General features: G+C 70.0%; 89 protein-coding genes and 1 pseudogene. 49 read left to right on the top strand and 41 right to left on the bottom strand.

The window, feature by feature from the left end; genetic code table 11:
• On the top strand, positions 1–612 hold a 612-nt coding region (locus L942_RS27260), incomplete at its 5' end, for a cytochrome c oxidase subunit I (protein WP_037365800.1).
• A 13-nt stretch (positions 613–625) separates the two neighbouring features.
• Here L942_RS27260 and L942_RS27255 read toward each other — a convergent pair.
• A complete protein-coding gene (locus tag L942_RS27255) occupies positions 626–1,726 on the bottom strand; it encodes a prolipoprotein diacylglyceryl transferase (RefSeq protein ID WP_051166279.1) in 1,101 nt (366 codons plus the stop codon).
• 544 nt (positions 1,727–2,270) lie between these two features.
• Between L942_RS27255 and L942_RS27250 the strand changes: the two genes are divergently transcribed.
• From L942_RS27250 to L942_RS27235, 4 genes are all read left to right on the top strand, one after another.
• On the top strand, positions 2,271–3,479 hold the full coding sequence (locus L942_RS27250; RefSeq protein WP_051166278.1) for a L,D-transpeptidase: 1,209 nt from the start codon (positions 2,271–2,273) through the stop codon (positions 3,477–3,479).
• A 243-nt stretch (positions 3,480–3,722) separates the two neighbouring features.
• Complete coding sequence (locus tag L942_RS27245; RefSeq protein ID WP_235079427.1) at positions 3,723–4,571, top strand: carbohydrate ABC transporter permease; 849 nt, start codon at positions 3,723–3,725, stop codon at positions 4,569–4,571.
• Positions 4,568–5,458: a carbohydrate ABC transporter permease gene (locus L942_RS27240; protein WP_037365799.1), complete on the top strand. Its 891-nt coding sequence runs from the start codon at positions 4,568–4,570 to the stop codon at positions 5,456–5,458. Before L942_RS27245 ends, L942_RS27240 begins: the two co-directional genes overlap by 4 nt.
• 35 nt (positions 5,459–5,493) lie before the next feature.
• Positions 5,494–6,891: an ABC transporter substrate-binding protein gene (locus L942_RS27235; protein WP_037365829.1), complete on the top strand. Its 1,398-nt coding sequence runs from the start codon at positions 5,494–5,496 to the stop codon at positions 6,889–6,891.
• A gap of 120 nt (positions 6,892–7,011) precedes the next feature.
• Here L942_RS27235 and L942_RS27230 read toward each other — a convergent pair whose 3' ends face one another.
• The gene (locus L942_RS27230; RefSeq protein WP_037365796.1) at positions 7,012–8,373 is read right to left on the bottom strand and encodes an MFS transporter; all 1,362 of its coding nucleotides are present in this window, start codon (positions 8,371–8,373) and stop codon (positions 7,012–7,014) included.
• A 51-nt stretch (positions 8,374–8,424) separates the two neighbouring features.
• On the opposite strand from L942_RS27230, the gene L942_RS27225 reads away from it, so the two are divergent.
• Positions 8,425–8,775 (top strand): ArsR/SmtB family transcription factor, encoded by a 351-nt coding sequence (locus L942_RS27225; RefSeq protein ID WP_037365795.1) that lies wholly within the window; start codon positions 8,425–8,427, stop codon positions 8,773–8,775.
• Between the two features lie 169 nt (positions 8,776–8,944).
• Here the strand turns inward: L942_RS27225 and L942_RS27220 are convergent, their stop codons facing one another.
• Entirely contained in the window at positions 8,945–10,288 is a 1,344-nt protein-coding gene (locus tag L942_RS27220; protein WP_081655250.1) for a sensor histidine kinase, read from the bottom strand.
• A 235-nt stretch (positions 10,289–10,523) separates the two neighbouring features.
• Here L942_RS27220 and L942_RS27215 point away from each other — a divergent pair, with 235 nt between their 5' ends.
• From L942_RS27215 to L942_RS27195, 5 genes are all read left to right on the top strand, one after another.
• A complete protein-coding gene (locus tag L942_RS27215) occupies positions 10,524–11,123 on the top strand; it encodes a hypothetical protein (RefSeq protein ID WP_037365794.1) in 600 nt (199 codons plus the stop codon).
• A complete protein-coding gene (locus L942_RS27210; protein ID WP_037365793.1) occupies positions 11,123–11,785 on the top strand; it encodes an ABC transporter ATP-binding protein in 663 nt (220 codons plus the stop codon). The genes L942_RS27215 and L942_RS27210 overlap by 1 nt, the downstream gene beginning before the upstream one ends.
• Positions 11,782–12,516 carry an ABC transporter ATP-binding protein gene (locus tag L942_RS27205; protein ID WP_051166276.1) on the top strand — a complete coding sequence of 245 codons (735 nt, stop codon included), beginning with the start codon at positions 11,782–11,784 and terminating at the stop codon, positions 12,514–12,516. The genes L942_RS27210 and L942_RS27205 overlap by 4 nt, the downstream gene beginning before the upstream one ends.
• Entirely contained in the window at positions 12,513–15,173 is a 2,661-nt protein-coding gene (locus L942_RS27200) for an FtsX-like permease family protein (protein ID WP_037365791.1), read from the top strand. Before L942_RS27205 ends, L942_RS27200 begins: the two co-directional genes overlap by 4 nt.
• 130 nt (positions 15,174–15,303) lie before the next feature.
• On the top strand, positions 15,304–16,053 hold the full coding sequence (locus tag L942_RS27195) for a COG4705 family protein (RefSeq protein ID WP_037365790.1): 750 nt from the start codon (positions 15,304–15,306) through the stop codon (positions 16,051–16,053).
• A 23-nt stretch (positions 16,054–16,076) separates the two neighbouring features.
• Here the strand turns inward: L942_RS27195 and L942_RS27190 are convergent, their stop codons facing one another.
• Positions 16,077–16,790 carry a response regulator transcription factor gene (locus tag L942_RS27190; RefSeq protein ID WP_037365789.1) on the bottom strand — a complete coding sequence of 238 codons (714 nt, stop codon included), beginning with the start codon at positions 16,788–16,790 and terminating at the stop codon, positions 16,077–16,079.
• A gap of 135 nt (positions 16,791–16,925) precedes the next feature.
• On the opposite strand from L942_RS27190, the gene L942_RS27185 reads away from it, so the two are divergent.
• Together L942_RS27185 and L942_RS27180 are read left to right on the top strand one after the other, a co-directional pair.
• Positions 16,926–18,191 carry a MurT ligase domain-containing protein gene (locus L942_RS27185; protein ID WP_037365787.1) on the top strand — a complete coding sequence of 422 codons (1,266 nt, stop codon included), beginning with the start codon at positions 16,926–16,928 and terminating at the stop codon, positions 18,189–18,191.
• Positions 18,181–18,900, top strand: coding sequence for a type 1 glutamine amidotransferase (locus tag L942_RS27180; RefSeq protein WP_037365785.1), 720 nt, complete (start codon positions 18,181–18,183; stop codon positions 18,898–18,900). The genes L942_RS27185 and L942_RS27180 overlap by 11 nt, the downstream gene beginning before the upstream one ends.
• A 134-nt stretch (positions 18,901–19,034) precedes the next feature.
• On the opposite strand, the gene L942_RS27175 is transcribed toward L942_RS27180, so the two are convergent.
• The 3 genes from L942_RS27175 to L942_RS27165 form a co-directional block, all read right to left on the bottom strand.
• Positions 19,035–19,325, bottom strand: a complete 291-nt coding sequence (locus L942_RS27175) for a hypothetical protein (protein WP_143271428.1) — start codon at positions 19,323–19,325, stop codon at positions 19,035–19,037.
• A gap of 112 nt (positions 19,326–19,437) precedes the next feature.
• Positions 19,438–20,118: a response regulator transcription factor gene (locus tag L942_RS27170; protein ID WP_037365780.1), complete on the bottom strand. Its 681-nt coding sequence runs from the start codon at positions 20,116–20,118 to the stop codon at positions 19,438–19,440.
• A 16-nt stretch (positions 20,119–20,134) separates the two neighbouring features.
• The gene (locus L942_RS27165) at positions 20,135–21,562 is read right to left on the bottom strand and encodes a HAMP domain-containing sensor histidine kinase (protein WP_051166275.1); all 1,428 of its coding nucleotides are present in this window, start codon (positions 21,560–21,562) and stop codon (positions 20,135–20,137) included.
• Between the two features lie 142 nt (positions 21,563–21,704).
• Here L942_RS27165 and L942_RS45025 point away from each other — a divergent pair, with 142 nt between their 5' ends.
• Together L942_RS45025 and lgt are read left to right on the top strand one after the other, a co-directional pair.
• Entirely contained in the window at positions 21,705–22,877 is a 1,173-nt protein-coding gene (locus tag L942_RS45025; protein WP_183123838.1) for a phosphodiester glycosidase family protein, read from the top strand.
• A gap of 274 nt (positions 22,878–23,151) precedes the next feature.
• Positions 23,152–23,994, top strand: coding sequence for a prolipoprotein diacylglyceryl transferase (gene lgt, locus L942_RS27155; protein ID WP_051166273.1), 843 nt, complete (start codon positions 23,152–23,154; stop codon positions 23,992–23,994).
• Here lgt and L942_RS45570 read toward each other — a convergent pair.
• Together L942_RS45570 and L942_RS45565 are read right to left on the bottom strand one after the other, a co-directional pair.
• Positions 23,991–24,134, bottom strand: a complete 144-nt coding sequence (locus L942_RS45570) for a hypothetical protein (protein ID WP_235079432.1) — start codon at positions 24,132–24,134, stop codon at positions 23,991–23,993. The genes lgt and L942_RS45570 overlap by 4 nt on opposite strands.
• A complete protein-coding gene (locus tag L942_RS45565; protein ID WP_235079431.1) occupies positions 24,086–24,205 on the bottom strand; it encodes a hypothetical protein in 120 nt (39 codons plus the stop codon). The genes L942_RS45570 and L942_RS45565 overlap by 49 nt, the downstream gene beginning before the upstream one ends.
• Positions 24,206–25,007: 802 nt before the next feature.
• Here L942_RS45565 and cei point away from each other — a divergent pair.
• Complete coding sequence (gene cei, locus L942_RS27145; protein ID WP_051166272.1) at positions 25,008–25,664, top strand: envelope integrity protein Cei; 657 nt, start codon at positions 25,008–25,010, stop codon at positions 25,662–25,664.
• 9 nt (positions 25,665–25,673) lie between these two features.
• On the opposite strand, the gene L942_RS27140 is transcribed toward cei, so the two are convergent.
• From L942_RS27140 to L942_RS27125, 4 genes are all read right to left on the bottom strand, one after another.
• Complete coding sequence (locus L942_RS27140; protein WP_037365777.1) at positions 25,674–26,291, bottom strand: phosphatase PAP2 family protein; 618 nt, start codon at positions 26,289–26,291, stop codon at positions 25,674–25,676.
• A 97-nt stretch (positions 26,292–26,388) separates the two neighbouring features.
• Entirely contained in the window at positions 26,389–27,288 is a 900-nt protein-coding gene (locus L942_RS27135) for a M48 family metalloprotease (protein WP_037365774.1), read from the bottom strand.
• Complete coding sequence (locus tag L942_RS27130) at positions 27,285–27,680, bottom strand: BlaI/MecI/CopY family transcriptional regulator (RefSeq protein WP_037365772.1); 396 nt, start codon at positions 27,678–27,680, stop codon at positions 27,285–27,287. Before L942_RS27130 ends, L942_RS27135 begins: the two co-directional genes overlap by 4 nt.
• A gap of 175 nt (positions 27,681–27,855) precedes the next feature.
• Complete coding sequence (locus tag L942_RS27125) at positions 27,856–28,752, bottom strand: alkaline phosphatase family protein (protein WP_037365770.1); 897 nt, start codon at positions 28,750–28,752, stop codon at positions 27,856–27,858.
• A gap of 220 nt (positions 28,753–28,972) precedes the next feature.
• On the opposite strand from L942_RS27125, the gene L942_RS27120 reads away from it, so the two are divergent.
• The gene (locus tag L942_RS27120; RefSeq protein ID WP_143271427.1) at positions 28,973–31,390 is read left to right on the top strand and encodes a transglycosylase domain-containing protein; all 2,418 of its coding nucleotides are present in this window, start codon (positions 28,973–28,975) and stop codon (positions 31,388–31,390) included.
• Between the two features lie 151 nt (positions 31,391–31,541).
• Here the strand turns inward: L942_RS27120 and L942_RS27115 are convergent, their stop codons facing one another.
• The gene (locus tag L942_RS27115; protein WP_037365768.1) at positions 31,542–32,888 is read right to left on the bottom strand and encodes a hypothetical protein; all 1,347 of its coding nucleotides are present in this window, start codon (positions 32,886–32,888) and stop codon (positions 31,542–31,544) included.
• 201 nt (positions 32,889–33,089) lie between these two features.
• Here L942_RS27115 and L942_RS27110 point away from each other — a divergent pair, with 201 nt between their 5' ends.
• Positions 33,090–34,847, top strand: a complete 1,758-nt coding sequence (locus L942_RS27110; RefSeq protein ID WP_235079424.1) for a CocE/NonD family hydrolase — start codon at positions 33,090–33,092, stop codon at positions 34,845–34,847.
• 449 nt (positions 34,848–35,296) lie between these two features.
• On the opposite strand, the gene L942_RS27105 is transcribed toward L942_RS27110, so the two are convergent.
• The 3 genes from L942_RS27105 to L942_RS27095 all read right to left on the bottom strand — a co-directional run bounded on the left by L942_RS27105 (position 35,297) and on the right by L942_RS27095 (position 37,929).
• A complete protein-coding gene (locus L942_RS27105) occupies positions 35,297–36,220 on the bottom strand; it encodes a sensor histidine kinase (protein WP_037365766.1) in 924 nt (307 codons plus the stop codon).
• Between the two features lie 228 nt (positions 36,221–36,448).
• A complete protein-coding gene (locus L942_RS27100; RefSeq protein WP_081655249.1) occupies positions 36,449–37,192 on the bottom strand; it encodes a hypothetical protein in 744 nt (247 codons plus the stop codon).
• 281 nt (positions 37,193–37,473) lie between these two features.
• Positions 37,474–37,929, bottom strand: coding sequence for a MarR family winged helix-turn-helix transcriptional regulator (locus L942_RS27095; protein ID WP_235079421.1), 456 nt, complete (start codon positions 37,927–37,929; stop codon positions 37,474–37,476).
• 85 nt (positions 37,930–38,014) lie between these two features.
• Here L942_RS27095 and L942_RS27090 point away from each other — a divergent pair, with 85 nt between their 5' ends.
• A complete protein-coding gene (locus L942_RS27090; protein ID WP_037365762.1) occupies positions 38,015–38,344 on the top strand; it encodes a rhodanese-like domain-containing protein in 330 nt (109 codons plus the stop codon).
• Between the two features lie 20 nt (positions 38,345–38,364).
• Positions 38,365–38,931: a YceI family protein gene (locus L942_RS27085; protein ID WP_037365760.1), complete on the top strand. Its 567-nt coding sequence runs from the start codon at positions 38,365–38,367 to the stop codon at positions 38,929–38,931.
• A gap of 618 nt (positions 38,932–39,549) precedes the next feature.
• On the opposite strand, the gene L942_RS27080 is transcribed toward L942_RS27085, so the two are convergent.
• Positions 39,550–40,098, bottom strand: a complete 549-nt coding sequence (locus L942_RS27080) for a GNAT family N-acetyltransferase (protein WP_037365758.1) — start codon at positions 40,096–40,098, stop codon at positions 39,550–39,552.
• The gene (locus L942_RS27075; RefSeq protein WP_037365757.1) at positions 40,095–41,330 is read right to left on the bottom strand and encodes an amidohydrolase family protein; all 1,236 of its coding nucleotides are present in this window, start codon (positions 41,328–41,330) and stop codon (positions 40,095–40,097) included. Before L942_RS27075 ends, L942_RS27080 begins: the two co-directional genes overlap by 4 nt.
• Before the next feature lie 79 nt (positions 41,331–41,409).
• On the opposite strand from L942_RS27075, the gene L942_RS27070 reads away from it, so the two are divergent.
• From L942_RS27070 to L942_RS27045, 6 genes are all read left to right on the top strand, one after another.
• Positions 41,410–41,853, top strand: a complete 444-nt coding sequence (locus L942_RS27070; RefSeq protein WP_037365755.1) for a MarR family winged helix-turn-helix transcriptional regulator — start codon at positions 41,410–41,412, stop codon at positions 41,851–41,853.
• Positions 41,854–41,908: 55 nt separating this feature from the next.
• Complete coding sequence (locus L942_RS27065) at positions 41,909–42,685, top strand: IclR family transcriptional regulator (RefSeq protein ID WP_037365753.1); 777 nt, start codon at positions 41,909–41,911, stop codon at positions 42,683–42,685.
• 153 nt (positions 42,686–42,838) lie between these two features.
• Positions 42,839–43,564, top strand: coding sequence for a creatininase family protein (locus L942_RS27060; RefSeq protein ID WP_037365751.1), 726 nt, complete (start codon positions 42,839–42,841; stop codon positions 43,562–43,564).
• Positions 43,565–43,580: 16 nt separating this feature from the next.
• Positions 43,581–44,447 carry an amidohydrolase family protein gene (locus tag L942_RS27055; RefSeq protein WP_235079417.1) on the top strand — a complete coding sequence of 289 codons (867 nt, stop codon included), beginning with the start codon at positions 43,581–43,583 and terminating at the stop codon, positions 44,445–44,447.
• Complete coding sequence (locus L942_RS27050; protein ID WP_037365746.1) at positions 44,444–45,346, top strand: dihydrodipicolinate synthase family protein; 903 nt, start codon at positions 44,444–44,446, stop codon at positions 45,344–45,346. Before L942_RS27055 ends, L942_RS27050 begins: the two co-directional genes overlap by 4 nt.
• Entirely contained in the window at positions 45,343–46,455 is a 1,113-nt protein-coding gene (locus L942_RS27045; RefSeq protein WP_037365743.1) for a mandelate racemase/muconate lactonizing enzyme family protein, read from the top strand. The genes L942_RS27050 and L942_RS27045 overlap by 4 nt, the downstream gene beginning before the upstream one ends.
• Here the strand turns inward: L942_RS27045 and L942_RS27040 are convergent.
• Positions 46,439–48,025, bottom strand: a complete 1,587-nt coding sequence (locus tag L942_RS27040; protein WP_037365741.1) for a carboxypeptidase-like regulatory domain-containing protein — start codon at positions 48,023–48,025, stop codon at positions 46,439–46,441. The two genes, L942_RS27045 and L942_RS27040, sit on opposite strands and share 17 nt — an antisense overlap.
• Complete coding sequence (locus L942_RS27035; RefSeq protein ID WP_037365739.1) at positions 48,022–49,350, bottom strand: MFS transporter; 1,329 nt, start codon at positions 49,348–49,350, stop codon at positions 48,022–48,024. Before L942_RS27035 ends, L942_RS27040 begins: the two co-directional genes overlap by 4 nt.
• 210 nt (positions 49,351–49,560) lie before the next feature.
• Between L942_RS27035 and L942_RS27030 the strand changes: the two genes are divergently transcribed.
• A complete protein-coding gene (locus tag L942_RS27030; RefSeq protein ID WP_037365736.1) occupies positions 49,561–50,991 on the top strand; it encodes an FAD-binding oxidoreductase in 1,431 nt (476 codons plus the stop codon).
• A 47-nt stretch (positions 50,992–51,038) separates the two neighbouring features.
• On the opposite strand, the gene L942_RS27025 is transcribed toward L942_RS27030, so the two are convergent.
• Complete coding sequence (locus tag L942_RS27025; protein WP_037365735.1) at positions 51,039–51,485, bottom strand: VOC family protein; 447 nt, start codon at positions 51,483–51,485, stop codon at positions 51,039–51,041.
• Positions 51,486–51,591: 106 nt separating this feature from the next.
• Here L942_RS27025 and L942_RS27020 point away from each other — a divergent pair, with 106 nt between their 5' ends.
• From L942_RS27020 to L942_RS45555, 3 genes and pseudogenes are all read left to right on the top strand, one after another.
• Complete coding sequence (locus tag L942_RS27020; protein ID WP_037365810.1) at positions 51,592–52,776, top strand: winged helix DNA-binding domain-containing protein; 1,185 nt, start codon at positions 51,592–51,594, stop codon at positions 52,774–52,776.
• Between the two features lie 213 nt (positions 52,777–52,989).
• Positions 52,990–53,259, top strand: a pseudogene (locus L942_RS45560) (LD-carboxypeptidase); the annotation flags it as partial.
• A gap of 21 nt (positions 53,260–53,280) precedes the next feature.
• Positions 53,281–53,610 (top strand): hypothetical protein, encoded by a 330-nt coding sequence (locus L942_RS45555; RefSeq protein ID WP_106965043.1) that lies wholly within the window; start codon positions 53,281–53,283, stop codon positions 53,608–53,610.
• Here the strand turns inward: L942_RS45555 and L942_RS27010 are convergent.
• Entirely contained in the window at positions 53,603–54,067 is a 465-nt protein-coding gene (locus L942_RS27010) for a dihydrofolate reductase (RefSeq protein WP_037365733.1), read from the bottom strand. The genes L942_RS45555 and L942_RS27010 overlap by 8 nt on opposite strands.
• A gap of 2 nt (positions 54,068–54,069) precedes the next feature.
• Complete coding sequence (locus tag L942_RS27005; RefSeq protein WP_037365732.1) at positions 54,070–54,867, bottom strand: thymidylate synthase; 798 nt, start codon at positions 54,865–54,867, stop codon at positions 54,070–54,072.
• 91 nt (positions 54,868–54,958) lie between these two features.
• Here L942_RS27005 and L942_RS27000 point away from each other — a divergent pair, with 91 nt between their 5' ends.
• Positions 54,959–56,167 carry a cytochrome P450 gene (locus tag L942_RS27000; RefSeq protein WP_037365730.1) on the top strand — a complete coding sequence of 403 codons (1,209 nt, stop codon included), beginning with the start codon at positions 54,959–54,961 and terminating at the stop codon, positions 56,165–56,167.
• A 58-nt stretch (positions 56,168–56,225) separates the two neighbouring features.
• A complete protein-coding gene (locus L942_RS26995) occupies positions 56,226–57,119 on the top strand; it encodes a hypothetical protein (protein ID WP_037365728.1) in 894 nt (297 codons plus the stop codon).
• A 6-nt stretch (positions 57,120–57,125) separates the two neighbouring features.
• Here L942_RS26995 and L942_RS26990 read toward each other — a convergent pair whose 3' ends face one another.
• A complete protein-coding gene (locus L942_RS26990; RefSeq protein ID WP_037365724.1) occupies positions 57,126–57,626 on the bottom strand; it encodes a DUF1453 family protein in 501 nt (166 codons plus the stop codon).
• 81 nt (positions 57,627–57,707) lie between these two features.
• On the opposite strand from L942_RS26990, the gene L942_RS26985 reads away from it, so the two are divergent.
• The 3 genes from L942_RS26985 (at position 57,708) to L942_RS26975 (ending at position 60,028) form a co-directional block, all read left to right on the top strand.
• The gene (locus tag L942_RS26985) at positions 57,708–58,301 is read left to right on the top strand and encodes a TetR/AcrR family transcriptional regulator (RefSeq protein WP_037365721.1); all 594 of its coding nucleotides are present in this window, start codon (positions 57,708–57,710) and stop codon (positions 58,299–58,301) included.
• A gap of 251 nt (positions 58,302–58,552) precedes the next feature.
• The gene (locus L942_RS26980) at positions 58,553–59,236 is read left to right on the top strand and encodes a papain-like cysteine protease family protein (protein WP_051166268.1); all 684 of its coding nucleotides are present in this window, start codon (positions 58,553–58,555) and stop codon (positions 59,234–59,236) included.
• Between the two features lie 9 nt (positions 59,237–59,245).
• A complete protein-coding gene (locus L942_RS26975; protein ID WP_037365718.1) occupies positions 59,246–60,028 on the top strand; it encodes a hypothetical protein in 783 nt (260 codons plus the stop codon).
• Here L942_RS26975 and L942_RS26970 read toward each other — a convergent pair.
• A complete protein-coding gene (locus tag L942_RS26970; RefSeq protein ID WP_051166267.1) occupies positions 60,015–60,950 on the bottom strand; it encodes a helix-turn-helix domain-containing protein in 936 nt (311 codons plus the stop codon). The genes L942_RS26975 and L942_RS26970 overlap by 14 nt on opposite strands.
• Before the next feature lie 219 nt (positions 60,951–61,169).
• Positions 61,170–62,045 (bottom strand): LysR family transcriptional regulator, encoded by an 876-nt coding sequence (locus L942_RS26965; RefSeq protein WP_037365715.1) that lies wholly within the window; start codon positions 62,043–62,045, stop codon positions 61,170–61,172.
• 107 nt (positions 62,046–62,152) lie between these two features.
• Between L942_RS26965 and L942_RS26960 the strand changes: the two genes are divergently transcribed.
• Both L942_RS26960 and L942_RS26955 read left to right on the top strand, forming a co-directional pair.
• Complete coding sequence (locus L942_RS26960) at positions 62,153–62,542, top strand: hypothetical protein (RefSeq protein ID WP_051166266.1); 390 nt, start codon at positions 62,153–62,155, stop codon at positions 62,540–62,542.
• Positions 62,539–64,113, top strand: coding sequence for a multicopper oxidase family protein (locus tag L942_RS26955; RefSeq protein WP_037365712.1), 1,575 nt, complete (start codon positions 62,539–62,541; stop codon positions 64,111–64,113). Before L942_RS26960 ends, L942_RS26955 begins: the two co-directional genes overlap by 4 nt.
• A 230-nt stretch (positions 64,114–64,343) precedes the next feature.
• Here the strand turns inward: L942_RS26955 and L942_RS43895 are convergent, their stop codons facing one another.
• Positions 64,344–64,649 carry a hypothetical protein gene (locus L942_RS43895; RefSeq protein WP_037365710.1) on the bottom strand — a complete coding sequence of 102 codons (306 nt, stop codon included), beginning with the start codon at positions 64,647–64,649 and terminating at the stop codon, positions 64,344–64,346.
• Positions 64,650–64,789: 140 nt separating this feature from the next.
• Here L942_RS43895 and L942_RS26945 point away from each other — a divergent pair, with 140 nt between their 5' ends.
• From L942_RS26945 to L942_RS26935, 3 genes are all read left to right on the top strand, one after another.
• The gene (locus L942_RS26945; RefSeq protein WP_037365708.1) at positions 64,790–65,365 is read left to right on the top strand and encodes a TetR/AcrR family transcriptional regulator; all 576 of its coding nucleotides are present in this window, start codon (positions 64,790–64,792) and stop codon (positions 65,363–65,365) included.
• A gap of 61 nt (positions 65,366–65,426) precedes the next feature.
• Positions 65,427–66,140, top strand: coding sequence for an ABC transporter ATP-binding protein (locus L942_RS26940; RefSeq protein WP_037365705.1), 714 nt, complete (start codon positions 65,427–65,429; stop codon positions 66,138–66,140).
• A complete protein-coding gene (locus L942_RS26935; protein ID WP_037365703.1) occupies positions 66,137–66,871 on the top strand; it encodes an ABC transporter permease in 735 nt (244 codons plus the stop codon). The genes L942_RS26940 and L942_RS26935 overlap by 4 nt, the downstream gene beginning before the upstream one ends.
• Here the strand turns inward: L942_RS26935 and L942_RS26930 are convergent.
• From L942_RS26930 to L942_RS26920, 4 genes are all read right to left on the bottom strand, one after another.
• A complete protein-coding gene (locus L942_RS26930; protein ID WP_037365701.1) occupies positions 66,868–67,434 on the bottom strand; it encodes a hypothetical protein in 567 nt (188 codons plus the stop codon). The two genes, L942_RS26935 and L942_RS26930, sit on opposite strands and share 4 nt — an antisense overlap.
• Entirely contained in the window at positions 67,431–67,574 is a 144-nt protein-coding gene (locus L942_RS45020; protein ID WP_200862926.1) for a hypothetical protein, read from the bottom strand. Before L942_RS45020 ends, L942_RS26930 begins: the two co-directional genes overlap by 4 nt.
• Positions 67,568–67,837: a hypothetical protein gene (locus L942_RS45015; protein WP_200862925.1), complete on the bottom strand. Its 270-nt coding sequence runs from the start codon at positions 67,835–67,837 to the stop codon at positions 67,568–67,570. Before L942_RS45015 ends, L942_RS45020 begins: the two co-directional genes overlap by 7 nt.
• A 61-nt stretch (positions 67,838–67,898) precedes the next feature.
• A complete protein-coding gene (locus L942_RS26920; protein WP_037365696.1) occupies positions 67,899–69,374 on the bottom strand; it encodes a flavin-containing monooxygenase in 1,476 nt (491 codons plus the stop codon).
• A gap of 80 nt (positions 69,375–69,454) precedes the next feature.
• On the opposite strand from L942_RS26920, the gene L942_RS26915 reads away from it, so the two are divergent.
• On the top strand, positions 69,455–70,102 hold the full coding sequence (locus L942_RS26915; protein ID WP_037365692.1) for a TetR/AcrR family transcriptional regulator: 648 nt from the start codon (positions 69,455–69,457) through the stop codon (positions 70,100–70,102).
• Between the two features lie 9 nt (positions 70,103–70,111).
• Here the strand turns inward: L942_RS26915 and L942_RS26910 are convergent, their stop codons facing one another.
• The 4 genes from L942_RS26910 to L942_RS26900 all read right to left on the bottom strand — a co-directional run bounded on the left by L942_RS26910 (position 70,112) and on the right by L942_RS26900 (position 73,264).
• Entirely contained in the window at positions 70,112–70,573 is a 462-nt protein-coding gene (locus tag L942_RS26910; protein ID WP_037365690.1) for a GNAT family N-acetyltransferase, read from the bottom strand.
• A gap of 84 nt (positions 70,574–70,657) precedes the next feature.
• A complete protein-coding gene (locus tag L942_RS26905) occupies positions 70,658–72,238 on the bottom strand; it encodes an ABC-F family ATP-binding cassette domain-containing protein (RefSeq protein WP_037365688.1) in 1,581 nt (526 codons plus the stop codon).
• Positions 72,239–72,396: 158 nt separating this feature from the next.
• The gene (locus tag L942_RS45925) at positions 72,397–72,531 is read right to left on the bottom strand and encodes a hypothetical protein (protein WP_268745745.1); all 135 of its coding nucleotides are present in this window, start codon (positions 72,529–72,531) and stop codon (positions 72,397–72,399) included.
• A 169-nt stretch (positions 72,532–72,700) separates the two neighbouring features.
• On the bottom strand, positions 72,701–73,264 hold the full coding sequence (locus L942_RS26900; RefSeq protein ID WP_037365686.1) for a class I SAM-dependent methyltransferase: 564 nt from the start codon (positions 73,262–73,264) through the stop codon (positions 72,701–72,703).
• 88 nt (positions 73,265–73,352) lie between these two features.
• Between L942_RS26900 and L942_RS26895 the strand changes: the two genes are divergently transcribed.
• On the top strand, positions 73,353–73,931 hold the full coding sequence (locus tag L942_RS26895; protein WP_037365684.1) for an XRE family transcriptional regulator: 579 nt from the start codon (positions 73,353–73,355) through the stop codon (positions 73,929–73,931).
• Here L942_RS26895 and L942_RS43190 read toward each other — a convergent pair.
• A complete protein-coding gene (locus tag L942_RS43190; RefSeq protein ID WP_051166265.1) occupies positions 73,921–74,160 on the bottom strand; it encodes a hypothetical protein in 240 nt (79 codons plus the stop codon). The genes L942_RS26895 and L942_RS43190 overlap by 11 nt on opposite strands.
• 382 nt (positions 74,161–74,542) lie before the next feature.
• Between L942_RS43190 and trpB the strand changes: the two genes are divergently transcribed.
• Genes trpB through L942_RS26875 form a run of 3 tightly spaced genes read left to right on the top strand, consistent with a single transcriptional unit; the run spans position 74,543 to position 77,186 of the window.
• Complete coding sequence (gene trpB / locus L942_RS26885) at positions 74,543–75,700, top strand: tryptophan synthase subunit beta (protein WP_037365682.1); 1,158 nt, start codon at positions 74,543–74,545, stop codon at positions 75,698–75,700.
• The gene (gene trpA, locus L942_RS26880; protein WP_037365681.1) at positions 75,697–76,410 is read left to right on the top strand and encodes a tryptophan synthase subunit alpha; all 714 of its coding nucleotides are present in this window, start codon (positions 75,697–75,699) and stop codon (positions 76,408–76,410) included. The genes trpB and trpA overlap by 4 nt, the downstream gene beginning before the upstream one ends.
• Positions 76,411–76,451: 41 nt before the next feature.
• Entirely contained in the window at positions 76,452–77,186 is a 735-nt protein-coding gene (locus L942_RS26875) for a GntR family transcriptional regulator (protein ID WP_037365679.1), read from the top strand.
• Here L942_RS26875 and L942_RS26870 read toward each other — a convergent pair.
• Positions 77,160–78,713, bottom strand: a complete 1,554-nt coding sequence (locus L942_RS26870) for a PucR family transcriptional regulator (RefSeq protein WP_037365678.1) — start codon at positions 78,711–78,713, stop codon at positions 77,160–77,162. The genes L942_RS26875 and L942_RS26870 overlap by 27 nt on opposite strands.
• A 122-nt stretch (positions 78,714–78,835) precedes the next feature.
• Here L942_RS26870 and L942_RS26865 point away from each other — a divergent pair, with 122 nt between their 5' ends.
• The 3 genes from L942_RS26865 to L942_RS26855 all read left to right on the top strand — a co-directional run bounded on the left by L942_RS26865 (position 78,836) and on the right by L942_RS26855 (position 82,407).
• Entirely contained in the window at positions 78,836–80,338 is a 1,503-nt protein-coding gene (locus L942_RS26865; protein ID WP_051166264.1) for a CoA-acylating methylmalonate-semialdehyde dehydrogenase, read from the top strand.
• A 12-nt stretch (positions 80,339–80,350) separates the two neighbouring features.
• Positions 80,351–81,706, top strand: coding sequence for an aspartate aminotransferase family protein (locus tag L942_RS26860; protein WP_037365676.1), 1,356 nt, complete (start codon positions 80,351–80,353; stop codon positions 81,704–81,706).
• Positions 81,707–81,807: 101 nt separating this feature from the next.
• Positions 81,808–82,407 carry a MarR family winged helix-turn-helix transcriptional regulator gene (locus tag L942_RS26855; protein WP_037365675.1) on the top strand — a complete coding sequence of 200 codons (600 nt, stop codon included), beginning with the start codon at positions 81,808–81,810 and terminating at the stop codon, positions 82,405–82,407.
• A 26-nt stretch (positions 82,408–82,433) separates the two neighbouring features.
• Here the strand turns inward: L942_RS26855 and L942_RS26850 are convergent, their stop codons facing one another.
• Both L942_RS26850 and L942_RS26845 read right to left on the bottom strand, forming a co-directional pair.
• Complete coding sequence (locus tag L942_RS26850; RefSeq protein ID WP_037365674.1) at positions 82,434–83,099, bottom strand: response regulator transcription factor; 666 nt, start codon at positions 83,097–83,099, stop codon at positions 82,434–82,436.
• Entirely contained in the window at positions 83,100–84,278 is a 1,179-nt protein-coding gene (locus tag L942_RS26845) for a sensor histidine kinase (RefSeq protein WP_326929360.1), read from the bottom strand.
• Between the two features lie 173 nt (positions 84,279–84,451).
• On the opposite strand from L942_RS26845, the gene L942_RS26840 reads away from it, so the two are divergent.
• Positions 84,452–84,682: a hypothetical protein gene (locus L942_RS26840; protein ID WP_037365672.1), complete on the top strand. Its 231-nt coding sequence runs from the start codon at positions 84,452–84,454 to the stop codon at positions 84,680–84,682.
• Between the two features lies 1 nt (position 84,683).
• Here the strand turns inward: L942_RS26840 and L942_RS26835 are convergent, their stop codons facing one another.
• Positions 84,684–86,114: an APC family permease gene (locus L942_RS26835; protein ID WP_037365670.1), complete on the bottom strand. Its 1,431-nt coding sequence runs from the start codon at positions 86,112–86,114 to the stop codon at positions 84,684–84,686.
• Between the last annotated feature and the right edge of the window lie 439 nt (positions 86,115–86,553).

The following is an 86,553-nucleotide window of genomic DNA, read 5'->3' as shown; positions in this document are numbered from 1 at the left end:
GTGTCGGACAGCTACTTCGTGGTGGCGCACTTCCACTACGTCCTCTACGGCACGATCGTGTTCGCGACCTTCGCCGGGATCTACTTCTGGTTCCCGAAGATCACCGGCCGGATGATGGACGAGAAGCTCGGGAAGTGGCACTTCTGGACCACGTTCATCGGCTTCCACACCACGTTCCTGGTCCAGCACTGGCTGGGCGCGGAAGGCATGCCGCGGCGCTACGCGGACTACCTGGCCAGCGACGGGTTCACCACGCTGAACACGATCTCCACGATCGGCGCGTACATCCTCGGCGCGTCCACGCTGCCGTTCATCTGGAACGTGTTCAAGAGCTACCGGTACGGCGAGATCGTCACGGTCGACGACCCGTGGGGCTACGGCAACTCGCTCGAGTGGGCCACGTCCTGCCCGCCGCCGCGGCACAACTTCACCGAACTGCCCCGCATCCGCTCCGAGCGCCCCGCGTTCGAGCTGCACTACCCGCACATGGTCGAACGCCTCCACGCGGAAGGCGAGATCGGCTTCTTCGGCAAGGCCAAGCACGTCGCGGCCCCGTCGCAGAAGCTCGTCGCCTCCGGGGACGACCAGGACAACACCAGCCAGCAGCGTTGAACGGGGCGGCGCGCTAAGCGAGCACCTGCGCCGCCACCGCACCGATCAAGACCAGCCCGCACACTGCCATCGTCACCGCTCGGCCCGTGGCGGTGTGCGGGTCGCTGCGCAACGGGAACAGCAGCTGCCGGGCGAAGGTGTAGGCAGCGAGCGCGCCCGCGAAGATCGCGCCGTGCACCGACGGCTGCGCAGCGAGAACGAGCACCAGCGACACCACGCCGATCACCAGCGCGGCGGCCGCTTCGACCAGCTGGACGGGGAACCGGCGAACGATCAGGCGGCGGTCGGACGAGACCAGGCCCCACCGCGACGTCGTCGGCCTGCCCGCACAGCACCCGGTGAGGAAACACCCGGGCCTGCCCACCGCCATGCCCAGGAAGATCCCCGGAGCCGTGGCGTCCAGCACCGTCCCGACGGGATACCCCGCCAGCAGCGATCCGCCCACCACCACGCCGAGCGCGACGAGCAGGAAGCCTTGAATGCACGCGCCCGAGGCGAGCAGCTCCCGCGGATGTTTGCGGTGCAGCACGAGGTACCAGACCTTGCCGCCGACGAAACCGAGCAGGCAGCCGATCGCGGAAACCGCCAGCACGACACCGAAGTTCATCCCCCAGCGCGCGGACAGCACCGACTGCAGGACAAGCGCCAGCACGGCGCCGAGCCCGACGAGCACCGGCCAGGAGAGCAGGCTGACCTTCGGTCCCTGCGCCAGCACCCCGAACCGGCTGTTCGCCGCACTGGTCCGCCGCGGCAGCCGCACGCCGGACGAGCCGCCCCGCGCCGCCGGCCCGGCGGTGACCCGCCACGCGCCCGGGTTCAGCCCCTCGACCCGCGACGTGACCCCGATCCGGCCGCTGCCGGGCAAGACGCCGGCCACGCGCTCGACGACGTCGAACCGGTCCTGTGCGGTGCGCTTGCCGCGCACGTCGTCGCGCACCCCGGTGAAGCGGATGTCGACCGAGTAAGGCTCCCCGGCCGGCGCGGCGTCGAACCAGTACGTCGCCGCTACGACTTGTGGTCCGGTATCGGCCGTGACGCGGTCAAGACACCCCAGGGATTCCCTTCGGTTTTGCTCGACCTGCAGCTCCTCCTCGGCCGCGGCACTCGCGGGCACCGGCGCGCGGACGTTCGACGGCGGCCTTGGCCGACCGGCGAGGGCAGGAGGGACACCGCCGTGCGCCTGCTGCTTCCCTGCCGAGGCCGGGCCGCCGGCCGCGGCTCCGGCCGGCTTCCGCGTCGCAGAAGCACTTCCGGTTTCCGCGCCGACCGCGCTCCTGTGTGCCTTCTTTCCCACGTCACGCTCCCTGCCGCGCTATCAACTATGTGTGATAGTACTACTTTACTTAGTGTTAAGTCGCGGCTTGGCGGAGCCTGCGACACACCGTCGGCCAGCAGGCGCCAGAAAATCGGACGCCCCCGCGACCGCGACTCGTCGGCAGCCGCCGGGTCGGCGATTGGCGCGATCGGAGGCGGCGCGACAGATCCGACCTCCCGTGCCGCGGCTCGGAACACCCGGCCCCTGCCGTTCGGGCACGCCCGGACTCGACCTGCCTACTATTGCAATTAGTACATCAGCCCATGGCACCGCGCACCCGAGGCCGTACTACTATCTTTCTTCGTAGCGAAAACCGGGTTGGTTTCGGAACGAGGGAGCAGTCGTGGCACGAGTCACTGCACAGCAGCGGTACACGGCCCGGCGGCACCGCATTGCGGCACTCCTGGCCGTGGTGGCTCTCGGCGCGGCGGCCTGCACCTCCGCGCCGGACCGGCAATCCGCACCCGCGAGCACGTCGGCCGCGCCGGCCAAAGCGGCGTCGATCGCCATCGAGCCGGCCAGCACAGATCCGGTGAGCCCGGCCACTCCGGTCGTCGTGCGCGCGGCCGACGCGGCGCTGACGAGCGTCACGGTGACCAATACCGCGACCGGCAAGCAGGTGTCCGGCCGCACGACCCCGGACAAGCGAACCTGGACCGCGTCCGAACCGCTCGCCTACGGCGCTTCCTACCAGGTGAAGGCCGATGCGACGACCCCCGGCGGCACACCGCTGGAGCAGACCGGCTCGGTGCGCACCCTTCAGCCCAGGGTCCAGGCGTTCCCGTCGTTCATCCCGGCCCCGAACGTCTCGGACGTCGGCGTCGGCCAGCCCTTGGTGGTGAAGTTCGACCAGGACGTCGCTGACCGGGCCGCCGCCGAGAAAGCGTTGCAAGTCAACGCGAACCCGCCCCAACCGGGCGGCTGGTACTGGCTGTCCAAGCGGGAAGTCCACTACCGGCCGCAGAACTACTGGCAGCCGGGCAGCACCGTCACCGTGACCGCCAAGGTGTACGGCGTGAACCTCGGCAACGGGGTGTACGGGCAGACCGATCGCGCCGAGACGCTGAAGATCCACGACTCCTGGATCGCCAAGGCCGACGGCAAGACGGAGAAGCTGCAGATCTTCCACAACGGACAGCTGGTCAACACGATGCCGATGAGCCTCGGCTCGCCGGGCTTCCCGACGCACGAGGGCACGCACGTCGTCTCTGACAAGCAGCCCAGCATCATCATGGATTCCTGCACCTACGGCGTCTGCAAAGGACAGCCCGGCTACTACCGGGAGCAAGTCGCCCTCGACGAGCGGATCTCCAACGACGGCGAGTTCGTCCACTCCGCACCGTGGTCAGTCGGACAGCAAGGAAACAGCAACGTGTCGCACGGCTGCGTGAACCTCGCCCCGGCCGACGCCCAGTGGTTCTACGACCGCTTCGGACTCGGCGACGTCGTCGAGATCACCAACTCCGGCGGCTCGGCACTGCCTATTTGGGACACCTACGGCGACTGGGCCGCGTCCTGGCCGCAATGGCAAGCCGGCAGCGCCCTGCACTGAACGAACGCGGGCTCTCCGCAAGAGGCTCTGACGCGCGCACCTGCTCGATCCGATTACAACAATGTCATTCTCCGGCCCGGCAGTGGCAAGATTCCCGGCATGGCCGAGACCGACGACGTTCAGCGAGCCAGGCCAGGCTTCCGGACCGTGCCCAGCACGACCGCCCGGTCCGGAAACGCCGGCGATTCCGCACCGCGGCCGCGAAACCGGAAGCGTCATCGGCCGCGGGAAATACTGCTGGGCATGGTGTTCTGCATTCCAGCTTTGGCCGGTTTGGGCACTTTTGTCTTTTTCCCTTTGGTGCAGGCGCTCTTCCTTTCCACGCGAGGCACCGACATCAACGGAAACCCTTCGCGGTCGGTGGGCGGGCAGAACTTCGCGCAGCTGTTCACCCCGGAATTCGGCACCGTCCTGCTCCACACCCTGTTCTTCACGCTCTTCGTCGTCGCGGCCGGGGTCGTGCTCCCGATGGCGCTCGCGGTGCCGCTGGCCCAGCGGCTGCCCGGCATGCGCGTGTTCCGGACGCTGTTCACCCTCCCGTTCGCCTACTCCGCGTCGGCGGCGAGCGTGGTGTGGCTGCTCATGCTGGACCCGTCGATGTCGCCGGTGAACTGGCTGCTCGAACTGCTCGGGATGGACGCGCCGGGCTGGACCACCGAATCGCCGTGGGCGCTGCTCACCGTCGCGTGGGCGACAGTCTGGGTCGCGAGCGGATTCAACCTGCTCGTCCTCGGCGCGGGGCTGGCCGGCGTCGACGAAGACGTCCTCGAGGCCGCCCGGCTGGACGGCGCCACCGGGCTGCGCAGCTTCTTCAGCGTGGTCCTGCCGATGATCTCGCCCAGCGTGTTCTTCGTGGTGGTCACCACCACGCTCACTTCGCTGCAGGCGCTCGGCCAGGTGCAGGTCATGACCGACGGCGGCCCCAACGGCAGCACCAGCACCCTGGTCTTCTCGATCTACCACAACGCCTTCGAGAACGGGAACAACAACTACGGCCTCGCCAGCGCGCAGGGCCTCGTCCTGCTGGTGGTCGGCATCGTGCTCGCCGCGATCCAGTTCGGCGTCGTGGAAAGGCGGGTGCATTACCGGTGAGCCAGGCACTCGAACGCCCCGCGAAGACGTCGCCCCGGCGGCGCCGTTCGCTCAACCGGCCCGGGCGCCCGGTCAGCGCACTGACCTACGCGTGGCTGCTCGTGGCCATGGTCGTGCTGCTGTTCCCGGTGCTGCTCACCGTGGTGGGCGGGTTCCTGCCGGAAGGCCAGCTCGTGCGTCGGCCGCCAGGGCTGTTCAGCGGCAGCTACGGGTTCGACAACTACGTCGCGGCCTGGCGGGAGACCGTCGTTCCGCTGCTGCCCGCCTTCTTCAACTCGTTGTTCGTCGGAGTGGTGATCATGGCGGCGCACCTGGTGACCTCGTGCCTGGCCGCCTACGCGCTGGTGTTCGTCCGGATGCCGTTGCGGCAGCCGATCTTCTGGCTGTTCATGGTCACCATCATGGTGCCCTACGAAGCGATCGTCGTGCCCAATGCGCTGTTCATCCGCAGCATGGGCATCGAGAACAGCCAGTGGAGCCTGGTGCTGCCTTTCCTGGCCAACGGGTTCGGCGTCTTCCTGATGCGCCAGTCGTTTCGGCAGTTCCCCGCCGAACTGTCGGACGCCGCGCGCATCGACGGCTGCGGGCACCTGCGGTTCCTGTTCACGATCGTGCTGCCCTCGGTCCGCCCGTCGCTGACCGCGCTCGCCGTGTGGTCGTTCCTGCAGGGCTGGAACATGTACTTCTGGCCGCTGATCATCTCGTCGTCGAACAACTCGATGAACACCTTGCAGACCGCGGTGTTCGCGCTGAAGGCCAACGGCAACGGCACCCAGCAGGCCCTCGTGCTCGCCGGGGTCACCATCACCCTCGTGCCCACCCTGCTCCTGGTGATCTTCGGGCAACGCTGGCTCGTCCGCGGCTTCCTGGCCGGAGCCGTGAAATGACCACCGCACCCACCGTCCGACGAAAGGAAAACACCGTGCCGAACCGGAACCGCCGCGGTATCGCGGCCTTCGTGCTCGCCCTCGCCACCGCTGTGGCCGGCTGCTCGTCGGCGACCAACGCCGGCCCCCCGCCCGGCTCGGTCACCGCGCCCGGCGCGGACGCGCTGAACGGCAAGGGCGAGGTGACCGTCAACTTCTGGCACGCGATGAGCGGCACCAACGGCGAGACGTTGCGCAAGCTCGTCGACCAGTTCAACCAGCAGCACGCCGGCACGATCAAGGTCAACCTGAACTACAAGGGCCAGTACGACACCGCGCTGGCCGCGTACAAGAACTCCTCCCCGCAGCAGCGGCCGGACCTGATGCAGATGTACGACATCGGCACCCGCTACATGATCGACTCGAAGACGATCGTGCCGATGCAGTCGTTCATCGACGTCGACCACTACGACGTGTCCGACATCCAGCCGAACATCGCCGGCTACTACACCGTCGACAACAAGCTGTACTCGATGCCGTTCAACACCTCCATGCCGCTGCTCTACCTCAACCGGGAGGCCTTCGCGAAAGCCGGCCTCGACCCCGGCAAGCCGCCCGCGACACTCGACGAGATCACCGCGGACGCGCGCAAGATCAAGGCCACCTCGGGCGAAACCGTGCGATACGGCTTCGGCGCGACCCTCTACGGCTGGTTCGTCGAGCAATGGAACGCGATCGCGAACCAGACCGTCTGCGACTCCGAGAACGGCCGCACCGGCCGCGCCGGCAAGGCGACCCTGGCCACCGGCACCACCATCAAGCTGCTGCGGTGGTGGCAGCAGATGGTCAACGAGGGCCTGGCCATGAAACTGGACAGCAACACCGACAACGGGGACAACGCGTTCAGCTCCGGCACCGTCGCGATCGGACTGGAGTCCACCGGCTCGCTCGGCCAGTTCACCAAGGGCGCCGCCGCCGCGAAGAACCCGTTCACCGTGTCCACCGGCTTCTTCCCGAAGGTCAACGCCACCGACACCGGCGGCCCCATCATCGGCGGAGCCTCCCTGTGGACGATCAACTCCGGCGACGCCGCCCGCGAGCGCGCGTCCTGGGAACTGGTGAAGTTCCTCGCCGGGAAGCAAACCCAGGTCGCCTGGCACACCTCGACCGGCTACTTCCCCATCAGCAAAGCCGCCCTGCGGGAACCGGCCGACCAGCAGTGGGTCGCCCAGAAACCGCAGTTCGCGACAGCGATCCGACAGCTTGAGGCCACCAAGCTGACCCCCGCCACCCAGGGCTGCTCGGTCGGCGTGATGCCGGACATCCGCAAAGACGTCGAACAAGCCCTCCAGGCCGCGGTGCTCCAAGGCCAGGACGCCAAACAAGCCCTCACCGACGCCGAGAACAAGGCAGCCAAGCAGATCGCCGACTACAACGCCAAGCTCGGCGGCTGACCCCTCCCCCGGCCCGCGGCGCGTCCCTGCTGCTCGGCTTCGGTCCCGTGGGCGCCGAGCCGGGTGCCCGGCTCGGCGCGCTGATGATCGACCTCGGCCGTCACCGGCGCGTCCCGCCGCTCACTCCTGATCCGGCCGACCGGCCGAGACCGGCCAGCGGCGGTGCCGGCCGTCGATGACGAACGCGTGGCGGTGCCGCCACAGCCCGTCCTCGCCCTCGACCGCATCGGCGAGGTGCTCGGGGTCAGTACTCGCGTCGTGCGTGTGCTCGACCAGCGCAGGATCTCGCCGCGGCCACACGCGGGCCGCGGCCACCGCGCCCACCGCGGCGAGAGCAGCGAGCACGATCCAGGCCGCGGTGAACCCCGCGCCGGTGGCCAGCCATCCCGCGATCGGGTAGGCGAGCAGCCAGCACGCGTGCGACAGCGAGAACTGCGCGGCGAAGACAGCCGGGCGGTCAACCGGTGCGCTCGACCGCCGCAGCACCCGGCCCGCCGGTGTCAGGACCAGCCCGGTCCCCGCGCCGACGACCGCCCACACGACCAATGCGACCGGCCAGCGCCAGCCGCCGGCGTCCGCCGTGGACAGCGCGACCGCGCCGGCGACCGCGGCGAGAAGCCCCGCGGCGCCGGCGAACATGACAGCGCGCTCACCGGCCCGGCGGAGCAACTTCGGCACCAGCAGCGCGACCGCCATCGTGCCGACGCCGTTGCCGGCCAGCAGCCAGGCGACGTCGGCCTGCGATCGGCCGAGTTCGCCCTGGACGTAGTTGACGGTGTTGACCATCACGATCGCCCCGACCGCCGCCACGACCAGATTCAGCCCGAGCACGCCCCGCAGCCGCGGCGTCGCGGCGTAGATCCGCATCCCGGCCAGGGTCCGCTCCCACACGCCGCCGCGCCCGCTGCGAGCCGCGTCCGGGATCCGCGTGGTCACGACCAGAGCAGCGGACGCCAGGAACCCCGCCGACGTGCCGGTGAACAGCCAATGGAACGACACCGCGCTCAGCAGGGCCGCGGCCAGCATCGGAGACAGCAGGCTCTCCATCGTCGAGGCCAGCTGCGATGCCGACAACGCCCGCGTGTAATCGCGTTCGTCGGGCAGGATGTCCGGCAGCACGGCCTGGAACGTCGGAGTGAACGCGGCCGACGCCGACTGCAGCACGACGATCAGCACGTAGATCTGCCACACCTGGTCGACGAACGGCAGCGCCAGCACCACCAGGGCCCGCACCAGATCCAGGCAGACCAGCAGCACCCGCCGCGGGACCCGGTCCGCATACGCGCCCGCGACCGGAGCCACCGTCACGTAAGCGACCATCTTGATCGCCAGCGCGGTGCCCAGCACCGCGCCCGCGTCCGCACCCGCCAGTTGATATGCCAGCAGCCCGAGCGCGACCGTGGTCAACCCGGTCCCGAACAACGCCACCAGCTGCGCCCCGAACAGGTGCCGATAGTCCCGGCGGCCGAACAACGACAACACAGCGGCACACTCCTACTACCCGACGAGGACTGCCTCCCATGATAGGTGCACATGTACGCACATGATGAACCTGGTGTCCAATGGACCCAGCTGCCGCCTGCCGAACTGGTCGAAACCGCGTCTACCGCGCTGCGGATGCTCGCCGAACCTGGCCGGCTGCGGATGCTGTGGCTGCTCAGCGGCGACGAATACGACGTCGCGTCGCTGGCCGCGGCAGTCGGCATCGCCCGGCCGTCGGTTTCCCAGCACCTGGCCAAGCTCCGCCTGGCCGGGCTCGTCGAACTGCGCCGGGACGGGCGCCGCGCCCTCTACCGCGCCCGCGGCGGCCACGTGCGACGCCTCCTGGCCGAGGCCATGAACGCCGCCGACCACCACCTGCACAGCATCCCGGACCACGACTAGCCCGGAGGCGGTGCGTGCCGCCGGCCGACGCGAGGTTCCGCTACCTCGTCCGCTTCTTCGCCCGCTCGAACGCCACCCGAGGCCGGCCGTGCACTCGGGGTGCGAGTGTGCGGCCTGCCGCCGACGCTCGACGGCTCGGCCTGTCACGCGAACAGCTCGAAGGCCAGCGTCAGCGGTCCAGGTCGAGCGCGGCGTGGGCCTGCCGATCGTCGTTCTCCCTGCCGGTCGCATCGCCGCGCCGCACCGGCAGCAGCAGGGTGAAGGTCGGCGGCGCCGGCCGTCCCAGCAGCAGCCGGCCCCCTTCGGCTTCCGCCAGGCTGCGGGCGAGAGCGAGGCCGATCCCGTGCCCGGCGGCGGAGTCGGACCGCCGCCGGAAAGGATCGGCATCCGAGGCGAGACCCGGTCCTTCGTCGGTCACGTCGAAAGCGATGGCTTCTCCCATGTCTCGGACGGTGACGGTGACCGTGCCCCGGCCGTGCCGGGAGGCGTTGTCCAGCAGCACGGTCATGGCTTGGCGGGTCGCGAGAGCCGAGACGCGGGTCTCCGCGAGGTCGAGAGGATCTCGCAACAGCAAGACCCGGCCTTGCGCGGCCAGCAGACCGTGCCAATCCTGCCGGAACTCGGCGAGCGCGGTCTTCACCTCGACGAGTTCGGTGCCGGGATGGGCATCGCGGGCGAGGGCGAGCAGGTCGCGGATGGTGCGGTCGAGCCGGTAGGTCGTCTCCAGCGCGGCGGTGACAGCCGGGCGCAACGCCGGGTCCGGGCTCTCCAGCGCGACCTCGAGTTGCATCTGCAGACCGGCGAGCGGGGTGCGCAACTGGTGCGAAGCGTCCGCGGAGAACGCCCGCTCACGGGCGAGGATGTCCCCGATGCGCCCAGCGGTCGTGTCCAGTGCGATGCCCGCCCGGTCGATCTCGGGAATGCGGGACCGGCGGGTCCGCACGGTGAAGTCCCCGTCGCCGAGCCGCGCAGCGCTGGTGGACAGCTCTTCGAGCGGCGCGGCCAGCCGGACCGACAGGCGGTGCGCGACAAGCCAGGTGGCGGCCAGCGCCACCACCGCCAGGCCGCCCATGCCCAGCCACGTCAGCGCAGTGCGCCGATCCACCTCGCTGTGCGGGGTCGCGGCGCGCACCATGCCGACGACCGTCCCGGCATCGGTGATCGGAACGATGGCGACCAGGTCCGTCCCGGTGTCGTCGGCGATCACTTCGTTCGCCCGGATCGCCGAGCCCGCCGCTTCGAGCCGCGCGGGTCCGCCTCCGGCCAGCCGGTCCCCGGACGGGTTGTAGAGAGCCAGCGAGGTGTTCGCCTCCGCGGCCGGGAGCCGGTCGGGCAGATCGTGCCGGATCACCTGCGCCGAGACGGACAAGGCCGCCGAGTCGGCAAGCCGTTCCAGCTCGGCACGCTCGTCGTCGAGGTAGTAGCGGGCGACGCCGACCGCGAGCGGCAAGCCGAACAAGCTGATCGCCAGCACGCCGGCCAGCACGGTCAACAGGATGATTCGCTTGCGCACAACGGCTCCTTCGGCGGCGGGCGCGCGCCCTCGGCGTCCAGTGTGCAGCCGCTCCGGCCATCGTGCGTTCGCGAGGCGGTTCGTTTGCCGTCCGCTAACCGGCGGCCGCTCCGGCGGGAAACGGGAGGCCGCGGCCCGCGGAATTTTGCCGTGCGCTGGCCGAAACGAGCCGAAGGCCTTTCGCGCCCCTCTCTAGCGTCGTCCTCGCACCAGTCGCCGTGGGAGGGAAACCGCAATGAAACGCACGACCGGTCACGCCGGAATCGTTGTCGCGTCGCTCGCCGCGGCACTGGCACTGGGTGCGTGTTCCTCAGCGAACAGCCCGGCATCCCCGGGTGCTTCGCCCGCCCCGAATGCCCCGGAGGCCAATCCGGCGGGCGACATTCCCGACAACCAGGTGTACGTCCCGTTCACCACGCCAGACCACCGATTCACCGTGTCGGTTCCGGAGGGCTGGGCACGAAGCACAGCAGGCAATTCCGCGTTGTTCACCGACAAATTCAACAGCGTCCGCGTCGAAACCACCGCCCGCCCGCAAGCCCCCACCACCGGGTCGGCGACCGCGGAGGAATTGCCCGCCATCCGCACCGGCAGCCGCGGCTACGTCGCCGGGTCCGTCAGCACCGTCGCGCGCAAGGCGGGAAACGCGGTCCTGATCACCTACCAGGCCGACTCGCCACCGGACCCGGTCACCGGGAAATCGGTCGCTGACTCGGTGGAGCGGTACGAATTCTGGAACAACGGCGAAGAACTGGTCCTCACGCTGAGCGGCCCCAAAGGGGCGGACAACGTCGATCCGTGGCGCACGATCACCGACTCGGTGCGGTGGATGTGATGGCAGCGCCGCTGCACGCGCGCCAGCTGTATCGCTTCTACCGCTCGGGCGAGGAGGAAACCCTGGCGCTCAAAGGGGTTTCCCTCGCCGTCGAAAGCGGCGAGATCGTCGCGGTGACCGGACCTTCCGGATCGGGAAAGTCCACTCTGCTCGCCTGCCTGGCCGGCATGGACGATCCGGACGGCGGCAGCGTGCACGTCGCCGGCAGCCGGATCAGCCACCAGCCGGAGCCGGTGCGGGCCAGGCTGCGCTCCCGCCGGATCGGGATGCTGTTCCAGAACGGCAATCTCCTGGAGCACCTCACCGTAGCGGGCAACGTGGTGGTGGCACAGCGCCTCGCCGGCCGGCGCGCCGCGCGCGACCCGGGCGCGCTTCTGTCCGCATTGGGCATCGCGGATCGGGATCGTGCTTACCCCAGCCAGCTTTCCGGCGGCGAACTCGCCCGGGCGGGCCTCGCGGTCGCCCTGGCCAACACGCCGGCCGTGGTGCTGGCCGACGAACCCACCGGCGAACTGGACAGCACGACGGAACACCGGATCCTCGAACTGCTGGCCGAGACAGCACACGACGGGACGGCGGTGGTGGTCGCCAGTCACAGCCCGGCGGTGAGCGCGTTCGCGCACCGGACGGTCCGGCTCGACGACGGAAAGGTATGCGAATGACCGGCGACACCGCGCCCGCGACGCGATTCGGCCGCGCCGACCGCGAACCGGGGATATTGGCCGAATGCCGGGATGTCGCCCGTACCTACGGAAAGGGGCCGACCGCCGTCGTGGCGGTGCACGGCATCACCTGCCGGATCCGCCCGGGCCTGCGGCTGGCGGTCACCGGGCCGTCCGGATCGGGCAAATCCACTCTGCTGCACCTGATCGCCGGGATCGACCGGCCCACCGCGGGCACCGTCGAGTGGCCGGATCTGCACCACCGAGCCACCGAGGTCGGAGTCGTCTTCCAGGGTCCCAGTCTGCTGCCCGCGCTGGACGCGACCGAGAACGTGGCGCTGCCGCTTCTGCTGGCCGGAGAGCCCGAGGACGAGGCCTTCCGCCGTGCCCGGTCCGCACTCGGCCGGCTGGCGATCGACGACCTGGGAGGCAAGCTGCCGGACGAGCTGTCCGGCGGGCAGGCGCAGCGGGTCGCGGTCGCGCGGGTGCTGGCCGCCCGCCCGCTGCTGATCGTCGCCGACGAACCCACCGGCCAGCTCGACCACGAGTCCGCCGAACGGGTCATGACGGTCCTGGCCGCCACGGCCGACGAACTGGGCGCCGCGCTGGTCGTCGCGACGCACGACCCGTTCGTGGCCGCCCGGCTGGGGCAGGAATGGACGATGCGCGACGGCCGGCTCCACGGCGCGGCCGATCCCGGCCTTGCCGAGCGAAACGGAGAGACTCGATGATCCGGCATTGGATTTCCGGCTTGGTGCGCCGCCGAGGGGTCCGCCTCGGCGCGACGGCCGGCGGCATCGCGGTCGCCGTCGCGCTGCTGGTGTCCCTCGGCAGTTTCCTCGCCGCCGCACAGGGTTCGATGACCGGCCGCGCCGCCCGCGGCGTCGCCGTGGACTGGCAGGTCGAGGTGCGCGCCGGCGCGAACCCCGCCTCCGTCCGCGACCTCGTCCGGAACGGGCCGGGGGTGCTGCGCTCGGACACGGTGGGATTCGCGCGGACAACCGGCATGTCGGCATCCGGCGGCGGGACCGCCCAGACGACCGGACCCGGGGTGGTGCTCGGGCTGCCCGGCTCCTACCGCGGTGATTTCCCCGGCGCGGTGCGCACTCTGGCCGGAGCCGATCACGGAGTCGCACTGGCCCAGCAGACCGCCGCGAACCTGCACGCCAAACCCGGCGATGTCATCCAGCTCGGACGGGCGGGGCTGCCCCCGGTCAGCGTCCGCGTCACCGAGGTCGTCGACCTTCCGCAAGCGGATTCCCTGTTCCAGAAGGTCGGCGCCCCGGCAGGCGCGCAGCCCTCCGCGCCCCCGGACAACGTCCTCATCCTCGGCAGCGGCGCGTGGCACGCCTTGTTCGACCCGCTCGCCGCGGCCCGCCCGGACCTGGTGACCACCCAGATCCACGCCGCGCTGAACCGCTCGCTTCCCGCCGACCCGGCAACCGCCTACACCCAGGTCGTGGGCGCGGCACACAATGTCGAGGCCCGCTCCGCCGGCACTGCCGTCGTAGGCAACAACCTCGGCGCCGCCCTGGACGCGGCGCGCTCCGATGCCGCCTACGCGCGGGTGCTGTTCCTGTTTCTCGGGCTCCCGGGAGCAGTCCTCGCGGGCCTCCTGACGGCCGTGGCCGTGGCCGCGGGCGCCCCTCGCCGCCGGCGCGAGCAAGCTCTCCTGCGCGCGCGTGGCGCGACCGGCCGGCAACTGCTGCGCTTGGCCGCGGCGGAGGCCCTCCTCGTCGGCGCAGCTGGGTCGGTCGTCGGCGCCGCCGCTGCCGCCTTGATCGGGTTGACGGCTTTCGGATCGGCGCGGTTCGGGGCGAGCGGGGCGGACGCGACCGGCTGGTCCGTCGCCGCCGTTCTCTCCGGGCTGGCCATCGCCGGACTGACGGTGCTCGCTCCGGCCTGGCGCGACCTGCGCGGGACCACAGTGGCCTCGGGGCGGGCCGCCCTGACGCGCCGCGAGCGGCCGGCCTGGAGCCGGTACGGCCTCGATGTGCTCCTGCTCGCCGCCGCCGCGGTCGTGTTCTGGCTGACGAGCCGGACCGGCTACCAACTGGTGCTGGCGCCGGAAGGCGTGCCGGCCATTTCAGTGTCGTACTGGGCGTTCGCTTCGCCCGCGCTGTTCTGGCTCGGCTCCGGGCTGCTCGCGTGGCGATTGGCAGAGCTCTTGCTCGGCCCCGGCCGCCGTCTCCTGGGCCGCGGCCTCCGGCCCTTCGCCGGCTCGCTGGCGAATGTCGTGGCGGGCTCGCTGGCGCGCCAGCGGCGGCTGCTCGCGCACGCCATCGTGCTGCTGGCGCTGGCGCTCTCGTTCGCCGCGTCCACCGCGACGTTCAACGCGACCTACCAGGCCCAGGCCGAGGCCGACGCGCAGCTGACCAACGGCGCCGACGTCACGGTCACCGAATCGCCTGGAACTTCGGCCGGGCCATCCGCGGCCGGCCCGATCGCCGCCACCCCCGGCGTGCGCGGTGTCGAACCCGTCCAGCATCGCTTCGCCTACGTCGGAGCGGATCTGCAAGACCTCTACGGCGTGCGGCCGGACAGCATCACCACGGTGACCGCTCTGCAGGACGCCTATTTCCAGGGCGGCACCGCCCGGGAACTGATGCAGCGGCTCGCCGCACAGCCCGACGCCATCCTCGTGAGCGCCGAGACCGTCAAAGACTTCCAGCTGAGCCCCGGCGATCTGCTCAATCTCCGGCTGCAGGACGGACGGACAAAACAATTCACCACGGTGGCCTTCCATTACGCGGGCGTGGTGAAGGAATTCCCGACCGCGCCCAAGGACAGCTTCTTCGTCGCCAACGCCGCCTATGTCGCCCAGCACACCGGCAGCGACGCCGTCGGAGCGTTCCTGGTCGACACCGGCGGGCAGAACACCACCGCGGTGGCCCGCCGGCTCCAGGACCGGCTCGGTCCGGCCGCGACCGTGACCGACATCGCGCACACCCGCGCCACCGTCGGCTCCAGCCTGACCGCGGTCGACCTCGCGGGCCTGACCCGAGTCGAACTCGGATTCGCGCTCGTGCTCGCCGCCGCCGCGGGCGGCCTGGTCCTCGCGCTCGGGCTCGCCGAACGACGCCGCTCCTTCGCGATCGCCGGCGCACTCGGCGCGACTCCTCGCCAGCTGCGCTCGTTCGTGCTCGGCGAGGTGCTCGTGCTCGGCGCCGGCGGCCTCCTCGCCGGAGGCCTCGCCGGCTGGGCCCTTTCGCACCTGCTGGTGAAAGTGCTGACCGGGGTGTTCGATCCGCCTCCGGCCGCACTCACGGTGCCGTGGAGCTACCTCGTCGCGGTCGGCGCGACCGCTGTCGCGGCGCTCGCCGTGGTCGCCGCCGTCACGGTCAGAATCGCCCGGCGGTCCCCGATCGCGGTGCTCCATGAACTCTGACGCCCCGTCTCGCGCGGCCGCCCGCGGTGTCGGAATTTCGTTAGACCACGGCAAAATCTCGCTCCGAACCCGTCACCGGATGGGCTGACGCACCGGCGAAACCGGCCGGCGGCACGCTTCACTGACGATCATGAACAAGCTTCCCCCGATCACCGCGGTCTTCTGGATCATGAAGATCGCGGCCACGACGCTCGGCGAGACCGCCGGCGATCTGCTCGCCCAGACCCTGCGCGTCGGTTACCTGGCAAGCTCGGCCATCCTCGTCACGGTCTTCGTCGCCAGCCTGGCGACCCAGCTGGCGGTGAAGACCTTCCGCCCGGCGCTCTACTGGACGGTCATCCTCGCCACCAGCACAGCCGGAACGACGATGTCCGACTTCATGAACCGGACCGCGGGCCTCGGCTACGCCGCCGGCGCGCTGGTCCTGGTGACCGCGCTGCTCGCCGTGTTCGCGATCTGGAAGTCCACCGGCTACTCGTTCGACGTGCAGACCATCGCCACGTTCAAGGGCGAATTGCTGTACTGGACGGCGATCCTGCTCTCCAACACGCTCGGCACGTCGCTCGGGGACTTCCTCGCCGACGATTCCGGCCTCGGCTTCGGCGGCACCGCCCTGGTGATCACCGCGGTCCTGCTGCTCGCGCTCCTGGCGATGCGGACGACCCCGATCTCGCGGACCCTGCTGTTCTGGATCGCTTTCGTCCTGACCCGGCCGCTGGGCGCGTCGGCGGGCGACTTCGTCAGCAAACCGGTCTCCGCGGGCGGGATGGGCTACGGCACCGTCGGAGCCTCGGTCCTGCTCGGATCGGTCCTGGTCGCGTTGATCGGCTACACCGCCTGGCAGCAACGGCAGATCCGGCTCGCCGGCCTCGCCGCGTGACGCGGACGGGTCCGGCGGGGTGCTCAGCCGTCCGGATCGCGGTCGGCTTGGGGCTGTTCGAGCCGATAGCCGTGGCCGCGCAGAGTCGTGATGGCGGGAGCCTCCGCCGGCCCGGCCGCGTCCTCGAGCTTGCGCCGCAGCGCGGCGACGTGGACGTCGAGGGTCTTGGTGGAGCCGAACCAGTGCGCGTCCCACACGTCGGCCATCAGCGTCGTGCGGCTGACCGCCGCCCCGGGTTCGGCCGCCAGCCGCGCGAGCAGGTCGAATTCCTTGGCCCGCAACGGAATCTCGTGTCCGGACACGGTCGCCCGGCGAGCCGCCCGGTCGACCTGGAGCGGCCCGACCGCGAGGACGGCCCGGTTGTCCGCCGGCGCCGCGCCCCGGCGCAGATGCGCCCGGATCCGGGCGTGCAGTTCGGTGAGCCGGACCGGCTTCGTCAGGTAGTCGTCGGCACCGGCCTCCAGTCCGACGACGACGTCCATCTCTTCCTGCCGCGCGGTGAGAATCACCAGCACGCAGCCCGGCTGGACGACTCGCAGTTCCCGGCACAATTCGACCCCGTCCAGGTCCGGCAGGCCGAGGTCGAGCAAAGCCAGTTCGAACTCGTGCAGCCGCGCTTCGCGCAGGGCCGCCCGGGCGGACCGGTGCCACGCCACCCGATGGCCGTGCTGGTGCAGGCTCGTCTGCAGGGTCCGCCCGATCGTGTCGTCGTCCTCGACCACCAGCAGCTCCGCCATGCCCCGAGCTTAGCCATCGGATTCCCGCCGGAAGGCCGGTACGGGCGGCCTCTCCCGGGTGAACCAGCCAGGTTTTGCGTTGCGCTAACCTCTGCCTTGACGGTTTTCTCCCCGCGCGTTCCTACCGTGGCGACTATGACGGTCCTGAATCGGCCCAGCCGCGGAACCCGGCCGTCCCTCCCGGTCCGGACGAGGGCGGCGGTCGCCGCCGGCAACGCGGCCGCCCGGGCCTCCCGCGCCGCCGGCCTCGGCCGCGGCGGCATCATCGGAGGCCGGGTCAGCTTGGCGCTCCAGCCGGCGGCGCTGGCCCATCTGTGCCGGGACCGGGAGGTGGTGCTGGTCACCGGGACGAACGGCAAGTCCACCACGACCTGCCTGCTCGCCGCCGCGCTGCGGCCGTTCGGCGGAGTCGCGTGCAACGCCAGCGGCGCGAACATGCCCGACGGCCTGGTCGCGGCGCTGGCCGCCAGCCCGACGGCCCGGTACGCGGCACTCGAGGTCGACGAAAACCACCTCCCCGCCGTGCTGGCCGAAACGACCCCGGCCGCGGTCGTCCTGCTGAACCTCAGCCGCGACCAGCTCGACCGGACCGGCGAGGTCCGGCGCACCGAGAATGTCCTGCGCGCCGCCTTCGCCGCCGGTCCGTCCACAATGGTCATCGCCAACTGCGACGACCCCCTTGCCGCCTCCGCGGCGATGGCTGCCGCGAATCCGGTGTGGCTTTCGGCAGGCAACTCCTGGCGAGGCGACAGCGCGTCCTGCCCGCGCTGCGGGAGCGCGGTGCGCGAAGCATTTGGCGGCTGGCGGTGTTTCTGCGGCTTCGCCCGCCCGGAACCCGCCTGGGTCCTGGACGACGGCGAACTCGTGCACCGGAAGGGATTGCGGGTCCGCTTGGCTCCCGCCTTGCCCGGACGGGCCAACGCCGGCAACCTCGCCTTCGCCGCCGTGGCCGCGGCGTCGCTCGGCGTGCCGCTGGACGCCGCCGCGGCCGCCGCCGGCGCGGTCGACCAAGTCGACGGCCGGTACCGCGTCGTCGGCTACCGGGAACGCCGGGTTCGCTTGCTGCTGGCCAAGAACCCGGCCGGCTGGGCGGAAACGCTGCGGATTCTCGCGCCGGGCGCCAGCCCCGCCGTGCTGGCGGTCAACGCGCGCGAAGCCGACGGGACAGACCCGTCATGGTTGTGGGACGTCGCGTTCGGCGCATTGCGAGGACGGCGGATCGTCGCTTCGGGCGACCGGGCCATGGACCTGTCGGTCCGGCTGAGCTACGCGGAAGTCGCACATCGCGTCGTGCCGGATCCGCTCGCCGCGGTCGCGGCGCTCCCGCCCGGGCCGGTCGAACTGGTCGGCAACTACACGGCGTTCCGCGACGCGGCGGCGAGGCTGGCGCATGCCCGGTGAGTCCGCGGTCCGCATCGGGCTGTTGCTGCCCGATCTGCTGGGCACCTACGGGGATTGCGGGAACGCCGAAATCCTCCAGCGACGCCTGCAGTGGCGGGGATTCCCCGCCGCGGTCATCCCGATCACCGTCGACGACGAGGTCGCCGACTCGCTCGACCTGTACGTCATCGGCGGCGGCGAAGACTCCGCGCAGTCGCTGGCCGCCGACTTCCTCGCCCGGCAACCCGGCTTCGCCCGCGCCGTCGGCCGGGGAGCGCCGCTGCTCGCCGTGTGCGCCGGGCTTCAGGTGCTCGGACGGGAATTCACGACCGGACACGGGCGGGTCCGGACCGGCATCGGCGTGCTCGATCTCGTCACCGCACCGGCCCGCGACCGGGCGGTCGGGGAGATCCGCACTCGCCCCGTTCCGTCTTTGCTCACGGAAGCGTTGACCGGCTTCGAAAATCACCAAGGCCACACCACGCTCGGCCCAGCGGCACAACCCCTCGGCCGGGTCGAGCACGGCACCGGGAACGGCGACGGCTTCGACGGAGCCGTCCAGGGCCGCGTCGTCGGCACCTACCTGCACGGACCCGCGCTCGCGCGCAACCCGGAGCTGGCCGACCTGCTCTTGAGCTGGGCCGTGGGCACACCGTTGCGCCCGCTCGAGGTGCCCGGCCTGGCCGAACTCCGGCGGCAGCGGCTGTCCCGCCCACGGCGTAGGCGCTGACGGCACGGCAGCCGATGCCTGATCCGGCGCCGTACAGCGGCTGCCGCCGGCCCAGGTCGACCGGCAGGCACCCGCTCCGTCGCCGCTGACCCCGTGCGCACGCTCCGCACGGGGTCAGCGCGATGCCCGAACGCCTACTCCTGGCCCTGGAACTGGTGATCCGCATTGCCCGCGGGATCCTGATGCCCGCCCGGGCCGTCGGCCTCCGCCGCGCCGCCGTGCGGCTCGGCGGTCGCTTCGGGCCCCTCCGCGCCCGGCTGCTCCGGCGCCGCCTGCGGCTCTGCCGCAGCCTGTTGCACCTGAGCAACGGGCGCAGCGGCCGGTGCCGGCGCGCTGGGGGCCGCGGACGCGACCGCTGTGCCCAGCATGGCGGCCAGCAGCGCCGCCGCTGCCGCGCCCGCGGCCAATCGTGCTCGTCCCGTCATGATTCCTCCTGCTGTCGTGACTTCGGCGACCGCTACCGGGCACCGTTGCCGCAGGCTGGCACGCGGACGCTGGCCACACGCTGAACGAAGCTGAGAAAACACCGTCGGCGACTCAGATCCGCGAGTCGTCGATCAGCCGGTAGCCGATCCCGCGCAGCGTCTCGATGGTCTGCCTGCCGAAGGGAACATCGATTTTCCGGCGGAGGTACCCGACATAGACCTCCACCACGTTGTCGTCGCCGTCGTACTGCGCGTCCCACACGTGGGCGAGGATGTCCGGCTTCGTCAGCGCCTCGCCCGGCCGGCGCATCAGGTACTCCAGGAGACTGAATTCCCTTGGGGTCAAAGCGATCTCCGTCTCCGCTCGCCGCACCGAACGCCGCGCCGGATCGAGGACCAGGTCGCCTGCCCGCAGCACGCTGGGGCGGGCCGGCGCACCGCGGCGGAGCAGCGCGCGCAGCCGGGCCAGCAGAACCACATAGGAGAACGGCTTGGTCAGGTAGTCGTCCGCGCCGAGGTCGAAAGCGTCCGCCTCGTCGTATTCGCCGTCCTTGGCGGTGAGCATGACCACCGGCACCCAGTTGCCCTCCGCGCGCAACGTCTCGAGCACGCGGTAGCCGGACAGCCCGGGCACCATGATGTCCAGCACCACGATGTCGTACGGACGCTCCCTGGCCGCCCACAACCCGTCGGGCCCGGTGCCGGCCACATCCACCGCGAATCCGTCCGCGACCAGGTTGCGGCGCACGGATTCGGCCAGCCGCGGTTCGTCCTCCACGAGCAGAACACGCATAGTCTCGACCTCTCGCTCAGTCCGGTGTCTCGTCCGCGACCCGCGCGGCGGCGGCTCCCGGGTCCTCCTCGGCGGCCGGGAATTCGACTCTGAAGAAGGCGCCGTGCCGACCGGGCGGCGGTGCGAGGCACTGGGCGCGACCGCCGTGGCGCGCGGCGATTCCCGCGACTATCGCCAACCCGAGCCCTGCTCCCCCATGGCCCCGGTCGCGTTCCGCGTCCAGCCGGACGAACCGGCCGAACACGTGCGACCGCTCCGCGGCCGGAACGCCCGCGCCGTCGTCGGACACCTCGACCACCGCCAGCCGGCCCTCTCGCCGGCAAACCAGCCGCACGGTGCTTTCCGCGTGCTCGCGGGCATTCTCGGTCAGATTGCGGACAGCGCGCGCGACCTGTGCCGCATTGCCGCGGATCCGCGCCGGCCGTACCCGGGCCTCGATCGTGAGCCCGCCGATCGACTTCAGCCGGATGGCTTCGGCCCGGACCACATCGTCCAGATCGACGTCGGCGGCGGGCGGTGCGTCACTGCCGTCGTCCGTGCGCGCGAGCACCAGCAGGTCGTCCACCAGCTCGCCCAGCCGGGCAGCCTCGGCGCCGTTGATGTCAACGAGCTCCGCCATGGTGATCCGTCCCGGATGCCGCGCCGCCAAATCCAGTGTCGCCGTGATCGTCGACAGCGGGGAACGCAACTCATGGCTGGCGTCGGCGACGAACCGGCGCTGCGCTGCCTGCGCGGAGGCCAGCCGCGCCAGCATCGCATTGAGCGTGCTGGCCAGGCGCTGGATCTCATCCTGCGCGCGCGGGACGGGGACCCGGACCGCCAGGTCTGTCATCGAGACCTCGGCGACGGTACGGCGCATCGCCTCCACCGGTCCCAGCGCGGCTCCCAGCGCCAGGTGGACCGCCAGCCACGCCAAGGCGAGCAACGGAACCGCAGCGGCGACCAGCAATACCGCCAGGCGCGCGACGGCCGTCCGGGCGCCTTCGAGCGACTGGGCCGCGACCACGGTGTAGCCGGCGGAGCTGACCGCCACCACCCGGTATTCGGCATTGTTCTGCCCCAACGGCAACGCGACGGTGGCGACCGCCTCGCCGCCGGCCGGCGGCAGGCCGGTCAGGATCGGCGGCTCGCCGGCCAGTTCGGCACTCGACCGCACCACCCGCCCGCCGGCGTCGAGAATCTGCACGGCCGCCGTTTCCCCGGGCGTCGCCGTGAGCGCCGGTTCAGCGACCGGGCCGCCCGCGGCGAGCGCGGCGGCGACATTCCGGGCTTTGGCCGACGCGGTATCGGTGGCGCCCGACACGAGCGAGCGGTTCAGCAACGCCAGCACGGCGACGCCGGCCGTGATCATGCCCAGCGCGAGAATGCCGATAGCGATGATGCTGCTCCACCGTCGAACACCGGCCCGCGCCACGCATTCGCGAATGCAGGCACTCGGCCTCATCTGCCGAGCATAACCGCGACACACCATTCGCTGAACGAATTCTCAGCATTTTCACAGCGCGCACCCATTTCGCGGCCGCGTTTTGCATTCCGCTTGCCGAACGCTGTCCTATTGCCCGCTCAACCGGGCCTACGGTCGGGTCATGGCCACTGCCGGCACACCGATGCCCAGACCCAAACGCCCGCGGCGCAAGCTAATTCTGGTGCTGGTCGTCGCGGTGCTCGCCTACCCGATCGGCAGCTACACCCGAGCCCTCACCTATCCCGGTGCGGCGTCGTTCGCGGTCCGCACTGTCGATTGGCTGCGCGAGATCGGGCTCGGCGGCGTCGTCAACACCGTCGAGAATTGGTGGTACACCAGGCATCCGCCCTCCGCCGCACCCCCGCCCGCCGGGTCGCTCCCGACCGCGCCGCCGCCTCTCCCCAGCCTCGGCGCCGGCCCCCGGCCCGCCGATCTCCCGGCACAACTCCCCCGGCTGCCCGGAGAAGGACGCTGGACCCCGGGAGCGAGTACGGCGGGCGGCCCGGTCGCCGACTACACGACCTTCATCCGGCCGGATCCCGCGCACGCCAGCGTGGTCGCCGGCGTCGCGTGGATCAACCAGTCGCTGGTGCGCGCCTCCCTCATCGCGGGCACCAAGGAGCCGGGCGGTTCCGGCTGGCCGGAGGGTGCGCGGGTGCCGTCCGGCGTGCGCCCGGCGCTGCTGGCCACGTTCAATGCCGGATTCAAGTTCAAAGACACCGCGGGCGGGTTCTACGCGGACGGCCGCACTGCCCGTCCGCTCAAGGACGGCGCCGCTTCGGTCGTCATCGACCGGTCCGGCCGGATATCGATCGCGCAATGGGGCCGCGACGCGACCATGTCCCCCGCCGTCCGCGCGGTACGGCAGAACCTCGCTCTGGTCGTCGACAACGGAAGCGCCGTCCCCGGGCTGCGGGCGAACGCCGTCGGCCGCTGGGGCAGCGCCAGCAACCAGTTCCAGTACACCTGGCGTTCCGGGCTCGGCACCGACCGGGCCGGGAATCTCCTTTACGTGGCCGGCGACAAACTGACCCTGCGGACGCTCGCCGGGGCCATGGTCCAGGCCGGAATCGTGCGCGGCATGGAACTGGACATCCACCCGGGAATGGTCGCGTTCAACGCCTACCGGCCCGACCGGCCCGGCAGCTCGCCGCGGAAGCTGCTGCCTGCCATGCCCGGCTCGGCGGACCGCTACCTGACCGCCGATCAACGCGACTTTTTCGCCATCGTCCTCCGGGGCGGAGCACCACCGGCCAGTGCCGGCGTCTCGCCGCTGTCGTCCCTCGGAGCGTGACAGCCGCCGCGACCGCGAGGACGCCCACCCGACCGGAAACTGACGTTCGGTCGCAGCCGACGCTGCGGCACCGTGCCGCCGCAAGGACCGGGAATCATTCTGCGAAAGAACGATCTGGACCACGCATGCGTGGTCCAACATCACTGAGGTTTTCTCCGCACGCGCTTGTCCGGCACCGCAGGTGCACACAGCGAGCACCGCGGAGAAGACTTCCAGGTCCGTGATCTATAGTTCTCCCACCGAGAGAATTCAGCTCCGAGGAGGGCCGTCCGCAATGGTCACGACGTCCCTGCCCAGCCCGCCGCAAGGCGTCTGGCACCTCGGACCGGTTCCGATCCGCGCCTACGCTTTGTGCATCATCGCCGGGATCGTCGTCGCCGTCTGGCTCGCCCGGCGACGCTGGCGCGCCCGCGGGCACAACCCCGACGACGTGCTCGACATCGCGATCTGGGCGGTCCCGTTCGGCATCGTCGGCGGACGGCTCTACCACTTGATCACCGACCCGGAACTGTACTTCGCCCCCGGCCGCGATCCGGTCCGGGCGCTCTACATCTGGGACGGCGGCCTCGGAATCTGGGGAGCCGTAGCGCTCGGCGCCCTCGGCGCCTGGATCGCCTGCCGCCGGCGGGGAATCAGCCTGCTGGAGTTCGCCGACGCCCTCGCTCCCGGGCTGGTCCTCGCGCAAGCCATCGGGCGCTGGGGCAACTACTTCAACCAAGAACTCTACGGCGCTCCGACCACCTTGCCCTGGGCATTGCGCATCGATCCGGCGCACCGCCCGCCCGACACCCCCGGCATCGGGCTGTACCACCCGACATTTCTTTACGAATGCCTCTGGGACGTCGGCGTCGCGGTGCTGTTGCTCTGGGCGGACAAGCGCTTCGACCTCCGCACCGGCAAGCTGTTCGCGCTGTACGTGGCCGCATACACCGTCGGACGCGCCTGGGTCGAAGCGCTGCGCGTCGACCACGCGAACCACTTCCTCGGCCTGCGCCTCAACGACTGGACTTCCCTGGTCGTTTTCCTCGCCGCGACAGCAGCGCTGCTGTGGCGGCGGCGCTCCGCGCGACCGCGCGACGACAGCGCCGGGGCGGCGAAAGGCCCGCCCCCGGTTTAACCGGTGCTCACCGCGGCCAGGGCCGCGTGCAACCGTTGCCCGGCTTCGTCGGTGACAGGCCGCAGATCCTGACGGCCGGGCACCGTGACCATCACTGCCGGGTCGAGCGCTTTGACCACGACATTGCACGGCAGCGGCACGCCGATCCGCGGCTCGATCTGCGGCGAGCCAGCTGCGGGTTGGAGGCCCCGAGAATCAACTGAGGGGGCACGGTCTCGTCCAGTTTCGCCTTGATCGTCGCTGCCACGTCGATCAGGACTCCGAACCTCTCCGCCGCGAGGGCTGCCGCACTTTTGCCACGACGGCTTCGGACGGATGGTCGCGGATGACCGACTTCGTGTAGTCCATGAGAGCATTTCCGTCCTGGACGCCGAAAACCGATTCCCGTCCGGCGACACGAACGGCATCCCTGACTCCGCGCGCGCGGCCCGCGCTCATCGCCCGTCCGGCATCCGACGGGGACGCTGCGGACGCTGGAGTCGTTCGCCGCGCGGAGGCGGCGCGGCGAACCGCTGGGGCGGCCTGGGAACCGCCGGACGGGGCGGCGCCGCGCGGCTCCGGTCTTGCGGCCCAAGGCTTTCCGGCCTGCGCCCCCGCGGAGACGCGACCGGCGGCGGTCCCGGGCGGCGCGTCGGCTCCGGCCGGTTGACCCACGCGTCGAACGTCACCAGGCCCGCCGCGAGAACGAGAAAAATGATCGTCATCACTACGCTGCGGGCGACGACCCCGACCCCGGCGATGGCCACGAGGCCGAGCACGGCGAACCAGCAGTAGGGATCCACGCGGCCGAACAACGGTTTCGCGCCTGCGCGTCTTCGCGAGCCGAGTGCCATCGCGCAACCCCAATCCACAGTGGACCGCTGACGCCCGGCCGCTCGTCGCCGCGCCGGAGCCCGGCCCGCGGCGAACGACACCGCGCTCGTCGCGGGACCTGGCCCTCATCCTACACGTTGTAGGATGAGGCTTGCCCGCTTCGGGCTGACCGCGCCGAACCAGACGACGGGAAGGGATCGATGCGGACCTTGACGGGACGACGCGATCCGCTGCGCTACCGGCGGCGAAAGCCCTTCGCCGGAATCGCCGCGCTGAGCGTCCTCATACTCGCCGCGATCGCGGTCTGGGTCACGACACTGCAGCGCGCCGCGGATGCCACCGCCTTGGTCGCCTGTCCTCCCCCGGCCGCCGGCACCGCGCCGCAGACGTTGGCCGCGCTGCCCTACGACGCGCTGGACGGCGTCGCTCCCGCGCCCGCCGCCGCCAGTCCGGTGACCGTGCTCAACGGCAGCGGCCAGCGCGGAAGCGCCGGACTCGCCGCGGGCGAACTCGCCCAGCTCGGTTTCCCGCAGGCGTCGCCCCCTGCCGACGACCCGTTGCACCCGGCCGGCGACTTGCGGTGTTTCGGCCAGATCCGCTTCGGTCCGGCAGGCACCGCGGCAGCCAGGACTCTCAGCCTGGCCGTACCGTGTGCCCAACTTGTGCGCGATCGCCGGACCGGCAGCAGCGTCGATCTCGCGCTGGGCAGCGACTTCAGCGACGTGACCCCGAATCCCGATGCCCGCCGGGCGCTCCAGCTGCTGGCGGCCGCGCCGAGCGGCCGTCCGGCCATCGGCGCGGCGCCGCCCGCCGTGACTCCGGCATTGCTGGCCGGGGCCCGCCGCGGGCAGTGCTGACCGCCGCCGTCATTCCACCGCCGCGCCCGCTGCCGGAGCCTCGACGCCGAGAAGAAGCGGGCGCAGCACGTTCGGCATCCGTCGCTGCACGAGCCTGCCCAGCAGCCCGGCGAGCGTCGGCACGAGCAGCAACGCGGCGACCGCACCGATGGCAAGCCCGGCCAGGACGTCGAGCGGGTAGTGCATCCCGGCGTACACCCGCGAGAAGGCAAGGAATACGGCGACCGCGCACGCGAGCACCCCCCAGCCGCGCGCGAACACGAGAACGCCCACCGCCAGTGCCGCGCCGAGCGCCGCGTGATCGCTGGGGAAGGAGTTGTCCGCCGAATGGCTCAGCAGCACAGTGACGCCGCGCAGAGCCAGGAACGGGCGAACCTCCTGGTGCAGCGCGGCGAAAAACTGGTTCAGACCCAGCGAGACGAGGGTCGCGACTCCGGTCAGCACCGCCGCCGCCAGCGCGCGGGCGGCGCCGCCACGGCCGCGGCGCGTCCACCACCCCAGAGCCAGCAGCAGCACGAGAATCACCGGGCCGCCCCACAACGCGAAGGCGGCCATGAACGGATGCGCCCACCCGGTGCGAGCGGCCAGCTGATTGATGTCCCAGAACAGGGCGAGATTCCACGGCACGGGCTTGGCTGGTCCTTCCGGCGGAAAGCGGATACGGCACAGACCGGTGATCCTACAGCTTGTAGGAAGAGCGAGCGGAAAGGCTCGCAACCGGCAGTCAGCCGAGCACCGCGCCGGCGACCCGCAGGAACGCGATGGTGGCGTCCGCCAGGACCGCGACGCCCGCACCGAGCACGGCCACAGTGGGCAGCAGCGACAGCGGGCGCGTCACAGTCGGAGCGCTTCGCAGAGCGCGGACGCGGCCCCCGACTCCGCGGTCGCTGAACGCGAGCGCGGGCGGGGCGGGCGGGACGGCGGCCAGCGCCGCCCGGGCCAGCGACCGCGCGGCGAGTTCACGGTCGGCCACCGCGGTCGCGGCATCTTCGTCCGCCCAGCGCTCGAGCTGAAACGCGATTTGGCCGCGCAGGCGGATCAGGACCGGATTGATCGCGACCGCGACGGCCGCGACCGCCTGATACCGATGGTGCCGGTGCGCGAGATGCGCGCGCTCGTGGGCCAGCAGCACGCGGCGCTCCTCGGCGTCGAGCGCCCGCAGCATGCCGTCGGAGACCACGATCCGGCCAGGCCGGCCGATGCCGCCCGCGACGGCATAGGCGTGCGGACTGGGATCGGTGAACACCACCAGCTCGCCGCGCGCGCCGGCGACGACGCCGTTCATCGCCCGCCGCACCCGGCCGCGGCGGTACAGCGCACTGGCCACCCGGACCACGATCGCCGCGAGCAGCACGGCCGCGACCAGGCCGGCGATCCGCGGCACCGGGTCCAGCCGGCGCAACTGGGCCGCCGAGATCGGCGAATGCTCGAGAATCTCCCCGAGATGGCTCAACCCCGCACCGGCGACCATGACCAATCCCCACAGAGTCCCCGCGCCGACCGCGGTCGCCACCGCGCAAAGAAGGCGCACCGCGGCAGGCGGCGCCAGCCGCCTGCCCGCCAGCGGAAGGCCGCGCACCGCCAGCACCGGAAGCAGCAAAGCCAGATACACGTCGACTCTCACCGCCGGCCGCCCTGGGGACGATCGCCCTCGTCGAGCATCTCGCGCAGCGCCGCCGCGTCCTCGGGCCCGAGGGTCGTCACGAACTTCTGCAACGCGGCCCCCCGGTCCCGGGCCTCGCGCAACGCCACGTTCATCCGTTCGGCAGTGAGCTCGGCATGCGCCCGCCGCGGCGAGTACACGTGCCCGCGCCCCGATGCCGCCCGTTCGGCCAGGCCCTTCTCGTGCAATCTGGTCAGCACGGTCAGCACCGTCTTGTACGAGAGATCCGTCCCCACCGCCTCGTGCACCGCCGCACCGGACAGCGGCGCCGGAGCAGCCCACAGCGCGGCCATCACTTCCGACTCCAGCGCGCCCGCCGCGCGCCGTGCCCGCGATCCGTCTCCGCCGGGCATGGTCCTCCTCAGTCCGTTCTCGCGGCACGGCCCCGCCCGCGCGCCCGCTCGGCTCGCCGGCCGCGAGCACCACGAGGGTACCTGCCGGACGCCGCCGCCCGGCTGCTGTCGCCGGACGGCGGACCGTCTCCGGGCACCGCCCGGGATTCGTCCCGGTCCTGGAAACGCCCGGGGCTCACCGCTTCCAGACGCCGGTGATCGGCCGGGCGGAAGCGGCCTCTCCGAGCGGTGCCAGGCCGTACATGTCCTCGACGGTGCGAAGAACGCTGTAGTGGTCGATCGGCTGGGCGCTGCGCGTCGTGCGCACCATCGGCCCGGACAGGATCGTCGGGATCCGATTGGCGGGGGTCCCGGTGTCCTCGTCGAAGGTCACGATGAGGAGGCTGTTGTGCGCCTGCGCCCACCGGGCGTATCCGGACAGATTCCCGGCCGCCCAGCCGTCTCCCGCGGAAACCGGGCAATCGTGCATGTCGTGGCACATGTCGGGGATCACGAACGACACCGTGGGCAGCGTCGAGTAATCGGCGGGGAAATGCCGATAGGTCCGGTTCGCGCTGGGCGGCACGTTGCTGAAATCGGGCAAGGGGTTGTGTTTGCGACGGTAGGCGCCGTCAGCCGAGGAACACCCGGCGAATCCGTCGCGCGGCATGCCTTCCGCGAACGCGGCGAACCGGAATCCGGCATCGGTCAACTGGCTCGCCAGGTTGGGCCGCGCACCGAGGTCCCGCGGGCAGGAATCGTCGGCGACGCCCTGCGGAGAGCCGGAGAACAACGCCACGTAGTTCGGCTGGCTGGGATGCGCGATGCCGTGCGAATCGGACAGGCTCGCCCCCGCTGCCGCGAGCGAGGAGAGATAGGGAGCGCCGGCCGCCCCGTCGACCTCGGTCTCGCCCTCGTTCTCGAAGATCGCCACGACGACGTGGTCCGGCCGGGGAAGGCTTGCCGGAGCAGCGGCGGCTGCCGACGGGTGCGCCCGCGGGTACGGCGTCGGTCCGGACGAGGCGCACCCGGCCAGCAGAAGCAGCGCACCGCCCAGCGCCGCCGCCCGGCTCACCCGTTTCCCGCGATACACCGGACCTCCTCGCCGCACTCCGGACCTGGCATTCGTCTCGCGGTCACGCGGAACACACAAGCACGACTTCTACAATAATGTAGAAGCGTTGACCGTCAGGAATCGAGCCCATGCCCTCTCTCCCCGCGCCCGGCCCTCACCTCCTCGTGTTCCCGGCAGCGGGAACACGACCACGTCGAGCCCGAGGGGACGCCTTCGCCGCGGTGCCGGAGAACCGCTCGTGAACCGCCCGTACCCGCCCGGCGAGCCGCCGCACTGGCCCCGCGGCCGCCACCCGGGGCCGATCCCGCCCCGGCGGTCGGCCGGGCCGGGGCGGCCCGCGGATCCGCGCAACCAGCCGGAGCCGGAACTGCTCACGCATCGGCTGCCCGCCCCGCCCCCGCTGCCGGCCGCCCGGCCCAGGCCGGCCGGCCCACGCAACCCGCCGCCGCCGAGCGGGCCCGCCCGGCCGCGAGTGCCGCGGAAGAAGCTCTGGCGGCGCATCCGGCGCGGCCTCTACGTCCTGGCCGGCGTGTGCCTGCTCGGCCCGGTCATCGCCTTCGTCGTCGCGTACCAGTTCGTGCGGGTGCCCGATCCGACAGCGCTCGCCGCCGCGCTCAACCAGCCGGTCACCCTGTACTACGCGGACGGCTCCGTGATGTACACCAAGACCGGAACCGCAGGCAATCGCCAGCTGGCCACCTGGGACCAGATCCCGCAGTCGATGAAGAACGCGCAGATGGCCGCCGAGGACGAGACCTTCATGACCAACTCGGGCTTCGACCTCAACGCGATCGTGCGCACGGTCTGGAACCGGCTCAACGGCGGCACCGGCGGCGGCTCCACCATCGGGCAGGAGTACGTCAAGAAGGCCACCGGCAACGACCAGCCGACGCTCGCCCGCAAGATGGCCGAGATGGTCGAGTCCTACAAGATGACGAACACCTATTCCAAACAGGACATCCTGACCGCCTACCTGAACACCGTCTACTTCGGACGCGGCGCGTACGGGATCAAGGCGGCGGCCAAAGCGTTCTACGGGGAAGACGTCAGCAAGCTCACCAACGAACAGGCCGCGCTGCTGGCCGGGATGGTCCAGCTGCCGTCCTACGCGGACAAGCCCGCCTACGAGCAACAGCGCTACCGCTACGTGCTGGGGCGGATGCTCGCCAACCACTGGCTCAGCCAGGCGGAATACGACTCGGCCGCCTTTCCGGCGCCGATCGCCCAGACGAGCGCGGGATCCGGCCCGGCCCTTTCCCCCACCCGCCAGTACATCGTCGCCGCGGTGTTCGACGAGCTGGCCAAGAAGGGCCTCCCGGAACAGGCGTTGTCCCGGTCCAGAGCCAAGATCTACACCTCGATCCAGCCCCCCGCGCAGACCGACGCCGAACACGCGGTCGCGAAGATCACCTCAGCCGACCGCGGCTATCCGCACGAAGGCGCCGCACTGGTTTCGGTCGACCCGTCCACCGGCGGGATCGTGGCGTACTACGGAGGGGACGGCTCGACCTCCTACGATCTGGCCAGAACCCCGCAACAGCCCGGTTCCTCGTTCAAGCCCTATGTCCTCGCCGCCGGCCTGCGCACCGACCCGGGCCGCATCGGGCTGAACACCGTCTACGACGGCAGCGACAACCAGACCATCGACGGGCAATTGGTGCACAACTCCGACGGCGAGGGCGCCAGCCGGATCACCGTCAAGGACGCCATGACCAAGTCCGTCAACACCGTCTTCTACCGCATGGGCGCGCAGGCCGGAGTCAACAACGTGCGGCAAGCCGCCTGGGACGCGGGAATCCCGAAACGCATCACTTCCTCGCTGGGGTCCGCCTTCGACTCGCTCCAGCAAGACGACCCGGTCACCGGCAACGGAACCGGCAGCACCCAGCTCGGGATCTCGATCGGCCAGTACCCGGTCCGGCCGATCGACCAAGCCCAGGGCTACGCCACCTTCGCGAACGACGGGAAGTACCTCCCGGCGCACTTCGTCACGAAAGTGACGGACGGGACCGGAAGCCAGCTGTACCGGTTCGACACCGCGGCCGTTCCGGCATTCGGCTCCGACCCCGCCGCCAGCGCCGCGATCGCGCACACCGTCACCGCGTCGATGACCGACGTCGCCTCGTCGTCCGGCGACGGCTTGCGAGGCGGCCGCCCGAACGCGGCCAAAACCGGAACGGCCCAATTCAACAACACCGGGCACAACTCGGAAGCCTGGATGGTCGGCTACACCCCGCAAAACGTCACCGCCGTCTGGTTCGGCAACACCCAGCAGCCCGCACCGATCTACGGCAACTACCACAACGGCATCGGCTCCGATCACGGCTACGACGTCTACGGACGCGAAGAACCCGGTTACATCTGGCAGGACTTCATGAACGCCTACCTCGCCGGGCAGCCCGCGCGCGACTTCCCGCCCGCCCCCGCGGGCACCGCCGCCCCGGCCACGACCGGCAACCCGGCGCCGGCCACCTCGAACCAGACCACACCGGACACGCCGACGACCGCCCCGGCAACCACGCCCTCCACCACCGCCGCGCCGACCACGTCCGACCAGCCGACGAGCCCGCAACCCACCGCTGCGTGCGGCCCCAGTTGCCCGACCACCACGCCCGGCCGGCGGCACCACGGTCCGGGTCCGGGCAGCGGCGGGTAAGAGCACCGCCTCGCCCGGCCCCGCCGGAGGATTGCCGGTGCCGGCGCCTACGTGACGAAGCCGCTGCTCGACGCCCGCATCCTCGCGCTGCCGCGGCGCGCCGCACCGATCCGGCACTGCGACGTCCGCGTCGGCGATCTGCCCCGATCGATCAGTTCGGGTAGCCCGCCGGTGTCCCTGCGGTCTGCACGGCGTAGCCGGTGGCGCTGCCCGAGCCGCCGAGGGCGGGGCTGTCCTGGGTGTAGGCGATGTGCGCGAACCCGTTTTGGTCGGTGTCGACGCCGAAGTCGTCGAGCAGCTGACGGCCTCCGGTGCAGCTGACGCCGCCCTCGCAGATGGCACCCTTGTGCACGGGGACAACCTGGGTGGTCGACCAGCCGCTGCCGGTGTTCTGCGCGAAGTAGACGTACCAGGTCTGCCCGTCGGGGGTGCCGTAGTAGACGAGGTCGGTGCCCGCGCTGGTGGCGACGTGCCAGGGAAAGACAGCCCGCTTGGAAGTGCTTACCGGACCGGAACAGCTCCAGGTGTCGCCGTGGTCGGCCGAGGTGGCGACGTAGACGGCGGTGTCGTTGGAGACGACGTAGGACAGGGTGCCGTTCGGTGCGACCGAGACGTTGGGGAAGTTGTGGCCCAGCCCGGCTGCGCCGAAGGCCGTCGTGCAGGGGATCGGTTTGCTGGTCCAGGTGTGCCCGCCGTCGGCGGAGACGCCGAGGAACGCTTCGTTGAACTCGCTGCCGGAGGATGAGCTGGGCGCGACGAACGATTGGTAGGCCCAGAAGCCGCCGGACACCGGAGAGGCATTGCGGTGGTCGATCGCCAGGTTGCCGAGTTCGTTGTTCATTGCTTTGTAGTCGGTGTCCGGGATTACGCGGGCGACGTGCGTGTAGAGAGTGCCGCCGTTGTCGGAGCGAAGTACATCGATGTTGTTGGTGAGGATGTCGTGGTAGGTCAGCAGCGAGGTGTCGGCGCCGTAGGCGGCGATCCATTCCCGGTCGTCGAGCGGCAAGCCGGCCTGGACCGGGGTTTGGCTGAAAGTGCGGCCGTTGTCGTCGGACACCGCGACGTTGACCGAGGCGAGGTTCAGGCTCGCGACGTAGATCCGGTAGGTGCCGGCGGCGGATTTCTCCGGTGCGAAAGCGCTGTCGGTGTCCCCGCCCGACAGGCCGATGCCGCCGATCGCGTTGGGCTGGCCCGCGTAGGTCAGCCCGCACGCGGCCGCGGTGCTCGGGCCCTGCCAGTACTGGCTGCCGCCGCCGAGGCCGTTCTCGGAGCTGAGCCCCACCAGACCGGCCTTCGACACGTGGATCGACGGCTCGCCGGCCGCGTTGGCGCCGCACCCGCTCGCACCCGCGTTCTGCACCTGCAACTGACCGGTGGCGAAAGCGGAGCCGGCCGCCTCCGCCCGATGACGGCTCGCCGCTGCCGGTGCCGCCACTGCCAGGAGGACCGCCGCGGCGAACACCGTCGTCTTGGACAGCCGGTTCTCGGAGTTCCGCATGGTTTCCTCCAGCCTCGATGCCAGACGGCCTGACAAAGGAGAGGGAACTCGGCGACGACTATGACGTGCGTCACCGAATCTGTCGAAGCTCGTTGCCTAACAGCGGGCATGGACCGCATTTCGGGAGGTCTTCTGATGACGTCGTGTGCGCGCCGAGTGGCCCTGATCGCGGCAGCAGTGCTGTTGACCGCACCTTCGGGAGTGGCTGACGCTACGGCCGGGGCCGGGGCCGGGGCGTACACCGTGCGCACCCTGCACTTCGACGTGCTGGTCGGGCCCGGCGGGGTGCAGCGCTGCGACATCGTCGGCGACCTGTACACGCCAGCCGACGCCGGTCCGGGCCACCGCGTGCCGTCCATCCTCACCACCAACGGGTTCGGCGGGTCCAAGGACGATCAGGCCGGAATCGCGCGATACTTCGCCGCGCACGATTACGCGGTATTGTCCTATTCCGGCCTCGGCTTCGGCGGTTCGGGCTGCAAGATCACACTGGACGACCCGGATTGGGACGGGCAGGCCGCGAGCCAGCTGGTGAGCTTCCTCGGCGGCGCCGACGGGATCGCCTACGCGGATGCGGCACACGCGCAGCCGGTCGCGGGCGCCGACTACGTGGTGCGCGATCCGGTGGACCACGCCGGCCGGACTGACGCCGCGGATCCCCGGGTCGGCATGATCGGCGGTTCCTACGGCGGCGAGGTGCAGTTCGCGGCCGCTTCGGTCGACCCGAGGATCGACACCCTCGTCCCGCTGATCACCTGGAACGACCTGTCCTACTCGCTGGCCCCGAACAACACCGATCTCCGCACTGGCGTCACCTCGGCCACCCCCGGGGTCACCAAGCTGACCTGGCCGCTGCTGTTCTTCACCGAGGGCGCGGTCTTGGACAGCGCGACGGGCTTCACCAGCGACCCGTCGAGGGTGATCGGCTGCCCCAACTTCACCACTGACATCTGCGCGGACCTCGCGGCGTCCGGGACGCTGGGCTATCCGACACCGGACACGCTCGCGCTGACGCGGCATGCGTCGGTGTCCGCCTACGTCAACCGGATCCGCGTTCCGGTCCTGCTGGCGCAGGGCGAGAACGACACGCTGTTCAACCTCAACGAGGCGGCCGCCACGTACCGAGCGCTCAGGGCCCAGGGCACGCCGGTGAAGATGATCTGGCAGTCCTGGGGTCACTCCGGTGCCACCCCCGCGCCCGGCGAGCTGGACCTCGCCGGCCCGGACCCGGCCGCCCAGTACGAAGCCGCCCGCGTGACCAGCTGGTTCAACCAGTACTTGCGCGGCGGCCAGCCGGACGCATACCCCGGATTCGCCTATTTCCGCGACTGGATCGACTACACCGGCATCGCCACCCCGGCCTACGGCAGCGCCCCCGCCTACCCGGTGGGCACGGGCATGAAGTTCTTCCTCTCCGGCAGCGGCGACCTGGTCACCGATCCGAGCGGTGTCCGGGCCGGGGCACAAAGCTTCCTCACACCCCCGGCCGGATTCCCGACCAGTTCGTCCGGAATCGACGCGTTTTCGCCGAACCTGCCGCCCGACGAGAATCTCCCTGGGACTTACGCTTCCTGGACCGGCCGCCCACTGGCCGCGCCACTCGAAGTGGTCGGCGAGCCGCAGCTCGAGGTGAAGGTGCAGGCGCCCACCACGGCGGTCAGCAGCACGCTCGGTCCAGCCGGCCAGCTCGTGCTGTTCGCCAAGCTGTACGACGTGGCGCCGGACGGCACGGAAAGCCTCGTGCACAACCTGATCGCCCCGGTCCGGCTGTCCGATCCGGCCAAGTCCGCGCGCATCACACTGCCCGCCGTCGTGCACCAGTTCCCGGCCGGGCACGCGATCCGCGTCATGCTCGCCAGCGGCGACCTCAACTACCGGGCGGGCCTGGTCGCGGCGCCTGTCACGGTGAGCACCGGAGACACCGGTCAGGTCCTCACCCTGCCGACCACCGGTCGCTGAGCGCGGGGACCGCTCGCCCGCCGTCCGGGAGAACCGACCGGCTCCGCCCGCGACCACGGACCCGGCTTGCCCGCCGCTCACGGCCGCCCCAGGTCTGTTCCATGCCGGGCTTCAGACCTCTTCTCCCCCGGTATTCAGCGGTGAACCCGCCGCAGCCGAAAAGCACAAGAATCAATTCCGGTGGCCCTGGCCGGGTTTCTTCTCGTGACTGACCCGGATCCGAGAGCGGGCGTCCCTTCGCCCGGACGACGCGGGAGACGACAGCCGGGACTCGGCGTCGACGCCGAGGACGAAGACCGTTTCGATCGGAGGGTCAGCGAGCCCCCGTCGCGCAGCGCCCCGGCCGCTTTCCCGATGTCGCCAGCCGCCGCGGTCGCCCGCACAGCCTTCACCAGTCCGGTCCGGGTGCCGTCCTCCGGCAGGCACGCACAGCCGCCCGCGACCCTCGGTCACCCGGCGGCGAACCGGGCCTCGACCGTCGACCCGGCCGGGTCGGAGTGCATCCGCACCAGGTCCGCGAGATGGTTCACCAGCAGCAATCCGCGGCCGCGGACCTGGTCCGGCGGAGCCGGGAGGCGGCCGGCCATCGGATCCGCCAGCCACCCCTCGTCCCGGACCTGGCACACCAGTTCGCCGTCCGCGAACCCCAGCCGCACCACCGCGGATCCGCTGCCGTGCTCCACGCTGTTGACCGCCAGCTCCGACACCGCCATCACCGCGTCCTCGACCCGGTCCTCGGGCAGGCCGTGCCGCCGCGCCGTCTCTGCCGTCACCAGACGGAGGTCGCCAAGATCGGGTTCGGCGACGGCAAAGGACCGCGCGCCGAGCGGCGGCGGCAGCTCACGGTTGTAGTCGGCGACCACCGCGTCGGGCGCGTAATCGCCGCTCTCGCGCCACTCCCCCGCGCCCTCGATCAGCCAGGGATGCGTCCGGAGAGCATCCGCCAGCTCGGTCGCGCCCAGCGCTTCGGCGTCGTAAGGACACAGGATGGTCGCCCACCGGCCATGGAAAGCCAGGTTGATCAACGCCTCGTGCTGAGCGCACGCCGGATACTCCGCCGACGACCGGCCCGCCCAGACCGGCTCCCCGACGATCCGCACATGCTCGTCCGGATGCGCGTCGGCGAACGCGCGCAGCACGCCCGGAATGATCCGCCCCGGGTTGCGGCCTGCCTCGGTCATGTCGACCAGCAGCGCCCGATCCGCGTCCGCACCCAGCTCGGCCCGCACCAGGTCCACGTGCTCCGGCGGCGCGGCGACCGCTGCTGGCTCGTCCGCGGCCAGCCCGTCCCGGACGAACGGGACGACGCCCGCCAAGAACTCGGCGGCACCCCGGTAGAACAGCGCCGGATGCAGGAACGCTCGGGCCCGCATCACGGACGCCGCGCGGGCAACGACGATTCCTCCGAGCGCATCACGATCACTTCCTCACCGCCGCCACCCTGCCGGCAAGCTCGGGTCACTATGCCCAACGCTATCCCTCCCTGCCAGGTCGACGCACGGTCGAAGCGAACGTGCCGGTCATTTCGGCAAGCCGAATTGGCCCCGGTTCGGCACTTTGAGCTCTAGCGATGGTTGAGGTGAGGTCCCGGCAGGCGACACCTAAGCACCGTGCGCGTCGCCCGCATACCCTTTCCCCAGTGCCGACGCGTTCCCCAGACGAACCATCGCCACCAATGCCCGCGATGTCGTCGCCCCGACTCGAAGCTCCTTCCGCAACGTCTCCGCAGAAATCGGACGCCTGTGCAGTCGCCAGTGCTCAGCATCGGCCCGACGGGCCCGCTCCACCAACTCCCCGTCAAGATCACCAGCGCCCCCGGCCGCGGCCCCCAGCCGCTCCCGGCTGTCCGGCGCCAACGGCTCGCACATCGCCCGCTCCACGCCTTCATCCCGGTGGCCCACAGCGCAAGACCCGGGCAACCACGCTGATCCGGCACCGGTGCTGGCAGCGCTCAACGCCCGAAGCAGGCCGGGGCCAGCCTCAGCCCAGCCGACCAGGAGCAGCGGGCCTACCGAGTCGAACGCTGCTCTGCCCCATTGACCAGCACATACCGGATCAGCGACATTCAACAGCAGAGTCACCACACTCGCGGCCAGCAGCAGGCGACGCGCCGGGCGCAGCACGTCGTCGCCAACGCCCGACAACGCCAGATGCCGCGTACCCACCAGCAACCCAAGGACGGTCAGGTCGACAGCGGGCGCCACCAGCGGGGCCACGAACACTGGAACCTGCAGCTTCAGCGCCAAAGTCAAGACATTCCCGAAGCCGAACGTGAACGTGAGTCCAACGACTGATCCCATGGTGACCGTGACAAACTGCGCCACCGTTCGCGAATTGGCACTCACGACGAACTCCTCGCGGACCTGAGTCCGAAGGTGGCCTCCACCACCAACGTCCCGGCGAGAACCTCCTGGTCAGCCCCGTTCCCATCCTTGGGCAGTCCTGCCGAGGGCACATCTCTTCACCTTATTTATTTCCGGCGCGATTCTGCGCACGAAATCCATCACCGCGGTCAGATACGGCCGCCCTTAGCCGTGGCCCAGGTCTTCCGGGATCGCGTACCCCGGGCTGATCGCGTCCCGGAAGCCGTCTCGAAGCACCCTCGTGGCGGTCGCGAAGTCGTTCGCTAGGCCGGGCGCACGTCCTTCCCGCCTTCAGCGACCCGCTGCAACGCCTTCCCCAGCACCGCGGCCTCCTCGTCGCTGATGTGCGCCGAGAAATGCCGCTCGATGCTCTTCAGGTAGACCGGCGCGGTCTTGCGCAGCGCACGGACGCCCTCGTCGGTGATCACTGCCCAGCTGACTCGGCGGTCGTCCGGTTCCGGGCGCTTCGTCACCAGCCCCGCACGCACCATCTCGTCGACCAGCCGGCTCACCCGCGTCCGGCTGAGCACCACGCGATCGGCGACCTCCGCCATCCGGAGGCCCTTCTTGCCCGCCGCGTTCAGTTCCAGCAGGACGTCGTACCAGGTCAGGGGCACCGTCCCACCCCGCTGCACGTCGGTTTCGATGGCTCGCAGCGCGGCGCTGTGCGCGAGCAGCATGGCCCGCCAGGCGTCCAGGCCGATCTTCGGGTCGCTCACGGCCCCAGGGTAGTCCATTGCGTGCGGGCGCACCTAATGAGTAGAGTGCGTGCGTACGCACTTAAATCCCGTGAAGGAGACCCCGATGGTCGAACCCATCACGCGCGACGAGGTCAAGAAGCGGATCGACGCTGGATCGGCGATCGTCGTCGAGGCACTGCCCGTCGGCTACTACGCGAAAGCGCATCTCCCCGGCGCGCTCAACCTGCCGGTCGACGACGTCGAAGAACTCGCGCCGATCCTGCTGCCGGACAAGGACTCCGCGGTGATCGTCTACTGCGCCGACTCGCCCTGCCAGAACTCGGCCACCGTCGCGAAACACCTGGCGGAACTCGGGTACACCCGGGTCTTCGACTACGACGAGGGCAAAGCCGACTGGATCGCGGCCGGGCTGCCGACCGAATCCGGCAAGTGAAAGCAAAGGACGGAAACGCCATGACAGAGGCAACCCGCGTGGTCGGCGGAACGGAACTTCCCGCCGCGGGAATCTGGAAGGTCGACCCCGGACACGCCGAGGTCGGTTTCGTGGGAAGGCATTTCCTGCTCACCAAAGTCCGCGGCCGGTTCACCGGCGTGGACGCCACGGTGGAAATCGGCGAGAAGATCGAAGACACCACCGTGCGCGCGGTCATCGAAATGGCCACTGTGGACAGTGGCGACCAGACCCGGGACGACCATCTCCGTTCCGGCGATTTCTTCGACGTGGAACGGCATCCGCGGGCCACGTTCGCCTCCACCTCGGTGACCGCCACCGGCAATGAAGCGACCATGGTCGGAGACCTGACCATCAAGGACGTTACGCGGCCGGTCACCCTCGCCGTGGAGTATCTCGGCCACGCGCGCGATCCGTGGGGAAACGATCGCGCGGTGTTCTCCGCTCGCGGAAAGATCAACCGCGAGGATTGGGGACTGGGGTGGAACATGGTGCTGGAATCGGGAGGATTGCTGGTCTCGAAGGAAATCGAACTCGCCCTCGAGATCGAAGCGATCCGCGAGTCCTGAATGGACCCGAAACCGGGCCGGGTTGGCTGGCAGACCAGCCAACCCGGCCCGGTTTCGTCTTCACCCCGGCAGCGAGCTCGAACTGTTCCCGCACCGCCGCTTCCTCGCCCCGCGCCTGCTGGCAGGCACCCAGCCGGTTCCGGACCTCGATCTCCGCCCACGGCGACATCCGGTCCGTCAGCGCACCCAGCGCCCCGCAGATGATGCGAAATCGCCAGATCCAGACCTCCCAATTCCTGTTCCGCCGTACCGAGCCGCGAAAGCGAACTCACCAGCAGCAGTCGGTCGTCGACCCGTTCGGCCAGCTCCACCGCCTCACGCAAGGGTTCCGCCGCTTCCATCGACCGGCCCAAGTGCAATCGCACACTGCCGATGTGGCTCGAAACCCGGCCCAACATCGCCGGATTTCCGGTCGAGACGGCGACTTCGCGCGATTGGCCGAAACAGGCGAGCGACAGCTCATCCTCGCCTCGCCGGAAATGCACGTACCCGAGTCCGGAACCCGCCCGTTCGACCAGCCAGTCGTCGCCGATCTCGACGGCCAGTGCCAGAGCCTCGCTCGCCCGGCGGCATGGACAACGGAGCACGAGTCCTGTCCGGTTCGCGGATGCGACCAGTTCAGCCTCGGACCCACGCGTCCCGGGTCAGCTCGTACTCGACCTCACCGTGCTCCGTGCCCGGCAGCGGATCGTCGAAGTGGAGGTGAAACGTGCGGACATGCTTCAGTCCGGCCCGCTCCAGCACCCGCCGCGACGGGGTGTTCACCGCCATCGTCTGCGCCCACACCCGTCGCGTGCCCCACTCGGCGAATCCTTGGTGGATCGCCGCCCGGGCCCCTTCGGTCGCGTAGCCCTTGCCCCATGCTTTCGCCCGCAGCCGGTAGCCGAGTTCCAGCTCCGTCGTGCTGCCGTCGTCCGGCGGTTGCAGGGCAATCCAGCCGAGGAACTCGCCGCTCGCGCGCTCGATCGCCGCCCACCGCCCGGCTGGTCCGCGCTCGTAGTCGCCGAGGACGGCGGGCAGCACCTTCTGCTCGATCTCGGTGCGCGGCGTCGGCTTGCCGGTGAGGAACCGCATCACGCGCGGGTCGCTGTCGAGTTCGACGAGATTGTCCAGGTCGGCTTCGGTGAACCGCCGCAACGCCAAGCGTTCCGTCTCCAGAATTTTCATCCGAGCGCCAATCCCGCGGCCGCCGCGATCCGGTCCCGCGATTCCAGCAGCCGGGCCCGGAGCTTCGGCAACTCCACCCCCAGCAACCGGCCATCGCGCTTGACCGCCGTTCCCCCGACGAAGACGCTGTCCACCACTCCCGGATGTCCAGCGGTGACCACTGTGGACACCGGATCGTTCACCGGGAATACGGACAGCTCGTCCGCGTCGATGAGCACCAGATCCGCGTCCTTTCCAACGCTGATGCTGCCCGCGCGGTCGCCTCGCCCGCAGGCGCGCGCACCGTCCACAGTGGCGAGCTCGAGCAGATCGCGCGCGACCAGGCTGCCGTCGAGGCCGCGTTGCACGGCGAATGCCGTACGCATGGCCGAAAACATGTCACCCCCAGCGGACGGACAGTCGTCAATGGACAACGACGGCCGGATCCCGGCAGCCAGCAGCCGTCCGGTTTCCGGCCACCCGAACCCCATCTTCGCCTCGACGTCCGGGCTGATCGTCACCGAACACCCCGCCTCCGCGATAATCGCGAGCTGCGCGTCGGTGAGACCGTTGCCGTGCACTATCGTCGTCCGGTCGTCAAGCAGTTTTCGTTCGTGCATCTCGGGAAGCGAAGCGCAGGCCGCGCCGTGGACGTGCACGCTCACCCGGAGACCGAGTTCCCGCGCCAACGCGACATCGGCCGCCGTGGTGTCCATTGTGGTCAGCATCGGCCCGCGCAGCCCGAACGCCATTTCGTCGCCCGGCAACCGTTTCCGCACCCTGGTGACGTCGCTGGGTTCCGCCGCGCAGTAACAAAAGACCGACCGGCCCGGCGCCTCCTGGAGCGCGTCGATCGCCGCGTCGGCGTTCTCCGGCCGGTCGGAGCAGTGGAACCAGTCGAGCATCGTCGTCACGCCGGAGTTGAGCGCTTCGAGCCGCCCCAGCAGGTTGCCGAGATACACGTCCTCCGGCCGATAGTGCGGCCGGAGCGTGCCGTGCATGGCCGCGCGGTACTCGTCGAACGTCCAGTCCGCGCCGAGCCCGCGGAACGCGGTCTGCCAGGTGTGCCGGTGGGTGTCCACGAATCCCGGCAGGACGATCTTGCCGGTCGCGTCCACGATCTCGGCGTCGGCGTCGATCGCCGGGCCTACCGCCGCGATCCGCCCGTCCTCGATCAGCACGTCTCCGCGCCGGAGATCCCCCACCGCCGGGTCGAGGCTGACGACAGTCCCGTTCCGCAGCAATGTCCGCATGAACCCTCCCAGAAGTTGACTCGTCAACTCTAGGTCCACTGGAGTTGATGAGTCAACTCCCCAGGTACGCTCCCGGTCCATGACGCCCGACGACTGGGAGCTGTGGAACGCCTGGGTGCGCGCGCAACGCCTGCTCACCCGCGAACTGGACCGGGGACTGCAGCGGGAATGCGGCATCTCGAAGGCCGAGTTCAGCGTCCTGCTGACCCTGTGGCGCGCGCCTGGGCACGAAGCCCGCGTCGCCGACCTGGTCGAAGCCCTCGGCTGGGAGAAGAGCCGGGTCTCGCACCAGCTGACCCGGATGGAACCGCGCGACCTGGTCGCCCCGACCCGCAGCGGCCCCAGCGGGCGGCGCATCGGGATCAGCCTCACCGCGCACGGCCGCTCGGTCATCCAGGACGCGCTGGTGGTCCACGGCGCCAACATTCGCCGCCACTTCCTGGACGAGCTGACCCGCACGCAGGTCGACGCCATTCGATCGTGGGCCGAGGGGACCATCGCGCGGATCGAGCCGGGCGGGTGACCGGACGCTACCGTGTTCCGAAGATGGCTACAGGTATCCGAAAGGTTGATGCCGGATGAGCGAGGGCAAAGCGGCGTCGCCGGCTGCGGACCGGACGCTCACTGTGCTGGAGGCGCTCGTGCGCGCCGAGGAACCGCTGACGCTCACCGCGCTGGCGAAGGCCGCCGGGGTGCCGCTCGCCACCTGCGCGTCCATCGCGTACACGCTGGAGGAGCGCGGTTATGCCGTGCGGCGGGTCGTCGGGCGGAGCCACTTCTGGCGGCCCACCTTGCGGCTTTACGGCTTGGCCATCGAACTGGTGCGGAAGGTCGACCTGCCGTCCCTCGTCCAGGCCGATCTGCGGCGGCTGGCGGAGAGCCTCGGAATGCCCGCGCATGTGGGGATTCTGGAGGACGCTTCGGTGGTCTATGTCGCCAAGGCTTCGACCCCCGGATTCGTACAGTTCGACACCTACCGGGGCAAAGTCGCGCCGTTCGACCTGACCGCTTTGGGACGGGCCATTGCCGCGCATCTTCCGGAAGCTGAGCTGAAGCCGTTGCTGTCGCGCCTTTCGCGCGGGGCAGGGCCCAAGGCTGCCGTTCCGGATGCGGATCGGTTTCTGGCGTTGCTGGCGAGGGTGCGGGCGGACGGGTACGCGCTCGAGAGCGAGGAGGAGCAGGCGGAGATCGCTTGCCTTGCCGCACCGTTCTTCGATGCCGAGGGTGCGGTCGCTGGGGCCGTGGGGGTCACCGGGTTTGCGCGGCAGTTGGTCGGAGAGAAGAGGAAGGCCGCGGCGCGCGGCGTCGTGCAGGTTGGGCAGGAAGTTTCCCGGCGGCTGGGGTTTGCCGGGTAGCGACTTGCTTTGCCCTATCCAGGTCAGTGCGGCCGCCTCTGGCCGCACCGGCAACGGCATTGCGTCCCCTCCCCCGATCGACTATCTTCCTGAATCAGGAAGACTTCTACGAAATACCGGAAGATAGGCCAACCGGAGTATCGGGGAGACGTCGTGGGCGCACTGTTGCGCTGGGCGGAGGCCGACCGCGCCACGGTGCGCGGAGTGCTTTCCGAGGCGCTCGTCTTGGTGCCGGTCGGCGCGACCGAACAACATGGGCCGCACTTGCCCGCCGGGACGGACGCCTTTCTCGCGGCCGCGGCGTGTGAGCGGGCAGCCGAGTTGGCCGCGCCGAGGAGCGGACGGGACTTGCTGCTCGCGCCACCGATTCCGTATGGGGCTTCCGATCATCACCTGCCGTTCAACGGCACGCTTTCCCTTTCCCCGCAGACCCTGTTGCACGTACTTGACGATCTGGCCCGGTCGATCGCGGTTCAAGGCGGGCGGCGGATGGTCGTCGTCAACGGGCACGGGGGCAACATCGGCGTCTGTCACGCGTTCGCTGGTGCGGCGTCGACCCGGCATGGGCTTGCGGTGGCGCACACCGACTACTGGCGGGTCCTCGAGCCGGACGACGTCGTGCCTGGGCACGCTGGCGAGTTCGAGACTTCGATGATGCTGGCGGTACGCGCGGAATTGGTTCAGAAGCCGCCCGGCCGGGAGCTGCCCCCGCAACGAAAAGTGGTCGATGTGGACATTCATTCGGAGAAGGTCTGGCGGGACATCGACGGGTATACCGATCGCCCTGAGTCAGCCGCGGAGAACCGGGGGCGCAAGTGGTTCGAGGAGATCGCCAGCGGGCTCGCGGACCGGTTCGTCACCCTCGCGGAGGTGTTGTGAAGCCATGATCGTGGACGTGCACACTCATACTCCGACCCACCAGGCCGCGGTGCCGGACGGCGAGAGGCGCGTTTACGAGGGATGGCGGACCGACCGGCCGGTGGTCACCACGAATTCCTGGACGGACTACGACCAGGCCACCGAGGCCGCGGATCTGTCCATTGTGTTCAACATCGCGGTCGAGAACCCGGAGGAAGCCACTGGGCTGCCGTACCGGGCCGAGGACACCAACACCGCCACCGCGGCGTTCGTCACCGCTGATCCCCAGCGGCGGATCGGGTTCATGTCGGTGAATCCGACCGATCCCACCGTGTTCGACGAGGCGGACCGGTGCCGGGAACTGGGATTGGTCGGAGTGAAACTCGGGCCGAACTACCAAAACTTCGATCCGCTGTCCCCGCCGGCGCTGGACTTCTACCGGTACTGCGAGCGGCATGGCTTGCCGATCTTGTTCCACCAGGGTGCTTCGCCGATTCGGCAGGCACCGTTGCGGTACACGTATCCGCTGGTCACCGACGAGGTCGCGCTGCGGTTTCCGGAGCTTCGGATCGTCATGGCGCACCTGGGGCATCCGTGGGGGCGCGAGACGGTCGTGACGATCCGCAAGCATCCGCACGTCTATGCCGACGTTTCGTCGATTTACCTCCGGCCCTGGGTCTGCTACGAATCGCTGCTCGCCGCGCAGGAGTGGGGCGTGCCGCACAAGCTGCTGCTCGGTTCGGACTTTCCGATCGCGACCACGGCGGAGGCGATCGCGGGGATCCGGCGGGTCAACGACATCGTCGCGGGCACTGCGTTGCCGAAGATTTCCGAGGAGCTGATCGAGGGGATCATTCACGCCGACGCGTTGGGCGCGCTTGGCCTTCAGAAGGGGATTCGATGACGCCGGTTCGCGGAGTGTCTCCCGTTCTCGAAGTGCCGTTCACCGACGAGGGCGAGATCGACGTCGCCGGCTTCCGGCGGGTAGTCCGGCACGTGCTCGGGACCGGAGTCGGCAGCGTGATGTTCCCGGGATTCGCTTCGGAGTTCTACAAGCTCGCGGAGGACGAACGGCAGACACTCACTGACGTGTTGTTAGCGGAGACCAACGCGCGAACGGGCGTGTCAGCCATCATCGCCGTGCAAGATCACGCGACGCGGCTTGCGGTGAAGCGGGCCACCGACGCCGTGGCCGCGGGCGCGGAGTGGATCAATCTTCTGCCGCCGCATTACCTGCAGCCGTCTCGGCGGGCGTTGGTCGAGCACATTCGGGAGGTGCTGGACGCGGTCGCGCCGACTCCGGTCGTGCTGCAGTACGCGCCCGCGGAGACGGGGACCAGCCTGGACGCGGACGCGCTGCGCGAGATCGCGGCCAAACACGCCAATCTGCGGCTGGTCAAGGTCGAATCGAGTCCGCCAGGGCCGTTGATCGCCGAGCTGGCTGCCGGGGGTCCGCCGATTCCGGCGGTCGAGGGGTACGCGGGCGTGCAGTTGCCGGACGCGATCCGGCGAGGCGCGGTCGGGACGCAGCCGGGGTGTTCGTTCACCGAGATCTACGTGGAGATCTGGCGGCGGTTCGAGGACGGCGACGAAGCGGGCGGCGCCGAGTTGCACCGCCGGCTCCTGCCGTACATCTCCTATTGGATGCTCGACACGGAAAGAATCATCGCGGCGGAGAAACTGATCTCCGTCCGCCGGGGGTGGTTCGCCAGTCCCTGCTGCCGCGCCCCCGCGCACCGGCTCGATGCCGAGGACGTCCGGATGATCGACCGGTTTCTCCACGAGTTCCGCGAGTTCCTGTGAATACCGTCGAGGACATCGAGGTCGTCGCGGTCAGCCCGGTCGTGCGGCCGGAACTCGTGGTGGCCGGGGCCCGCGGAACCCACGACCGTTCCGACTTCCTGCTGGTCCGGGTGACCGCTTCGGACGGTACGACCGGCGTGGGCGAAGTCAGCGCAACGCTGCAATGGAGCGGAGAAGACGCTGGCACAGCGGAGTACCTCATCAAGAGAGCCCTCGCCCCGGCGGTGCTCGGGAAGCCGCTCGTTCCGGTCGCCGCTCTCGAAAGGCGGATGGACGAGGCGGCGGCTGGGGCGCCGTTCACCAAAGCAGGGATCTCCACCGCGTTGTGGGACGCGTATGCGCGCAGCCTCGGTGTCCCGCTCGCGGTGGCACTTGGCGGTCCATTGAGGACTGAGGTGTCGGTGAAATGTTCGCTCAGCGGAAGCGGGCACCGACTGCGCGAGGTCTACCAGTCGGCCGTCGAGGCGGGGTTTCGCAGTTTTAAGCTGAAAATCGGGTTCGACCCCGAGGACGACGCGCGGCGGCTCGCGGAGGCGCGGAAGCTCGTGGGGGCGGACACGTTCCTCGGCCTGGATGCGAACGGCGGCTACCGGCCCGCGGACGCCGCCCGCGCGATCGAGTTGATGCGGGGCCAGGACCCGGCGTTCCTCGAACAACCGGTCGCCCCCGGCGATCTGGCCGGGATGCGGGCACTGCGCGGGCGAGGATTGTCCATTGTGGCCGATGAAAGCGTGTTCGGAATGGACGACCTGGTGTCGGTGCTCCGCGCGGAAGCGGCGGACGCGGTCAGTCTGTACATCGGCAAGGCGGGCGGGCCGGGTCGGGTGGTGGCGATGGCGCAGCTCGCGAACGCGTTCGGGCTGGACGTCGTGCTCGGGTCCAATGGGGAGCTGGGAATCGGCGCTGCGGCCCAATTGCACGCGGCGTGTGCGGCACCGGGTCTGTCGGCCAGGATTCCGTCCGACATCATCGGCGCGCATTACTACGAGAGCGACATCCTCAAGACGCCGTTGAACAGCGACTGCCAGAAGGTCCGGCTCGGGGACGCGCCCGGTCTCGGCGTCGAGGTGGCCGACGATATCGCCGCGGGGTTCAGGAGCGTCCGGTGAACCGGTCGAGAACGTTCGCGGTCACCGCGGAAACACCGTCGTCCACCAGCACTGCGGCGGACCAGGCGATCGATCCGACCGAGAAGACCTCGCCGCCGCTGGCCGTGGAGTAGCAAGCAATCTCACCGCCGCCGTTGCCGGGATTCCGGCCGCGGGCGACCACGTGAGTCCCTTGTGGACTGTACGGTCCGGTCTTGTCGGTTTCGTGGCCGGAAGCACCGCCGGGGCATCGTTCGTGCAAGCTTCGGACGCCGAACAGGTCCCCCTTGTCCAATCCGGTGCCGCGGAAGGCCCAGTGGCCGGGATCGACGACCTCGTAGGGAGCGCCGGTCATCGCACCCGCGCTGGTGAACACCACGCCGAACAGCTCCGACGTGGGGCGGAAAGTGCGGTGCATCCGGCTCTCGAACGGACCGGATTCGACGGCCTGGGTGCGGAACCGCAGTGCGTCCGGCGAGGAGAAGACCACTTCGCAGTCGGCGACGTTGCCGCCGAAGTTGGCCAGCTTTCCGCCGCGGTCGTGCACCCAGGAATAGACCGCGGCGTACATCTCGCGGGACCAATACTCCGGGTGCGTGCTCAGAACCAGCGCGCGGTAGCTGTCCAGCGGCAGGGTGCCGTCGTGCAGATGTGCGTCGGAGTAGAGGTCGTACTCGTAGCCGTTGCGTTCCAGCCAGCTGAGCAGCCGCCATTCCGCGGCGGCCAGGTGACACGGCTGCCTCCCGCGGATCGGGTCCTCCGGCTGGGCATCGGCGCTGAGCTGGTTCAGCGGTTCCGGGCGCTCGAAGGACAGCGGCGGGTACGCGTCGTCCGGCAGGGCGTGTTCGCTGAAGCTGGATTCCAGATAGCGCGGCATTTCCAAGCGGGGCACCAAAACCGGCGCGGCGGGCAGGCCGGAGGCGTTGATGTAGTTGCTGCGACCGCCGAAATTGTTGTATGCGTTCCACGTGTTCGTGGAAGCGACAACGGCGATCGGCGCGGTCGGCAGGCGCGGCGCGACTACCCACGGGAACGAGAACCGCGCCCCGGATTCGCCTTCGACCTGGAAGCAATACAACCCGCTGCGATCCGGTGCCGTGACGTACTGGCGGTGTGCCGGGTCGGCGTAACCCTTTTCGTTGAACCGAGCCCCGGTTTGCGTGTAGTCGCCGTCGGGGGTCACCTGCACGGTGGCGCGAGGTGCGTGTTCGTCGAACCAGCCGATCAGTGCCGTCTCCTCGGCCTCCGCGCCGTACCGCCACAGGCTCAGGCGATACGGCTCGGGGCTGTGGATCCGGAACTCGCCCTCGTCCCCGCCGCGGACCCATTTCGGCCAGACATAGCCCCAAATCTGGTCGGACAGCAGCCGGAACTGATGCGGTTCGCCAGCGCCGACCGAGACGTCGACGTGTTTCGCGCCGTAGCCGTCCTTGGCGAGGGTGACGCGGTAGTCGCCGGGCGGGAGGTCGGCGTGAATCGCGCCGGTCGCGGTGGAGCGAGCGGTCCACCGCGAGCCGCGGGCGCTGATCTCGACGGTGACCTCCGGCAAGGCGAGATAACGTTCGTCACTGACGTAGCCCAGCAAGGTCATACCGTCGCGGCTTTCGGTTCCGCGGCCGGTTCCGGCAACGGTTTTCCGGCGCGTTCGGGCAGCAGCAGCATCGCGACCGCGCTGAGCGCACAACCGGCGATCACGTAGATGCCGACGCCCCACACCGCGCCGGTCGCGCCGACCAGCCACGCGCTGAGGTACGGCGCGAACCCGCCGCCGAACACCGCGGTGAGCTGATATCCCAGGTTGACGCCGGTGACCCGCGACCGGGTGTCGAACAGTTCGGACAGAATCGTCTGGGACAGCGCGGACATCGCCATCACGAACACCGAGAAGCCCAGCACCATCGCGACCGCCACGAGGACCGGGTTCTTCGTCTCGAACAACCAGAACACCGGGAAGATCACCACGGCCAGCCCGATACAGCCGCCGAGGAACACCGGCTTCCGGCCGATCCGGTCGGACAGCGCGCCCCACGTCGGGGCGAGAATGATCTGCGCGCCGGCGGCGACCATGGTCGCGGTGAGCGCCACCGACGCGGGCATGCCGAGATCTTTTTTGACGTAAGACGCACCGTAGGTGGTGATGACGTAACCGCCGATGCTGTTGGCGAAACCGAACAGCACACCGTAGATCAAATTGCGCGGACGGCGCAGCACCGCGAGCAACGGAATGCGCGCACCGGCGTCCTTCTTGCGGGCACGTTCGAAGTCCGGCGTCTCGCCCACTCGCATCCGGATGATCAACCCGGCGATGAGCAGCACCACGCTCAGCAGGAACGGGATCCGCCAGCCCCAGGCCAGGAAATCCCGGTCCGGAAGCATCGCGAACAGCGCCATCAATCCGGAGGAAATCAGCAGCGCTACGCCGGCTCCGGAGAGGAGCAAGGCACCGTAGAGACCGCGTTTGCGCGGCGGGGCGTGCTCGACGGCGAGCGAGATCGCGCCGCCCATTTCGCCGCCGGTCGAAAACCCCTGCAGCAGCCGCAGGAGGACCAGCAGAATCGGGGCCGCGACGCCGATCTGGCGGTAGCCGGGCAGCACGCCGATGAGAATCGTGGCGACCCCCATCAGCACGATGGTCAAGATCAAGGCCTTCTTGCGGCCGAACCGGTCCGCGAGGTGCCCGATCACGATGCCGCCGACCGGGCGGAGCACGAACCCGACGGCGAAGGCGGCGAACGACGACAGCTGCCCGGTGAGCGGATCCGCGGACGGGAAGAACACGGCCGGGAACACGACGGCGGCGGCTAGGCCGAACAGGTAATAGTCGTAGTACTCGAGCAATGTGCCGATACTGGAAGCCAGTACCGCGGACCGGCGCGCCGAGTGCGCCGGGGCCGAGCCGGAGCGGTTTCCGTCCATGCCGCCCGCACCTCCTGATCCGATGGTGGATCAAGGCCGGTCGACCTCGACCCGGTCCCCCCGAATCCCGCATTTTCGAAATGCCGTAGATACGTCTTCTATTTCGGAAAGATTAGTCTATGCTGGCGGCGTCGGACAAGGGGAAGCTCGAGGCGGGCCGGCGGGTTTCTTCCCGTGCGCGCGGGCAGCGGAGCAGTGGAGGGGTCGTCCATGACGTTGAGCCGTCGCCGTCTTTTGCGGCTGTCCGCGGTCGCGGCGGGGGCGGCCGTGGTCGGAACCGGATCCGTCGCGGAGGCTGCGGAAAAGGACCCGGACTGGGCCGCCCTGCGCAAACGGCTGCACGGCGCGCTGCTGCTGCGGAACGACGCCGGTTACGAGGAAATCCGCCCGCCGTTCAACCTTCTCTACGACGATCGCCGCCCGCCGGCGATCGCCCGCTGCGTCGACGCCGACGACGTCCGGCGGTGTCTGGAGTTCGCCGCGGAAAACCAGGTCAAGTTCGCGGCCCGCAGCGGAGGGCACAGTTACGTCGCGTATTCCACGCCCGGCAACGGATTGGTCGCGGACCTCAAGCTGATGAACCGCGTGGAGGTACGCCGGAACGGCACCGCGGTCATCGGCGCCGGAACGCGGTTGATCGACGTCTACCACGCACTCGCCGCCGAAGGTCGTGCGCTGCCGGGCGGCACCTGCGGCTCGGTGGGCATCGCCGGGCTCGCGCTCGGCGGCGGAATCGGCGTCCTGATGCGGAAGTACGGACTGACCTGCGACCACCTGGCCGAAGCGAAAGTGGTGACGCCCCGCGATTTCCGGGTGCGTTCGGCCGACCCGGGTTCGGACCTCGGCTGGGCGCTCACCGGCGGAGGCGGCGGCAACTTCGGGATCACCACGGAGTTCACCTTCGCCACCGTGCCCGCGCCGCCGCGGGTCACCGTGTTCGTGGTGAACTTCCCGGAAGGTTCGGGCACCGACGTCTACGGGGCCTGGCAGGACTGGATCACCGCCGCGCCGCGGGAGTTCTGGTCGAACATCTCGGTGCTCGGCGGCCCGCACCCGGCGGCAGGCGTCCCCGGCTGCCTGCTCGGCGGGCAGCGCCAAGCCCGCGAACTCATCGCCGACCTGGAACGCCGGGCCGGGGTCAGGGGCACCGTCACCGGGCTCCAGGAGACGGACTACCTGGGCGCGATGGATTTCTGGTCCGGAAGCCTCGCGCGGCGCCGATTCATGGCCGCTTCCCGCGTTCTGGCGAAGAAAGCCGACCCGGCGCGGTTGAGCGCGCTCGTCACCGGCGAGACCAAGATCGCGCTGGAAGTGAATCCGCTCGACGCGGCGGTCTCCGACGTCCGTCCCACCGACACCGCGTTCGCCCACCGCGGCGTCTTCGGCGACGTGCAGGTCTACCTCTCCGCCGATCCGGACGTCGACCGGGAGACCGCGAAACGCCAGGTGAACGACGTCCAGACGCGGCTGGCCGAATTCGCCACCGGCGGCGCTTACGTCAACTACCTCAACGACGACCAGAAGGACTGGCCCACCGCGTACTACGGGGTGAACCTCCCAGCACTCCGGGCGATAGCGGCGAAGTACGACCCGAGTGGGGTGCTCGCGTTCGAGCAGGGTCTCTCGCCGTGCCCGGCGTGAGAGCCGGTCTGCGGCCGGCGCAGGACTCCCGGCCGCAGACCGGCAGGCTAGGCGGCGACCTGCAGGATCCACGTGACGCCGAAGCGGTCCCGGAGCATGCCGAAGCCCGGAGCCCACCGCGACGGGCCGAACGGCTCGATGACCGTCGCGTCCTCGGACAGCCTCTTCCAGAACTCGCCGACTTCCCCGACCGAATCGCCGTCCACGGACAGGAAGAACTTCTCCGTGGTGATCGTCGTCCCGTTCTCCCGCTGGGTTTCGCCGACCGGCGCGGGACCGGTGCCGCCCGGGACGTCGTATGCCATCACCCGGAACCCGTTCTCGCCGACGACCTGTCCGAACACCACGTGGTCCGCGCCGGGAGCGTCCTTGGGCATCCCGAAGTCGCCGTACGTGGCGATCCTGCTCTCCCCGCCGAACACCGACCGGTAAAACTCGAGCGCTGCCCGGGCCTCACCCCGGAAGTTCAAGTGGGCGACGGCGTGCACTGCCATGATTCCGACTCCTCGATTCCCGCGCCGAACCCGTTCCGGCGCTGGAACCGAGGCTCGCAGCAGTAGCGGTCAGGAAGTGACCGCTACGTCCGGCATGATCGAAACCATGCGAACGGTGACCGACGACGAACGACGCGCCCGGATCGGGGTGCGGCATGCGCTGGCGACCGCCGCGCCCGGAGTGGAGGCCGCCGTCCGCGCGGTCACGTGTTTGCACGCGACTGAGGCCAGCAGCATCTACCTGTCCGCGTACGCGCGGTCTCGTGCCGACCGAGCGTCCATTTCGGACGCTTTGTTCGGCCGGCGGACTGTGGTGCGGCAGTTGGCGATGCGGCGGACCGCCTTCGCGTTCCCGGTCGATTTGCTCGCCGCGGCAAGGGGAAGCGCCTCCGCTCGCGTGGTCCGGCAGATGACCGCGCGGCTGGCCAAAGACGCCGAGCTGGCCGGAATCGACGACGGCCCAGCGTGGGTCGACCGCCGATGTGCGGAAGCACTCGAAGCGATCCGCGAAGCACCCGGGACCACCGCCCAGCTGCGCGCCCGTCTCCCCGAACTGAACACGCGGATCGCCGCCGAGGGACGGCCCACCGTGCTCGCCCCGGCGGGCTCCCGCGTGGTTTCCGTGCTCGCGGCGAGCGGTTCGGTGGTCCGCGGGGACAACGCTGGGCGCTGGCAGGTCTCGCGTCCAGTGTGGACAGCGGTGGAGCAGTGGCTTGGCGAAGATCCGGGCGTGCTCGACGAACGGGAGGGCTACCGGGAACTGGTGCGCCGGTGGCTGTGGTCGTTCGGGCCGGGGACCGAGGACGACCTGGTCTGGTGGCTCGGCGCGACGAAAACCGCGGTCCGCCGGGCACTGGACGACGTCGGCGCGACTCCCGCCCTGTTGGAGGACGGAACCCCGGCGTGGCTGCATCCCGACGATGCGGAGGAAGTCCGCCTCGACGAGGGGTGGGCCGCGCTGCTCCCCACTCTCGACCCGACCACCATGGGCTGGCGCCGCCGAGACTTCTACCTCGGCAACCGCGGCCCGCAGCTTTTCGACGGCGCGGGCAACGCCGGTCCGACCGCGTGGTGGAACGGGCGGATCGTCGGGACCTGGACACAGCAGCCGGACGGGACGGTGGAGGTCGTGCCGATCGAACCGGTGCCGCGCGCTGTCGCGGCGGCGTTGGAGGAGGAAGCGGCGAGGCTGACCGCGTGGTTCGACGGGGACGTGGTCGCTACCGGTTACGTACCGCCAATCGTCCGCGGCCGGGTCAGCCGGGGCTCCGGCGAAGCTTCGGCTCGGTAAGCGACAACCAAGCCACCGCCCGACCAACACCGCCCGCAACGATCCGCGGAGCCGGTTCAGCCGCCGTCCCGCCAACGAAGCCTCGGCTCGGCAACCGACAAACAAGCCAACCCACAACGCCAGTCCAACCCCTCGGCCCACCGACCCGCAACCAGGTCAGCCGCCGTCCCGCCGACGAAGCCTCGGCTCGGTAAGCGACGGCGGCTCGCCGACGGGATCGATTCCGCCGCCGTGCGCGCGGATCCCAAGCCGCTCATAGGGTTCAGCGACATCACCAACCTGCACCTCGCGCTGTGGCGGCACTGCCGGATCGCCGGGATCCACGCTTCCTTGCCGCCGCGCGCTCCGCCGGATCGTCCCGGCGGCTGTTGTTCGAAACCGAACCCACGACGCTGCACCGGGACCCGGACTCGCGCATCGCCGCGGTCTCGTTTCCCGGCACGGCCAGCGGGAACCTGGTCGGCGGCCATCTCGGCACCGTGACCGGGTTCATCCGGGGCCGGGCTGCCCAGTCCCGACGGCGCGATCCTTTTCCTCGAAGCCCCGCGCGCGATCGGGCTGGGCCAGGTCGACCGGCAGCTGACGCACCTCATGCGGTCCGGTTCGCTGCGCGGCGTGCGCGGGGTCGCGCTCGGCCGGTTTCTCGGGTTCGAGGACTACCCCGACCGCGGCTGGACCGTGCTCGACGTGCTGCGCGACCGGCTCGGCGCACTGGACGTCCCGGTGCTCGGGGGCCTCGACATCGGGCACGGCGACTCCCCGCTGTCGGTCCCGCTCGGGCCGATCGCGCGGCTGGACGGCGACACGCTCACGGTCGGGCCCGCGGTCAGCTAGGCCCCCAGCTCAGGTGCCGATAGTGCAGCCCGTTCTTCGACTCCTGCCATTCGCCGACGGTGTCCGGTTCGCGGCCGATCTCCGGCGCGCAGACGTCGCCCTCGAAAGATTCGCGGAGTTCGGTCACCTCGATCCGGTCGGCGAACGGCAGCGACTCCTGGTAAATCCGCGCGCCGCCCATCACCCATACGTCGCCGTCCGCGGCCGCAAACGCTTGCGCCAGGTCGGGGAACGTCTCCGCGCCTTCCTGCGGCGTGCGGGACACCACCAGGTTCCGCCGTCCCGGAAGCGGCCGGAAGCGCTCCGGCAGCGACTCCCACGTGCGCCGCCCCATCAGCACCGTCGCGCCCGCGGTCACGGTGCGGAAGTGCTTCATGTCTTCCGGAAGGTGCCACGGCAAGGCGTTGTCGCGGCCGATGACGCCGTTCGCCGCCTGCGCCCAGATGAGCCCGATCATGCTCACACCGCCACCGGAGCTTTGATGCCGGGGTGCGGGTCGTAGCCCTCCAGCGAAATGTCCTCGTAGCGGTAGTCGAACAGGCTCTCCGCCGGCTTCAGGCTCAGCGTCGGGAACGGCCGCGCGTCCCGGGAAAGCTGCTTGCGCACCTGCTCGACGTGGTTGTCGTAGATGTGGCAATCCCCGCCGGTCCAGATGAAATCGCCGACGCGCAGGCCGACCTGGTCCGCGATCATGTGCGTGAGCAGGGCGTAGCTCGCGATGTTGAACGGGACGCCGAGGAACAGGTCCGCGCTGCGCTGGTACAGCTGGCAGGACAGTTCGCCGTCGGCGACGTAGAACTGGAAGAACGCGTGGCACGGCGGCAGCGCCATCCGCGGGATGTCTCCGACGTTCCACGCCGACACGATGATGCGCCGCGAATCCGGGTTCTCCCGCAGAGTGCGCAGAACCTCGCTGATCTGGTCGATGTGTCCGCCGTCGGGCGTCGGCCAGGACCGCCACTGCACGCCGTACACCGGGCCGAGGTCGCCGTCCTCCGCCGCCCACTCGTCCCAGATCGTGACGCCGTGCTCGCGCAGCCAGTTGACGTTCGAGTCGCCGCGCAGGAACCACAGCAGTTCGTACGCGATGGACCGGAAGTGCACTTTCTTGGTGGTGATCAGCGGGAATCCGTCGGCCAGCCGATAGCGCAGCTGGTGCCCGAAGATCGACCGCGTGCCCGTACCGGTGCGGTCGCCCTTCTCGGCCCCGGTGTCGAGCACGTGCTGAAGCAGGTCTTCGTACTGCGTATCCGGCATGCCCGGATGGTAGTCGAGCCAGCGGCGTGTCAGCGGGATATCAGCCGCCGCGGTGACGCTGGTCGCACCACCACAGAGAGGGGATCCGCAGATGACCCGCCCACCCGGCCTGCCGCTCGAGCGCGACGCAGGACCGTTCGCCCCGCCGTCCGCCATCACTCGGCTGCGGGAGACCCGGCCGGTGAGCCCGCTGAAGTTCCCCGACGGGCACGACGGCTGGCTGGTCACCGGCTACGCCGCGGTCCGCCAGGCGCTCGCCGACCCGCGGTTCAGCTCGCGCCAGGACCTCGGCCCGGTGCACGTGCCCTACGAAACGCCGAGCATGCCCGAGGCGCAGGAGGAGTTCGATCCGTCACCGCAGGTGCCCGGCTTGTTCATCACGATGGACCCGCCGGACCACACCCGGCTGCGCCGGAAGCTCACCGGCGCGTTCACCGTGAACCGGATGAAACGGCTCGAGGAGCACATCACCGAAATCGCGCGGCACCAGCTGGAGCATCTCGCCGGATGCCCGAAGCCGGCCGATCTGGTGACGGAATTCGCTCTCCCGGTTCCGTCACTGGTGATTTGCGAAATGCTCGGGGTCCCGTATTCCGACCGGGAGACGTTCCAGAAGAATTCCGCGCAGATGATGCTCCGGGACCAGAGTGTCGAGGACAAGATGGCCGCCTGGACGGCGCTCACGTCGTATCTCGGGAAGCTGGCGGCCGAGAAGCGCGCGGATCCCGGCTCCGACATCCTGTCCGACCTGGCCCGCGACGACGACCTGAGCATCGAGGAACTCGTCGGGATCGGCTTCCTGCTGCTGCTCGCCGGGCACGAAACGACCGCGAACATGCTGGCGCTGGGCACTTTCGCGCTGCTGGAGAACCCGGAGCAGATGGCCGCGCTGCGCGCCGACCCGGACCTGATTCCCGGCGCGGTCGAGGAACTGCTGCGTTATCTCACGGTGGTCGACGTCCTGTTCCGTTACGCGTCCGAAGACCTCGAACTCGGCGGCGAAAAGATCAGCAAGGGCTCGACAGTGCTCGTTTCCATGCTGGCCGCCAATCGCGATCCGGCGCATTTTCCCGAAGGCGACGCTCTCGATGTCGAGCGGAAAGCGCGCACGCATTTGTCGTTCGGGCACGGCGTGCACCAATGCCTCGGCCAGCAGCTCGCCCGGATCGAAATGCGCGCGGGATTCGCCGGACTGCTGCGCCGCTTCCCGACGCTCGCCCTCGCGGTCCCGCCGGACGAGGTGCCGCTCCGTACTGGCATGAACATCTACGGCGTCCACAAGCTGCCGGTGACCTGGTGACGCCAGGCCGTCAACGGATCAGTTGACGTATGTGTCGTCAACCGATACGTTGACGGCCATGTCCGATTCCGTGCGCGCACTGGCCACCCGGTACTTCCGGCAACGCGAGAACCCGTTCCTCAGCGAGCTGGTGCACGCGGCGAGATCCGGTCGCCACCCCGGCGAAGACCTCAGTGCCGAGGACGCGGCCGGAGCGTTGCACCTGGTCCCGGACGTCCGGCAAGACCTGGACCGCGCCGAGGTCACGCTGATCGAAGCGGTGCTCGACCGAGGCTGGACCTGGGAGCAGCTCGGGGCGGAGTACGGCAACCGGTCCAAGCAGGCGATGCAGCAGCACTACCGGCGGCGCGGCGGGAAACGTTCCTGGCCAGGCAAGGAACGCCCGCCGCGCACCGAGTCGCCGCACCGGCTGACCGACGAAGACCTGGACCCGGCCGAGGTGGCGAAGGTGCGCGAGGCGATCAGCGCGTTGCTCGCCACCGCGCACGACGTCGCCGAAACCCACACCGTCGACGGGGCGTGGACCCCGGGCGAACCCGTCCTCGAGGAGATCTCGGCGATCGGACTGGATCCGTTGCCCCGCTTGGAAGTCGCGTGCCGCGCCGCCGCGAAGGCCATCGAAGACATGGTCGTCGCGGGCTGGGAACGCCGGGATCCCGGATGCGAACAGCGGTGCCGGCGGTCGTGGACGGTGCGGCTCGACGACGAGATGCGGGACATGGCGTCCTGGCTCGACCGGGAACCGCAAGGGAGACTTCTCCCCCGCGTCGACCGGCCCCTGACCGTCGGGACCACCACCGCCGAACGGGAGGACCACCTCGAAGTCGCGGCCGAGGACGTCGAGCAGATGCGGGAATCGATCAGCCTGACCCTCGCCCGGCTCGAAGCCCACCGCGCCGTGTTCGACCAGGTCATCGAGGAATTGCGGCGGCGGCAGGCCGAACTTTCCTGAACGGATTCACCGCGACCGCAGCAGTTTGTCCCACGGCCGTTCCTTGTCCGTCGCGAACGGCAGATCCGAGCGCAGCCCGCGCGGAATGAGCACCAGCGCCTCACCCGCGAAGCTGACGCCGATCGCCAACTGGTACGGCCGCGCCTGTTCGTGCATCCCGAATTTCACCGCCAGCACAGTGAATCCGGCCGACGCGGCGACACCGAGCACGAACAGCGCGAGGCTCGATTTCCGGTAGCGCTGCCACAACTCGCCGTTCTTCGCATACAGCCGGATCGTCGCGCCGCGCGCCGCGCCGAAGGTGAGACCGACCACGCAGCCGCCGACGATCCACCACACGTCAAAACCGGTCACCTCCGGGAAGCCGACCACCCCCGCGATGCCGATCGCGATCAGCACCGCCGGCGGCGCGACGACGTCGCGCCAGTTCAGCGGCTCCCCGAGCGCCCGGAACACCAGCGTCACCACGACGCCGCCGACCAACCCCGCCAGCACCCATCCGCCCATCGCGGCCCTCCCCGAGCAACCCCACTATTTGGCACACTCATGCCAAATCCATCGTGGCATCGTCGTGCTATAAACACAACCATGCCGAAGATCGTGGTGCCGGAAGACCGGCGGAAGGCCGTCAGCGAGGCCGTGGTCCGGGTGGTCCGCCGCTCCGGCGTCGAGGGCGCGACCCTCGGCAACGTGGCCAAGGAAGCCGGCCTCGCGATCGGTTCGATCCGGCATTACTTCGCCGACCACGAAGCGATGATGCTCTTCACCATGGAGCAGCTCGGCCACCGGATCGGCGAGCGGGTAGCGGTGCGCGCGGACAAACTGCTCGCCGCCGAAACCGGCCGCCGCACGCTGGTCGAAGACCTGCTCTCCGAATTCCTCCCGCTCGACGAGGACCGCCGGGACGAAGCCGTGGCCTGGCTGGCGTTCACCGTCGCCGCCCGGACCCGCCCGGCGTTCCGCGAGAGCGCCGACGCGCAGCACCAGTTCCTGCGCGACCTGATCACGCGGATCCTGCGCGAGTCCGTCGCGCTCGGCAAGCTGCCCGGGGAACTGGACATAACCGTGGAGTCGGTCCGGCTGTCCGCGGTGCTCGACGGCCTGACCATGCAGGCGGTGCTGCACCCGGAATCGACGCCTCCGGAACTGCTCCGGGAGGCGCTGCGGCGAAGCCTGCCGTAGTCGCGGGTCCCTTGTGGACCGACGAGCTCGAGCGCGATTCATCGCTTGTGAACGTGCGGTGAATATTGCGAATTACCTGTCGCCGCGGTGCGCGAAACCGCGGCGGGGCCGGTCATTTCCCCGCGAAAGCCGCTGTGAACACTCACACCGCGTGCCGGAGCCGTTGCTCTGCGGGAGCGGGCGAGCACACAGTGATGCTCGGCCGGGGCACCCCGGCGAGCTCCCTTCCCCGTCTGGCACAAGGAGATTCGATGGATTACCGACCCACCCGGCGGACCGTCCGGATAACAGTGGCGACCGGGGCGGCCGCGCTTGCCGTGGCGCTGCTGCCGGGCACCGCGCTGGCCCAGTCGAACGGCGACGCGAGCAAGCCGGACGGCCTGATCAAGACCGCCACGCACACCCAGGTGCGGGAAGTCCAGCCGCTCGGCGGGCACCTGAGCCGTGCCGCGCTGCCCGTTTCGAAGCAGCTCGAATACAACCAGCAGGTGCAGGAAAACGACCAGTGGTGCTGGGCCGCCGACGGCTCCAGCATCGAGCAGTCGCAGGGCGGCACCGCCACCCAGGAGGAATTCTGCGCGGCGGGCAAGGGAACGCAGCCCGGGTACTGCCCGAACGAGGGCGGCCAGATCTACGAGATCGTGCAAGGCTTCCAGGGCACCGGGTTCTCCGCGCAGGACGCGAACGGGCCGATCAGCTACTCGTCGATCCAGAACCAGGTCAACTCCGGAATCCTGAACCTGACCGGCATCTACTGGACCTCCGGCGGCGGGCACGCCGAGGTGATCTACGGATACGACAGCTCGAACCAGTCGCTGATGGTCGGCGACCCGTGGCCGAGCTACGAGCGGTACCAGACCTGGGACTACAACTCCTACCGCAGCAACGCCCAGTTCACCTGGAACGACACCGTCGTGAACATCAAGAAGGGCTGACCGGCCGCCATGGGTGAGATCTGCCGGAAGTTCGCCGCCGGCGCGGCGATCGCGGTCGCGGCGCTCCTGTCCGCCGGTCCCGCCGAGGCCGCCGGGGCCTCGTGGGTCGCGCCGCCGTCGGAGCAGGACGTCGCGGCCGCGGTCAAAGCCGCGGAAACGACGCGCGCGATCAGTTTCGCCACGTCGAACTTCCGGCAGGCCGGCCACGCCGATCCGGGCCGGATCACCCTGGGGCACCGGGGTTTCCCGGTCTACACGCTCAATCCCGGCTTCGTCGCCGGGAACCCGGGAGCGCCGGCCGGGGTGCTGCGGGCGATCGCGGTGACCGCCACCGCGGCCACCGGCGCGAAAGCCACCCTCCGCGCCGCGCCCGACCGCTCCGCGCCGAGCGGCTGGTCGGTCGGGAACGTGCTGTCCGGCGACGACGAGGAACGGCTGAGCGCCCGGCTGCGCCCGGGGTCGGTGCTGCTGAACGAACCGCAGATCAACGGGTGGTACGACCTCGGCCGCGACGGCGTCGTGCTGCTGCAGGCCAGCCTTCCGCAGTCGCCGGTCGGCCAGTTCACCCCGATCGCCGAGTACCAGCGGCAGGTGCACTCCCGGTACGCCGACAAACTGCCCGGCTCGGATTACCAGCGGGGCGGCGGGATCGGGTTCAAGCAGACCCTCCAGCGCGACACCGGACCGGCCGGTTCGCTCGTCGTCGGGCTGATCGTGCTCGGCTCCTCGGTGGCGATCGGCGGCGCGTTCCTGGGGTGGCGCTGGACGAGACGGCGGATCAATCCCAAATGAGATCGACCCCGGCGATGCCGACGCCGAGTTCCTCGAAGTAGGCGCTGATCGTGTTTCCCGGCCCGCAGAACAGCGGCTCGCGGACCAGCAGCTCGAGGTCTTCCCTCGGCCGGACGGTCCGCAGGCAGCGCGCGGGCAGCGCGGCCGGGTGGAAGCGCAGCCGCAGCAGGTACGCCGACATGCGGGAGCGCACGACGCGGTGGAAATTCCCCGGCCGGACCGAGGCGGCCGGACGCAGCGTGAAGCCGAACGTGTGCGTCTCGCCTTCGGCGAGGCCCCGGTCGAAGAGCAGCTCGAACACCATTCCGGCCGACCGCGCGCTGCGGCGCACCCGCCCGACCCGGCAGCCGTCGACCGCGACGATCTCCGTCGCCGTGACGTCGCTGCCCTCCTCGTCCTGGTGCGTGACCAGGAAGCTGTCCGGCCCGGATCTTCGGGCCCGCACCACCATGGTCGACGAGATCTCCTGGGTCCGGCCTTGCGCGCCGAGCGTCAGCACGTCGACCACCGTCGCGACGTCCAGGTCGGCGTTCTCCTCGACGCCGGGCGTTCCGCTCAGCTCCTCGCGCAACGCGAACGTTTCGGCCCAGCTCTGCTGGAGCTCCGGCAGCGACGGGCGGCGGTCGGCGTCCGCGGTCCGGTGCGGCCCGATCAGCACGACCAGGCTGTCCGGCGGCAGGTTCAGCACCGACTCCAGAGCGCGCACGACATCGAGCGACCGGGGCGCGGACGGACTGCGCAGACCGCGCTGCCAGTAACTCAGCGTCGACTCGGCGACCGAGACCCCGTGCGCGGCGAGATGGGCGCGAAGCCGCGAAAGGGACAGTCCGCGCCGGTCGACGGCCTCGGACAACGCACGGTGAAACGGGCCGGACCGGACTGTTCGCGCCGACCACCGGACCGCCAAGCTCTGCTGCTGCATCTGGCTTCCCCTGCTCGTGCCGAATAGCTGTTCAGCATGAGCAGTTCGGCACCGGGCATCAACCGCCCATGGTCGAGAATCGGGCAAATCACCCCGCCCGCGGAGGCTCGGCCGTCCTCGAAATCGCGTCAAACAGCGCAGTCGCTCGTCGTCCAGCCGGTCTAAGCGAGTTGATCCGCTGAGCACGGTTCCGCGACTCGCACCCACCAGGAGCAAGCGTCAGGAGGCGAAGTAGGCGATCGCGAACTCCGTCAATCGCTGTGCCGCCGCGGAAAGGTACGTGTCCGCGCGCCGCACCACGGTCAGCGTCCGGTAGCAGTCCGGAACATCCAGCCGCAGCCCGACAGCCGTCTCCTCTTTGGCGGCCTGTCGGGCGACCTCCGGCACCAGGCCGATTCCCAGGCCGCTCGCGATCAGCTGGCCGGTGGCGCCGGGTTCGTCGCTCTCGCAGGAGTAGTTCGGTTCCAGCCCGGCCGCGGCGAAGAGGCGGTCGGCGAGGGTGCGCGGCCAGTAGCCGGGGCGCGTGGTCACCATGGGTTCGTTCGCGAGATCCGCCATCCGCACGCGTTTGCGTCCCGCGAGCCGGTGCGTGCTGGGCACGGCGAGCAGCACCTCCTCGCGGAGCAGCTCCTTCGCCTCCAGGCCCGGCTGCTGCAGCGGCTGCGAGGCGAAGCACAGGTCGACCTCGCCCGCGCACAGCTGCTGCGCCATGGTCTCCGCCGACGACTGGTACAGCCGCAGCTCGACGCCGGGGTACTCGGCACGGAAGGCGCTGATCAGGCCGGTGAGCGTGAGCAGGGTCTCCGAGGCGACGGCGACGCGGCCGTGGTCCAGACCAGCCAGGTCGACGAGTTCCTGGCGGGCGTCGTCGAGTTCGCGCAGGGCCCGGTCGACGCGGCGCAGGAACGTGGTGCCGAAGTGGTTGAGCCGCAGGCCCCGCCCGGCCCGTTCGAACAGCGGCACGCCCAGATCCGCCTCCAGGCGCGCGATCGCCCGGCTCAGCGACGGCTGGGCGATCCGCAGTTCGGCCGCCGCCTGGCTGAGGTGGCCGCGGTAGGCGACCGCCTGGAAGTAGCGCAGTTGCAGCAGGTCCATCTGATAGCTCCGAGGTCATGAATACATGGCGAATTTGGTCTTGGACGGCATGAGAAGGTGAGCTTAGCGTCTGAACGGGGGAAGACCTACGCGCACAAGGGGGAACGGTGGCTGAAGCGGCCCTGACCCGCGGGCGGACGTCGCTGGTGGTGCTGCGGGCGGTCGTGACGGTGCACGCCGTCGCGATTCTCGGCCAGCCAGTGTTCGCCGGGCGGTATCTGATCGGCGATTACGACATGCTGGCGATGCACGAACTCGGCGCGAACATCGTGTCGACGGTCGCGCTGGTGCAGCTCGTGCCTGCCGCGCTGTACTGGTGGCGCGGCGGCGTCCAGTGGCCGTTCTGGGCGAGCCTGGCGCTGGCCGGCGGCGAGACCGCGCAGTACTTCGCGGGCCTGGCCGGTGCGCTCGACCTGCACATTCCGCTCGGCGTCGCACTGGTCGCGATCGCGCTCGGGACGCTGTTCGGCATCTGGCGGACTGGAGCACGGCGATGAGCGGGATGTCGCGGCGCCGGTTTCTCGGGCTGGCCGGCGGGGCCGGAGTGGTGCTCACGGCCGGGTTCGTCACCCCGAAGCTGTTGCGTCCGGCCGCCGCTACCGGTGAGCTGCTGACCAGCGAAGTGCCGCTGCCGCAACCGTTTCAGGTGCCGTTGCCGCTGCCCCCGGTGCGGCAACCGGTATCGCGCGACGGTGGCGTCGACCGGTACGAAATCGTGCAGCGGGCGAGCACCGCGGAAATCCTCCCGGGGTTGCGGACGCCGATTTGGGGCTACGAAGGCATTTTCCCGGGACCGACGATCGAGTCTCGCAGCGGGCGGACGACGATTGTCCAGCACCGCAACGAACTTCCGGTGCCGACCGTCGTGCACTTGCACGGCGGACGCACGCCGCCGGAGTCCGACGGCTACGCCACCGACCTCGTCCTGCCCGCCGACGGGCGGTATCTGGCCAGTGCCGGGCACGGGCATTCCGGGATGGCCGATCCGGACGCCGTGGTCACCACCGGAACCCGCGAGTACACCTATCCGTTGCGGCAGAAGGCCGCGATGCTCTGGTATCACGACCACCGGATGGATTTCACCGGCCCGGCGGTGTATCGCGGGCTCGCCGGGCTGCACGTCGTCCGCGACGCCGAGGAAGACGCCCTGCCGCTGCCGCGGGGGGAGCGAGAAATCCCGCTGATGATCACCGATCGCGCGTTCGCCGAAGACGGTTCGATGCGATACCCGTCGCTGGATCCGTCGTTGCGGAGCGTGCCGGGAGTCGAAGACGCTTACGCGGCAGGCGTTCTCGGTGACGTGCTGCTGGTGAACGGTGCGCCGTGGCCGGTCGCGGAGGTGTCGGCGACCCGGTACCGGCTGCGGTTCCTCAACGGTTCCAACGCTCGCCGGTACGACCTCGCGCTCAGTCCACCGCCGCCGACCGGGCCCGCGTTCACGCAGATCGGCTCGGACCAGGGCCTGCTCGACAGCCCGCGCGGCCACGAGCATCTGCCGATCGCGCCCGCCGAACGGTACGACGTGGTGACCGATTTCGGCGCCTACCCGGTCGGCACCGAGGTGACGCTGGTCAATCGTCTCGGCACCGGGTCCACCGCACAGGTAATGCGTTTTCGCGTCACCCGGCGCGCGAAAGACGACAGCCGCATTCCGGCGAAACTGTCCGAAATGGAGCGTCTCGATCGAGCACAAGCGACAGTGACGCGCGAATTCGCGTTCCGAAGCGGACAGGTCAACGGCAGGCACGGCTGGACCATCGGCGGCGAGGCGTTCACTCCGACCAAGATCGCCGCACAGCCGAAACTCGGCGACGTCGAGATCTGGCGCTTCGTCGCGGATCTGCACCATCCCATCCACCTGCATCTGGTGCACTTCCAGGTGCTTTCCCGCGGCGGCAAGGCTCCCGCACCGCACGACGCGGGCCGCAAGGACACTGTGGACCTTCGACCCGGCGAAGCGGTCGAGGTGATCGCGCGGTTCGACGGGTACCGGGGCCGGTACATGTTCCATTGCCACAACGCCGAGCACGAGGACATGGGAATGATGGCCACGTTCCAGACCGTCTAGCGTGGTCTCCGACCGGGTCGAGTTCGTCCTGCGGAACCGCTCGCCCGCGGTCCCCTGCGCATTGCGGACCGGCCTCGTCAGATCGCACCGTTCCGGAGCGCGTAGGCGACCGCGTGCGTCCGGTTGCGCAGTTCCAGCCGTTACGACAGGTCGTGGAGGACCTTCTTCACCGCGCGTTCGGAGAAGGAGGCCATCGGCCAGCAGACGCAGCACGTCGATTCCCCGCTGGGTCAGGTCGGACCTGTGCGTAGGACGCGGTTCCATCGGACGGCGGAAATGGCTGAGCACCGTGCCCAGTGCCGCCGGAGGCAGGATTCCGCCGCCGCCGGGCCCCCGGCTTCCTCGTCGACAAGCAGGACCACCGGAGCGGCTACCGACAGCAGCTCGGCCGCGACGACGAGCACGTCCGCCGCGTCGTCCACCACGGAAAACTCCGGCCGCGCCAACAGCCAGCTCCGGATCCCGGTCTCGGTCAGGGGATCCGAGGCTCGAATGACCACCCGGACCGCGGTCTCGTGCCCCGCCGTCCCGTTCATCCCGCTCCCCCTCCCCGCCCGGTCCTCCCGAAACTACGGCCCCGGCGGGGCGACCGGCGATCCCGCGCGGGGTAAAGATCAGGTACAGCCAGCTGTACCGCCCATGGTCCCGCGATACTGGGGAGGACGAAAGGACGCCGATGGCACGGACGGGACGCCGCCCCGGGCAGACCGAAACGCGCGAGGCCATTCTGGCCGCCGCGCGGGACCTGTTCGGCCGGAACGGGTACGAGGGCGCGACGATCCGCGCGATCGCCGCCGAAGCCGGGGTGAATCCCGCACTCGTGCACCACTTCTTCGGCAGCAAGGACCAGGTGTTCGCGACCGCGCTGCATCTTCCGGTCGACCCCGGCGTCGTGGTCTCCGCGATCCTCGACGGCCCGCGCTCCGAGGTCGGGGAACGGCTCGTCCGGCTGTTCCTGACCCTGTGGGAAACGCCAGCGTCGCGCGATGCGTTCTTCGGCGTGCTGCGTTCGGTGTCCACCACCGAGCAGGCCGCGGACATGCTGCGCGGCTTCATCCAGGGCGCGCTGCTGGACAAGATCGCCACCGCGCTCGACATCCCGCCGCTGCGCGTCACCGGCATCGCCGCCCAGCTCGTCGGGCTCGCCATGGTCCGCTACGTCGTCCAGGTCGAACCGCTTGCCGGGGCCGGGCACGAGGACGTCGTCGCGTTGCTCGCGCCCGCGGTGCAGCAGTACGTCGACCGCGTCTGACCTCGACCGATCTCCTCGCCCGCGCTTGACAGGGAAATTCCGCGCGCGCAGAATTAACCGCATGATTAATTCCGCGGTGGTCATCGACGGCCTGCGCGTCGTGCGCGGTGGCCGGGAAGTGCTGCGCGACGTGAGCTTCCGCGTCGAGCCCGGTTCGGTCACCGGGCTGCTCGGGCCGAGCGGCTGCGGGAAGACCACGCTGATGCGCGCGGTCGTCGGCGTGCAGGTGACCCACGGCGGCACGGTCACGGTGCTCGACGAACCGGCCGGAAGCCGCCGGCTGCGCAAGCGGATCGGGTACGCCACGCAGGCCCCGGCGGTCTACGCCGACCTCACGGTCACCGAATCGCTGCGCTACTTCGCCTCCGTGCTGGGCGCACCCTCGCGTTCGGTGGCCGAGGCGATCGAGCAGGTCGGCCTCGGTTCGCACGCCGACGCGCTCGTCGGCCGGCTCTCCGGCGGCCAGCGCAGCCGGGCGAGCCTCGCCGTCGCGCTGCTCGGCCACCCCGAGCTGCTCGTGCTCGACGAGCCGACCGTCGGCCTGGACCCGCTGCTGCGCGAGCATTTGTGGAACGTTTTCCATCGCCTCGCCGCGGACGGCACGACGCTTCTGGTGTCCAGCCACGTCATGGACGAAGCCGCCCGGTGCACGCGGCTGCTGCTGATGCGCGACGGTGCGCTGCTCGCCGACGATTCACCGGACGCCTTGCGCGCGGCCACCGGCGAACAAGACCTCGAACGCGCGTTCCTGCACCTGGTGAAGGCTCAGCGATGACTGTCTCGATCACTCTCGCCACCACCCGCCGCATCCTCGCCCAGCTGCGGCACGACCCACGCACCGTCGTCATGCTCATTTTGGTGCCGACGTTGCTGATGCTGTTGCTGCGCTTCGTGTTCAACTCGGCCGCGGTGTTCAGCCGGATCGCGCCCGCGCTGCTCGGCGTGTTCCCGTTCGTGATCATGTTCCTGATCGCGTCGATCACCACCCTGCGCGAACGCACCGCGGGCACCCTGGAACGGCTGATGACCTTGCCGCTGGGGAAATTCGACCTGCTCGCCGGGTACGCGCTGGCGTTCGGACTGGTCGCGGTGCTGCAGGTGGCGGTCGCGACGGCGGTCAGCCTGTGGTGGCTCGGGCTGACCGTGGCCGGTTCGGTGTGGTCGCTGCTGCTGATCACCGTGCTCGACGCGTTGCTGGGAATGGCGCTCGGCCTGTTCGTGAGCGCGTTCGCGACGAGCGAGTTCCAGGCCGTGCAGTTCATGCCGCTGTTCGTGCTGCCGCAAACGTTGCTGTGCGGGCTTTTCCAGCCGCGCGACCAGATGGGCTGGGTGCTGCACTGGCTGTCGGACGTAATGCCGCTGTCCTACGCCGTCGAAGCGCTGACCCAAGTGACGCACAGCTCGGACTGGACCACGACGCTGACTCGCAACATCCTCGTCGTATTCGGCTGCGCGATACTGGCTCTGGCGCTCGGGGCGGCGACACTGCGCCGTCGCACCCCTTAGAGCCGCCGCGCCGCAGCCTCGTAAGCCGCGCGGTTGCGGCTGAGCCACTTCTCGAAGTACTGATCGGACTGGGCATAGACGTATCCCGGCGGTACGAACAAAACCGCGAAGACCACGAAGGTGCCGAGTCCGATGCTCGCCAGTTTCAGCTCCGCATGCGGCGGGTTGCTGGACATCATGGACAGTCCACATACGACAGTTGCGAAAAGGCCCATTCCCGCCGCGGCAAAGAAAGCCCCGCGTACATTCCCCGGCGTGCGGCCAGCGGGCGGACGCGAACCAGGGACCAGCGCACGTTCCGTCGCGGGCCTGCGACGCCAGAGCAAGACGCTGCCGAGCCACAGCACCGCGAAGAAAATACCGCCCGCCAGGCTGAACCCTCCGGCGACGGAATGGACCGGCACGCCGACCAGAAGTCCGGCGAAGCCGAAAAGCCCGGCGAGGCTGGCCGTCATCACCCGGTAGACCCGCCGCGTGGTGACGATCGCCCGCAGCCGAGCGGTGTAGTCGCGCAGCCGTTGTTCGGGAGTGTCCGCGACCGCGCGGACCTGGTATCCGCTCATGGCTCGCGGACGAACCCCGCCGCGCGGAGCCGCTCGGTCTCGCGGACGTCGATGCTCACCCGGACCTGCTCCGCCCCGGCCGAATCGCCGGTCAGCGCGCCCGCCACCAGAAGCACGAACCCGAGCGTGCGGATCAGCATCGCCCAGCCCGCCTTGCCGAGCCCGATCCGGCCGCCGCGTTCGGCTCGTCGGCGGCGTGCCGGTAGCAGGCCACCGCGCCCCCGACCGCGATCGCCACGACCAGGAGAAGATCGACCAGCCACGTCCGAAACGCGGCCCACGTCCGCGCCTCGACATAAAGGGTGCCGTCTTCGGACGCGCGGACCCGCGCCGCGGTTTCCCGGCCGAGGACGGCTTCCGCCCGCGTGCGGAGCCGGGCCAAGACGTCGTGCTCAGTCTTCACGCCATCCTCGACGCCGATCACCGGCCGGAGGTTCCCCGGACCGGCGAACCTCACCCGGGGCTCAGGCGAAGCTGTAGTCCTCCAGCGGGAACCGCGCCGCCTCGCGGTGTGCGCTGATCGTCGAGGTCGGCCGCAGCAGGGTCGCCTCGCCGTGCTGGTTGAAGTAGTAGCTGTTGGCCGTCGCGCACTGGCCGAGCGCGAACACCGAGTGCCCGACCTTGCGCTTCATCCGGTCGAGGAACTCGTCGTTCGCCCGCTGGGTCACCTCGAACACTTCCGAGCCGCGGGCGCGCATCCCCTTGAACAGCCGGTCGATGTGCTTCATCTGGCATTCGATGGTCGTGAAGTACGACAGGCCGCTGTAGGAATACGGGCTGTTGAGCGAGATCAGGTTCGGGAACCCGGGCACGGTCACGCCCTCGTAGGCCTGGAACCGGTTGTCCCGCCACCATTTCCCGAGGTTTTTGCCGTCCCGGCCGATGATCTCGATCGCCGGGAAGTTCGTGTCCCACAGGTTGAAGCCGGTGGCCAGCACGAGCGTGTCGATCTCGGTGCGCTTGCCGTCCGCGGTGACGATCCCGGTCTCGTCGATCCGCTCGATGCCGGTGGTTTCGAGGTGCACGTGCGGGCGGGTGAAGGCCGGGAAGTAGTCGTTGGAGAACGTCGGCCGCTTGCAGCCGAACGAGTAGTCCGGCGTCAGCTTGCGGCGCAGTTCGGGGTCGCGGACCTGGCGGTACAGATGCGCGCGGCACCAGCGTTCGGCGATCCGGTTGGCTCCGCGGAACTGCCGGTACTGCACGACGCCGGAGATCATCATCAGCTCCAGCACCGAACTGCCCGCCAGCCGCGCCGCGCGCTGCACCAGCGGCAGCCTCGCGAACGCCTGCTGCAGCGGCTTCGGCACGGCGTAGTCCGGCTTCGGGCTGACCCAGATCGGCGTGCGCTGGTAGACGGTCAGTTCCGCGGCGACCTTGGCGATCTCCGGGATGAGCTGGACGGCCGTCGCCCCGGTGCCGATCACCGCGGCGCGTTTGCCGGCCAGGTCGTAGCTGTCGTCCCACGCGGTGGTGTGGATGACCTTGCCGGCGAACCGGTCGATGCCCTCGATGTCGGGCATCTTCGGCTGCGAGAGGAATCCGGTGGCGGTGAGCAGGTACTTCGCGGTGACCGTCTCGCCGCCTTCGATGCTGACCCGCCAATGCGAGCCGTCCCAGGTCGCGCCGGTCACCACGGTGCCGAAGCGCATCGAGGCGCGCAGGCCGTACTTGTCGGCGACGTGCTCGGCGTACTTCTTCAGCTCCGCGCCCGGCGCGAACAGCCGTGACCAGTACGGATTGGGTTCGAACGAGTAGGAGTAGGTGGACGACGGGATGTCGACGGCCAGCCCCGGGTACCGGTTCACGTGCCAGGTCCCGCCGAGGTCGTCCTCGCGGTCGAGAATCAGCAGGTCGCGGTAGCCGAGGCGGCGGAGCTGGATGGCCGCCCCCATGCCGCCGAAGCCCGCGCCGACGATGACTGCGTCGTACTGCGCGTCCATGCCCGACCTCTCGTTCGGAACTACGTGTCAGTAACGGAACGGTATGTCACTCCGGCGGGCTTGGCAATACACTGCAGTGCGTGACAGCCGAGTCCCAGGAGAGCGCCCGCCTCACCCGCGCCGAGCGCAAGAAGCAGGAACTGCGCCGCGAGATCATCGACGCGGCGTTCGATTGCTTCGCCGACCTCGGCTACCACGCCACCGGCATCTCCGACATCGCCACGAAGCTCGGCATCGGGCACGGCACCTTCTACCGTTACTTCCAGAACAAACGCGACATCGTCGACCACGTCATCGACGACCTGGTCGCCCGCATCGTCACCGCGCTCACCGCGGAGAACGCCCCGGACGCGGTATCCACTTTGGACGCCTACCGCGAGCAGACCGCCCGGATCGGCGACGCGCTGGCGCAGATCTTCGGCGAGGACCCGCGCGTCCCGCGGCTGCTGCTGTTCGAAGCCGCCGGTATCGACAAAGCGATGGCGGCGCGGGTGCTGGACTTCTTCGAGCTGGCCACCGAGCTGACCGCGGCGTATCTGTCGCACGGCGTGGAACTCGGGTACCTGCGCGCGGACCTGGACATCGAGAACAGCGCGCGGGCGATCAACGGGATGATCCTGGCGTCGGCGATCGCCTCGCTGCGCGACCCGGATCCCGACGCACAACGCCGGCTGAGCGAGGCGGTGCGGCGGATGATGTACGACGGGATCGCGGCCCGGCAGGAGTGAGGCCAGGCTTCAGAGCTGGCGCGTCAGGTAGGTGCTGTTCGGGTCGTCCCGGTAGCTGCCGAACGGTGCGCACGGTGTGAAGCCCGCTCGCAGGTACAGCGCGCGGGCCGGAGCGAAGAACTCCATGCTGCCGGTTTCCAGCGAGACGCGTTCGATGCCGCGGTCTTTGGCGTCCTGAAGCAGGTGGTCCAAGAGCGTGCGCGCGATGCCTTCGCCGCGCCGGGCGGGGTCGGTGCGCATGCTTTTCAGTTCCTCGTGCCGTGGTTCCAGCGCGGCGAGCGCCGCGGTGCCGACGAGGTGCCCGTCGTCCTGGACGGTCCAGAGCCGGACCTCGGGACGCTGGAGCGCGGCCAGGTCGAGGGCGTGCCGGCTCTCGGGCGGAGCGGTCGGGGCGAGGTCGGCCAGGTGCGCCTGCAGGAAGGTCCGGAGTTGTGGGTTCGCGAAGTCGGCGCGCTCGATCACCAAAGGCATGGCGCAAGCCTGCCTCGCGAATGTTTCGCGGTGGTTAGCGACCAATGTGGCGTTGAGCGCACCCAACGCCACATTGGTCCCGGCCTAGAGCGCCAACCGCGGCCAGGAAGCCGTGTCTCGCAACAACTGCCGGTCGTGGGTGGCCACCACCACCGCGACCGGAGCGGAATGCAGCGCATCGGTCAGCTCGTCGACCAGCGTCGCCGACAGGTGGTTCGTGGGCTCGTCCAGCAGCAGCACCTGCGGGCGCGCCGCCAGTACCAGCGCCAGGTCCAGCCGTCGCCGGGCCCCGGTCGACAGCTCGGCGATCGGGCGGTGCCGGTCGTAGCCGCTGAGCAGGCCGAGGTCGGCCGAACCTGGGAAGCGTTGCTCGAGCAGTTCCGCCGCGGTCCGCCGGGCGGGCAGGTCGGATTCCTGGCCCAGCCACCCGATCCGCACCGATCGGGCGTGTGTGACCGTGCCCGACGTCGGCGCCAGCGCTCCGGCCAGCACCGCCAGCAGCGTCGACTTCCCGGCCCCGTTCCGGCCGGTGACGACTAGCCGGTCCCCGCCGCCGACGGTCAGGTCGACCGGATGGTCCAGCCGGCCGGCGACGGTCACCCCGGCGGCCCGCAGCGCGACTGTTCCTTGGTGCTGCGGCAGTTCCGGCATCGCGAACCGGGCCGGTGGGGGTGGAACAGCCACGACGTGGGCGCTCAGTTCCTCCTGCCGCCGGTGCACGGCGCGAACCAAACCGGGTGCCCGAGTCGCGCGGGTGTGCCTGCCGTGCCCCTTTTCCGGACGCCAACCGTCGCGCAATCGGTTCTGCGCAGCGGAAAGGTCGTCCGCCAGCCGCTTCCGTTCCGCGAGTTGCTCGGCGTGCAGCGCCTCCCAGCGAGCCCGTTCGGCCTGCCGGGCTTCGCCGTACGCCGCGTAGCCGCCGCCGTAAAAACGCGGGCGTCCGTCGCTCGACGGGTCGAGGTCCAGCACGGACGTGGCGACGTCGGCGAGCAACGCGCGGTCGTGGCTGACCAGCACAACCGCGCCCGGGTACGCGCGCAGGCGTTCGGTGAGGTGCGCGAGACCTGCCGCGTCGAGGTGGTTGGTCGGCTCGTCGAGCAACAGCACGGAATGTCCCGCGCCGAGCAGGCACGCCAGCCGGACCCGATGCCGCTGCCCGACCGACAACGTGCCGAGCGGACGGCTCCGATCGTCTACCGCGTTGAGCGCGGCCAGCGAGACCTCGACTCGCCGGTCCGCGTCCCAGGCGTCGAGCGCTTCGGCGTCCGCGAGCGCGGCGGCGAACGCGTCGTCCGCACCGGGTTGCCCTTCGGCGAGCGCGGACGTCGCGGCTTCCAAACAGGCCAGCGCGTTACGCACGGCGGCCAGCTCGAGGTCGATCAGATCGCCGACGGTTTCCTGTTCTCCCAACGGAATCTGCTGGTCGGCCACGCCGATCGCGCCCGCGCGCCGGACCTCGCCGCGATCGACCGGCTGCGTCCCGGCCAGCACGCGCAACAGGGTGGTCTTGCCGCGCCCGTTCTCGCCGACGACGGCGACCCGGTCACCGGCCGCCGCGACCAGGTCGACGCCAGCGAGCACCGGACGGCCGCCGAAGGTGACGTGGACGTCGGACAGCCGGACGTGCGCCGTGCGCACGAGCGCAGGCGAAAGCGGAGATGTCATGAGGGAAATGCCTCCGAGGAAAGGTGATGAGCAGCAACGACGAGGGCCGGTGCCGCGAACGCGCGCGGTACCGGTGGAGGCGGTGATCCCTCAGAGGTAGAGCTGGTGCTGTATCACGCTCGCCAGGGTAAAGATCGCCCCGGAGGCACGCACCCGATTTAACGGTGCACGGCGCGCGCCGCCAGCACGATCGGCAGCGGAGAGCCGGCCTCGGCGAACCGTTCGAGAGACTCGGGCAACGGCCAGTGCGTCGCCCCGACCTTCACTCCGCCCGGCCGCAGGGCCCTGGTCACGGCGGCGTGCGCGCCAGTGCCACAGCCGATCCCCAGACACCTGCCGCTTCCCTTGCCCGGAAGCCGCGCAGCGACAGCGGGACCAGCTCTCAACTGCCGGAACTCGTGCTTGTGTCCTTCCGCGACCTCGGCATAGCCCACCACGGCTCCGCTGAGCTACCGAACGCGATTACACCTTCAGCGAAGAAACCTTTCGCGCACAGAGAATCGTGTCGTGCAATTCCCCGCCGTGCACCTTCCGCGTGCGGTTCTCGGCGACCGTGATCTCCCACTGCTCCGGGTCCAGGCCGACGTCCTGGACGGTGATCGTCGCCTCCGGTGGATGCAGTTCCCTGTGGTGATGCCCGACAACGAGCAGCGTCCCGCCCGGCGCGACCCACTCCGCGAGCCGCTCGAACAACGGGCCCGCGGCGTGCACGTAATGCGTGGCGACGAGGTCGAACTGCTCGTTCGGAGTCCACTTCAGCAGGTCAGCGCACACCCACTCGACGGCGCTCGACCGTTCGCGCGCATGCCGCAGCACTTCCTCGGACAGGTCGACCGCCGTCACCTGCCATCCGTTTTCGGCGAGCCAGACCGCTTCGGTGCCCTCCCCGCAACCCGCGTCCAGCGCGCGTCCGGGCGGAAGTTTCCCTGCCTCCGCGACCAGCTGCGGATGCGGTCCGAGCCGCGCGTGCCCGGCGGCGGCTGCCCAGTGCTCGTCCCAATAGGACTGATCGAATGCGTGCGGCACAACGGTTCCTTTCCTGAGTTCCCGTTCCACCTTGCAAACCGTCCGGCACGACTGGCAAGCAACCTTGCCAATCTGTCAAACTCGATGGATGGACGACGACCGCGCTCTGGACGCAGTCGGCCCTCGGCTGCGTGAACTTCGCCGGAAGCGGGAGGTCACGCTGGCCGAGCTGTCCGCACAGACCGGCATCGCGGCCAGCACCCTGTCTCGCCTCGAATCCGGGAACCGGCGGCCCACTCTGGAACAGTTGCTGCCTCTGGCCCGCGCACACGGCGTGACCCTCGACGAACTGGTCGACGCCCCGCAGACCGGCGACCCGCGCATCCACCTCCGCCCGATCAGCTGCGCCGACGGCTCGACGATCCTGCCTCTGACGCGCCGTCCCGGCGGGATCCAGGCGTACAAGTTCATCCTGCCCGGACAACGGAAACCGCAGACCCCCGACCTGAAGACACACGAGGGCTACGAGTGGACTTATGTCCTCAATGGACAGCTGCGGCTCGTGCTCGGCGAGCACGACCTGACGCTTTCGCCCGGCGAGGCAGCGGAATTCGACACCCGGCTACCGCACTGGTTCGGCGCGGCGTCGACGGAACCGGTCGAGTACCTATGCCTGATCGGACGGCAGGGGCAGCGCGCGCATGTGCGAGCCGCGCCTAAGGCGTGACCGACGCGGGCAGCCCGAAGGCCGGGAAATGCTGCGCGCCGAGGAACGACGTGAGGGCGCTGATCCGGTCCTCGCGCAGGGCCAGGACGGTGATCGACCACGTCTCGTGCTGGGCAACCGCCGACCCGCCGAGGTAGGACGCCACTGCGGGCTGGGCGTTCGCGCTGGTCAGCCGGAAGCGCCAGCTCGGGCAGCACCTCATCGGGACTTGGCAGGCGAACTCCGTCACGTCGGCACGGCCGCGGTACCAGTGCGGGCGACATCGACCAGGTCACGTCCTCGGCCAGGGCGATCCCGGTCACCAGTGACGGTGGCGATCTCGGCGGCCGAGAAACCGAGGACGTCAAAAGCAGCAGCGCCGCCCGCTGGTTGCCCTGCAGGTGGCGGCATGCGGCGACAAAGCGAGTTCGACCGCCTCGCGTTGTTCGTAACGGGGGGCTCGGGATCAGCCCAACCCTCGCGCTGATCATGGCGATGACCGGCCATTCCCGGTTCCTCGACGACCTGGACGGCGACGGCGTCGAGGTGCTGCGGCACCGCTGACGCCCTTGCACTCCGCCGCCGAGAGTTCTATAACAGTGGAGACAGTTATAGAACTCTAAGGAGCTGCCATGCACACCCCGACCCAGAAAGGACGCTTCGGGGAGTACGGCGGGCGCTGGGTGCCGGAATCCCTGGTGCCCGCCTGCCTCGAAGTCGCCGACGCGTTCGAGAAGGCCTGGGTCGACCCCGGCTTCCGCGAGCAGCTCCAGACGATGCTCGCCCGGCACGTCGGCCGGCCTACGCCGCTGACGCCCGCTGAGCGGCTGTCGGCGGAACTCGGCGTGGACGTGGTGCTCAAGCGAGAAGACCTCACGCACACCGGATCACACAAGATCAACAACGCGGTCGGGCAGGCGCTGCTCGCGAAACGGATGGGCAAGCGACGGCTGATCGCCGAGACCGGGGCCGGAATGCACGGCGTCGCGACGGCCACCGCGGGCGCGCTGCTCGACCTGCCGGTCACGGTGTTCATGGGCGAACAGGACGTCGAACGCCAGTCGCACAACGTGTTTCGCATGCGCTACCTCGGCGCGGAGGTCGTCCCGGTCCGCGCCGGCAGCCGCACGCTCAAGGACGCGACCAGCGAGGCGATGCGGCACTGGGTCAGCTCCACCGAGGAAGCGCACTACTGCCTCGGCTCGGTCGTCGGACCGCATCCGTACCCGTGGATGGTGCGCGAATTCCAGCGTGTGATCGGCGAGGAAGCCCGCGAGCAGCACGTGACCGTGCCGGATTTCGTCGTCGCGTGTGTCGGCGGCGGATCCAACGCGGCGGGCACTTTCGCCGGATTCGCCGACACCAGCGCGCGGCTGGTCGGGGTGGAAGCGGTCGGCGGATCGGGCGCGACGTTCGGCCAGGCTGGAGTGCTGCACGGTTCGCGGTCGCTGTTCTTGCAGGACGAGCACGGCCAAATCCTCGAAGCCCACTCGATCGCGGCCGGCCTGGACTACCCCGGCGTCGGACCGGAACACGCGCACCTGCGCGACCTCGGCCGGGCCCGGTACGTCGCCGTCAACGACGAAGCAGCGGTCGCCGCTGCCGCGCAATTGGCGCGTACCGAGGGAATCATCCCGGCCCTCGAATCCGCGCACGCGCTCGCCTGGGTGGCCGAAGCCGCCGGCACGCCGGATCTTCCAGCGGGCTCGACAGTTCTGCTCACCCTGTCCGGCCGCGGCGACAAGGACATCGCCACGCTGATCGCCCGCTCCGAGGAGTCCCGCGCATGAAAACCGACCGCAAAATCCTCATGCCGTACCTCACCGGCGGGATCAATCCACACTGGACGGATTACCTCCCCGCATTGGTCGAAGCGGGTGCGGACGCGATCGAAGTCGGCATCCCGTTCTCCGACCCGACCCTGGACGGTGTCACCATTCAGGAGGCCTCGAACATCGCGCTCGCCAATGGAACGACTCCGCGAAGTGTCCTCAATGCACTCGCGGAGACCATAGTGGACGTTCCGATCATCGTCAGCACCTACGCCAACTTGGCCGTCCGCAACGGTTTCTGCGCCGAGCTGAAGGAAGCCGGAGTCGACGGTCTGATCGTGCCGGATCTCCCGCTGGAGGAAGTACCCGCGCTCGAAGCCGAAGTGGACCTGGCCCTGCTGGTCTCCCCCGCGACGCCAACCGACCGTGCCCAAGAAATCGCCGCCCGGAGCCGAGGTTTCGTCTACGCAGTCTCGTCGATGAGCACTACCGGCGAACGTGACCACCTGCCCGCCTCCGCGACCGAACTGGCCACCCAGCTCAAGCGCGTCACCGACCTTCCGATCCTGATCGGCTTCGGCATCTCGCAGCCAGCGCACGCCGCCGAGGCCGCCCGGGTGGCCGACGGCGTGATCGTGGGCGCGGCGATCATGCGGCGGGTGCTCGACGGCGCCGGTCCGGCGGAGGTCGGCGAGTACGTCGCGACCCTGCGAGCCGCGCTCGACTAGAATCCGCTGGTCCCCGCAGAACCCGACCAGAACGGACGCGCATGGCCCGCTATCGAGCAATCGCCGCGGATCTCGCCGCGAAGATCCGAGCCGGCGAGTACGCGCCTGGCGAGGCCCTGCCACCGCAGCGGGAGCTCAGCGTGTCGTACGGCGTCACGCTCATGACGCTCCGGCAAGCGCTGCGCGAACTCAGCGACGAAGCCCTGATCGTGCAACAACCCGGCCGCGGCACCTTCGTGGCGCCCAGTCCGGCCTCGTACCGGCCGGGGTCGCTGCGCAGCTTCACCGAGGACCTGCGCGATCAGGGTTACGTCGTGCGCACCGAGGTCGTCAGCCAAGCGGTACGGCGGCTGCCCGCGCGCATCGCCGCGCGGCTGCAAGCCCGGGCCGCCGATTCCGGCCTGCGACTGGAGCGAGTGCGCGAGTTCGGCGGCCGCCGGGCGATCCACCAGGTGTCGTGGGTCGCGCCGCCGCACGGGGAACGCTTGCGGGACACCGATTTCACCGCCGCCTCGCTCTACTCCGCACTGTCCGAATCGGACGTCGTGGTGGACCGGGCCGCCGAAACCATCCGCCCGGACACCCTCGACGACAAGCTCGCCCGGCTCCTCGACGAACCGGCCGGCACCCCGGTGCTGGTCAGCGAGCGCACCACCAGCACCCCGGACGGCACGATCGTCGTCCTCGACCGCGCGACCATCCTCGGCAGCATGATGCACATCAGCACCGAACGCGCCGCCGACCGGCTGTCACTGCGCTGGGGCGCCGGAAGCTGAATCCCGGTGGCCGTGCGCCAAGACGGCCAGGTGCACCGAAAGCCGAGTGTCCGGATTGGACAGGTCGACACCCAGCAACCGCTCGATCGTCGCCAGCCGCGAATACGCGGCCGGACGGCTGAGATTCAACGCCTTCGCGAACTCCGTCATCGAATAGCCCGACTCGACAAACGCCCGCAACGTCGCGAACGCCCGGCTGGCCCGCGGCTCCGGCAACGTCAGCAACGGCCGCAACTGTGCCTCGGTGAACTCGTGCAGCCGCGGATGGTCCCGCAGCCACCACAGCAATCCGCGCACCCCCAGGTCGCCAGCCCGCCGAAGTCCGGGCGCACCAGGCGATTCGACGTCCGAGACATGCGCCGCCTCCCGCAGCGCCGCCGGTAATTCGCCGAGCCGGCGCACCGGACCGGCCGCCCCGAACGCCGCCGCCAGTCCCTCCGGAACCCCGGCAACCACCCGCTCCAGCAACGCCTTCTCCGCGGCCGCCGAGGCGCACGGGAACACCGCCGCCACCCGGCCTTCGGCGAGCACGCCGCCGATCCCGTCGCTGGTCAGCACCGCGTCCAACAGGTCCCGTTCCTGTCCAGACCGAGCCGCACGGCACACGAGCACCGCGTAGTACGCCGCCGACGGCAGGCCCAACGCCCGGGCCCGCGCACGGACCGAACCCTCGTCCGCGCCATGCAGCAGATCGCGCAACAGGTCGCCCTGCGCCTCGATCGCCCCCGACAGCGGCGAGCGTTCCAGCAACTTCCCGACGGTCAACGCCTCAGCCGCGCGTTCGAGCACCATCCACGCCGAAGGCTGCTCCGCCGACCGCGCGGGCACGACCAGCCGGCCCCAGCGTTCGCGCGGCGGTCCGACCGGGGTGCACAGCCAGCCTTCCGGGCCGCCGACCTCGGTCGCCGCGGAAAACGGCACCCGCCGCGACCGAGCCGGCCAATCGCGCAGCAGCGATTCCGCCGAACCGACGCCGGCGAAGGCGAGCGCTCGATGCGTCCGGTCTTCCAGCACGACCGGCAGCCCGATCAAGTCCGCCGCGTGCGCGAGCACCGCGTCCGGCGCCGGCGAAGCCGAACCGACCGTGCTGAACGCCTCGTGGGCCCGCTCGGCCAGCCGCAACCGCTCGTAGTGCGCGTTCACGATGCGGGCATGCACGATCTCGGTCACCTCGATGAAGCGAACCGTGCTGCGCAGCTCCACCAGCGGAAATCGCGCGGCACGGGCGGCCTGCACCAACGCGTCCGGCAACGACTTCAGATGCTGCCCCGGCTCCACGACCAGGCCGATCGCCCCGGCGTCCCGCAGCGACCGGACATAGGCCACCGCGTCGAAGCCCGGCTCGGTGTACGCCCGGCCGATCGACAGCACGAGAACGTCGCTGGTCAGCGTCCCGGCGACGTCGCTCAGCTCGCTCACGTGGACCGAGCGCACCGGCACGTCGACCGCGTCCGCCGCCGAGCGCACGACCGGCGCCCCGGCGGCCATCACGGGCAGCTCGAGGACGTCTCGCAGGGTCAGGTGCACGGCGTCAGGATAACCCGACGAACTGTAAAGCAGAGCCCGGTCAAACCGACGATTCGTCGGTTACCCGCGACCGGGCCGAGCGGGACCCTCAGAGGGCGAAGACCAGGAAGAAAGGTGGCTCGATGAGCGATTCCGTGCCGACGCTGTCCCAGTGGATCGCCGGCGGCGAGGCAGCAGGCTCGCCGGACGGCTACGGGGACGTCACGAACCCGGCGACCGGGAAGGTCACCGCGCGCGTGCCGCTCGGCTCGGCCGCGGACGCCGAGGCCGCGATCGCCGCCGCGAAGGCCGCGTTCCCCGCCTGGCGCAAGACCTCGCTGGCGAAGCGCAGCCGGGTGCTGTTCCGGTTCCGCGAACTGCTCGACGCGCGGTCGGACGAACTCGCCAGGATCATCACCGCCGAGCACGGCAAGGTGCTGTCCGACGCGGCGGGCGAGGTCGCGCGCGGCCTGGAGGTCGTCGAGTTCGCCTGCGGGATCCCGCACCTGCTCAAGGGCGCGGCGACGGCCAACGCGTCGACCGACCTCGACGTCACGTCGCTGCGCGAACCGCTCGGCCCGGTCGCGATCATCTCGCCGTTCAACTTCCCCGCGATGGTCCCGATGTGGTTCTTCCCGATCGCGATCGCGGCGGGCAACACCGTGGTGTTGAAGCCGTCCGAGAAGGTGCCGACCGCCGCGAACTGGCTCGCCGAACTGTGGCGCGAAGCCGGTCTGCCCGAAGGCGTGTTCAACGTGTTGCACGGCGGCAAAACCGCGGTCGACGCGCTGCTGCACAGTCCCGACATCGAGGCGGTTTCCTTCGTCGGGTCGACCCCCATCGCGCAGTACGTCTACGAAACCGGCACCGCGAACGGCAAGCGCGTCCAGGCGCTCGGCGGCGCGAAGAACCACCTGGTGGTGCTGCCCGACGCCGACCTCGACCTGGTCGCCGACCAGGCGGTCAGCGCCGGTTTCGGGTCCGCCGGCGAACGCTGCATGGCGGTGTCGGTCGTGGTCGCGGTGGGCGACGTCGCCGACGCGCTGGTGCCGCGGATCGCCGACCGCGCGAAGACGCTGGTGACCGGCGACGGCACCCGCGGCTGCGACATGGGCCCGCTGGTCACGGCCGCGGCGAAGGACCGGGTCTGCGGCTACATCGCCGCCGGGGCCGAGGCCGGCGCGACGCTGGTGCTCGACGGCCGGGAAGGCGAGTTCGACGCGGACGGCGAGGGATTCTTCGTCGGCCCGACGGTGTTCGACCACGTCCGCCCGGACATGCCGATCTACACCGACGAGATCTTCGGCCCGGTCCTTTCGGTCGTGCGGGTGGAAACGTTCGCCGACGCGATCGAGCTGATCAACGCCGGCCCGTACGGCAACGGCGCGGCGATCTTCACCAACGACGGCGGCGCGGCGCGCCAGTTCTCCGCCGACGTCGAGGCGGGCATGGTCGGCGTGAACGTGCCGGTGCCGGTCCCGGTGGCCTACCACTCGTTCGGCGGCCGGAAGAACTCGCTGTTCGGCGACACCCACGCGCACGGCAGCGAGGGAGTGCACTTCTTCACCCGCGCCAAGGTCGTCACCACCCGCTGGCCCGGGGCCGGGCAGGGCGGGCTCGACCTCGGCTTCCCGCGAAACGTCTGAGAGGAGTCGAGAATGGACACTCAGTCGGCAGCAGCCCGGCACCTGTGGATGCACTTCTCCCGCATGGGGAATTACCCGGACTCGCCGGTCCCGGTGATCACCCGCGGCGAGGGCGTGCACGTGTGGGACGACCGCGGCCGCAAGATTCTCGACGGGCTCGCCGGGCTCTTCGTGGTGCAGGCCGGGCACGGCCGCCGCGAACTCGCGGAAGTCGCCGCGCGGCAGGCGAACGAGCTGGCGTACTTCCCGATTTGGGGCTATGCCACGAAACCCGCGGCGGAGCTGGCCGAACGGCTCGCGCATCTCGCGCCGGGCGACCTCAACCGGGTCTTCTTCACCACCGGCGGCGGCGAGGGCGTCGAGTCGGCGTGGAAGGTCGCCAAACAGTACTTCAAGCTGACCGGAAAACCCGGCAAGCACAAGGTGATCAGCCGCGCGGTGGCCTACCACGGCACCCCGCACGGCGCGCTCGCGATCACCGGGCTGCCCGCGATGAAGAAGGATTTCGAACCGCTCACGCCGGGCGGTTTCCGGGTGCCGAACACGAACCTGTACCGGCATCCGGAGTTCGCCGGCGACCTCGAAGCGTTCGGCCGCTGGGCCGCGGACCGGATCGAGGAAGCCATCCTGTTCGAGGGCGCGGACACGGTCGCCGCGGTCGTGCTCGAACCGGTGCAGAACTCCGGCGGCTGCCTCACGCCGCCGCCCGGGTACTTCGAACGGGTGCGGGAAATCTGCGACCGGCACGACGTGCTGCTGGTCGCCGACGAGGTGATCTGCGCGTTCGGCAGGCACGGCGCGACGTTCGCCAGCGAGAAGTTCGGCCTCCAGCCGGACCTGCTGACCTGCGCCAAGGGGCTCAGCTCCGGCTACAGCCCGATCGCCGCGCTGATCGCGTCGGACCGGGTGATGGAGCCGTTCCTGCGGCCCAAGGTCGGCTTCCCGCACGGGTACACCTTCGGCGGGCACCCGGTATCGGCCGCGGTCGCGCTCGCGAACCTCGACCTGATGGAGCGCGAGGGCCTCAACCAGCGCGTACTGGACCACCAGGACGCGTTCGGTTCGACCCTGGGCAAGCTGCTGGACCTGCCGATCGTCGGGGATGTCCGCGGCGACGGCTACTTCTGGGCGGTGGAGCTGGTCAAGGACAAGGCGACCCGCGAGACGTTCGACGCCGACGAGCGGGAACGCCTCGTCCGCGGCTTCCTGCCGGGTGCGCTGTTCGACCGCGGCCTCTACTGCCGTCCGGACGACCGCGGCGACGTGGTCGTGCAGTTCGCCCCGCCGCTGATCGCCGGCCAGGCCGAGTTCGACGAAATCGAACAGATCCTGCGGGACACGCTGCTCGAGGCGCAGAAACTCGTCTGAGCCACCTGGCGAGGGAGGGGGCCGGGACCGGTTGGTCCCGGCCTTCTTCCGGGCCGTCGCCTATCATCGGGACCCCGAGCCCTGACCGCGAGGCGGCGCGCATGCCCGAGCACGAACCCGGCCTCGACCGGCGGCTGGCCGACGCCATCGAACGGCTCGGGAACGGCTTGCGCGCCCTGTCCCAGCGCAGCGCGCGCACGCAAGGCCTCTCGCCGCTGCAGCAACAAGCGGTGCTGTCTCTGGCCCGTCAACCCGCGCCGCGCCGCGAGGTGAACGCGCTGGCCGCGGAATTCGACGTGACCACGCCGACGATGTCCGACGCGGTCAGCGCCCTGGAACGCAAAGGCCTTCTCATCCGCTCGCCGGGTTCGGACGGCCGCCGCCGCCTGCTCACCCTCACCGAGCGCGGCTTCCAGGTCTCCGCCGAGTTGGCGGCGTGGGATGCGCAATTGGTGGGCTCGCTGGCGGCGCTGCCGGAGCCGGACCGCGCCACAGCTCTGCACACGCTGTTGCGGGTGATCGCGGATTTGCAGCGCGGCGGTGCGATCAGCGTCGCCCGGGTGTGCACGACCTGCCGGTTCTTCGGCCCGGACGAGCACCCGGATCCGGCGGCTCCGCACCACTGCCATTTGATGCGGAAACCCTTGGCCCTGACGGAATTGCGTACCGACTGTCCGGAGCACGCGCAGGCGACCGCCTGACCCTCGCCGACCGTCGTTGAGGATGGCTATTCCTCGCTGTCGCGCACGACCAGGGCGATCTGCACCCGGTTCACCACGCCGAGCTTGGCGAACAAGCTGCTCGTGTGCGCCTTCACCGTCGCCACGCTGATGTGCAGCCGCTCGCCGACCTCAGCGTTCGACAGCCCTTCCGCGATCGCCCGCGCGGTGTCGCGTTCACGTTCGGTCAACAAGGCGAGCCGCGCCCGCGCCGCTTCCCGCGCGGCACGCCGGGTCTCCGACGACCGCGGTCCCATCGCCGCGGTGATCAACCGGCTGGTGGCGGCCGGGGACAGCGCGGGGTTCCCGTCGGCGACCGCGCGCACCGCGGCCAGGATGTCCGGCGGCGGGGTGTCCTTCAGCACGAAGCCGAGCGCCCCGGCCCGCAGCGCCCCGAGCACCATCTCGTCGGAATCGAACGTGGTCAGCACCAGGATCCGCGGCGGGTCCGGCCAGCTCAGGATGGCCTCGGTCGCGCTCAGCCCGTCGCGGCCGGGCATCCGGACGTCCATCAGCACGACGTCCGGCTGGAGCCGGCGGACCTCGGCGATCGCGGCGTCGCCGTCCGCGGCCTCGCCGGCGACCTCCAGGTCGGCTTCGCCGTCGAGCATGAGCCGCAGCGACATCCGCACCAGCTGATCGTCGTCGACGATCACGACCCGCACCCGGTCCACTCACTCGCTCCCTTCGCCGCGGGCAGGCCACGGCAGCCACGCGGTCAGCACGAACCCGCCGTCCGGGTCCGCGTGATGGTCCAGGCGCCCGCCGGCCAGCTCGACCCGTTCGGAAAGCCCCAGCAACCCGAACCCGGCCGACGGCGGCGGTTTCTCGCCGCTGGCCGCGCCGGTATCCCGCACCGTCACGCGCAAGCCCTCGCCCTCCCCGCCTTCGACAGTGACGCACACTTCCGCTCCCGGCGCGTGCTTCCCGGCGTTGGTCAGTCCTTCTTGGACAACCCGGTACACCGTGCGCGCGAGCAGATCCGGCGGCTTCCCGACGGACTCCGGGGTGTACCTGACGTTGACCCCGAGGGCCCGAGCGTCGGCGACCAGCGCGGGCAGATTCGCGAGCGACGGCTGCGGCGGCTCCAGCCCGCCCGGACTGGCCCGCAGCACCCCGAGCACCTCCCGCAACTCCTCCAACGCCTGATGCGCGCCGTCCGCGATCCCCTTGGCCAGCAGTGTGACCTGCTCGGCGGGCAGGTCCGTGCGGTGCCCGAGCACCCCCGCCTGCATCGCGACCAGCGAAACCCGATGCGCGAGGACGTCGTGCATCTCGCGCGCGATCCGGTGCCGCTCGACAATCCGCGCCTCGGCCGCCCGCGCGACCTGCTCGCGTTCCGCGCTCTCCGCGCGTTCCCGCAGCGACTGCACCTCCTCGCGCCGCGCCCCGATCGCCGCTCCGATCGCCACGACAATGCCGGTGATCAGCACGATGAACGAGATGGACAACCACCACGGGTCCGGGTCGGTGCCGCGCGGGTAAATGCCTTCGGTGACCGCTCCTGTCGCGACGCACGCCAACGCCATGAACGTGGTTTCGAGCAGCCGGCGCCGAGTCGCGAGCGACCCGAGGACGAGCAGCGCGGCACCCCCGGCGGACGTCGACACCGCCGAGACGATCACCACCCCGGTCGCGACCGAGAGCGGGTACTTCCGCCGCCACAGAGACGCGATCAGGCAGCCGAGCCCGATGACCGGATCGCCGACAAGCAGCCATTCGGTCCGCGCGTCCTCGAACCCCGGCGGCAGTTGGGAAGCGACCGCGAACCAGGCGAACGCGCCGAGCAGCGCGGCGGCGAGCAGCCGCCATCCCTGCTGCCACGGCTTGAGCTTGGCCGGCGAAACGATCACCAGCCCATCTTCGCCGATCCGTCCCCGCCGTGCAGCCGCCCGAAGCACACTCCGCGCCCTAGACCAAAGTCGTACCCCTCGACTTTGGTCGGCCACGGTTCGCTCCGCAGGTCCGATGTGCGCGGCAGCCGCGGCGGCCACCCTTGGGTGCACCACGAACTCAGGGAGAGCAGATGAGCAAGGGCGGCTATTCAGCAGTGCAGATCGCGGGGATGGTGCTCACCGTCGTATCCGCGCAGGCCGCGATCCGCAGTTTCTTCGACCACGACGCACGTCAATTGTGGGGCGTGTTCGACTGGGTCCCCGGCGGGTGGGGCGGACAGCTGGTCGCGCTGCTCGTGCTGGCCGTCGTCGGAATGGCGCTCACCGGCTGGGCGCACGCCCGGGCCAATCCGAAAAGCTGACTCAATGCACGTCCGGCCCGAGCGCCGCGTACGTTTCCGGACGCCTCCGTCGCAAATAACCGGCCATGGCCAGTCCCGCGACGATCAAAATCGGCAGCAGCCACGGCAACAACCCGATCCACGCCGCGTCGGACCCGGCCATCGTCGGGAAGTTCAGCACCGCCAGCACGATCACCCCGATCAGCCCGGCCCCGCCGAGCCCCGGCGCGACGAACGTGCTCCACCAATGCGGATCCCGCCGTTGCCGGAAGAACACCACCACCGCGACCGAAGCCATCGCCTGCAAAACAAGAATCGCCAACGTCCCGAACCCGGTCATCGACGACGTCAAGAACGCGACCGGATCGAGCCCCAGCACCGCGAAGATCGCCGCCACCAAGGTAGCGAAGCCGATCTGAGCAGCACTGGCGCTGCGCGGCGTACCGGAAACGGTGCGCCCCAACGCCTTCGGCAGCACCCCGTCCCGTGCGAGCGCGTAAATGTACCGGCTGGCGGAGTTGTGCAACGCCAGCAACGCGGCGAACAGACTCACCACAAGCAACAACTGCATCACGTCGGTAAGCACGGTCCCGAGAACGTCCTGCGAGGTAGCGAGCAGCAGATCACCGGCCGCAAGATGGTCCTGCGCCACGGTTTTCGCGTTCTCCACCCCGATCGCACTCACCAACGCGAGCGACGTGATCGCCGCGAAAACCCCGATCGCGATCACCGCGATGTAGGTAGCGCGCGGCACCGACTTGTCCGGATCACGCGCTTCCTCGCTGAACAGCGCAGTCGCCTCGAACCCGATGAAACACGTAGCAGCGAACAACAAGCCAAGCCCGATCGACCCAGACGTCACGACGGCAGGCGACAACGCACTGAACGAATACCCGGATTTGACCAGGACCACCACATCGAACACGACGAGAATGCTGACCTCGAGAATCAGCGACACCGCAAGCACCTTCGCCGAAACGTCCACCCCGCGACGGCTCAGCAGGAACACCGCGATCACGGACAGCCCCGCCCAAAACTCCCACGGCAAGTCCAGATGAAACACCCGGTCGACGACCCCGCCCGTCAACGCACCGGACGTCCCGACCGCCCCCGCGACGAAACAGTTGTAGCCGGCCAGCGCCACAAACGCCCCGGAAATCCCCACCGGACGCCCGAGCGCGGCGGTAAGATACGCGTAGAAGCCGCCCGCGTTGGACACGTACCGGCTCATCCTCGCGTACCCGACCCCGAACAACAGCAACACGACCCCCGCGATCAGGAACGACGCAGGCATCCCGCCGCCGTTGCCCAGCGCGATCCCGAGCCCCGCGATCACCACCATCCCCGTCAACGGCGCGACCGCAGCGAGCACGAGAAACGCGATCCCGCCAGTGCCCAGCGCATCAGCGCGAAGCTCCCCTCCGACGGCCTCCGGTGTCGACTGCTGTGCCATCCAGGCCTCCTGATCAGCTTCCAAAGCGCCCCCTGCCCCCGCAGCGTCCCAGTGTGCGGGCTCCGAGCCGGATCGCCCTTGTCCGCGCAGGCAGAAGTCTTGCCAATCCGCGCACCCCCGCCCCCCTCGGCCCGTCTCGACCGATGTCCGTCAAGGAGCCCTTCACGGCCTCAGATTCCCTCAAGGAGCCCTTCACGGACCACCAGCGCCCCAACAGGAACCAACGCACCCAATGCCGCTTCAGGGCGCAAGCCCACCCAAAAGCGCAGCCCGCGCACCCCACACTCGAGACACCCAACGACCCCCGCGCCAAGCCACTCGAGCCGCTCACCCGCCCCCAGAACCGCACCGGTGCACCCACCCATCGAGGCACCCCGCCCCCGCCCTGCACCCCGATACGAAGCCTCCCTGCGGTCTTGGGGTGCTTGTCAAGGCATCT

Source organism: Amycolatopsis orientalis DSM 43388 (genome assembly GCF_000411975.1).
GTDB lineage: Bacteria > Actinomycetota > Actinomycetes > Mycobacteriales > Pseudonocardiaceae > Amycolatopsis > Amycolatopsis orientalis_D.
The sequence above is the reverse complement of the archived record's forward strand: the minus strand, read 5'-3'. Positions and strand labels throughout refer to the sequence as shown.

What these genes read in the sequence shown, in the direction of transcription:
- L942_RS27245 (WP_235079427.1), top strand. Translation starts at nt 3,723, where the DNA reads ATGGTGTTCTGCATTCCAGCTTTGGCCGGTTTGGGCACTTTTGTCTTT.
- L942_RS27225 (WP_037365795.1), top strand. Translation starts at nt 8,425, where the DNA reads ATGTACGCACATGATGAACCTGGTGTCCAATGGACCCAGCTGCCGCCT.
- L942_RS27215 (WP_037365794.1), top strand. Translation starts at nt 10,524, where the DNA reads ATGAAACGCACGACCGGTCACGCCGGAATCGTTGTCGCGTCGCTCGCC.
- L942_RS27210 (WP_037365793.1), top strand. Translation starts at nt 11,123, where the DNA reads ATGGCAGCGCCGCTGCACGCGCGCCAGCTGTATCGCTTCTACCGCTCG.
- L942_RS27205 (WP_051166276.1), top strand. Translation starts at nt 11,782, where the DNA reads ATGACCGGCGACACCGCGCCCGCGACGCGATTCGGCCGCGCCGACCGC.
- L942_RS27200 (WP_037365791.1), top strand. Translation starts at nt 12,513, where the DNA reads ATGATCCGGCATTGGATTTCCGGCTTGGTGCGCCGCCGAGGGGTCCGC.
- L942_RS27195 (WP_037365790.1), top strand. Translation starts at nt 15,304, where the DNA reads ATGAACAAGCTTCCCCCGATCACCGCGGTCTTCTGGATCATGAAGATC.
- L942_RS27190 (WP_037365789.1), bottom strand. Translation starts at nt 16,790, where the DNA reads ATGGCGGAGCTGCTGGTGGTCGAGGACGACGACACGATCGGGCGGACC.
- L942_RS27185 (WP_037365787.1), top strand. Translation starts at nt 16,926, where the DNA reads ATGACGGTCCTGAATCGGCCCAGCCGCGGAACCCGGCCGTCCCTCCCG.
- L942_RS27180 (WP_037365785.1), top strand. Translation starts at nt 18,181, where the DNA reads ATGCCCGGTGAGTCCGCGGTCCGCATCGGGCTGTTGCTGCCCGATCTG.
- L942_RS27175 (WP_143271428.1), bottom strand. Translation starts at nt 19,325, where the DNA reads ATGACGGGACGAGCACGATTGGCCGCGGGCGCGGCAGCGGCGGCGCTG.
- L942_RS27170 (WP_037365780.1), bottom strand. Translation starts at nt 20,118, where the DNA reads ATGCGTGTTCTGCTCGTGGAGGACGAACCGCGGCTGGCCGAATCCGTG.
- L942_RS27165 (WP_051166275.1), bottom strand. Translation starts at nt 21,562, where the DNA reads ATGAGGCCGAGTGCCTGCATTCGCGAATGCGTGGCGCGGGCCGGTGTT.
- L942_RS45025 (WP_183123838.1), top strand. Translation starts at nt 21,705, where the DNA reads ATGGCCACTGCCGGCACACCGATGCCCAGACCCAAACGCCCGCGGCGC.
- lgt (WP_051166273.1), top strand. Translation starts at nt 23,152, where the DNA reads ATGGTCACGACGTCCCTGCCCAGCCCGCCGCAAGGCGTCTGGCACCTC.
- cei (WP_051166272.1), top strand. Translation starts at nt 25,008, where the DNA reads ATGCGGACCTTGACGGGACGACGCGATCCGCTGCGCTACCGGCGGCGA.
- L942_RS27130 (WP_037365772.1), bottom strand. Translation starts at nt 27,680, where the DNA reads ATGCCCGGCGGAGACGGATCGCGGGCACGGCGCGCGGCGGGCGCGCTG.
- L942_RS27115 (WP_037365768.1), bottom strand. Translation starts at nt 32,888, where the DNA reads ATGCGGAACTCCGAGAACCGGCTGTCCAAGACGACGGTGTTCGCCGCG.
- L942_RS27105 (WP_037365766.1), bottom strand. Translation starts at nt 36,220, where the DNA reads ATGCGGGCCCGAGCGTTCCTGCATCCGGCGCTGTTCTACCGGGGTGCC.
- L942_RS27090 (WP_037365762.1), top strand. Translation starts at nt 38,015, where the DNA reads ATGGTCGAACCCATCACGCGCGACGAGGTCAAGAAGCGGATCGACGCT.
- L942_RS27085 (WP_037365760.1), top strand. Translation starts at nt 38,365, where the DNA reads ATGACAGAGGCAACCCGCGTGGTCGGCGGAACGGAACTTCCCGCCGCG.
- L942_RS27080 (WP_037365758.1), bottom strand. Translation starts at nt 40,098, where the DNA reads ATGAAAATTCTGGAGACGGAACGCTTGGCGTTGCGGCGGTTCACCGAA.
- L942_RS27075 (WP_037365757.1), bottom strand. Translation starts at nt 41,330, where the DNA reads ATGCGGACATTGCTGCGGAACGGGACTGTCGTCAGCCTCGACCCGGCG.
- L942_RS27070 (WP_037365755.1), top strand. Translation starts at nt 41,410, where the DNA reads ATGACGCCCGACGACTGGGAGCTGTGGAACGCCTGGGTGCGCGCGCAA.
- L942_RS27065 (WP_037365753.1), top strand. Translation starts at nt 41,909, where the DNA reads ATGAGCGAGGGCAAAGCGGCGTCGCCGGCTGCGGACCGGACGCTCACT.
- L942_RS27050 (WP_037365746.1), top strand. Translation starts at nt 44,444, where the DNA reads ATGACGCCGGTTCGCGGAGTGTCTCCCGTTCTCGAAGTGCCGTTCACC.
- L942_RS27040 (WP_037365741.1), bottom strand. Translation starts at nt 48,025, where the DNA reads ATGACCTTGCTGGGCTACGTCAGTGACGAACGTTATCTCGCCTTGCCG.
- L942_RS27035 (WP_037365739.1), bottom strand. Translation starts at nt 49,350, where the DNA reads ATGGACGGAAACCGCTCCGGCTCGGCCCCGGCGCACTCGGCGCGCCGG.
- L942_RS27030 (WP_037365736.1), top strand. Translation starts at nt 49,561, where the DNA reads ATGACGTTGAGCCGTCGCCGTCTTTTGCGGCTGTCCGCGGTCGCGGCG.
- L942_RS27025 (WP_037365735.1), bottom strand. Translation starts at nt 51,485, where the DNA reads ATGGCAGTGCACGCCGTCGCCCACTTGAACTTCCGGGGTGAGGCCCGG.
- L942_RS27020 (WP_037365810.1), top strand. Translation starts at nt 51,592, where the DNA reads ATGCGAACGGTGACCGACGACGAACGACGCGCCCGGATCGGGGTGCGG.
- L942_RS27010 (WP_037365733.1), bottom strand. Translation starts at nt 54,067, where the DNA reads ATGATCGGGCTCATCTGGGCGCAGGCGGCGAACGGCGTCATCGGCCGC.
- L942_RS27005 (WP_037365732.1), bottom strand. Translation starts at nt 54,867, where the DNA reads ATGCCGGATACGCAGTACGAAGACCTGCTTCAGCACGTGCTCGACACC.
- L942_RS27000 (WP_037365730.1), top strand. Translation starts at nt 54,959, where the DNA reads ATGACCCGCCCACCCGGCCTGCCGCTCGAGCGCGACGCAGGACCGTTC.
- L942_RS26995 (WP_037365728.1), top strand. Translation starts at nt 56,226, where the DNA reads ATGTCCGATTCCGTGCGCGCACTGGCCACCCGGTACTTCCGGCAACGC.
- L942_RS26990 (WP_037365724.1), bottom strand. Translation starts at nt 57,626, where the DNA reads ATGGGCGGATGGGTGCTGGCGGGGTTGGTCGGCGGCGTCGTGGTGACG.
- L942_RS26985 (WP_037365721.1), top strand. Translation starts at nt 57,708, where the DNA reads ATGCCGAAGATCGTGGTGCCGGAAGACCGGCGGAAGGCCGTCAGCGAG.
- L942_RS26980 (WP_051166268.1), top strand. Translation starts at nt 58,553, where the DNA reads ATGGATTACCGACCCACCCGGCGGACCGTCCGGATAACAGTGGCGACC.
- L942_RS26975 (WP_037365718.1), top strand. Translation starts at nt 59,246, where the DNA reads ATGGGTGAGATCTGCCGGAAGTTCGCCGCCGGCGCGGCGATCGCGGTC.
- L942_RS26970 (WP_051166267.1), bottom strand. Translation starts at nt 60,950, where the DNA reads ATGCAGCAGCAGAGCTTGGCGGTCCGGTGGTCGGCGCGAACAGTCCGG.
- L942_RS26965 (WP_037365715.1), bottom strand. Translation starts at nt 62,045, where the DNA reads ATGGACCTGCTGCAACTGCGCTACTTCCAGGCGGTCGCCTACCGCGGC.
- L942_RS26955 (WP_037365712.1), top strand. Translation starts at nt 62,539, where the DNA reads ATGAGCGGGATGTCGCGGCGCCGGTTTCTCGGGCTGGCCGGCGGGGCC.
- L942_RS43895 (WP_037365710.1), bottom strand. Translation starts at nt 64,649, where the DNA reads ATGAACGGGACGGCGGGGCACGAGACCGCGGTCCGGGTGGTCATTCGA.
- L942_RS26945 (WP_037365708.1), top strand. Translation starts at nt 64,790, where the DNA reads ATGGCACGGACGGGACGCCGCCCCGGGCAGACCGAAACGCGCGAGGCC.
- L942_RS26940 (WP_037365705.1), top strand. Translation starts at nt 65,427, where the DNA reads ATGATTAATTCCGCGGTGGTCATCGACGGCCTGCGCGTCGTGCGCGGT.
- L942_RS26935 (WP_037365703.1), top strand. Translation starts at nt 66,137, where the DNA reads ATGACTGTCTCGATCACTCTCGCCACCACCCGCCGCATCCTCGCCCAG.
- L942_RS26930 (WP_037365701.1), bottom strand. Translation starts at nt 67,434, where the DNA reads ATGAGCGGATACCAGGTCCGCGCGGTCGCGGACACTCCCGAACAACGG.
- L942_RS45020 (WP_200862926.1), bottom strand. Translation starts at nt 67,574, where the DNA reads ATGCTGATCCGCACGCTCGGGTTCGTGCTTCTGGTGGCGGGCGCGCTG.
- L942_RS26920 (WP_037365696.1), bottom strand. Translation starts at nt 69,374, where the DNA reads ATGGACGCGCAGTACGACGCAGTCATCGTCGGCGCGGGCTTCGGCGGC.
- L942_RS26910 (WP_037365690.1), bottom strand. Translation starts at nt 70,573, where the DNA reads ATGCCTTTGGTGATCGAGCGCGCCGACTTCGCGAACCCACAACTCCGG.
- L942_RS26905 (WP_037365688.1), bottom strand. Translation starts at nt 72,238, where the DNA reads ATGACATCTCCGCTTTCGCCTGCGCTCGTGCGCACGGCGCACGTCCGG.
- L942_RS26895 (WP_037365684.1), top strand. Translation starts at nt 73,353, where the DNA reads ATGGACGACGACCGCGCTCTGGACGCAGTCGGCCCTCGGCTGCGTGAA.
- trpB (WP_037365682.1), top strand. Translation starts at nt 74,543, where the DNA reads ATGCACACCCCGACCCAGAAAGGACGCTTCGGGGAGTACGGCGGGCGC.
- trpA (WP_037365681.1), top strand. Translation starts at nt 75,697, where the DNA reads ATGAAAACCGACCGCAAAATCCTCATGCCGTACCTCACCGGCGGGATC.
- L942_RS26875 (WP_037365679.1), top strand. Translation starts at nt 76,452, where the DNA reads ATGGCCCGCTATCGAGCAATCGCCGCGGATCTCGCCGCGAAGATCCGA.
- L942_RS26865 (WP_051166264.1), top strand. Translation starts at nt 78,836, where the DNA reads ATGAGCGATTCCGTGCCGACGCTGTCCCAGTGGATCGCCGGCGGCGAG.
- L942_RS26860 (WP_037365676.1), top strand. Translation starts at nt 80,351, where the DNA reads ATGGACACTCAGTCGGCAGCAGCCCGGCACCTGTGGATGCACTTCTCC.
- L942_RS26855 (WP_037365675.1), top strand. Translation starts at nt 81,808, where the DNA reads ATGCCCGAGCACGAACCCGGCCTCGACCGGCGGCTGGCCGACGCCATC.
- L942_RS26840 (WP_037365672.1), top strand. Translation starts at nt 84,452, where the DNA reads ATGAGCAAGGGCGGCTATTCAGCAGTGCAGATCGCGGGGATGGTGCTC.
- L942_RS26835 (WP_037365670.1), bottom strand. Translation starts at nt 86,114, where the DNA reads ATGGCACAGCAGTCGACACCGGAGGCCGTCGGAGGGGAGCTTCGCGCT.